The sequence below is a fragment of the Paraglaciecola sp. QJM3NY_14 genome (assembly GCF_056173245.1).
The window spans coordinates 1960830-2076172 of record NZ_CM149664.1; the positions used below are offsets into that span (position 1 = coordinate 1960830).

A 115343-nucleotide genomic window follows, 5' to 3' on the forward strand; every position below is an offset into this window, starting at 1 on the left:
GGCTATGGTTTGCTAGCCTATGCTTCGGCTTTTTTTGTTTCGCATATTTTTTAATTCAGCGTCAAAAATTTAGTAGCCTCAGGTGTATGAAATAGCGCCTGAGGCTACCGACTGAGAATGTAGCATCACTGCAACATTGCTGGCGTAATCTCAACAAACTCATCACAGGCGCTAACTAGAGCATTCGCGGTAAGCGCTGGCACGCCGTACACCTTCGTTTTTACCTCATGCTTCTTCTTCACTGCCTTGAGTAATAAGTCAAAATCTCCATCTCCTGAGAGCAACACGACTGTGTCTACTTGCTGTGCAGCATCCAATACATCAATGGTGATCCCCACATCCCAGTCGCCCTTTGCTGAGCCGTCACTGCGCTGAATAAAAGGCTTTAACTTAACGTTAAAGCCAATGTGCTTCAAAGCTGACTGGAACTTTTGTTGTTGGGAGTCATGACGTTCGGTGGCATAAGCATTAGCGATAACGATGTCGCCTTGCTCACTTAAATGCTGCCAAAACTGTCGATAGTTAAATTGTTTTTGGTAGGTGTCACGGGTGGTGTAATAAATGTTTTGCACATCAACGAATACTGCAATTCTAGCGGACATAATGAATTCTAATTGAGTAATAACCAATAGGGCATGATAGCACTAAATATTATTGAAATAGCTATTGCGTTTACACAATAAGTGCTGTAACGTGCGGCCTTGCTTATGAATCATCCTCCGCATTTATAAGCAAGGTTACCATTTCGGTAACGTTGTTAATGTCTTGTCTTACCTTGATCCAGTCAGCCAGCATTTAAAAAAACAAAAATATTAAGCTGAATTATTGAACGGCGAATAAGCGAGCATGTGCTTGCTGTTTATCACTCCTAGACTCATATAAAGTCGTAAAGTTATCGTCAAATCTATAGTGAAGCTTCGTTGAATTTCGCGCGTCAACATTATCGCGCTAATTGAAAGAGAGTTTTATTATGTCTTATTTGTACAACGGTTCTCAGATCCGTGTGATGCACCCAGTGCATTCAATTTCTGTAAACAAACAAAGCGTAGCATTTGCCGACAAGCAAGGTCGTCAAAACACTAAATTTGCTAATGCAAATGAAGCGAAGCAGTTTGTTAAATGGTTAGTTAATACCTAATCAACGTTTGCTTATACAGCTGTCTGTATAAGCTACTTGAATCCAAAAAAAAGCCTGAATCATGTTATATGATTCAGGCTTTTTTGTGGCTAGAGCGTCCCCCCAAACCGGAGGTTAAGCACCTAAGCTTTCTAAATAACTTTCATAGTTACCACGGAAATCAACAATTCCATTTGGTGTTATTTCAATGATGCGGGTAGCAACTGAAGATACAAACTCTCGGTCATGACTGACGAATATCAGCGTGCCCGCGTAGTTTTCTAACGCTAAGTTTAATGATTCAATCGATTCCATGTCCATGTGGTTGGTCGGCTCATCCATCACCAAAATATTAGGGCGCTGAAGCATCAATTTGCCAAACATCATACGGCCTTGTTCACCGCCGGATATGACTTTCACCGATTTGGTGATCTCATTTTGAGAGAAAAGCAAGCGACCTAATGTACCGCGCATGACTTGCTCGTCATCACCCTCTTGAGCCCACTGATACATCCATTCCATGAGCGTCATTTCTTTTTCGAACTCATGAGCATGATCTTGGGCGTAATAACCGATATTCGAGTTCTCGGACCATTTGACTTCGCCTGCTGTTAAATCAGTATCTCCGACTAAACACTTCAACAGGGTGGTTTTACCCAAACCATTTTCGCCGATAACTGCGATACGTTCGCCAACTTCAACCATCAAGTCTAAACCGTTGAACAACTCCTTTTCATAGGATTTCTTCAATCCCGTTAACTCTAATGCGTTACGGTGTAACTTCTTCGTTTGCTCGAAGCGAATGAAAGGGGTCTGACGACTTGAAGGTTTAATGTCATCCAGTTTGATCTTGTCTATCTGCTTAGCGCGAGACGTGGCTTGCTTAGACTTAGATGCATTCGCCGAGAAGCGGCTAACAAAGGTACGCAGTTCAGCGATCTGCGCTTTTTTCTTAGCGTTATCTGATACTAAGCGTTCTCTGGCTTGAGTAGAGGCGGTCATATACTCATCATAGTTACCAGGGAATAAGCGAATTTCGCCATAATCCAAATCGGCCATATGGGTGCACACACTGTTTAAAAAATGGCGATCGTGCGAGATGATGATCATGGAGCAATTACGCTCGTTTAGCACGCCTTCTAGCCAACGAATGGTGTTAATGTCCAAGTTGTTGGTAGGCTCATCAAGTAGCATGATATCTGGATCTGAAAAGATTACTTGAGCAAGCAGTACGCGAAGTTTCCAACCTGGTGCTATCTCACTCATAGGGCCATAGTGTTGTTCTACCGGAATACCCACACCGATTAATAACTCGCCGGCACGTGCTTCTGCGGTGTAGCCATCCATTTCAGCGAACTCTGATTCTAAATCGGCAACGCGAATACCGTCTTCTTCCGTCATTTCAGGGTTAGCATAAATAGCATCACGCTCTGCTTTGACTTTCCACAGTTCATTGTGTCCCATCACTACAGTATCAATAACACTGTACTCTTCGTATGCGAACTGGTCTTGCTTCAATTTACCGATACGCTCACCTGGGTCGGTGGAAACGTTCCCGGCAGATTGCTCTAAGTCTCCCCCAAGTATCTTCATAAAGGTTGATTTACCACAGCCATTTGCGCCGATTAAGCCGTAACGATTTCCGTTACCAAATTTAACTGATACATTTTCAAATAATGGCTTTTCGCCAAATTGCATAGTGATGTTTGCGGTCGTTAACAATGTTTTCTTCCGAGTAATTTAGGTGAATGTGTTGAAGGTGTTATTCCTCGCCACTAATCAATTACGCTAGCGATTTGTGCTTAAGCTGACAGATTAGAAAACAGCGCCCTGTGATTAAACGTTAACTTTAATTTGGCGCGACTGTTTGAGGAAAATAATTCGGCGCGTATTATGCCACAAGCATGTATGACTCGGCTAATTTTAGCCTGAATTACCGACAGTTTTATGACAAAGGTGATAGATGCAGACAACTTAAGTAGCTTGATATCTAAAGAAACAACTTACATCAGGGCGTTTATTTATGTGTTAAAAACGCATGCGGGCAAGTCTATGGGAAATTGGAACGTATGGCGGGGCAGTGAGCTGATATCGATTAATCTGTTCTTTTACATAAAGTAAAAATACAAACTAACCGATACTGCTGAGCTATCGTGAGCAGGCGTTACTCATCAAGGGGAGTATTAAAGTCTTCGGATAATTCAAAGTCACCTGTCACTTCGCTTACGCGATTATCGACAAAGTGTAGGGTTAATTCTTTACGGAAATCTTTACCACGCTTAGCCATCCCGCGCTTCATTTGATACAAGTAGTACCACGTATCATGATCAAACGAGTCCTCTACTACGGGCTTTCCTAACACGTACTCCACTTGCTCTTTAGTCATGTTAATGCGTAATTTACTAACATCACGCTCATCTAAAAAGTTACCTTGTGGTACATCAATTCGATAAATCCAATCAGCACAAGCAGACAACATCAATGAGGCGGCAATCACCGCCAATATATTTCTAAACTTCATTCTTATTTAATTTCTCAGCTATTAGGTAAATAAAGACCCTACAAGTACTTCGCTAAAGGTCCATAGGCGAAGCATCCTAACTCAGCCAAGACAGCCTAATCAATGCATAATTGTTAAGAATTACTGATTTGTAGTAACTCTTTGGCGTTGGCGAGGGCAGAATCCGTCAATTTGTCTCCAGCTAGTAGACGTGCCAACTCCTCAATTCGTTCATTTTCTTGTAAAGAAATCATATGAGTTTCTGTGGTTTTCTTGTCACTGAACTTGGTAACGAACATTTGGTTGTGCGCGCGTGCTGCCACTTGGGGTAAATGCGTTACGCAAATTACCTGACAGGTTTCACCTAATTTACGCAGTAAATGCCCCACCACTGAAGCGGTGGAACCACTAATACCGGTATCAACTTCGTCAAAAATCATGGTTGCTACCTGACTGTTATGAGAGCTGATCACTTGAATTGCAAGACCAATCCGCGACAACTCGCCACCAGAGACAACCTTTTCAATTTTATCAAGGGCTTGTCCTTTATTGGTCGACACTTTGAATTGAATATTGTCCAAACCATGCTTGCTAGGAGATGCACTGACCTGCGGCTCAACTTCAATTTTAAATATCGTGTCGCCCATATTCATTTTGTGAATCTGGCTTTCCACCTGCTTGGCTAATTTGCTTGCGGCTTTAGTACGCGACAAGCTAAGTTGTTCGCAGCTTTTGAAGTAAAGCTTTTCTAGGGCTGAGAGTTCGTCCTGCATGCTATCCAACATTTGGTCATCTTCAGAAAGCTGAGACAATTCTTGGGTCAATGTTTGGTGGTAGGTATATAACTCTTCCGCTTTAACGTGATGCTTTCTGGCTAAATCTAACGCTTGAGAGTAGCGCGCTTCAACCTGCTGCATTTTCATTGGGTCTATTTCTAACTGATCAGTGTAATCTCTAAGCTCTTGAGCAGCTTCATCAATTTGAATACTCGCTTCATTTAACAATGCTAAAATCGGAGAAAGGGTCGGGTCGTGATCCTGCAATTCCGTCAATCTATCAATACTATTTTGCACCGCAGATAGGGCATTAAAGTCATCGGCTTCATATAGTTGATAAAAACTCAACTGAGTCTGCTCCAGCAAGGCTTGACTATTACTGAGTCTTTTATGCTCACTTTCCAGTTCAGAAAACTCACCCTCGCCGATGGCAAATTCATCTAACTCAGAGACTTGATACGACAAAAGCTGAAAACGATCCGCACGCTGTTGCTGACCCGCCAATAACTCACGATAAATTTTCTGTTTATGTTGAAGGCTTTGGTAGTACTGGGCCACATTATTTAAAAGAGAAGGGTGCTCGGCAAAGTTGTCCAGCAATTCGCGCTGTGTATCGGCTTTTAGAATCTGTTGGTGGGCATGCTGACCATGAATACTTAACAAGTATTGCCCTAAACATTTCAGCTGGCCTAAGGGTACAGGTGTGCCATTCACGAAGGCTTTCGAGCGGCCTTCGCTAGAGATGACTCGTCTGATTAAGCAATCATTTCCATCGTCTAATTCGTGCTCTTTTAACCATTTTGCAGCAAGTGACAATTTACTCACATCAAAAGATGCACAGATTTCGGCCTTGTCAGCACCGCTGCGCACGAAACCCGCTTCGGCCCTATCGCCTAAACACAACCCTAATGCATCCACTGAAATGGACTTACCAGCGCCAGTTTCACCTGTGACCGCTGTCATACCTTGGGATAAATCGATGTCCAGAGATTTAACCACAGCAAAATTTCGAATTGAGAGATGAAGTAACATATATTTACCTGTTCAAATATACAGTAGCTGTAAATATATACATATTTTTGAGGCTGTCTAGTAGTTTGTAGGTTTTAGTGACAGTGTCATTTTTTACAATCGAATGTAATTGTTTAAAATCAATGAGTTAGGTGTTTGTGGGCGCTCGTTTTTTACGCAATTATAAAAATAAATTCTTTTACTTTATTTTGTAGGCTACTGGTGGTGCCTGATGTCGTCTTACTAATGTAAGAAGATGCTAGGTGGAGGTTATAAGCTTGTGTAATAAGTTTACGTAGGGAGGTAGTTTGTTTGAGCCACTTAATCGACGCTAAACTTTATCAAGATTGTCTAGGAAGGTGTGTCCGTCAATTAAATCAATTTCACTTAGGTTTTCTAATCGTTTTAGTCATTTCTTCGGCCTCTTTGCGCAAGTTCTTCCGTAGCAGCAAGTCTTTCCATTTCTGCAACATCGCAATGTAAATGATCTTCGCAGCGAAAGATAATTTTCTTTGTGATGCTGTTCGGTTTGTCCGGTGAAGAGGCAATGATCTCAGTTTTAATATCGACATGCTTTTTACTACATGCTGAGCATTCAGCATTATAGAAATCAATTTCGTATGTTTGCATTACTAGCTCCGTCGAAGTCTTTTCTGTGGAAATTGAGCCTTTATATGTGGCTATGGGGTGAGGTTGTTATTTAGCTGGATTTGAGGGGATATTGCCAAGACTTTATGGAAATATAGAGTTGAGAACAGACAACTAAATAGTCTTTCTCATTTGACTATGCTACCGTCATAATTGGCGTGATGAAAATCTCTAACTTATTAATTTAACTAAAATTAATTCCATTTCACGAATTATTTTAAGTAAATTTAAATCAATGTTTTATTACTTTAAATTATCAAAGAAAAGTGATGGACATCCATTATGTCCGTTAGCTTCGAAAATCGTAGAAGCAAATCCTTTCTGGCTCTTTAAGCCACCTATGCGGTGGTGATGGACATCCATTATGTCCGTTAGCTTCGAAAGACGTAGAAGCAAGTCCTCTATGGTTCTTTAAGCCACCGATTAGGTGGTGCTGGGATCCATTATTCCCAATGTCTACTAGTAAAGTATAAGTAAATCCTATGCGGTTCTTTAAACCACCGATTAGGTGGTGATGGGATCCATTATTCCCAATGTCTACTTGTAAAGTAGAAGTAGATCCTATGCGGTTCTTTAAACCACCGATTAGGTGGTGATGAACATCCATTGTGCTCATTATCTGATAACTCACAGCTCAAATCTGATGATCTAATTCTGTTACTTGCTTATCAAGATGTACTTACATTATAACTAAGTTATCTGTGTGCCAACGATTATTTTTGTTTTAAAACAATGGTTTATGTATGTCGCGCATATATTTATAGAGAGGGAAGTTAACTATCTGAAAAATTAAAAATAAATAACAAACCTCATTTTTCAGTTTAATAAAAATAATTTTCCCGCAAACTCTATGGGCTAAGTGTGTCACAAGGTAAATCAATATAGTCGGCTTATGTCTTTGTGGTTAATGTGTCTTTGGCTTCGGCGGAGCTAAAGATTAAAGGAAGACACAACATCAGGAAAAATCTAAATGTAATTATTATTTAAAAATGTAATATTAATTACACTTAAGCACATCAAACGGATTTTTGTAAATGAATACATTGCTAACGTGGCTTGGAAAAACAGACATTGATAAAGCTCACGAAAATCAAGAAGCAGCCCTTGCTACTATCGCACTTAATAACGATAAACCTTTTGATAAAATTGTGATCTTGGCGAGTGCTTGGGATTCTGAATGGGAAGGGTATCTAGGTTGGTTGAAAGCTAGGTTAGTGGCATCAAAAAGACCATACGCAGACGTTGCCATTCATAGAGCAAAAATTAAAACGCCTATCGATTATGAAACCATCCTTTCTGAGTCTAATATTTGGATCGACAAACTATCTAACGAAAGCAAAAAGTTAACCATTAGCTTGACCTCGGGCACACCCGCCATGATAGCCACGGCCGTTATCTTAGGTAAAGCCAGATCAAATGTTGAGTTCATTCAGTCTTCGGAAAAAGTCGGAATAATAAAACCAAACATCCCTGTAGATTTTGCGAAGGCATATGTCAAATCAGCTGCCAAAGGCATGGCGAATAAAGCGTTGAAAGATCCTAACGCGGCTAAAAGCCTCAGCGAAATTATCGCCAAATCGCCTGATATGCTCGATGTTATACGCAAAGCTAAAATTTTAGCGGGATCTGAGTTACCTGTATTGGTCTTGGGTGAAACCGGAACTGGTAAAGAAGTCATGTCCAATGCTATTCATATTGATAGCTTAAGGGCTGATAAGCCTTTTAAAGCCGTAAACTGTGGAGCGTTACCCCAATCGTTAGTTGACACAATATTGTTTGGGCATGAAAAAGGCGCATTTACCGGAGCAAACAAACAGCATAAAGGACTTTTTGAACAAGCAGATGGCGGGACATTATTCTTAGACGAAGTCGGAGAGTTGCCTGCGGAGGTGCAAGTCAAGTTACTTAGAGTTTTGCAAGAAGGCAGCATAACTCGTGTCGGCGGGAGTGAATCTATACATATTGATGTCAGAATTATAGCAGCAACCCACCGAGATCTTTTAAAGATGGTTGAAGCAAAGGATTTCAGAGAAGACCTTTTTTATCGTTTAGCAGTAGGTGTCATCCACATTCCTAGTTTACGAGAGCGAACTCAAGACATTCCACTATTAGTAGCAGAGTTAATGGCTGAAATTAATGCCGCTACTGCAACTCAACATTCCAATAAAAGTAAAAATGTTTCCGTAAAGGGAATGGAGTTTATTCTAAGTCAGCCTTGGCCGGGTAATATCCGTGAACTGTGGAATACATTGAATCGAGCCTCTCTATGGGGGAAAGACGGTGAAGTCACAGAAATAGATCTGAATGATGCGATAATAAATCGCTCTATAACTCATGAAATGTCTGACGTAACACTATCTTTTAATGATAAAGTCGACATTATCCAACTCACTGATCAATATCAAAAAAATTATGTTCACACTGCATTAAAAGCAAGCGGGAACGTTAAGAAACATGCCACGCAAATGTTAGGGTTGAAAGATCATCAAACCCTCAGCAATTGGATGAAGCGTTTGGATATCGATTCAGGAAAGTAACGACGGGCTATTAGTTGGTATTAAAGTTGCGAAGCCCCACTAAGTGAAAGGAGTACTTAGTCAGTGAAAAAATCAAATTTTGAATTCTTAAAAGGTGTTAATGATATTCTTTACCGTATTGCGCTTGCGGCTGAAAAGAATTTCCCTGACGATCCCAACACTACTCTTATTAAACTTCGTATATTTGGTGAAGCTTCAGCGAAAAACATCGCTAAACTACTCGATATTGAAATCCCGCCGACGCAACACGATTTAATTCGAGAGTTAGCAAAAGTCTCATGGGTTGATGACGCAATCATCAACGTATTTCATTCACTGCGTAAAGTGGGCAATCAAGCAGTTCATGATTATCATAATGATCTTGATGATGCTGAAATGGCACTTCGATTAGCGTATCGCTTAAGCGTCTGGTACTACCGTTTAGTTAAAAATGATGCTGATTTTGCAGCTCCTATTTTTGTATTACCATCCGGCCACCGTGAAGCCGAGTATCAGCTTGAAGTCACCGAACTAAAACAAGCCTTGCAGCAAGCATTAAACACCAATACACAAACTGACGCACAGCTTGAAACGAATAAAAATAAACTAATTGCCCTTAGTGGGTATATTTCTATTTTAGAAAGTAAGCAAGAAGAAACTCAAGCGCAAACAGCCGCAAGAGTGGATGCTCTTGAAGCCGAACTCAAACAAAAAGACCAAGAACTTGCTAAGAAAACTGACGCTGAGCGTGAAACCTATAAACAGGAAATCACCCAACGTGCAGCCGCTCGTCGTCTAGATTTATCTGAAAAAGAAACCCGTTTTATTATTGACCAACAGTTACGTGATGCAGGATGGGCTGCCGACACGAAAGCTTTAAATTATGCTAACGGGACGCGTCCGCAACTAGGTAAAAATCTAGCTATAGCAGAATGGCCCACCGACATAGATGAGACCGGTAAACCAGGCTTTGCAGATTACGTATTATTTGTTGGATTAAAACCAATGGGCGTAGTCGAAGCTAAAAAAATTAATATCGATGTATGTGCAAAGCTAACCGAATCACACCGTTATAGTATTTATTTCAACTACGAGCATTTGAATAGTGAGATTTTAAGTCAAGCGGTGAAAGATCCCATCAACCGCGAAAAAATTGAAGGGAAAATAGCTGAGCAGAGTAAAGGTTATTTAACCTCATGGCCTGAGACAACAAAGCTAGAGGCGCGTAGGTATAAAATCCCATTTGTATTTTCAGCAAATGGGCGTAACTATCAAAGGCAGATACTCACTAAAAGTGGTATCTGGTATCGGGACGTTCGTAAAGTCAGTAATGATGCTAAAGCATTACCCGCATGGCACACGCCTGGCGAGCTTAAGGCCAAGCTCGCCAGTGATAACAACGCAGCGCATCAATGGTTAGAAAACAACAAGCCAACCGATTTGGGCTTACGTTATTTTCAAGAAGAAGCGGTTACCGCCACCGAGCAAGCCATCAAAAGTGGCCAGCAAAATATTCTGCTAGCAATGGCAACAGGTACAGGTAAAACCCGAACGGCAATAGCATTAATGTACCGCTTAGTGCAGTCACGTCGCTTTAATCGTGTATTATTTTTGGTGGATCGCCGCTCACTAGGCGAGCAAGCACTTAATTCATTTGACGATACTCGTATTAACGACGTGCCTTTTAATACCATCTTCAACATCAAGGGGTTAACCGATAAATTTCCATCGGGGGCCACGAAAATACATGTGGCCACTATACAATCATTGGTTAAACGCACGCTACAAAGTGACGAGTTTATGCCAGTAGAGCGCTACGACTGTATTATTGTCGACGAAGCGCACCGTGGCTATATTCTTGATAAAGAACAAACCGATGGCGAAATGGAGTTTCGAGACCAATTAGATTACGTGTCTACCTATCGGCGTATTCTCGACCATTTTGATGCCGTTAAAATTGGTTTAACCGCCACACCAGCGTTACATACTACTAAGATATTCGGTTTACCTGTGTATCGTTATAGTTACCGTAAAGCCGTAATCGATGGTTATCTAACTGACCAAGAACCACCTATTAAAATAGTGACTAAGCTCAACCGAGATGGCATTTATTTAGATAAAGGCACCGAAGTTACGCGGCTTACTAATCAAGGTGAGTTAGTTGAAGATACCTTAGAAGATGAACAAGACTTCGACGTTGCTAATTTTAACCGTGATATTATTGCCCCCAGTTTTACCAAAGTAGTGGCTAAATCTTTGGCAAGTGCACTAAACCCAACAGAGCATCAAAAAACTTTAATTTTTTGTGTCAACAATACTCACGCCGATATGGTGGTTGAGGAATTACGTGCTGCTTGTAAGCTTGAGCATCCAGAATTAGAACACGACGCCATTATTAAAATCACCGGTACCAGCGACAAAGATCCTAAAAAAATTCAAAGTATGATCACTCGCTTCAAAAAAGAGCGACTCCCCAATATTGTGGTTACCGTAGACTTACTAACAACAGGTATCGACATACCCAGTATTTGCAACTTGGTGTTTTTGCGTAAGGTAAAAAGTCGTATTTTGTATGAGCAAATGAAAGGTCGCGCTACACGCTTATGTCCAGAAGTGGGCAAAAATAGCTTTAAAATCTATGATGCGGTTGACCTATACGACACCCTAGAATCGGTTGACACTATGCGTCCAGTAGTTGTGCACCCTAAGGTCGAACTCAAGACCTTGGTCAACGAGATCGCCGATCCACAAACCTATAAAACCCTAGAGGCAGATGGCCGCAGTTTTGCAGTGCATAGCCACGAACAACTGGTGGCCAAAGTACAACGTATTGTTACCCACGGCCTGTTTAACCGTGAAAAATCAACCGGTATAGAACGAAGTATTAAACGCCTCGACGAAACGCTAGAGCAAAGCGCAGGTTGTAATTTTGCCAGCCTTGCGCACACCCTAAAAATCCAAGGGCCAGAGCAAAGTGCTGTCATATTTAGCCAGTTGCCAAAACTGATTGAGAACCTCGAAGATCTTAAAAAACAAATTAATGAGCTACGCGGCGAGCCTATTTTTACCGACATCGACGATGAGTTGATAGAGATGAAGCAAGGTTTTGGCGAATATGACACACCACAAGATTTTCTTGAAGCTTTCGATAAACTAGTCGCCCAAAGCGAAAACAAAAAAGCCGCATTACGCACCGTTATAGCCAAACCTAAAGACTTAACTCGGAAAGCGCTATTAGAGTTGCAAGAATGGTTTGACGCCCAATCGTTCGACGAATCAACCCTACGTGTAGCATGGCAAAAAACCACTAACCAAGACATAGCTGCCCGTTTAATAGGCCATATTCGCCGTGCTGCATTAGGGGATGCACTGCTACCTTTTGACCAACGAGTAGATAACGCCCTACATAAAATTCAACAACAAAAAGACTGGAACCCAGAGCAAATAAGCTGGTTAGAACGCCTTGCCAACAGTTTAAAAGAACAAGTCGCCATCGACGATGACACCTTCAAAACCGGCAACTACAAACGCCGTGGTGGTAAACAAAAACTAGAAGCCATATTCGACGGAAAGCTTGAGCACATACTCGAACAATTTAATGATTTTATGTGGGAACAACCCGCATAAATATAATTTATAGATTAAACAAAACATAAGCCAAGATGATCGAAGCTTTAACAAAGTGGTCAAAATTTCAGGAGTATGAGCTTAGTAAACTATGTGATTACGACGGAAAATACAGACAATGCCGTTAAAGGTTAGAGCATGAAGGCGATGGGAAGAAGAATGAACAACAATGATTTAGTCGCCAAACTCTGGAAAATGTGTGACAACCTACGCGACGGTGGTGTGTCTTACCAAAACTACGTAAACGAACTCGCTTCACTGCTGTTCTTAAAAATGACCGAACAAACCGGCCAAGAAACCGAGTTACTGCCACAAGGCCAACGCTGGGAAGATTTAAAAGCCAAAATAGGGCTAGAGCAATTACAATTTTACCGTGAAATGCTAGTAAAACTGGGTAATGACGAACATGCCATAGTGCGTGCAATTTTTCAAAACGTAAATACCACTATTACCAACGCAGGCCAATTAACTGAGCTAGTCAGTACCATGGACGGACTCGATTGGTTCGAAACAGGTGTTGCAGGTAAGGTAGTTAAAAGCCGTGATGACTTTGGCGACATGTACGAAGGGCTATTACAAAAAAACGCCAACGAAACTAAATCGGGCGCAGGCCAATACTTCACCCCAAGGCCGCTTATTAGCACTATGGTGAAATTGCTAAAACCTCAACCTCGCGAGATAATCCAAGATCCCGCCGCAGGCACCGCGGGCTTTTTAATCGAAGCCGACAAATACATTAAAAGCCAAACCAACGACCTAGACGACTTAGACGACCTAGGCCAAGAATTTCAAATGAAAAGTGCCTTTGTAGGGCTAGAACTCGTGCCTGAAACCCGCCGCTTAGCTTTGATGAATTGCTTGTTGCACGACATCGAAGGTAAAGCTGATGTAGGCGGTGCTATACGTTTAGGTAACAGCCTAGGTAACGATGGTGAGAAATTGCCCAAAGCCAATGTGATTTTAACCAACCCACCTTTTGGCAGCGCCTCAAGCACAAACATTACCCGCACTTTTGTTTACCCAACATCAAACAAACAATTGTGTTTTATGCAGCATATCTACAACAGTTTAGAGCCAGGTGGCCGAGCGGCTGTAGTCATTCCCGATAACGTGTTATTCGAAGCCGGTGTAGGCACGCGCATTCGCATCGACTTTATGGACAAATGTAATCTGCACACTATTTTACGCCTACCCACAGGCATTTTTTACGCCGCGGGGGTAAAAACCAACGTGTTGTTTTTCCAAAAAGGCACACCACAAAACCCTAACCAAGACAAAGGCTGCACCACCCACACTTGGGTTTACGACTTACGTACCAATATGCAAACCTTCGGTAAACGCAGCCCCTTTACCAATAAATACTTAGAGAGTTTTGAACAAGCTTATGGTGATGATCCCAACGGCCAAAGCGTACGTGAAGAAGGCATTTACAATGTTTTAGGTTGCACAACCGAAGTGGATACAGAGGCAGAAGACAAACTAGAAAACGCCCGCTGGCGCAAGTTCTCCCGTGAGTTTATTAAAGAAAAGGGCGATAGCTTAGACATAAGCTGGCTTAAAGATAACTCAGTGACCGATGCCGCTAATTTACCCGCGCCAGAAGTGCTTGCAACCGAAGCCATGACCGAGCTGACCGAAGCCTTACGTGAAATGAACCAGTTGATGATTGACCTCGGTGCCAGCGATGAAGCCGAAGGTCAAGTGACCTTGTTGGCGGAAGAGTTTGGTTTGGAGAAGAAAGTTGTTGAGGGCGATGCAGTATGACAATGTCCCCAATCGGCTGGGCTAATGTCACAATAGGAGATATTGCAGACGTTTCTACTGGCAGCACTCCAAAACGAACTGAAGATAAATACTGGGATAGTGCTGATTTCCCTTGGTTAACAAGTGCTGTTACGGGTCACTCTATTTGTAAATTAGCGACTCAATTTGTAAGCTCGTTAGCGGTAAAAGAGTGTAGATTGAAAGTATTCCCAAAAGGTACATTATTACTAGCAATGTATGGTGAAGGAAAAACGAGGGGGCAAGTAACAGAAATAGCTATAGACGCTACTTGCAATCAAGCTTGCGCTGCTATCATTAGTAATTCAAAAATTGCGTTAAACGAATTCATCAAATACCGACTTTTGGAAAATTATCAGGCTACTCGTTTGGCAGCGGTCGGTGGAAATCAACCTAATTTGAATTTGAGTAAAGTTAAGTCTATTCCTGTACCCCTTGCACCTAAAAACGAACAAAAGCGTATTGTTGAAAAGCTCGATAGCTTGTTGGCGCAGGTAGACACCATTCAGCAACGCCTGAACAACTTACCCAACATCATCAAACGCTTCCGCCAGTCCGTCCTCGCCGCCGCCGTCTCCGGCAAACTCACCGAGCAATGGCGTGAGTTGAATAGTGTCAACGTTAATATTGATGAACTAAAGCTTAAAATTGTAAATGAAAGAAAAGAGCTTGGTTTTAAAACCCCACGAAATGTTGGAAATATAGATCTTGAATCTGTTCCTTTCGAAATACCTACCTCTTGGAGTTGGGAAATGATGGGGAACCTTAGCGTTAAAATAACTGATGGCGCTCATAATACACCTAAAGTATTTGACGAAGGTCATCCTTATTTAATGGCTAAAGACTTAACTAAAGGTAAACTTAATTTTAGTGAAAATAGATTCATTTCTGAAAAAGATCACCGTGAACTATACAACAAATGTAGGCCTGAAGTTGGTGATCTCTTAATTGTAAATATTGGTGCTGGTACAGGAAACAATGTTTCAGTAAATGTTAGCTTCGAGTTTAGTTTTAAAAATATCGCAATCATTAAAAAACCGAGTTTCATTGAAAGTAAATATTTGAAGTGGTATTTCGATTCACAAAAGCAGAGAATTTTTAATGAACAAACTCGAGGTGGAGCGCAGCCATTTTTAAGTCTCACTGTGTTGAATAATTTAGAGTTTGCACTACCTCCAATCGAAGAACAAACCGAAATCGTCCGACTAGTGGATCAGCATTTCGCCTTAGCCGACACTTTAGAAAAGCACCTAGCCAATGCCAAGCAGCGGGTAGATAACCTCACCCAATCTATTTTAGCCAAAGCCTTTAAAGGGGAGTTAGTACCACAAGACCCCAATGACGAACCCGCCGAACAACTACTAGCGCGCATAAAAGCTGCCCGAGAGGAAGCCTAGCAACTAGAAAAAGCTGCGAAGAAAGTTAAATCCAAATCAGCGAAGAGCTAACCATGGATTTGCGGTGAAAGCGATTGATAATGTTAAATTTGTTAACCATTAAAGAGAGACTTGATAGATGAGTAATATAGCCGAGTTTAAAAGTAATCGATTATTGCAACTTGAGTATTCATTGGCCACAGGAAGATCTATTGAAAGTTTAATGGAAAAAGCAGAGGCACTGCATGGCAATACGCAATTTAATACGTTTTTACAACAGACCCCAAGGCTCGATTGGTTAGATTACGATAAGTCCCTCAACGCTAATATTTCCGTGATTAGAACGGTGGCTAAGAGCTTGTCTGAGCTAGAACAAGGTGTATGTTATTCAATCACTGAAATAGTCGATGAGCTTAAAGGTAAACACGCTACCACTCGCTTAGATAAAATATTTCCAATGCTTGAATCTGATTTTTGGGGTGGTGTTACCAAAGGTGAATTGCTGCCTTTGTTAAAAGAGTTTACGTTCTGGCTAGATTACATAGACGAACTTGTTTTACCCGATGACCTTGATTCTGCTGACGCGTTACTAAAATTTTTACAACAACCGTTATTTAAACAGGTGACACGGTTAGGTGAGTTGACCGAATTAGTACCAGCGAACTGGGATTTAGATGCGAACGTTTTTCAAAATATACTTAAAGGCATTTCACACTCTGACAAAGAGTTTGTTCAGGAGTGGTTGTCTAGCGTGTCGTCCAGCCACCACTATAACGCTAAATCTCATCGTGAGTATAAATCCCTTTACACGTGGATGTTTTTATCAATATTAGTTGTACAAAACAACTATAAATTTAATTTGTGGGCGACAAAGAAACAGTGGCTAAAAATGGGGTATAAACTCAAACATGACGCTAAACCAGCTCCCGTTTTCCATTACTTTACTACCAACAATGACAATGACGTTGTTATTACCGACGAGCAAAAAGCGCCGGACACGGTTGGACGCAAAATCTCAATCGTTTATAACGCTGATGAAGTGGTTGGCTTTGGTGGTAAATGCTTTAGTGAGACAAAAGTTACTTCACTACCAATATTAGAACGACGGATTGACGAACTGGACGTTCGTGTAGAGCATCATAATGGCGACGCTTATTACCTCCCTCATGACGACGTAATATTTATGCCTGATAAAGGTTTGTTCAAAGAGAAAGATGCTACAAAAACCTACTACGCGACTTTATTGCATGAAATGGTGCACTGGACAGGGCATGAATCTCGTTGTAATCGAGAATTTGGCGACGGCAATAACGACCCCGCTTATGCTTTTGAAGAGCTAGTGGCTGAAATTGGCTCATCTTTTCTTTGTGCTAGGTTGGGCTTAATAAAACAGGTGCGAACGTCTTCTATTCGTTATATAGCGGGTTGGTTAAGTGATCTAAGCGATATGGGGTGGGACAAAACCATACAGGACGCCGGTATACTTGCTAATCGCGCCAGTAGCTTTATTTATGTCCCCAAGCGTGATGATTAATGAAGGCTAATTAATAAAAGTGATGATGTGAAAATGGATTTTAGCAATATTATTGAACGTATTATCACCCTTAATCATGCTTGGAAAGTAGCTAGGGATGATTTTGGGGCAAAACACTCTATTACTGAGTCCCTTAGACTGCAAAAGTCATCCTGGCAAGCAACACTATTGCGAGACTTTCCCAATACATGCTTTCTACGTAAGGATGAAGATAACGTTGAAGGCGAACCTCTTTTCAGCGTTCGATTAAACAAACCTACCTTAATAAATGGCGCTATGCGTCATGATGCTGAGCATATGCCCGAGCGCATTGCCAAAGATTTATTTCATGCAATTGAGCTAGAAAGCTTGATTCGTTAGGAGAGCAGTAGATATGGAGTCTTCTATGTTAAACCAAGATACTATTATGGGTATTGATGCCATCACATTTTTAATCATTTCCATTATAAGCATCATTTTTATAATGGCTTTAGCATCACAAGTTGGTTATGTCCTCAATGAAAGAAAGCGTCGAAAACCATTTGAGCAAATTAAACGCATCTTAAGTCAAAAAGACGTGATTGTTTTGGAAGAAGAGACTGCTGAGATGCAGCAGTGGTTAAGCCGATCATTACAATTTGACCCGATTGAACAACGTTTGGTCGCTGAAAAGGATGCAAGAGGCTTTAAAACACTCGTTCCTATTTATCAGTTATTGTGTAGTGAACCAAATATTAATGGTAAAGGTATTCCAGCGTTATTAACCAGTATAGGTGTGGCTGGAACATTTCTGGGTATTACCTTGGGCTTGTCTGACTTTAATTTTAATGATGTGGGTGAAAATTCAGCCTCTTTATTACAATCAGCAGTCGTTCTGCTAGAAGGAATGAAAACAGCCTTTTATACATCATTGGCAGGTATGGCGACGTCAGCCATTTTTATGATAGTTGTTCAAGTACATGAAAAATTTCAAATTAATCAAACTCGAAAATTAAATGAGCATTTAGCTAATTTACTTCATGAGGTATCACCAACATATTATCTGCAAAAATTAGTGGCTCAAACTGATAATCAAGATCAATCTAACGCCCAACAAGAATCAGCTCAAGCCATGCAAAATGTAAGTCAACAGCTTGCGACGTTTTTGAATCAGTTTGAAGAGCTTGGTAATAACTTCAACGGTGAAAAAATGGCTGGGCAAATCGCCGATGCGGTAGACCGCACGATGAAAGAATCAATTGCGCCCGTATTGATTGATTTTAAAGAAGAGCTTAAAGCAGTTAGAGAGTTTAAAGAAGATAATAGCGAAGCATTATTAACTCAATTAGTCGCCACTATAAAACAAGAACTAATAGTGCCTGTTACCAGCGAATTGAAGCATACGTCAGATGCTGTAAATACGAGCAATGAATTGTCTCGTCAGTTAAATGAAAACGTAGCGCTCGTGCTTAAGCAGGTGGGGGAGACGGTTGAAACTATCGATAACTTTAACCAAGAAACTATGCAAAAGCTGCAAGCTTTCGCTCAGTCACTCCGTGAGGTATTAGACGGCTTTAAAGCAGATACTGAAGGCACCATGACGCGCATTACTGGCGAAGTTCAGAATGTGTTAGATATTAGCGTAAAGGGGATGACGGCGCAGCGGGAAGCTTTTGATGTAAGCGCGCAGCGAGCAGCTACAGCGTTTGAAGGAATGGGGCAAAAGCTCGAAGACGCATTAGACAAAAGAGCGTTGAGTGAAAAAGCGTTGTTTACCGCTACTGAGCAACGCATTGAAACGCTACTTGAACAAACAAATACAAGTTTTGAAGAGCAAAATAGCGTGCTGAAACAAACAGGCATTGAGGCCAGTAGTTTGATGGAAAGCGCTCGCGTTGAGCTTGAACAAGGCTTGGGCAATATTGACGAAAAAGTGACGGGAATGTCCAGAACCGTTCAGAAAGAATTAGAGAGCTTCCGAGAACAATACCAAGATAATCTTACTCAGTTTTTCACTCAACAAAATAACTTACTTGAAGATACCTTAGGTAAGCAGCGGGATAACCTGGTGGAAGTGGTAGATAAATTTAAGCAAGTTTTCACTGAGGAATATCAAACTCGCCACAATTTACTGCAAGAGTTAACAGCACAGCATGAGCAGCTGCAAAGCTCAGCAACAACCATACAGAGATTAGCTAAAGCGATCGGGTTGACCGAAACCGCTACTATGTCTGAGTTGCAGGATATCGCTAATACAATCGGTAGACACGCTGGCGATCTTAAAAAAGAATACATCATGGCGAGTTCCGCTTTTAAAGAGATCACCGAAGGCTTACCCAAAGCAATGGAGCAATACTTTAAAGAGGCCAATCAAAGCACTGAGTTATTTTTTAGATCTTTCGATGATGCAGCTGGGCGGATCCACAATCGTTTAGCTCAAGCGGCGGATTTCTTAGTGGATGCAAAATTGCAAGACATGAGCTACGACAAAAGTGAGATTGCATAATGTTTTATCAACCTCAGACAAGAGCGCAAAGTAGCATAGATGATAGTGGCGCGTGGTTGTCTATCGGCGATTTAATGTCTGCGTTGTTGATGATATTTGCTCTTATGTTGATTAGCGCCTTGGTACAAATATCCGAGGTGGCTGAGAAAAGTCAAAACAATCGCGTCATGATTATCAAGGGTATTAACGATGCGTTATCTGCTGCCAATATAAGTGTAAGTGCTGATCCTGTGACAGGGGACATTTCAATACTGGATTCGGTGCTGTTTGAAAAGAACGATTATCAATTGAAGGGATCAGGCAAGGTGTTCCTTGATAAGTTTATTCCAATTTATAGCAGTGTGGTGTTTCAGACTCCTGAAACGGCCCAAGAGGTGGTTAGAATCGTACTAGAGGGACATTCGAGTATCGAAGGTGAGTTTAACCATAACATGCGGCTAAGTGTGCTAAGGGCCAATAGCGTATCCCAATATATTGATTCACAAGAGTTCTCTAATAAACAAAAATTCTTCCAAAAACTGCTGGTTTCTGGGCGTGGCTCGTTAGATTCACAAAGTTTAGTCGTGGATGAATCAGACCGAAAAGTCATGTTTAGATTTCAATTCAAAGGCCAAGAGTTTCAAAAAATTATCGGCCAGCGAGAATTAAAAAATGTCGACGAATAGTGGTATTGCTTTTGTTTCGCCAAAATTACCCCTGAGTAACCAGCTTAAGGACGTTAACGCCAGCCCTCACCTAGTCCATGTATTAGGGGAAAGACCTCTACCTTCTTATCCCCCCCTTAGACTGAGTCAAATCCTAAAAATGATTGAAAATGGCTCAGCTGAAGCGGTTACCATCATTGAGTGGTTGAGTGTCTTCAACGATGATTTTGATGTGTTAGGTTCAGAGCAGCAGAATAAGGCGTGTATTCTCCTCTGGAAAGCGATAGGTGAAAATCCGCGTGTAGCCGGTTTGGCTATGCACATGGCTGCTAATTCCATTTCTGACAAAGCTAAAAAGTTCCCAGCATGCTTAATTGATACCATGAGTATTGCCAAAGAGTTCTTAACGGGAAAAAATCAATTAAGAGTTAAGTGGCTTATTGGGCTAAATCAAAAAAACTATGCTCACTGTATAGAACTGTCAATCGCGGCAGGATGCTCACCTTTGAGATTCAGTACAACTCTTAATCTACCAGAGTTAGGTAAATTTCGGGAAGGTGTAATTGATGAATTTGTGCCTTACCTTGAGTCAAGTTTCTCCCCCGACTGCACAAAAGTATTTGAGCTTTGTCTCAAAGACATGACAGAGTTTGAGCAGATAGTCACCTACGATGCTTTAGTGCAGCTAAGTGACAATATTTTAAGTCATTTTGACGAAATTATTCAAAGACGATGTCTGCCCGATTCAAATGAAACGCTCTGGTATGAATTAAGTCAACTTTCAAGAAATAAGCTTAAACAACGTTTCCAACTAGGTGGCTATTTTGTACTTAAAGGCTTAATAGATAAGATCTGTCAAAAAGACAACATAAGCTATCTTGCCTTAAATGAAAAAGATGTCAGACAACTGAAAAGTAGAGCAGATTTTTGGTCAAACTATAGTGATAGTTTTAATCAAACTCGTATTTTAATACCAGCCGACACAGCAGAATTCATTGGTATAAAAGAAGGAACAACCTCTTCAGATATTATCGTTTTACCAAACCTAGCTCAGGAAGATACCGAAGTGTTTATTTTTGAATTGGGTACACAGATAGTGGTTGAAGTTTTGCGGGGGCCTGCCAGTGAAATAAGATTTTTTGACATGACATCGCGAAATCAAGCCAGGCTTTTGAAAGATAAACGGCTTACGTTAAGAAAAATAAGAACGATGGCTTGTGAGTCTATTTTCGACCATGTGAAGCTGTGGCAATACTTCTGTGAAAGAACTCTAAGAGAAAATTTCGGAATTCATCCGAATAAAAATACAACCATACTAAATGGTATGAGTAAAAAAAGAGGATCTTACGAAAGGGATGAAGGTCTAATAAGGCCAAGCGACTCTGATGTAACAGAAAGAGCTGAGCAACTTGAGTTATGGAATAACATTTTTTGGATTCGAGAAGCAAAAGTTAAAAACTTGCAGCCAGATGCTTTGCTTGCTAATGGGTGGAAAGAAATGCAACTTGCTGAACTAGCAAAACTGCAAGGTAAACTCGAAGAGTTCGAAACATTACTTGATAAGGCTGCAAACTATAAAAATTCAGCTGCAATGTGTCTTAAAGCTGTTTCGATATTTACTTCAAAACATCCAACATATAATCAATGGAAAGAAGCTGAGGAGTTAGTAGCCGCTGCCATCTATAGTGGATACGAGCCTGGTAAAACTTTAGTAGAAAAATACAATCTAAAAATTGAAAAGACAGCTTCTCATTTAAAACATGAGCAATTGTCTCGACGAAATAAAGTAGCTAAAAGTAAAGAAAAAATTCCAACAACAATTTTTAATAATATTAGTGAAGGATCTGAGAGACCTTACATCCAATTGAAGGTAGAGGAGCTGGAAATACTTGCTGATAACATTAGCGATAAAAATATGAAAGACGCATTAATTTGGGAGCTTTCATTTCGTCGAACTAATAAACGCAATACTGCACTTCTTAATCGATTAAAATTTACGTAACTAGAAATTGCAACTATTTTTATGTAATAAATATTTAAAATTAGTAATAAATATTTAAATTTGTATTGTTTTATTTTCTGTAAATATATGTAAATCAATGGCTTATGAGTTGGCATCCTTCCTGTAATAAATAATTATCTCTTAATTTATAGGAACCAACCCATGTCAAACAAAATCATTATCAATTCAACCGAGTCTATTACTTGTCCTCATTGCGAACAGTCGTTTGCACTGAAGGACGCCATTGCGCATCAACTTATTGAAAAGCATGAGAGCGACTATCAGTCGATGGTTCATAAAGAGCTGGCGTCAATGCGCGCATCTGCGTTAAAGGAGGCAGAAAAAGCAGCCGCCAAAGACTATCAAAAAACCATTGCAGAGCTGAGCGAGAAACTGACCCAGAGCAATGAATTCACTGAAACATTGAAGCTGCGTATCCAAGCTGAAAAGAAGAATGTTGAAGAGCAGGTGCGTGAATCGATGCAACTTGACGCCCAAACGCTCAAAGACTCCCTTGCCGCGAAGGATAAGCAGCTGGCGCAATTCCGCGAAGAAGAGCTTGAATTACGCAAACAAAAGCAAGCATTGGAAGAGCGGCAAAAAAATGCTGATGTTGAGCTTGCAAGAAAGCTGGATCAGGAAAAACTGACCATTAGTAACCAACTTTCAGACGACTTCAAACTTAAAGAAGCAGAGTGGCGCAAGAAAATCGATGATGCCTCAAAAGCCAATGATGATTTGAAACGCAAACTCGATCAAGGCTCGCAGCAGTTACAAGGTGAAGTGCTTGAACTTGAGCTTGAAACAGAGTTGGCGACTCTTTATCCGCTTGATGATATTGACCCGGTTAAAAAGGGGGCCAATGGTGCTGATGTTTTACACACTGTCCGTTTACGTTCAGGAAGTGCCTGCGGAAAAATCGTCTGGGAGACCAAGCGAGCAGCAAATTGGTCAAACGGGTGGGTAACGAAACTTAAAACTGATATGCAGCAGGTTAGCGGTGACATAGGCGTGCTGGTATCTACGGTTTTTCCTGCTGGCGTGAACGAGCCGTTTCTTGAACAAGATGGCATTTGGTTGGTGAAACCGAATTTTGTCAAAAGCGTATCGCAAGCATTGAGAACTGTATTGACCGAAACGCAGCGTCAGCGAGCTGTAAGTGCAGGTAAAAACGAGCAAATGGAAGCGTTCTACGACTACGTATGTAGTACGCAATTTGTACAGCGTATAAAAGCCGTGGTCGAACACCAGGAGCAAATGCGCCTGGAGCTGGAAAAGGAAAAATCAGCGATGCAGCGCATCTGGAAGAAGCGTGAAGGGCAAATTGGCGGTATCACTAATCAGATGATGTCAATTTGCGGGGAATTGCAGGGATTGTCGCATGGAAGCATGCCACTGCTTGATGAAATTTCACCATTGGATCAAGTGAGTTAGTGGCAAATCACCAAACGGCGAGTTTCGTGCCGTTTGGTTTCTCTAACCCCTTCAAATTCGTCCCTTGCTAACTCTAAGCACCTTTCATTAATTTCTTCTGGAGGTTTGTATGACTTTTAGTATCAACGATAGCTTTCTATCAAACGCGAGATTGATAGCTGTTTTAAAAGATGGCAGCAGTATGGTTTTCGCCAAAGGTAAATTCGATACTTGGTGTATCTACCAAGTTTGCGGTAGAAGGGCTAACGCGATAAAGGATGTAGACGTTTTCGCAATGTTGGCGAGATACACCAGTACCTCAGAACGATTCACTATGTACAACGATTTCCTGTATGTATTTGATATGGTGAAAAAAGTCGTAGATTATGATTTAGTGGATAGGATAAAATTTAGCTCAAAGAAATACAGCGACCCAGCGGAAACTGAGTACATTCTTATTTTTCTTTATGCAGGGATGATTGCAGAAGAAAATAAGAAAAACGCTATTTTAAAAAAGTTTATTAAGCGACTTGGAGTTCACCAAGTATTGATTGAAAAACTTGCCCCTGTGACAGCCGCAAATTATTCCAGAGGAAAAAAGTGGCAAGAACTTAGACAAGAATGTCAGGCGAGAGGATTTTACTCTTGTTTTAACCAAGCTCAATTGAGTGCATAAAAGGAAGTATGTGTTTATGACCCATTTATCCCCCAACCAATTTCTATCACAAATGTTTGCTAACCGTGGTTTAACCGCAGTCACTACGGAGCCACTATTTACTTATCAATTACAACAAAACGAATACCAAGATCTGAAACAAGTAGTCGTGACGTTCAGGCCTAAAATTAGAGTGAGTGAACAAAAGCATAAACAGTGGGCTGCATGTTTTGTTATGTGGTGTTCCGAATGGTATCGACGGGAATATCAAGCGAGTGATGGATGGTCTTGGGCTGCTATTTGGCAGGATTTAGGCTTTGAGTTGAACGCTCCAGAGATTAGAGAGTTGATCCCGATCGGGATGGAATCTTATTGGCGCAGACCAATCCGTTTTTACACTGAACGTCGGAACTTTCTGGGGTCTGTGTTTATTGAAGGCGGATTGCCTTTTCTACTAATAAGTTCAAAAGATAATAAATTTGGCGAGTTAATTAGAAAGGTGTTGGCTAATTATTATCAGGTCGACTTACTAGGAATTAAACTAGGTGGTTTAATCAATCGGTACGTAAACTCCTTACCTACCGTTTTCTCTGAAGATGAATCGATAGAGTTGATTTCAAGCCTCATCAGAAATTTGATGGGATTGGCCGACAAAATTGATGTCCAGTCGCAAAACGAACTGCCGTCTGACCAATTAGATAAAATAATTCCTAATTGGCGTAACCAGTTTCCAATTCCTTTGGATAATGCCACTGGAAAAGGCTTGCTCGATAATTGGCTGCGCGGTGCGTGGTCTGCTAGTTCGTCCATTAAAAAATTCCAAAAGAAACTATTTTGTAAACATTATTTTGACTTCAAATCCCTCACGTTTACTTCGGAGGTATCGCTACCTCAAAAACTTAACTTTAAGTTTGGTAAAGAAACCGTGAATTCGAGTCGCATGGATTTAGGATTAGATGAAGGCAGCGTTAGACGAGCAAACTTCGGTAGTGTTTATGCTCAGTTCGAAAACAAACACACGGTGATATCAACTAGGAAAAAAGGAGTTCGGGTGCCTCGCAGTAATGTGCATGCAAGGTTGTACGTGAGTGTTACTCAAGCAGGTATACGAATCGAAGAAACAGAAATACCTGATTCTTCAATCTCCTTGGGAGATGTGCCAATTGGGTTTGTTTCAAATGAGGATAAGTATGAATTCGTTGGGCAAGCAAGTTTCACAACTAAACATCCAACCATTTACCTCTTAACTCCATCAGAATACGCATTCGACATTATTACTGGTCAATGTACTAAGGTAGATGAATTGATCATTGAGGGTAGGTCCTATGCCTGGTACGAAACGACAGGGGATCTACGATTCTCCTTTGAAGATAGCCAGTATAGGATATGTACTAATTCATCTTCTAATACCAGTGGAATGCTACGCTTAGTTGGTAATGAAGTTATATGGCAAAGTAAGCCTTCGAGCGTGTACTTAGGTCTACCAGAGGTAGAAGCTATTGATGATAGCTCCGATATCAATTATGCCTTTACTAGTTATATCGATAATAAAGCAGTAAAAACGGCTAAAGAGTATGAGCTTTACGGTACTCATACCTTGTCTGTTAAGAACAGAAACAACGATACCCTCATTAGGCGAAAAATAGCGGTACTTCCCAGCGATTTAACTATTAGTTTTAGTTGTGAGAACAAAGCTGCGGAAATAACGGTATCAACTGAACGTCCTATTTCAGCGAGTTTGGTGGCTGAGGATGCAAATGTCACTTCAGAAAAGACGTCTATCAGTCGTCGATTTTTAATTGAGCCAAATGGTTTACCTCCCGCAAAAGTAACATTGCTCGTACAGGCGAACTTAGAGTGTGACCCGATTGAATTAACGCTTCCGTATCCAGCTTCAGGGATCTATGGCTATGACTCAGCTGGCCGCATCCTAGATAACGAGCTTACGATCAATCAACTCCTAGGATCGGAAGTTTTCCTTTATTCGCACAAAGCATATGTTGCTAAGTTTAAAGTAGAGTTTTTGTTGCTACCCATTAGCAAGAACTCACCATCATACTTATCTTATATTTCGGTAGCAGATAAGCCCCAAATACTGAGTTTATATAGTTTTAAGGAAAAAATTATTGAGCTGCTGTCTTTGTCAGATAACTTAGATGCACAGGTTCAAATTTCCATTTCAGATTCGTCGAATATGAAGAAATACATCGTAAGAAGATTTGCTTCAAATATCAAAATAGATCGAATGGATGATTTAATCTCTTTTGAACATGGGCAGCTTGAAAGCATTGAGCATTGTCCACTTGCGATGAGAATGGCTGAGCCTGAAAGAAAACCGATTCAATTACAGCCTAGGATGTTGGGTAGTGTGACGTTAGATAGGTTTGAAATTGCGAATGAAATGAAAAAAGAAGGACCTTGGTTAATAATCCCAAGTCAAAACGTTGATGTCGATTTTAGACCTACGTTTTATCCTACTAATATTGACGTTCTTATGAGCGACATTTCAAGTATTCAAACTGCCATCAAGGTTTACCATCCGGCGAGTGCTCCGAGTGTGATTACAGATTTTTTATATCGTATGACATCTGATATAGAACACCCTAGTTGGGGGTATTTTCGTAACCTCTGGGATAACTTTGGATATCTACCACTCTCCACATTTGAAGCATGGAAGGCGCTTGTTAAAACGCCAAGCGCTTTGACTATCGCCTTATTTAAGTTTGAGATGAATGAGGAATTCGTCCGCCGAATTGATGCTGAATTTCCCATCTTATGGGAGTTGATTTCATTAGAACATTGGATTTTCGCAAAAAATTGCTTTAGTGAATGGCTCATAAAGCTTGGTGCAGACGAAAAATTAATAAACGGTCAAATTACCAAAATGTTTGACCGGTTCAGTCGAGTAATACCAAGTTTTCCTACTCCAATAATTGAACATTTCAAAGGTCAAGATCTAGCACCGCGTTTACTACCTACGCAAGAAAAAATGCTTATTAATAGTTTATGGCTGCAAGATTTAATACGAGAACACTCTGAATCAGATTGGCCCATCAGCTTGAAATATGAGATTGAAAAAGCCGCCGACGAACTAGGGGGTATCAGAGATTTAATTGACTTTCCACACTTCAGGCAATCATCAGTTGTTCTGTATCCGGTTCTTGCGGCGGCCTTTGCTATAGGTAAATTACAGTTCGTAGATATATTTCGTAACGACAGCAATACAATACATGCTCTAAAAGAGTTAAGAGACTTCGATTCTACTTGGTTCTCCTCAATGTATAGCTTCTCTATAAGTTATTTTTCTTACCAAGATTAAAAGGATCTAAATATGAATTATTTTGCAGATTTAGTCGCTCAGTCATTGAGCCGAGCTAAAGAATCGACTTTAAGTGTGTTAGGGATAACCAATCCTGCACTGCGTAAACATCTTCAGGATCAAATGCAAAGCCCGTGTGGCGATGAAGGCTCATTTCTGGCATCTCCACTGTTTGAGCACACATTCGGGTGGACTCCGTCCTCATCAACTTTGAACACGTTAGTGACGGATAAATTGCTTTCTAAAAAAGTCGTGGATTCACTTGATAAAAAAACGGTAACAAATGCTACTGGTGTCGAAGTGAGCAACAAATATCAGTTCAAAGCTGAGTATTACCCTTACACCCATCAGTTGGAAAGCTGGAATACCCTGCTTTGCGAAGAAGTAAAATCTGTCGTTGTTACAAGTGGCACAGGATCAGGTAAAACTGAGTGTTTTATGGTGCCGGTATTAGAAGATTTATATAGAGAGCAGCAAATCAAACAGGAAAAACTAGAGGGCGTACGAGCTATTTTTTTATACCCTTTAAATGCGTTAATAAACTCCCAGCGCGAGCGATTACATGCATGGACACAAGACTTTGGTAGTGACATACGGTTTTGTTTATACAACGGTAATACCGAAGAAAAAGAAAACCGTATGCGGTCAAAACAAAGCTCAATACCTAATGAAATTCACTCTCGCGAATTAATGCGTAAAGAGCCAGCCCCGATTCTGGTGACAAACGGTACGATGTTGGAATACATGCTAATCAGAAATGTTGACGCACCTATCATTAGTAAATCGAAAGCAGAAAAATCGCTACGATGGATTATTCTGGATGAGGCTCATACATACGTTGGCTCCCAAGCTGCGGAACTCTCAATGCAACTGCGACGAGTTCTACAAGCGTTTGGTGTAGAAGCTAAGAATGTCAGGTTCGTCGCTACGTCTGCAACCATTGCGGATGACGATGGCGAAGGTCAACTTCAAAGTTTCCTTGCGGAATTAGCGGGAGTACCTGAGTCTCAAGTGATAGTGATTGGTGGAAAACGAGCTATCCCTTCACTTACTTTTGAAAATTCAGACAATATCTCATTTGCAGATATGTGCTCGATCCCAGCCGACATTCCCAAGAAGTCAGAGGATTTTGACCCAGAAGTATCTGTCGCAAGATTTAACGCTTTGTGTCAGTCAAAAACGGCTAAGACAATTAGAGATAAATTTGTCACGAGCGATAAACCGATAAAACTCACGGTATTAGTTGAATATCTTAATGCGACATTTCCAGAGCAAGCCTTTAATCAAACTACGGTTCTACAGTGGCTAGATCTTTTGACCGGTACAAAAAAGGATATAGGTTCGCAGGCATTTTTGAAGGTTAGAGCACACTTTTTTCAACGGATGCTCAATGGTCTATGGAGCTGTATTGATCCAAATTGTGAAACAAAGACCAGTTCAGTTCTTAATGGCCACTGGCCTTTTGGTAACGTATATGTAAGTCAAAGAAGTCGTTGTAATTGTGGTGCACCGGTTTGTGAGGTCGGCTTTTGCAATGACTGCAATGAACCACACCTATTAGCAATTGAAAAAAATGGTGTTATTGCACACAGAGAGGCAAATACATCAGACGAGTTTTCTTTGCTTGTCGATGACGATGAAAATAATGATATCTCTGCTAATGATGAAGGTAAAATACGGGAGGCTTCACCCGTAAAAAATGAAACACGCCATTCTTCTCCCATAACTTTACGCGCAGAGGCTAATGATAACGGAAGTTTTATTGGTGTAGGTATTAATAAAACTAACGGTAACATTGGAGGGTTGGATGAAAAGATAAAACTGTATCTATTTCAAAATTATGAAAATGAATGTGGTAAATGTGAATATAAGGGGTTTTCAGGACGTAAACCCATACGTAGAGCTATGCTTGGTGCTCCATTCTATGTAGCCAATGCAGTCCCTACGTTATTAGAGTTCTGTCCCGACCCCGCCGTTGATAAGGGGTCTAATTTAGGGCCCAACAGCTTACCTGGTAGAGGTCGAAAACTAATTACGTTTACTGACAGTCGTCAGGGTACAGCTAGAATGGCCGTGAGGATGCAACAAGAAGCTGAGCGTAGCAAACTAAGAGGTTTGGTGTTTGAAGTACTCAAAAAGAAACAGCTGGATGCCCGAGTAGAAAACAAAATATCACAAGAAGAGATAGAGGCATTAGAGTCTCAAGTGGAAAGACTGCTAAATGCAGGATTGAAGGATATAGCAAAGGAAAAGCAAGATGAAATTGACCAAGCAAATTTAAGTACGTCCATATTCACTCCGGCTGTTTTGTCATGGACTGATTTAGTGAAGTCTTTACAGCTTTCTAATGATATTAAAAATGGGATGTTGGATTACAACAAGTACGCGAACCCTGAAGTATTTGACACTTCGAGTGGCCCACAAAAATTAGCTGAAATGTTGCTAATGAGAGAATTTGCAAGACGTCCTAAACGCCAAAATAATTTAGAGACTCAAGGGATCGTGAAGCTAGGATACGTTGGTTTGGATAAGGTGACTGTCGCTCCACCCAATTGGGAGTCACATGGTTTGACCTTAGAAGACTGGCAAGATTTTCTTAAAGTAACATTAGATTTTTATGTTCGAGAAAACACGTATATTAAACTCGAAGATGACTGGCGCATATGGATAGGGTTTAAGTTTGCACCGAAAACTTTGATTAATCCAACTTCAGCAGAGGAAGATGAAAACCGCGTCAAAAAGTGGCCTCAAATAAAAACGACGAGTTTGAATCGGTTGGGTAAGCTGTTGGCGCTGGGCGCGAACTTGGAGGCTTCAAATAAGAGTGACAAAGATCAAATGAACGAGTGGCTCAGGTCTGCTTGGGCTGCTTTGACCACTCATCGAGTATTAGATAATGAAGGAAATCAATTTTATCTAAACAGAGAAAAAATAACATTTTCCTTTAGTGATAAGTTTTTTGTTTGCCCGGTCACCAACAAGCTTATTGATACTACATTTAAAGGGTTAACTCCTTATTTGCCTCGAAACTTCACACAGGGTGATTATACCTGCAAAGTAGTGAATATGCCCCCCATCTGGTCATTTGATATATCTCAAGAAGATTATAGAGATGGCTTAAATAAGATCAGAGCGATGGTTAGTGATGATAAAGATTTAGCTACACTACGAGTCGAAAATTTATGGACTGATATTAACGATAGGGCTATCGAAGGTGGCTACTATTACAGAACGGCAGAGCACTCGGCGCAGCAGTCAGCAGATCGTCTGAAATACTATGAGGACAGGTTTAAAGAAGGAAAGGTAAATGTTTTAAACTGCTCTACCACTATGGAAATGGGGGTTGATATAGGGGGCATTTCCGCTGTAGTAATGAATAATGTTCCGCCACACCCTGCTAATTATCTCCAAAGAGCGGGCCGGGCCGGTCGAAGTAACGAATCAAGAGCGATAGCTTATACTTTGTGCAAAAGTAATCCCCATGATAATGAAGTCTTTAACGACACAGCATGGCCATTCGTTACAAAAATTCCCGCCCCTCAAATCTCACTAGATTCCGCACGCCTCGTATCGCGCCACGTTAATTCCCTGCTTTTGTCGATTTATCTTCGAGAGGTTATAGGCGCTACAAATAAAGAAAAAACAAATTTAAATTTACAATGGTTTTTTGAAGTGGAAGGTGAAGGTTTATCTGTTTGTGAGCAGTTCAAAGCGTGGATGGATGCATCTTCTGATTACATTGACGATTCGATCAAGAGTCTAGTTCGAGGGACTGCATTAGCGGGTAATGAGGTACGGGGAATTATTAGTAGAACTAAACTGGCTATTGGGGCAATGCAAGAACGCTGGCTTACACAACTGGAGCAATTGAACGGCGCTTTAGATAGTGCAGAAAAAGATTCCCCATTTGAATATAGAATTAGCTTAGCGTTAAGTCGGCATCGTAATGAATATCTCCTTAAAGAGTTAGCAGCAAAAGCATTTTTGCCGGGATATGGTTTCCCTACTGATGTGGTGACATTAAATAACACAAACATCATTGATTTCAGAAGGGAAAAGGCCGGGAAAAAATCAAAAACTAAACTCAGAGAAGACAATATCTCTCAGCTAAGAGGCATGCCTTCTCGAAATCTTGCTATTGCAATTAGAGAATATGCGCCAGGGGCACAATTGGTCATCGATGGTAGAGTTTTCCGCTCTGCGGGTATCTCCTTAAATTGGCAGAAGATTGGTGTAAATTTTAAAGAGGCACAAAGACTTGATACCGCATGGAAGTGCGCTCACTGTGGTCAAACAGGACTGTATTCGTCAGGCGAAGTTTTAGACGAAGTTAAATGTTCTCGTTGCGAGCATAAAGTACCGCCATCGATGATCAAAAAATCTATACAACCAACAGGCTTTGTAACTGATTTTTTTGATGCGCCAGAAAATGATATATCCACTCAAAAGTATATTCCGGTCCAACCTGCCTGGTTATCGCTTAATGGTAAAGAATTCGCTTTACCGAACCCAAGTATTGGGTTTATGAGCTACGGGAATAACGCTACGTTATTTCAACACTCGTCTGGTGAATTTGGAACTGGCTATGCGGTATGTTTATCTTGTGGTAAGGCAGAATCGATGACGGTAGATGGTGAATTTCCGAAAGGTTTATCTCCTGACTCTGAACACAGGCCTATTACTACAACACCGAATTCCAAAGACTCGGATGGATATCAGCCTCCGTGTGATGGCAGTACTTCAGTTCACTCTAATATTCACATAGGTTGCTCTAGTTTAACCGATGCTTTTGAACTAACGCTTAAACACCCAGTTACAGGTCAATATATCGATGTGTCTGATCAAGGGGAGACAATCGGACTTACTTTGGCGGTTGCATTAAGGAATGTATTAGCTAATAAATTGGGTATTTCGACATCCGAAATAGGCTATGCAGTTAGACCTTCAAGAGTATTAAGTTCAAATCTTCCAGCAACGGTTATACAACTTTATGATGCCGTAAGTGGTGGCGCAGGGTTCGCAACTAGTGCTGCCAGATTTATCGATAGCCTTATATTGAAAGTAATAGACGATCTCAAGTGCGAAGCGAACTGTGAAGATGCATGTTCAAATTGCTTGTTAGATTCGAATACTCGCCATGATGCAAATCACTTAAATAGGCGTACGGCATTAGATTGGCTTGGTGCTGAATATGGTAAATTTGTGTCTCTAGCTCAGGAATTTAATTATCTAAAAGGCTCTGCATACTGTCACGAATCTATAAAAGAGGCGATATCACATCAGATAAACAAAGGGGCTAATTCGGTAAAAATATGGTTATCAGGTGATGTAAATGAATGGGATTTAAATTCTCGTCACGTGCATATGTTTGTGTATCAAATGCTTAAAGTGAACAATGTAGAATTAGCTTTTGTTGTACCAAGCATCAATCTAGGACAAGCAGAAAGGCGCTCACTTTTTCGCTATCAGGAGCTAGGAGTAGCTCTACTGAGTACTAATAACAAGCTGTCTAGTGGGAATATGGTAACTCTTATCAGTAACCAAAGCACGGAACTCGCTATAGCGAGTCAAACTGTGAGTCTAATTTCGCCAAATGCATCGTGGCTCGATAACAATAATGAAGATATGCTGGTGAAATCAGATGTTCCACAAGGATTTATTTTTACTCAGCTTGATACAAGCTCTTGGGGTGACACTGAAAAGGGAGGCGGAAAACGCATAGAATTTAGTTCAGAGCTAAATGGCGAAATTAGAACATTCGGCGATAGATTTTGGTCGCTTATTGGCGGTTCATTTCCTTCATTGAAAGATGATCTAGAAAGTAGCAGACTTAGCGAAATCAAATATACAGACAGATATTTGCAGTCTCCCTGGTACATTATTTTGTTTGGTGAGCTTATTAGAGCTTTGCCAAGATCATCAAACACTACGTTTGAACTTCAGACTTTATTTTCAAGCAAGCAATCAAAGGGCAAACTCATAAATCATGATTGGTCTGTTTCGGCTGATATGACTGATGTAATGAATTTATGGTTTGATAAAGGCATAAAGGTACCGTGCTTTGTGGATCTTCATGACGATAAAAAACACATATCTCACAGACGGGAATTGGTCCTGAAGTTTGAAAATGGAAGCGAGTACAGCGTAGGATTTGATCAAGGCGTAGGCTATTGGAGGCACAGACTGTCTCATAATAAACATTATTTTGATTTTTCTGATGTTAATAACCAATTAACGCAAATGTATGAAGCTTGGAATAGTGGAAGAGTCGAAAACGGATTTGATTGGAAAACGGTTCTATATCTTAACAAATTGTAATCTGGAGAAAGCTTTTAGAACGGGAGCCACGTTACTGCTAGGTCGTATTAAATTTAATAATATACGATCTAGCATTGATTCTGCGCTGTATGAAGGTTGAGACCTTCATTGTAGGGAAATGAAGCCACAAAATGCCGATGTTGACCGATTTAATCGAACCAGTCTATTACGTCAATTCTTTGCTGGTCATGAAAGAGACTAAACTCTGAATAAAGAGCGTTAACTGGCTATACGGTAAGCTCTCTATAACCTTTCAAAGGTATCACGCAGCTCACGAGCAAGCCGCTCTGGGACGACTTGCTCATCACTTTTTCGGCTTTCCACAATTGCTAATAGCTGTGAAATCCGTACTTTATTATGAATATGGCGTTGAGCAAGCGCGCTGATAACCATCAAAGGCAACGAGTTCCCTAGTGGTAAAAATGCCGTTGGGCTAAGTTCTTCAAAAAAGTGATTTGCAATGTATCGTCGCCAAGCTGGATAGTAGCTGTCAAATTGGGCAGCAAGGTCCACAGAAAGCACCAAGCTCAATACCCATGAATTGGGTCGTAATCGTAGTAACGTCTCTGCAAGCATGAATAGTTCAAGCGGCCAGTCTACAAAAAGCTCACTCTTTTCACTTTCATGAAGTTCAATGATCGAGAAATTAAAAATATCCTGCATTGGTGAGGAGGCTTCCCATTTATAATAGCCGTCAGCGTGAATGGATAGTAGGCAACGCTCTATCTCATCAAGTAGCGCATTATCATAATGCTTGTTGATCTCCGTTATCGTCATATTATCAAGAAACTCAGTCACAAGTGGAAAGTCTTCCTCCAAACGTTTCCAAGGACTATCACTCATCGCACGAAGCAATTTTTGTTCTCGAAGGTGGGCGTCACATATCATTAGATGCTCTTGCTTCAAAGGGGTTTGCTGGGCTACATAATATAAGGACCATACAATTATGGGATATTTAGAATAGTGAGACAAAAGACCTTCAACAGATGTCGTACCTGTACTCACCAACTCTGAAACTAAGTGAGCAGCTTCAACTTCCTCGCCCATGAAATCTGGCGCTTCAGGCATATTCGTAGGTGAAAACGAGCCGTTTTTCCAACCAGAGAGAAAAACGCCTTCGATGCATAATCCGCACATGTTAATATTCCTTGTAGGTTGTAGCGATTAGGTTAAATGACACACTTTATCTAAAGTATTAGATGTCCTAAAGTACGACGTGAGGCCAAGTCCAAGGTGTAACTCAATAAGTCTGTTAGGCCCTAACACGTGACATTGTGCGACTCACTTACGCAGAGTTACAGCACAGGCTGGAATAGGGAAAGATTAAACTTTATTCTTGAAAGAGAAACAGACCCGCAGTTTAAGGTATTATATACGAATAGTCCCCTCCAGTAGCCGCAGTTCACATGCGTATCCGTCAGGTATTTCCTGCCAAGAACAGTTAGCTTATTTATTAAACTAAATATTAAGTCACATTAAATAATAAACGTTAAAATATGTATATTTTACAATATGTTAGTTGGTATTTTTAGACTAACACAGAACTATGTTAAAGAACAAAAAATCTACATTTATTGCGTTTTGATGTTGGCATCACTAGCACTTTTCTCTGTAAGCTAATGACACTGAAAAGAGCAAACGAGGCGTTAAAAATGGCAAAATATCGCTACTCATCTGACCTGTTGTATTTGTTAAACCACAGTACTCAATCTCGTGAAACGAAAGCTAAAGCGAATAAATAGTCGCAGAGTTTCTGTGCTCTACGCTCAACGTAAGCCTTCCCCAAAGAGGGTAGTCACGTATGAGTACATTGCATCAGTCAAAAAAAGAGGTCAGCGAATTTATGAACGCAGATTGATATCTCAAAACAACTACAACAAGCGACAACTTAAAAAATATGTCAAAAAGTGCGAAGCGAGAGAACATTCAAGCTTTCACTACTTGCACTCTTTCAAACTCAAACCTGCTTCAGCGAGATATCGATGACAGACTCTAAGCAAAAACAGTCCGATTTAAGCGATGCAGCAGTGAATGCATTGTGTAAAATTTCAAGACTACGTTCATACGGATTATACGAGCTTAATCAAATCAACAAACTTTTGATTATCTTTATAAAAGAGCCAAGCGATTGTTATTTTTTGGAGGCGATTTTTCATAACTATATCGACGACATAATTGAAAATATTTTTTACGCTATCGCTGAAGATGAGCTGTCGACAGAGCAAGTGCGAGAAATTGAAGATTTTTTTTTGAAGGCTACTTTTATATATGACAAAGCTAAAACAGAGGTTTGTGACAAAATATACCGCAGGTGGATGATAACTAGAAGCATTGTCATTCGGTTGGTCAATCGACGGTACGGTGCGCTTAGCGATAAGTTCTTGGAGTGCCTCGATTTCGATTACTTTCGCGAATTAATATCCACAAACAGTATTCCTTATAGCGCGCTATCAGCGGATAGTCGAAGAAATGAGAAGCTCAATCTAGTTAGGATAAATGAACTCAAAGCTGTTGCTTTGATTAAACAATGTGTTTTAGAAAACAATGAAATAGGCTTCAGGCTAACTGACCGGGGACTCAGCTTACTTAAACGGTAGTGGTAAAACTTGATTTCATGGTTAAATTTCATACAAAAAGTTTGTTTTTTATGAAATTGCACTATAAGTAGTATGAGCAGCACTTAATCAAATGGAGTTATTAAGTGCTATCTACATTAAAGTGTAAGGGAGCAACGGAATGCGTAATAACTGGTCGATTGTTATTCATGAAGTCACTCAAACCACAGCTGCTATATGGTTTGGGACTTTAAAAAGTGACATGAGAAAGTATGAGTTATTCGAACTTCATGTTCACGAAACAAAATCTCTGGGCGCTGGCACAGACTCAAGTGCCCATATTACAACTATTGAAATAGATGGAAGAAAACTTAAGAAGCCTTTTAAAGGTTCTGGTCAACGGTTCTATGGCGTCGAATATCTTCAAGGGTTAAAGTCAGGTTGTTGTTATAAAGTTGAGCTTCATCGTCCAAGCCAAGACATTGGATTATCCAAGAAAATTGATAATAGGCAACTGTCATTTGGTACGTTTAGAACGTTGCCTGAAAAGCTCGTGGCCAAAGAAAATGGTAAGCCTTTAGTTGTTATGCTTGGCAGTTGTTTCTATCCTGATGACGACGATTTTGTGGTGGGCCAGGCATATGAATCTTTGTTGGCCTCTGGTAATGACCTCGAAAAGCCTGATATAAAGTTTTTGACAGGTGACCAAGTCTACTTAGATATTGGACTTGATTCGCTTTCTCCTGTGTATCAAGAAGTTCAGGAGCGTATTGCAGAAGATTATGCGTTGTCTTGGTTAAGATTACGCAGAATGTTGCGACATGGTGGTACATGGATGTTAGCCGACGATCATGAGTTCTGGAACAATTACCCCCACACTACCGGCAAAAATCCCTATTTATGGATGCTTCATGCAAATCGATCGATTAAGGAAATTTGGGAGAAAAGCGCTCTAGATGGCGTTAAAAATGTTCAACGAATTTTGCCCCTTCGGCAAATTGATATTAGTGATCAAATCTCTTTTTTACTTGCAGATACACGAACTGAGCGTACAGAATACAATAAGAGTAAGCCATCCGAAAATAGGTTTATGTCAGAAACAGATTTAACGAAATTGGAAGACTGTATAACGACGCTAACATGTCCTGGTGTTCTCGTTCTCAGTCAGCCGCTTATTGTTAAACCCGGCGGTGAGGTTGATAGAAACTTGGCCGATTATCACGAACAGTATTCAAGAGTGCTAGAAGCGTTATCAAAATGCGCCCACGATATGCTGGTACTTTCTGGGGATGTTCACTACGGACGAATATCAAATATAAGTCTCGGTAATAGTGGCCGTACTCTTCACGAAATAATTGCTTCACCCATGTCTAACCTTACCGGTATTGACGGTAGGTTTGCTGCTAGCAAATCAAAAAAAATAAAGACTTTTCCCCCAATCCAAAGTGAGGGAATACCAAAACAGGAAGTGAATTATCCTGAACACTTTTGGCGAGTGTCATCACAGCGTACAGGCGGTATTTTTGGGATAGGTGATTATACTAAAACGAAAGAGCATTTCTCTACCTTGGCTTTTTCCTTAAATGCTGATGGGCAAGTGATAGTTGACGTGAAGACGTGGTTGCTCAAAGAAAAAAGTAGGAGTGGCAAACCTAGAGAGCAGTTTAAAACGCCGAATGAGGTTTACTCTATTACACTGCAGTAGCTAAACGAAGAGCTGCGAGGTGATAAAAAAAGGGAGATTTATAATGTGCAAGGAAGAGAAAGTCGCTGTCATTGTCGGAGCAGTAGCTGCAATAGCACCACTGGCTGTTGAATTTGTTTCGCTAGACGCCGCTGAAATTACAAATCGTGTTGTAGACTCGAGCGAACACGCGATTGGATATTGTATAAAAGTCTTTGGGCTTATGTTCGTTGGCGGGTTTGTCGTTTGGATAAACAAAGAAAAGTTAATCTCTAAGGCTTTTCAGTTGGGGGTTATGGCCCCTGCAATTATTCTAGGCATGGTCACCACAAGTAGCTTAGAGAATGCAAAAGAAGAAATAGAAGTGCTTTCAGAGCAACTAGCTAATCAACCGGATGTTCGAGCGAATGTCATTCCCAACGGTGTTGGATATGTGTTACCGCCGGAACAAAGTGATAGAACATTTTTTTCACTTTCATTCTTCTCGCAAGCCCACGCAATTACTGAACTTGAATCAGAACCTGTTATAGGTAAACACAATACGCCGTCATTGATTCAAAGGCTTTGGTACGGCGCTACGGGTAAAATTAATAAGGGGTGGTTTGTCATCGTTGGGTCACATACGAACGATGCTAGTGCGACTGCTCAAGCCAATTCACTTATTGACAAAGGGTTTAATGCTAAGGTGTATGAGCCATTTGGTGTTAGCAAGTATTTTGGAGTGATGATCGCATCATATGTTTCGTTAGAAACCGCAAGAGAAATTAAAGAAGAAGCCATTGTTAAAGGTTTACCAGAGGATATCTACATTTGGAAATGGAAATCGTAGTTGCGTATTTATGCCTACTTAGTTGCATTTCAACTATTGCAAAAACTTAACGTAGCTGGGGTCTACAAGAATTTCGTTTATCGAGTGTGGCTTGTTGTTGGCGTAAATCTGAAACGTTAAAAATACGTCGACGCGAAAATTAATGAAGAGAACAAGAAATGGAAAAGAAAGCGATTCAACTACTGATCAGCAATATCAAACTAAATAAATTCGGACCGAATGATGACCATGAAGACATTATTTTGCTGAGGTTTGCGCTTGAACAGCCGTATGAGAATGTTGCAGTCGTAGAGAATGTCACGACTATCAGAACCAAAGACGCAATGAATAAGCTAAACGGTCAATGGAGTGAGGATTTTTCAAAATCGTTGATATTCAAGTCTGGATTAAGGGGGAAGGCCAAGCTCTCAATAGAAATTGTCTCAGTGGACAAAGATACTCCCGGAGAAAAAGCATTCAAAACTTTTTTCAAGTCGCTTCTTTCTGGAATCTTAGGTGTCTGGACGAAAGGCTTTGGAAGCGCTTATGTTGGAAGTATAACTTCAACCACTGGCACTTCGTTGACGGACATTATCGAGGAAGATGATGATGCAGATATCGTTGGAAAAGCAGAAGTGATAATTGATTCTGAGCGGTTAGATGATGTTTATGAGCTTCCATTAGTCGTCACAAAGCCTATCACTAAAAAAGTTACTCGACGAAATCCGAATTCAGGCTCTGCCATAAGACGTATCAGGGAAGAGGTAGTGGTTATTCCTGCTGGAGAAAACGGAATGATTGCCATAAAGCTAGATGACTTGAGTTAACTAGGCCAATTGTCGTTTGCAATGCGTTACCCAACCCAGCCCATTATACTTAGCGATTGTCGTGATCCGGGGTTGTTTTCACGTGATAATCGCAGGTGAGTAGATTTTGACTTGCCTCCAGACTTTGACTATCAAAATAAGTAATGAAACTACAGGAGTAAGTGTTATGGGCGTCCAGTGTAATCCTTTAATCACAATACACATACGTCACCTTCAGCCTTTGATCTTTGATAAATATGACATTTCTCCGTCAGACGCTGAATTGGCTATAAAATATTTGGCCGCTTTTTTTGATGTGAAAACTCATCAACCAAATAAACCGATTATACTTCCCCAGATAGCTGATTGGGCTTGGCACGAATTGATACTCGATACCAGAAAATATAGATTGCTTTGCCATCAAATATTTGGAAGATTTTTGTCACATATAAAGGAGAACTTAGCCTCATCTAAACGTGACCTAAGAGCGGAATTTGAACATTCATGCAAATTTTTGCAAGAAACCTACAATCTAAGCGTTGGTGACAACTCTGACGAGTGGAAAGAAAGTGGCTGGGGGAAACCAATGTACCGCCTTCGCGAACCAGTAGATAAAGTGGTTTGCAATCCTTGTAGAGCCTTTGAACTGTCTACTCTCAAAGAGGAACACTGGTTGTATCAAAAGGTTGAAAATTGGTTGCCTTTACGTTTAATGCAAAGGTTTGGCCTATCAGCCAGTGCAGCTCAGTTCGGTGTTTTAGAGCACATCACACATATGATAAACCTCAAAAAAATAGGCAACCGCGCGGAAGACATATCTTTACTTGGAGAGCTGGCATGGCAAGAACACATCCTCTGGACAGATCATTACACCGAGGATTGTAAAAATCTCTTTGGTTACTTCTTGCATCACCATTACAGACCCAATAAGAGGGTACAAGCGAGCCAAACTATTTACGAATAGCCAATGCTGGATTCACAGGAAAAAACTTGTATTTTTGGAGTACTTGCTATGGATAATTTATGGATAGTAGAGACCTTAAAAATAGCTTTGACGGTAGTAAGCTTTTTAGTAGCAGCAATTGCTATTTTACAAAATCAAGAGCGTTCTCGTCGCGAACTTGCGACAACACTAATATATAATTGGGCTAACCACCTTGATTGGCCTACTAGTCGTGCGATCGGTCTTCTAGCTGATTTAAAAAAGAGCGTTGTCGTGAGTATAGACAATCGTGAAGAGGCTGAGTTTCAAGTTGAGTTTTATGACGCTATTTTAAGTGTATTAACAGTTGAGTTTTTGCAACGAGATCTCCCGGCTAAACCTAAGCCTGGGGACATAACATTCTGTATTTCAGCAGAGCAAAGTGCTTTTATTAGATTTCTATGGGTGCGTTGGCTAAACCGCTTAGAAGGGACACTTACTGCATGGCAACAGGGTGCAGCATCAGAGAAAATCATGCAGAGTGAGTTTAAACCATTAGTAGAAGGTAGAAAGGCAGAATTAAAGGCCTTAGAAGATGTAAGATTTGGCTTGCCTGTTATAGAGAGTTTTTTTGACGAGCATTTGAGTAAAGAAAAGTTACCGCGTAAAAAAATTCTAGGCCTTTGGCCTTTACCCTAAAAAGTATTAACACCGGCTTAAGCCGACGCTTCTCTTGAAAGTAGCTTAATCCCCGATTTGGATAAAAGTATCGAACCTTAAATTGGGATACAAAGTAGGACTAGTCGATTTAACATAAAAGATTGGAAACGAATTATAGATCCGCTTAGTAATGGGGGGCCTATGGGAATGATTCCTAAGTGGTCTAGGTCCTCGAGCGTTTAATCAAAAAATCGCGTTGATGACACCACAAGTAAACTTCTCGCTGCTTGAGACAAAGCTTGTCTTATTTGACAATATTAGCGCCTCTTATTTGAATTCATTAGAATAAGGAATACGTTTACTCTTTGTTAACCTGTTTATCCCTATTAAAAAGTTAACGACCTTAATGAGGTATGCACAACAATTGGGTCAGATCACTAATACCCCCATCATCTAATGAGCGTAATGGTCAAATATTTTTGACCAGAGTTCAGCTAATAAGATTGAAATCAATTGTTATTATAAGCATATTCCTTTTTTGACTAACAATAAATGTGCTTCAAACCTAATTATTTTGCGTTGAAATATCTCTGAAGTAATTCAAATTTTATCAGTCACTTAGTATCGTTACATCTTAATTTACTTCTACATTATTTATTTTACCTAATATTAAATCCTTTAAAAACAATGATTTATTAGTTTTTCTGAATTGGCGTTCGAAAAAAGTTGAGCTAGTGTTATTTCTCATTTTTACTTTTTTAGAGTGACATCATGACATTAGCAAGACAAATCAACAAAGCGACAATCGCAAAAATCGCACGTAATAGCTATAGCCGTAAATCGAGTTCGATGCAGTACATGGAGTCCATGCTCGAAAGTGACATTTCATTGACGTTGGACTTCGATAAAAACGTTAAAAGCTACATTACGCAGCCGGATTCTTTTATTAATACCAGCAATGAGCACGGTTGGCGACGGTATACACCGGACATTTGTATTGAATATGCGGACGGAACACACGAATTTGTCGAAGTTAAACCAAAATGTAAAACACTATCTGACAAGTTTAAAGCTAAATTTGAGTTGCACTCTCGCATCGTTTTTGAGCGCACCGGGGTCAAACTTGTGTTGTTTACAGAGTCAAAAATTTCTCCAACGCGGCTAAATCAATATAGGCAACTTAAAGCCTATTGCAGGCTTCCACTGGTAAACAGTGTTAGCAATGCGGTCATTGATTATGTATCCAGCAAAGGTGAAGCAACATTGAAGACTACCGAGGAGATTTGCAGTCAATTTAACGTAGAGAGTTACTATCCGATGATAATGCTCTCACATCAGCAAATTCGCTGTGTGACTGACGATGTAATTACGAGAGAGTCCCTCGTGGAGGTGACTGTATGAATTACGGTAATTCTAAAAAAAAATCAATAATCGCTAAACAAACGCACGGGCTTTTTCAGGCAGGCATGTTAGTTAGATACAACGGTGAGCAATATAAAATTAGCACGGCGCATTCGGAGTACTTTGTTCTACTCCACTTAATAACGCATAAACCGCTGATGCTGATGGCAGAGCAGTGGCAGGAGGCTTATTACAGCGGCTTAATTTCTGTTGAAAAGCCTACCACTCAGATTGTCGTAAGTCCTATCACCGACGGTACTAAATTAGCAGAAGCTGAACGTATTCTGGCATATCTCAATGAACTTGACACTCGGTCTCATCCCGGCTCTGTCACGACACGTGAAAAAGTCATAAATTATATTAGTTCACGTATTGGTGATAAAAATCCTCCACACGAAATGCAGCTTTATCGTTGGAGCAAAAAATGGGAAAAAGTTGGTAAAAATATAAGTGCTTTTATAAATGTAAAACAAAGTCGAATCAAGCCTGTGACGGGAGCACAACTTGATTTTGCGATGTTCATCATTGATAAGTATTTTATGGTTAAATTTGCTGATAATCGCAGTGCGCTCTATCGACATTATGTCGCTGAATTTGAAAAAGAAGCAAATCAAAGCAAATTCGAACTGAGCGGTAAGCCTATGTCGAAAACGGCTCTTGATAATATACTCGACTCGCTTGATCCTTTTGAAGTAACCGCTGCACAAAAAGGACTAGCTGTCGCTCGAAATAAGTATCGAGATAGCAACGAAAAAATCGTGACAAATTTTCCCGGCGAGCGCGTCGAGATTGATGCAGTGCACCTCAATCTTGGTTTAGTAGATGAAGACACGGGAGAGTATAGTGGCAAAGTTATTCTTTTTTTAGCGATTGACGTTCATACAAGATATATTTTGGGTTACTCAATAGTGCATGGTTTAAATCCGGCTGAGTCTTCAGAAGGAGCAAAAAACTTACTTCAGCATATTGTCTCGCCCAAATTGAGAAATGGCAATTATATTAATGAGTGGGTTTGCGTGGGAGTGCCGTATTGCTTTCACGCAGATAATGGACCGGCGTTTATCGCTGAAAATACATTGCGAGTATGTGCAATGCTCAATGCTGATTTACACCGCTCCGAATCAAAAAAATCTCAACGTCGGCCTTTTATCGAACGCTTTAATCTAACTCTTCGCGAGCAATTGATGGTCAATATTCCTGGGTATCTGGGCAAACGACTTGATAGATATAACTTTGAAAAAACAGTTGAGCAGGCCGCTGTCGTTTCGCTGCAAACTTTCACGCGTTATCTAGAAGAGTACATCGTCGATTATTATCATCAAAACCCCCACTCGGGGCTAGATGGATTAACACCCGCGCAAATGATGTTGAAATGTGAAGGTACTTATTTCAAACGCCCAGCACCTGATTTAGCTGTGATTAATTCATTAGTAGGATCAACCTTCAAAAGAACAATTCAAGCCACACATGGTGTGCAAATTGAAAATATCTGCTATCACAGCACTCAGCTAAAAGAGCTTCGTTTTTCGATGATGAAAAATCGGAAGAAAGAAAAACAAGTTCAAGTTGAGGTTATTTTTAATCGCAATGATATTTCATCAGTCACAGTGCTTGTCCCTGGCGCATTGGAGTCGATTATCGTGCCCGCGAGGGATAAAACGATACAGCCCGGCACAAGGCTTGCGCAACATAAAGCAACTAAAGCAGCGGCTACAGAAGGTTTTGAAATCCAGCGCTATGAATCTATTGGGCCGAAGCATGACGCACACAGCAAATCCAGTAAAAATGCCTCAGCTCCACAATCGCGAGTTGTAGAGCATGAGGTATATAATACGCCAGAAGTATTAATCGAGGGCACGTCAAGATTGGCGACCGATGACACGGCTCGGACAGTCAGAGTAGAAGATGAAGTTGATAGATCACATGCGAACAGTCGCACTATAACCCGCAAGCGCTCGGGGTCTAGTTGAAATGGATATAGTCATTGATAAAAGAGCCGTGATTTTACAGCGAGACGAATTTTTGCAGCGAATTGTGTGGTATCCCCGATTTGAACGCGCATACAAAACTATCAAGCACATTCTTGAATATGGAGGAACGGTCGAAGAAGCGTTGATTCTTATGGGGCCCGTGGGGGCGGGTAAGAGTTTTTTACTCCAAAAAATTCACAGTAACTATCCGATCATCGATACACCTGAAATGACATCTAGACCGGTCTTGTATCTTAGAGTGCCGCCAGAAAATACGCTGGGTGGTATGTTGCTAAATCTGCTAGATGCGCTTGGCGACCCAATGCCAGCTAGTTGCAGTATTGGTTTAAGACGTCTGCGCTTGAAAAAGCAGATCGTGACGCAAGGTACTCGAATGATTTTACTTGATGAATCTCAGTCTATTGTTCCCAAGGACGGAGGGGACGATAAGAGTATGAATATTAAATTACTACGAGAATTAATGGACGATTTGAAAATCCCATTGGTGCTTACGGGCAAAAAAGATGTTCGCGCAATATTGGCTGCTGATGATGCACTCAGGTCACGGGTTCGCTGCACACTGAGCTTAGATTACTTCTCTTGTAAAAATATAGATGATGCTCTGGATTTTGCCGACTACATGGATGTATTACTGCAGGTGTTTCCGCGGCAACTGCATGGTTTTAATTTTGTTTTGGAAACTGATAATGGGGAAATTTCGCTGAGCCAAAATATAAATAACCTCGTGCGTTTGATGTTGGCTAGTGATGGCTGTCCTCGCTCAATTCGATATATTTTGAAGTCTGTTATCGAGACAACGACTGCAGAAACGGTGGTGACGACTGCGCATTTGGCAAGCGTATTTTATATGTCAGATAACTTGGCAAAACCGCTTAATTTTAATCCATTCGATGCACCGTTCGCAAAAGTAAAAAAAGAAGCAGAAAAGAGGGGGCTATATGACAGTGACGCATTCTGAACTACCTATCCGCCCTAGACCACAGGAAGATGAAATGTTGTTAGGTTACATCTTGCGAGTAGCGCATCAAAATGGGTATCACTCGGTTCAAGCCGTACGTCGTTTGTTTTCACTTAAAAGTACTGACTTGCATAGCATAAATAGCCATTTTCTGCGTTTTAAAGACTTATTGAGTGAGTTATCTGTTTTAGTGAGAGTTGATTATGAAGTATTAGAACTGAATTTTGAAAATGAAATGGGTGGCCTATACAACAGTGAGCGAGCGGTTCAAGATATATCGACGTTAGAGGTAAATGTCTGTCTAATCTGCATGCACGAACAGAAAGCAATGCATAAAGATTGGCGAATAGCGCATGTAACTCATTGTCATATTCATCAATGTGAACTCACTTCTAAGTGCCCAAATTGTGATGCTTTTCTAAATTGGAAACCATCGCTATATTCACATTGTGAAAGCTGCAAAATAGGGTGGGATGATGTTGTTGTTGAAAAAAAGGAAATACCAGATTATCTATTACAACACATGAAATTGGCAGCTCCTCAACGATACGTGTATTGGCACCATCTTTACAAAATGGCTGCGTTGGCGATGAGACTCTATGATGCGCAGCTGACACCATTTCGTACATTTCCACCCGATATAAAATGCTACCAAACGCTTTTCTCGTTTTGTTTAAGAATGCTGGAGGATATAGCCTTCAGGGAAGAGCAGCTTGCTAATCGGGTGAAACATTGGAAAGAGTCAGGTGAGTTGAAATTTTTATCCGACAACTTTTTTGCTGCGCTTAACTATCAATATCAACAGGGCAATCCCTTTACTATCAGTCAAACTAGTTCGTCAGATCCTCATCCTGATGTCCAACTTTTTCAGACAAAGAAAATTTGGAAAGCGAGGCGAATTTTAGCTAACGATGAATTGAGCAACAGCGGTCATCTAAATGTTGGGACGCTAGCGCGGTGTTTACAGCGTCCAATTTCTGATATCTCATCAATGGTTAAAAACGGGGTATTGCAGACATTCGAGCAATCAAATATGCCTCGAGATTATTGGTTTAACTTAATTGATGTAGATGCATTGTTTGGAACAATACACTCAAAAATCCAGCAGCGCGAATTAAGCGGTGAAACTTTTAATATTATTACGTTGGAGGAAGCGGTTCAGTTGGTCAGAAGAAATAATTGGGGATTGGCTGATATTATATCTCTGGTAATCGATGGGCGGTGCGAAGTTTTCGTCCGCAATAAAAAAGAACAATTTCATTTGTTTAATATCTGTATCAATCGCGAGCAATTAATATTGGCGTTGGATGAATTTTTTCAAAGAGATAAAAATTGCGTCAAACCCAGCAAAATAGAGACTTTCTTTTACGCAAATGAGATCCATAGAATACATTTGATTCGGTTGATAAATAAACAGTTCGTTGAGCCGGAGGATGGCGAAGTTTTGTCACCCAAGAAAATAGAGCGTTTTCTGGAGCGTTATATTGTACTTAATCGCTGGTGTAAATTACGGAAATTGCCCATTCCCAAGGCAATTGCAACCCTATCGAAGCAGCAGATTTTCCCCGTATTGCATTCTAAGTCAGGAAAAGGTTTTTACATATTCAAGCGAGACAGCAATGTTGAATCACTGTTATTCGACTGTTTAGCTGATAGTGCAAATAGCGGCATTACACACTAACGTTAAATAAACTTAAAAAATCGCAGAACAATTCAACTCCAAAATTTCGATAAAACCGAATTTTAAAAACTGACCGCTCCATACATTTCAGCAGTCAATACTTCAAAGGCAATTCTTGCCAATATTTCAAAATTTCCTATACTTACCAAAGCTCAATTTTACCCACCTGCGCTACATTTTCTTTCGAAATATCAACTCGATTGTTAGCGCGAGGTTCTTCTTTAGGTTAGTTACGCTGTTAACTGGAAATTTTAGTTTCGGTTACGGTATTTAAGTGTAAATTTGGCCACTGCCTAAATGTAAAAATCACCGTAACTCATTGATAAATAAAGACCTGCTAATTACACCTTTAGGTGCAACCTACAAGTTGACTAACATTTATTATGTTGATGCCACTAGTAAAGTTTACTTCCCCAGCCGAGTTTTGTGCGTAACACGTTGAAGTAATTGTAATCTTTGGGGTGAATTAAGGATAATTTGGCGGGGTTTTTACGGATAATGATTTCATCCCCCGGTAAAACGGCGAGCACGATATGGCTGTCGCAGCTAACTTGCAAATTGTCTTTATTTTCTGGTGATACTTTGATGCGCACCGTGCTATTTGCATCCACAACAATTGGGCGAGCGCTGAGGGTATGCGGGAACATGGGCACTAAGCTCAGGGCGTCTAGATTGGGGGTTAGAATGGGGCCGCCGCCTGATAACGAATAGGCCGTTGAGCCTGTAGGCGTTGCAACGATAAGGCCATCGGAGCGTTGACTAAACACGAAGTTTTCATCTAAGTAGACTTCAAACTCCATCATATGAGCGACTTTACCGTGATGCATTACTACTTCGTTTACGGCTGAATTAGTGCTTTGTAATTCTCCGCCTCGATACACTTCAAGTTCAAGTAAAAAGCGCTGCTCGATTTGGCATTCGCCCGCAAAGATGGAATCGAGCTGGCGTTCAAAGTCATCTGGGTTGATGTCGGTTAAAAAACCTAAGTTACCACGGTTAATGCCTACCACAGCTACATTGTGTTTGGCCAAAACACGAGCGGCGCCCAACATATTACCGTCACCACCAACCACTATGGCTAAATCAGCTTGAGTTCCTATGGTATTTAGATCGGCAATTTCAAATCCGTTACCTTTTAATTGCGAAGCACAACTTTGCTCTACAATCATTCGGCAGTCCTTTTGTTTAAGATAAACAATCAACGCTTGTAAGCTTAAATTCGCTCCTTGATGCCCTTGCTTGCCTATCAATCCGACGGTGTGAAAACCCATAACAACTCATTAAAATAACCGATTTGGGTTAGTATAATCATCCGTAGCGCGGAATGTCATACATTTTTATGTCTATGATTTCTCTAACAGTTCTAACGCTCAATTTGTGCGCGAACGGCAAAATGGGCGAGATACTAGGGCGGCATCTGCCATTTTATTTTAGGTTTAATCAAGTAAGGTGCTTGTTGAGGCTTTGTTTTATGTTGCTGTTCTCTTATAGTGCGTTTAATTCAACAAGTTATAAGATTATTCATGGGTCCAATAATGTTAGATGTCTCAGGTTACGAGTTAACACCTGAAGACAGAGAGTTGCTCGATCATCCTTTAGTGGGTGGCGTTATCCTTTTCAGTCGTAACTACTACGATCAAAAACAACTAAAAGAGCTCATTGCTCAAATTCGATTGGCTGCACGCAACAAGATATTAATTGGGGTGGATCATGAAGGCGGCCGGGTTCAGCGTTTTCGCGACGGATTCAGCGCTATTCCTGCAATGGGTGCTATTTACGCCCGTAGTGATGAGGATTTGAGCCAGGCACAGCAATACTGCAATACTTTTGGTTGGCTCATGGCGGCTGAATGCCTCGCATTTGATATCGACTTAAGTTTTGCGCCAGTGCTCGATTTAAACGGCGTATCGGATGTTATCGGTGATCGCTCTTTTCATACCCAGCCAGAACCCTTAATTCAACTTGCCAGTGAGTTTATTAAAGGCATGCACCGAGCAGGGATGAAAGCCACAGGTAAACATTTTCCTGGGCATGGTAATGTCAAAGAAGACTCGCATGTTGCGATGCCGGTAGATAATCGAAGTCTTGAACAAATCACTCAGCTAGATATGCAGATTTTTAGCCGCTTAAACGACACGGGCTTACTTGATGGGGTGATGCCAGCGCATGTGGTGTACTCACAAGTGGATGATATGCCAGCAGGTTTCTCTAAAGTCTGGTTACAAACCTACTTGCGCCAAAAAATGCAATTCGACGGTGTGGTATTTTCCGATGATTTGTCGATGCAGGGAGCCGCGTTTATTGGCGACTTTGCCGCCAGAGCAAATGCGGCATTAAACGCTGGCTGCGATATGGTGCTGGTATGTAATAACCCCGACGCTGCTGCGCAGGTCATCGATAGCTTACCCAGTGATTTACCCACAAATCCGCGTTTAGCAAAGCTTGCCAAAGCGCCCTGTGCTGACTTTAACGCTCTGGTTAAAACAGATGCTTACACAGCGGCCCAGCGGACCCTCGAAGCATATTACAATGAGTGTAGATGAGGAGTCGAGCCCGAGGGACAATGCCCGTATGTCCCTCTTGATGTATAAAACGGGGGCGATGATTCATAAATGCCTGCTTTAGGCGATGATTAGGATAGCGAATGTTATGCGATTAAACCGTCAGCACTTTATTTTAATAGGTCCTTTACTGGCGATACTGTTTTACGGATTTTTACGGTACTCACAGGTCGAATACTTACCGGCAGTGACTGCGGCTATTACTGCATTAACGGTTATTTGGTGGGTCAGTGAAGCCATTCCTATTCCCGCTACCTCTATCGTCCCTTTCGCTCTGTTACCCATGTTTGGTGTGCTTGATCATGGCATAGCGGCATCCGCGTTGGGCAGTCATGTTATTTTGCTACTGATGGGGGCTTTTATGTTATCAACCGCACTAGAGCGCAGCGGCGCCCATGAGCGTCTCGCTGTGTATATGGTGCGTTTGGTAGGCGTGAGTAGCGGCCGGCGATTAGTGATGGGGTTTGTATTGGCGACTGGGTTCCTAAGTATGTGGATATCCAATACGGCCACCGTACTGATCATTCTGCCCATGGCATTAGCTGTGCTGTCACACGTAGATAACCCAAAACTGAAAGTGGCGTTGATTTTAGGGATTGCATACTCTGCCAGTGTCGGCGGCTTAGGGACGCTCATCGGCACACCGCCCAACGTGATATTTGCCGGTATTTATCAAGAGCAAACAGGGCAAGAATTTGGCTTTTTGGCGTGGATGAAAGTAGGCGTTCCCGTTGTTATTGTTAGCCTTCCGATTATCGCCCTGTGGCTAACCCGCAATGTGACCCTAGAGCATGATATTGAATTGCCTACCTTGGGTGCTTGGCGAAAAGAAGAATCCCGTACCTTGTGGGTGTTTGGTTTAACGGCCTTAGCATGGATAACGCGCAATGAGCCTTTCGGCGGCTGGAGCGGTTGGTTTGATATTCCATACGCGGGTGACAGCACCATCGCATTGACCGCTGCAGTAGTGATGTTCATTGTGCCAAATGGGAAAGGCAGCAGATTGCTCGACTGGGAAACAGCAAAAAGGATCCCTTGGGGCATACTGCTGCTATTTGCAGGTGGTATTGCTTTGGCTAAGGGCTTTAGCGCCTCAGGGTTGAGCCAAATCTTAGGAGAGTGGCTACTTAGCTTGACGAATTTACCGCTGGTGATGGTTATTTTAGCTATTTGCTTAATCGTGACTTACCTAACGGAGATCACCAGTAACACAGCAACCGCGACTTTGCTGATGCCTATTCTCGCTGTTGCCGCGGTTTCTTCAGGTAACGACCCTGCTTTATTTATGATCCCCGCCGCTATGGCTGCTAGTTGTGCCTTTATGCTTCCCGTTGCGACTGCACCCAATGCAATTGCCTACGGTACTGGGGAGATCACCATAAAAGACATGGTCAAAGAAGGGGCTATTTTAAGCTTCTTGATCTCCAGCATAGTGGGGTTAATGTGTTATGCATTGCTGCGATGACACATGAGATATTCGCTCAGATTTAGGTCGTCGTTTATTAAAGCATTTACGCCAACCTTTATTTCACTAAGGTGCCCCTGCATAACAAATGAATAAAACCAAATAGCTGCATTTAAGTGCAGCTAAGGGGTAATTACACTCTACATTGGTGCATAAATACTCTTCATATACGCATTTTCATGAAATTTCCCGCCTTGCCCGAATGGCATCAATACTGCAAAAGCCTGCGTTTTAAAATGATAAAAAAGACAAGACAGGAGTAGTAATATGGGTAAGTTGTTGGGTGTCGCGTTAGGCTTAATGTTTACTGCTACAGCGCAAGGTGAAACCTTCGATTGGGGTGAGCTTAAACGCGAGCGTATCGAATTGAAATTACCCTTACTCACAGTTCAAGGTGAACAAGGTCTATTAGCGTGTGGTTACGTGGATGTAAACACATGTAATAAAACAGGTGAAGCGTGCGCAATTGTATCAGGGGTAAAAACCCATGAAGATATGCTGCAAAAACCAGTGTTATTGGTTTCAAAAGCCGCACGGGAATTAGGCGTTGAACCGGGTATGACAGGCACCCAAGCACTTGAATTAATGCGCTAGGGCAAATCTTTACGTCTACCTCTATCTCAGTTGTGGCTAAGTAGCGTTAACCAGCCACAGCTGACTCGATGTTAATGACCGAAGGTTGCTGGTATTTATTGTCAAGTAACTCGCCTCGCCAGCTATTATCAGCATGCAAGTTTGCGGCTGTTTCACGAATAAGCTCAAACACGGCAGCAACGGCGGGGTTTTTGTGCTGATGCTCGGCTAAGCGCAAATAAACCTCACGTTTTAGCTCTGGCTCCGTGATATTAATGGCTCGAATTTGATGACTCGCTTCTAAGTGGCACGTCGCTGATGAAGGGTAAATGGCTAAACCAAACCCCTGAGAAACATAATGCAAAGTGGTCATCAATTGTCCAAAGGCGTTACGTGTCTTTAATTTAATATTGTTTTTTCGGGCTTGCTCCTCAAGCAATTTAGGTAGGGCGTCCCGTCTGTCTGGCATAAAAAGTTCGTAATCTTGTAACGACTCAAAAGGGATTGAGCCAAACAATGAAAGTTCACTGTAGCTGGGGTTTTTGGGCCGTGGTGAAATATACAAATACAAATTTTCGTTAATAAGAGGCAATGAACTAGCAGCATGTTTACGTAAATCTGAGTTGTAACACAGAGCAATATCAATTTGCTGTTCGGCGAACCAACTTTCGACCATATACGAAGGCCCAACTCTAAAGGCTAATTCTACATTAGGAAATCGGTGCTCTAGCTCTGTCTGTAACTGCACCGACAGCACATTACACAATGATTGACTAAGGCCAACGATCACCTTGCCTTTGCACTGGGTTTGCTGCCCAATTAAGTCTAATTTTGCGGTATTGATTTGGTTTAAAATGAGCCGAGCGTGCTCTTCAAATTGAGAGCCTGCATGAGTGAGTGACACACCACGAAAATTTCGCTCAAAGAGTTTTATTTTTAATTCATGTTCTAAGTTCGCCAGTTGCAAACTAATAGCAGGCTGTGCGACATCAAGCACTTTTGAGGCGCCCGATATACTGCCTTGCTCTACAGTGGCCAAAAAGTACTCTAGTTGTTTTGTATTCATTAGCTACCCAAATTTATACTTATTTTGCTCAAATAAACCGCTTGTTATGGAGGAATTAGCAAATTAAATGCCTAAATAGCATTTGCTCTTAGTTAGAGCGCTTGCTCGACAACCAAAAAACGACGTGCCCAGCGCAGACTAAATCGCGTATGCGCATACTTGTTTCATCTCGCCTTCCCTCAAAAAGCAATTTTAATGCCGTATAACTTATTCTTTTTTGTTTGAAAATCGTGCTGTAGGCCCCTTTAATTGACCGAATTCCTCCTTGAAAGCCTTATCATTAAAGGGTTATAAAAAAAATATGGGGCCGCACAATACTATTGTGCGTTCTGTCATTTGTTTCGTGTCGCTAGCATATAAACCTGATTTTCCAACCTCATCGAACGATAAATTAGGAAGTACGTTAGAACGATTATGCTAAATATTACGCGAAGACAATTTCTCAGTTATGTAGGGGCAGCGGGTGGTTCATCAGCATTACTTAAAACAAGTTTAGCTTTAGGTTTAATGCCTGATGATAGTTATTCAGGACCCGTTCAAATCAAGCCCGCAGCGAAAGGTGAACAGCCTACCGCACTCATCCTAGGCGCTGGTGTAGCAGGGTTGGCAACAGCCCTTGAGCTCGAAAAAGCCGGCATTCAATGTACAATTTTAGAGGCTTCTTTTAGGCCTGGGGGCCGTAACTTAACCGTTCGCAACGGTGACAAGATTGATGAAATGGGCAACACCCAAATTTGTCAATTTGATAAACAAGAAAATTTGTTTTTCAACTGTGGTCCTGCGCGAATTCCTGGTCACCATAGACGCTTGTTGCACTATTGCAGAGCATTGAATGTGCCATTACAGATCAAAGCCAATAGCAGCAAGATGGCATATTTTCATGATGATAATTCTTTAGACGGTAAACCAAAACGCATCATTGAATACCACACAGATGTACGCGGTTTAATGTCTGAATTGCTCTGGAAGTCAGCAGATTCGCATAATTTTGACCAAATGATGTCAGAAGAAGATGTGGCCACGTTAATGAAGTTTTCTCAGACCTATGGTGATTTAACCGAAAACGGTAAATACATAGGCAGTGAGCGCGCTGGCTCAACAACCGATCGCATGTTGGAGTTTCCGAAGCCTCATGCGCCTATCGAATTAAAAGCCATGCTCGACAGCCAATTTTGGTACGGCGGTTTATTGGGCGCTGAGCTGTATGACTGGTGTGAGCCGTTAATGGAACCAGTAGGTGGCATGGATGGCGTGATTAAAGGCTTCTTGCGTAATCTCAAAACCCAGCCTGTGCTCAATGCGCAAGTGAAGAAAATCTACAACCGTGATAACGGAGTTGAGGTCACTTACGAGCAAGGTGGCAAGTTACATACGGTGCAAGCAGACTACTGCTTTAACAATATTCCTGCTTATTTTATGGCAGGTATCGATAACAACTTCTCAGATACATACCAAGCAGGTTTAGACAGCGTTAAGCGTGGGCACTTGTTTAAAATTGCTTATCAAATGAGCGAGCGTTTTTGGGAGCGAGACGGTATTTACGGCGGTATCAGCTATACCACTGACCCTATTAACCAGCTGTGGTATCCGTCTCATGACATTCATGCGCAAAAAGGCATTTTGTTAGGTGCTTATACGTGGGATGCGAAAGTCAGTGGCGTGTTTGAAAAAATGACACCGCAAGAGCGACTCACCGCAGGGGCGTTGTCCGCTGAAAAAATCCACCCCGGCTGCAGCAAGTACATCGAAAACGGTATCAGTATTCCATGGGCTCGAATGAACCATCAAATGGGCTGTGGTATGCGCATGAGCCCTGAAAATTTTGATAAATATTATCACTTACTGCAAAAGCCCGAAGGTCGTCACTTCATGATCGGCGATCAAATCAGTCATCACAGTGGTTGGCAAGAAGGGGCACTTGCCTCAAGCGAGCAAGCCTTGCAACAGTTCAATCACCTTGTTAGTTCTCACTACCAAAGTGGAGGTGCCAGTCATGTCGCTTAAATCAACACTTTTTGCTTTATTGCTGGCGGGTAACGCCAGTGCATTGCATGCCTCTGAAGCTATTACGCCTGAAGGCCTCGAATATTGCACTGTCTGCCACGGTAGCCAACTAAAGGGGAATGCCAATATTCAAGCCCCAAGATTAGGTGGGTTATCAAAGTGGTATATCGAGCGCCAACTCAATAATTTCAAACAAGGCATTCGCGGAGCCCACACCAGTGATGTGACAGGCAGTGAAATGCAAGCCATGGCACGTCACTTAACGCCAAGTGATATCTCTGCCATTGCCAGTTGGATTGGTCAAACCCAATCGCCTAAGCCAGCAGCAACCCTTCATGGCGATATTGATGCAGGTAAAACCTTGTATCAAGCCTGCGCCGCTTGTCACGGAGTGGATGGTGGCGGTAATAAAGCCATAGGTGCGCCGCGCTTAAGTGGCATTAATGATTGGTATGTACTCACCCAAATCAATCATTTCCGTGAAGGTATTCGCGGTAATGACCAAAAAGACATTTACGGACAACAAATGAAAGCCGCTGTTTCGATGGTGCAATCAGATCCTGATGCGGTGAATCTCGCCGCCTATATCAGCCAACTTAAATAAACCAGGAGTTACCTTTACATGATCAAACGCATGAACAAACGCATTTTACTTACTGCTGCCGCCGCCGCTTTATTCAGTGCCAACAGCTTGGCAGAAGTGACGCGTCACGCCTTACCAAACAACAATCCGTTTCCCATTTCTCGCGCAGTGGAGGTCACGCCTGACACCACGTTAATTTTCCATGCGGGTATGACACCAGGCCCTGTGAATCCTGACGCTGAAAAGGGCAGCCGCGAATATTACGGCGATACCGAAACCCAAGCCTTGAGTGTGTTTAAACGTCTAGAAGGCTCGTTTAAAGACTTAGGCGTTGATTTTGGCGATGTCGTCAAGATGCAAGTGTTCATGGTCGGTGACCCAGCCATGGACGGAAAGATGGACTTTGGCGGTTTTATGAAAGCATACACCAAGTACTTCGGTACGAAGGACCAGCCAAACAAACCATCACGTTCGGCTTTTCAAATAGCAGGTTTGGCCGGTGGCCCGAACATGTTGATAGAAATTGAAGTGGTACTGGCCAAGCCAGAGTAAACGTCAATACGAGTCCTGCTCGGGAAGAGCAGGCTGTGCAATAACGGAAATGGCCAAGTTAATTAGCTCGCAAAGATTAAAAATAAAAAAGGTGAACACACATGCTCAAGCAAAATAAACTTAGCAAAGCAATAAAAACCGGGTTGATGACCTGCGCAATCAGTTCTGTGGCAGTTTCATCAGCAATGGCACAAGAAACACAGACGCCAGATGAGGCGGCTGCTACGTATGAGAAAGTGGTGATTACCGGCTCTCGCGGCGCTCCTCGCTCGCTAGCGGATTCGCCGGTACCAGTTGATGTACTTAGTGAAGACGATTTAGCAGCAGTGCCTTTTTCGGATACCAACGACATATTAAAAACATTGGTGCCGTCATATTCATTGCAACGCCAGCCCATATCGGACGGTGCATCTTTTATTCGCCCTGCCACCTTACGCGGTATGCCAACGGATAAAACCTTAGTCTTGGTAAACTCGAAACGCCGTCATCGCTCTGCACTTGTACAAATCGGTGGTTCTGGTACGCAAGGCCCTGATGTTGCTACTATTCCTGCCTCAGCCCTTAAAGGCGTTGAAGTATTGCGTGATGGTGCTGCAGCACAATATGGTTCTGATGCTATCGCAGGGGTTATCAACTTCGTTTTGAAAGACAATGATGAAGGGGGCTCATTCTCTGTTGAGGGTGGTCAATATTTTGAAGGCGATGGTGACCAAGTTACTATTACCGGTAACATTGGTTTCGCATTAGGTGACAACGGCTTCTTTAGTTTGTCAGGGGAGTATGCGGATTCGGACTCAACTGATCGCGGCGAGCAATATTGTGAAGATTGGTTCTGCGCTGATGCAAGCGATCCACGGGGCGCAGCAAACCCTTATTTAAGCGACCCTGATTTTGTTGCCGGTTTAGATAACGCCAATCTAGGCGGCGAAGACGTGGTACAGCCTTGGGGACAACCCAATACCTCCGCAACGCGGGTATTCTTTAATTCAGGGTATGAATTTAACGATGACATGAAGTTCTACGCTTTTGGTAATTACTCTGAAAGTGAAGGGGATGCGACGTTTTATTATCGTTACCCAGGTAATGGCACCATTGAAGATTTGCGCCAAGAAGATGGTTCTATTTATAACCCACTAGAGAAATTCCCAGGTGGTTTTACACCGCGCTTCTTTGGTGATATTACTGATTTCTCACTTGTTGGAGGCTTAGAAGGCGAGTTCGCAAATGGTATCACCTATGATTTCAGTGGTCGTTTTGGCTCTAACGAAATCCAGTACACTTTAAAAAACACTATTAACCCCTCTTTAGGAGCTGATTCACCTACGTCATTCCGCCCAGGTGACTTAACCAACGAAGAAACTCAGTTCTCTGCTGACTTTACTAAGTACCTTGATTTTGGCCTGTATTCCGATGTGTTATTGGCATTTGGTGCCACCTACATGGAAGAAAGCTACGAGCTCACCGGTGGGGAAGAAGAGTCATACTCAGCGGGCCCTTACGCCACATCTGATCCATGGGGATTCTGTGATGATGCAGGCGGCACGACAGCAGCAGGTTTAGCGGTCATCGGTGGTGGTTCTACCCTAGATTGTTCGAACAGTGATGATCCAGTTTATCAAGTCGTGGGTGTCGGCTCTAACGGTTTCCCTGGTTATTCTCCAGAATATTCAGGTAAATACGAGCGTGATATGCATGGTATTTATGCCGATTTAAGCAGTGACGTAAGTGAAGAGTTATTCCTACAAGCCGCTATGCGTTACGAAGATTACTCGGACTTCGGTTCTGAACTCGTCGGTAAGGTCGCGTTTAAGTACACCTTGAGTGACGACTTTAATATGCGCGGTTCAGTGGGTACGGGCTTTAGAGCGCCAACACCTGGTCAACAAGGTACTACCAACGTATCCACCCGTTTACCTGACGGCCTACCAGTAGCCACAGGTTTATTCCCTGCGTTAAGTGCAGTAGGCCAAGCCTTGGGTGCTGAAGCGCTGAAACCTGAGAAATCATTGAACTACAGCCTTGGTGTAACCGGCAATATTGATGACTTGAACGTGACTTTGGATTTCTATCGCATTGAGCTTGAAGATCGCTTCTATGCGGTATCGACCTTGGATGTATCCACGGATGAAACAGATGCAGATGCCTATGCTAACTTCTTGAAGCTAGAAGCGGCCGGTGTCGCAGGTGCAAACACCATTGGTGGTGTGAACTACTTCCAAAATGCGTTTGATACAGTGACCAACGGTATGGATTTCGTGATGACCTACACCATGGGTGACACGGTACTGAGTACGTCTGTTAACTATAACAAGACAGAAATTGACTCTGATGCCTCTGCGTTCTTAAACGCTGAAGATCAATTTGACTTAGAAAATGCCATTCCAGAGTGGCGCGGTGTTGCCTCAGCGAAACACAGTTTTGATGACCTTACGTTATTGGTACGTGCCAACGTCTACGGTTCATATACTAACGCTATTGATTCAGACGCAACGGTTAAGCAAGAATATGATCCAACCGTATTCTTCGACCTCGAAGCGAGCTATCAAATCAGCGAGAATGTAACGATTGCAGCCGGTGCACGTAACATCTTTGACGAATACCCAGACAGCGATGGCGTAACGGTTGACGGTAACTTTAGTCGTGATGAATGTTGTGGCGCAGTATACTGGTCAAGCAACATCGTTGATTGGCAGGGTGGTTACTACTACATGCGTTTGAATACTGTTTTCTAGGTATACCTATGCATAGCAGTTAACGAACGATCTTACTATTCGTTCATAAAAAAAGCGGCTCAAATGAGCCGCTTTTGTGTGTTTACGTTACAGCTTAATCAATGTCAGTTTCTTTTGGTGGCTCATAGCGGCGTATTTGCACCACCATGCCAAATAAAGGGTGATCAAAATAGTGTAACTGTTTAGAAATCACTCTACGTAACTGATCAAAGTGAAAGCTTTGTAAAAAGTTATTCGGTTGCACATCGGTATCACCGGGTAAGCGCAGGGTAATAGGCGCTCGGTAGTCTAGATTGCTGTCAATGTGCAAGTAGGGCGTGCGACCTAAATTTTCTAGGTACACCTTAAAGTCACCCTCTAACTGCCAAAGCGGTTTCTCTGAGACTTGAATGAAATCTTCTGCGTCGATACTGGCGTCAGCAGGAGCGTCCTGACTAAAATCAATGACCTTTGCAGGCTCTGGCGAAGCGAGCGCAGCATTAATTTGCGTAAATAAGGCCTGATTAGATAATCCTTTCTCCGTGTTATCTTCATTTTGCTGCGTGTTCATAAAACGTGGATCTAACACTTCGTTTAACGGCGTTTCTTCTTTGCGTTGACCATCTTGGTCATACGCTTGCGCGTAATTTTCACCGGCAATTAATCTAAACGGCTGGGCGTTGTCTTTGCCGAATACCACAGGCTGGCGCCATGTTAAATGCAAAATTGGGGTGAGATCTTTCTGCCAGCGGATATGTTCTTCAAGTTTTTCTAGCTGTTGAGCTGATTTAGGCAACAGGTATGGACTTTGACGATTAGGCCATTCCACGCCATCAATATTGCGGGGTATTCGCTCAGGTTGACTGACATCAATAGGCTTGTCATAAGGGCCTGCCAGTAACACGCGGTCTTGTTCGAACGCGCAAGGAAGCGATTGAGGAATTTGCCATTTAACCCAGGTTGGCTCCGTTAAAGTAGGACTCGTGCTAGGCGTAACTTGTGCGCCGCTTTGACTGACATTATCGCTACCACTGTAGACCCGGGTATCAATGGTGCTTGTTGAGTTATTTGCTACCGAGCTGCTTTGCGCGCCCCGTAGCTGATCAATCAAGGCCGTGGTTTCGTCTGCTGCCGGCTCATCTTGTACATCAAGATAAGAATAATCCGTTTCTGTAAATACCGTGTTTGCTAAGGTGAATTGGCGCTCATGTTGTTCTTTTTGATTTACTTCAACACTGGCATCACACGAAGGTAAGCCAGCACTCATGTAGGTCAGATCCGGCGTAATATAATCACTGATTAAATCGAATGCCGTTGGCGATGCAAATTCTGGTGCTTTATGGGCAAAGCTTTCAGCGATACTTTGTGCCGCAATATCTCGCTTAAACACAATCACTTCAACATCAAACCACCAGTCGTTAGCGTGCGCGGTATTGTGCAGGCCTAACGTGCAGCTTAAGGCGAGCAGTGTCATGCCAAGCTTTGGCTTTCGCGCTGTGGTAGGTTGGTTTTTGGTGTTAACAAAACTAAACATATTTGGCATTAAGCGGCTCTTAATTGCTGGCTAAACTCATTTAACATATCCAGGATAAGTTGCAGCCTATCGCTGGCGGATTGTGTTGGTACATTGAATTTCAATTTGTTGGCGCCTTCAAGTCGATAAATGCGCGGCTGTGATTGTATCAGTTTAATGATAAAGCTTGGGTCGATTTGGGTTTTATCTGAAAACTCAATCGCACCCCCTGCATTGTTGGCTTCAACCTTATTAATACCGACTTTCTTGGCCACTAATTTCATCTGGCTGATTTGCACTAAATTCTTAGCGGCATCAGGCAGTAAGCCAAAGCGGTCGATCAATTCAATTTGCACTTCATTGATTTGTCTCTCGTTTTTGCAGCTAGCGAGCTTTTTATACAAAGACAAACGGGTGTTCACATCACTGATGTAATCTTCTGGGAATAGTGCAGGCAAGCGCAATTCGATTTCCGTTTGATTAGCAAGGGCGGTGTCAAGTGACGGCTCTTTGCCATCTTTTAACGCTTCAACCGCTTGCTCTAACATTTCCATGTACAAGGTAAAGCCGACCGTGGTGATTTGACCGGTTTGGTCGTCTCCGAGCAATTCACCGGCACCGCGTATTTCTAGATCGTGAGTAGCAAGGGCAAAACCTGCGCCTAAATCTTCCAGCGAGGATATGGCATCCAGACGTTTTTTGGCGTCTTTGGTCATGCGTTTAGGGTGCGGCGTTAATAAATAGGCGTAAGCTTGGTGATGAGAACGACCCACACGGCCACGCAATTGGTGTAACTGAGCAAGGCCAAGATGATCCGCTCTGTCCATGATAATGGTATTCGCTGATGGCACATCGATACCGGTTTCAATGATGGTGGTACACACCAACACATTGTGTCGCTGGTGGTAGAAATCCCCCATGACCTTTTCAAGTTCCCGCTCGCGCATTTGGCCATGGCCTATGGCAATACGTGCTTCAGGCACCATTTCGGCAATTTCGTCAGCGGTACGCTCGATACTATCTACTTCGTTGTGCAGAAAGTACACCTGACCACCGCGCAGAATTTCCCGCATGATGGCTTCGCGGATAAGCTCTTTGCTACGTTGGTTTACAAAGGTCTTGATCGCTAAACGTTTGGCTGGCGGCGTCGCAATAATTGACAAGTCGCGCATGCCGGAAAGCGCCATGTTAAGCGTTCTCGGTATGGGCGTGGCGGTTAAGGTCAAAATGTCTACGTCTGAGCGCAGAGCTTTAAATTTCTCTTTTTGGCGTACGCCAAATCGGTGCTCTTCATCGATAATAACTAAGCCCAAGTCATCAAATTTCACATCACTTTGCAGCAGTTTATGGGTGCCCACTACAATATCCACTTTGCCATCGTCGAGTCCGGCCATGACACCTTTTTGGTCTTTGGCACTGCCAAAACGTGACATCACTTCTATCTTAAACGGCCAATCAGCGAATCTGTCTTTGAAGTTTTCATAATGTTGCTGGGCAAGCAAAGTGGTGGGGACCAAGATTGCCACTTGTTTACCTTGATTCGCTGCGATAAAGGCAGCGCGCATAGCGACTTCGGTTTTACCAAAGCCCACATCACCACACACGAGTCTGTCCATGGCGTTACTGCTACCCATGTCTTGAATAACAGCGTTGATGGCTTGTTGCTGATCTAAGGTTTCTTCAAAGGGGAAACTGTCGCTGAAAGCTTGGTATTCGTCCCAGGCAATTTTATAAGAGTAACCGGGCTTGGCTGCGCGCCTAGCGTATACGTCAAGTAATTGTGCGGCCACGTCTCGCACGCGCTCTGCGGCTTTTTGCTTGGCTTTGCTCCAGGTCTCGGTGCCTAGATTGTGCAAAGGGGCTTTTTCTAAATCACCACCGCTGTAGCGGCTAATTAAATGCAGCGCGGATACCGGCACATATAACTTGGCTTCTTTGGCGTATTCAATGGTGAGGTATTCTGTGGTGATCCCGCCAGCATCTAATGTTTGTAAGCCGAGGTAGCGACCCACGCCGTGATCTAAATGCACCACAGGCTGACCAATGGCCAGTTCAGCCAAATTGCGAATAACGGCGTTTTCGTCAGTGGCTTGGCGTTTGTCACGCAGACGGCGCTGACTGATCTTATGCCCGAGCAATTCGGTTTCGGTAATAAACGCCAGTTCTTTATTGTCTTCAAAGAGCACGAAACTGTGTTCGGCCAAGCCAATGGTAATACCTACTAGCTCTTTGCTTTTTTGAAATGCATCTAGGTGTTCAAACGCTTTGGGTTTGATGCCCGCTTTACCCAATAAATCGAGCAGGCTTTCACGGCGACCCTGAGATTCAGCGCTAAACAGCACTTTACTGCCGCTTTTTTGCCAATCAGCAACCCGCTGCTTAAGCGTTGCCCAGGGCACTTTGTTTTGTGATTTTATCGCGATATCACCAATCGTGCGGGTGTCGTAATTGGTGACGCCAGCTTTTTGCTCCTTGGCATCTTGCTCTATGGTGATCCGTGGCCACTGCTTTAACGCGCCGAAGAGTTCTTCATTGCGTAAAAATAAATCCGCGGGTGCCATCAGCGGGCGACTGAGGTTATAACGCAGTTGCTCGTAGCGCTCGTTAACATCAGTCCAGAAGAAGTCACAGGCCTTGGCTAAATCGCCGTGCATCATGAGCAAGGTGTCTGGGTGTAGATAATCAAACAGGGTGGCGCTTTGCTCAAAAAACAGCGGTAAGTAATATTCAATGCCGCCAGGCATCATGCCTTTACCGACTTGGTAATAGATAGACTCTTTAGAATTATTGGCGTCGAATTTTTCTAAGTACTGCTGGCGAAACAGTTTTATGCCGTCTTGATCAGTAGGAAACTCACGCGCCGGTAGCAGCTTAATTTCGTCAATTTTATCCCCTGAGCGCTGGCTGTCGGGGTCGAAATAACGAATGCTGTCGACGTCATTATCGAATAAGTCGATACGAAACGGCTGCTGACTGCCCATGGGGAATAAATCGATAATGCTACCGCGAATCGAAAATTCACTGTGGCCCATCACCTGATTGACATGTTGGTAGCCAGCGCGCTCTAACCCTAAACGGAACGCGTCTATGTCTAAGGTTTGATTGACCTTTAAAAACAACAAATACTTGCTGAGGTAATCTGTTGGTGCCATGCGCAGCATTAAGGTATTAACCGGCACGATGAAGACGCAGTTCTCCGCCTGAGTGAGGCGGTATAAGGTTTCTAAGCGCTGTGAAATGATATCTTGATGAGGGGAAAAGTTGTCGTAGGGCAGGGTTTCCCAATCGGGGAAAAGCTGCACCTGGACGTTTTTACCCTGTAAGAAAAAGCTGAGTTCTTTTTCTAATTTCATGGCGCTTGGGGTATCTGCCGTTACCAGCAAAATAGGGCCTTTGGTCTTGCCCGCAGCGTTGGCAATAGACATTGCCAAACTACTGCCGTGTAAATTGCCCCAGTGAATTGCATCTCGTTGGCCTTTGGCCAAGGTCGGATTAAAAATACTTGCTGTCATCTAAATTAGTCGTTCTTTTGTTGCTTGGCGCGTTTGCGTAATTGCGCCGTTTGAAGATGTAAACTGGCACGTACCAGAAGATCCTGATCTTCTTCACGAATGCAGTTATAAATAAGTGACACATGATACTGCTCGCCTGCCTGCTGGCACTCAATGACTTCGCCATAGCAAAAAATGGCGGAGGCCTCTTCCTTTAGAAACAGTTTTAGCTCGATAATTTGCTCAGGCTCGTAGGCTTCATCGCACTTAACGATAATGCCGCCACCGCCGAACTTTACTGACTCGTAAGCTAAGCTTGGGTCGTCTTGTTGCTGCAATACCAAGGACATTAACAAATCAATTTTGCGAGATTGCGCATTTAAAAAGTTGGCCAGCTCGACAGCATGTTCCCCCATGTTACGCAGTGGGCGTAACGCTTGGGCATCAATGGCGGTTGCTTCACTAGCCACTCGAAACGCGTAGGGCATGTGCTCCCCTAAGTCATCGACATCGGGCAAGGTAAAGCCAGCCGCAACGGCTTTAAAATTAACCCGTATGGCATGCTCTATGGTGAAAAATTCATTGAATTGTTGCTGTTTTTCTTCGAGGCTAATGCCGTGCATGTATTCTCCGAAAATGAGTATCGTTATTCACTGTGGCCCAAGGGTCTATCTTTATCGACCGGCTAACGGTTAATTTAGCATTTTACGCGGCAAACCCTAGTTTGGCTCATTGTAACCTTGTTTGCGCTATGACCAGAGCGTATTATTCAAAAAACGTTTTACTTTACCATGAGTTAAACGATTATGACTGTAGTCATTTATGCTGTGCGTTTTGTTAAATAAAGTCAGTTTACATAAACAGACTTTACCTAAACACAGTCTAATGAGGCACCGCGTGATGTAACCTGCACGCCGAATTATCCCTAACCCTTTGCTAAGAGTCCATTGCTAGCATGTTTCACTCTGTTTCTGCATTTATCGGTTTGCGCTATGCAAAATCGTCTAAAGGTAATCAATTTATCGCCTTTATTAACGCCTTCTCTGCGATTGGTATCGCCCTTGGTTTAATGTCTTTGATTACTGTGTTGTCTGTAATGAACGGATTCGAGGGAGATTTGAAAGATCGCATTCTTGGCATTGCGCCGCACATAGTGGTAGATACGCGGGGTGAAAACGAGCAGATCATTTCGAGCTTGTCACAATTACCGGGTGTAACCGCCACCAGTGACTTTATTGAGTCTGAAGGCGTGGTGCAGTCATCGCGCAGCTTAGAAGGGGTGATGATACAAGGCATTGAGCCCCAAACCACTCATGAGCACTCCATTATTGCCAAGAATATGTTGGTCGGGCAGATCGCAGATTTAACCCCGGGCAGTTATGGCATTCTCGTCGGTCGAGCATTATCAACGCGCCTAGGGTTGAGGGTGGGTGAGCAAACGCGCATTTTATCTGCACAGGGCAGTGTATTTGGGCCATTTGGGCAAATGCCGAGCCAGCGTTTATTCACTGTGGTAGGTGTGTTTGATGTGGGCTCAGAGCTTGATGCCAAAGTGATTCTAATGAACATCAATGACAGTGCTAAGCTGATGCGTAATAAGGTCAGCCGTATCGCTCAAACGCGGTTATTTTTGCAAGATCCGTTTGAATACAAGACGGTGGTCGACAAGGTCACTGAGCTTGGCCTTAAAAGCGACGACTGGCGTACGCGCCAAGGCCCGCTGTTTGATGCCGTTAAGATGGAAAAAAACATGATGGCCTTAATGCTGCTGCTCATTATCGCGGTGGCGGCCTTTAATATTGTGTCGGCGCTGGTGATGGTGGTGACTGAGAAAAAAGGCGATATTGCTATTCTACTGACCCAAGGCTTGTCGCGCGGGCGCATTATGCAGGTCTTTTTGGTTAATGGCTTATACAACGGTATCAAAGGAACGCTGTTTGGCGCAGCGGGCGGTTTATTACTTGTCAGCCAACTAAACAATTTGTTGAGCTTATTTAATGTGCCGATTATGGCGGCTACCGGCGGGGCAGGGTTGCCCATAGTCATGCATTGGCATCAGGTGGTGATGCTTATTCTGTTTTCCTTGCTGCTGTGCTTTGCTGCCAGTATTTATCCTGCTTATCGGGCGGTGAAGGTTAACCCAGCCAGTGCGCTTAAATATGAATAGTTTTATTGCCGAGTCAGGTCACTCGTCACAAATTTGCCATAATCGCCATCTCTTATCATAAGATTTCAGTGTATAATGAGCGATGATTTAAAATTAGCACGCTGATTTGTTAGCTTAAGCAGTCAGTGGCACTCCACGCTTTAAAGGGTTTTTCGATGGAAAAAACATTTATTACCGCTCAGCAATTACTAGAAGATTCATTTCGCTTAGCATCAAAAGTGTACGAAGATGGTTTTCGTCCGCATTTTATTATTGGCATCTGGCGCGGCGGTGCGCCAATTGGTATTGCGGTGCAAGAATACTTCGATTTTAAAAAAGTAGAGACAGACCACATTGCCGTGCGTACATCGTCTTATTACGGTATCGATCAACAATCAAAAACCATCAAAGTGCACGGTTTGCATTATTTGATTGAAAACGCCAATGCCGAAGATGACTTGCTTATTGTTGATGACGTGTTTGATTCAGGCCGCAGTGTTGATGCGCTGATTAAGCAAATTAAGAAGTTGTCTCGCGCGAATATGCCGAAAAACATTCGTATTGCTTGCCCTTACTATAAGCCGCAAAACAATAAAACGGACATAGTGCCAGACTACTTTGTACACGAAAGTGCCGAGTGGTTGGTATTCCCTCATGAGATTTCAGGCTTAACCCCAGACGAAATCATCAATGGCAAAACAGATTTAGCCAACGTACGCGACATATTGGTGTAATAACGCCGCGTTTGTCTGTGTAAAGAGGATTGAAAAAGGAGCCTAGTTGCTCCTTTTTTTTGTGATTTTTTAAGCTTTTTACAGGTATTGTTCAAGCCACTTTGACTCGCTTGCTAGCGCAAATGCAAAACCTTCGAATCAATAAAGCAAGCTTTCGCTAGGCAATTAAAAGGTAAACAACTCAACGCTATTGTCTTTTTTCCAGCGTTTTTTGGCCGCGATCTGCTCGAAACGTTTTTCTGATTTGTACTGCCAATGCTTGGTAGCAGCAATGAGGTTTTTGCTACTGTCTTTAATCCATTCACTTTTCGCCTCTTCTGAAACGAACATATACAGCTTACCTGCCTCAATGGTGTAAATTGAAGGGTCTGCGATGACGTCTTTTTCCATTACCAAAGAGTGGGCGCAAAGCGCGCCAAATTGCGGCAAGTACTGTGCAGGGTTATTAGCGAATTTCTGCTGATTAACTTCATTGGCGAATAAATAACGCTGACCCATATACACGGCTTGAAACGCATCGTTGCCCTGTTTAGCGCCGCTTAGATTAAAGTAGGTTGTGGGGTCAAACCCTTGTAGTGCTAATGTCGCTTGTTTTTCAACAGTGGCCCTGTCGACCGATTCGGCGAACGCGATATTCATTGTTAAAAAATAAAACCCAAAGAGTATCCCTGTGATTTTCATTAGTTTCTTGCCTAGCATGTGTGTATTCCTTTTTGAACTGCGCTTTATCTAACGCTTTATATAGCGTTCTATTCAGCTTTTTTTTGGAGCGTTTTTGTTACGAACCAGATATTTGTATAAGTAAAGACAAGGTCAGCGCCAATAATATTGCACGCCAATGGCAAATACTTCCGCTGGTGGCTTCTAAGGTTTAGCAACATGCCGTCAAACAGGTGGTAGCCTAAATGAAAATAGCGCTATATTAGGCCTTACCTCTGTTTGCTTTTACGCTAGGTTTACGATGAAAATAACGGCCTCACAAAATGCTTCTAAAATAACCTCAAAGACAGCGCCAGAACAGAAGCAAACACAGGAGCAAGAAAAACAACAAGGGCAAGAACAGATACCCAATCAAGAAAAAGCAAACAGCCAAATCTATACCCAAGCGCGTCAGTGGCTATTAGACTTCCCGGATACAGTCGAAGACTTTCCGTTTGGGCCTGAGGTAGCGGTTTTCAAAGTCAAAGGTAAAATGTTCGCTACGCTCTCTTTGGGCAAAGCGACTCCCCATGCTAATTCTCACACTACCAGTATTATCGGCGCGAAAGCGCAGGCCAGTGATGAGAGCACTAAGGGATGCAGTAAAGAGGGTTGTAAAGAATGCAGTAAGGAGGCCAGTAAAGTGTATTGGATGAACCTAAAGTGCGATCCTCACGAGGCAATTATGCTGCGAGACGTTTTTGGCGCAGTCATCCCCGGGTATCACATGAATAAACAACATTGGAATACCGTTATTTTGGATGGCAGCCTGCCAGCCGGCGAACTTCAACGAATGATAAAACACTCCTTTATGCTGGTGGTGAATAAGCTGCCGAAGAAAGCCCAGGTATCTATTCTGCTTCACCTATAGTTAGTGCCCAGCTTGAAAGCGCCTAGCTTGAATGTACCCAGCTTGAAAATGTCTAGCTGAAAATTTCGTTAGCGGTGGGGACTCACTTGATCCAGCTTTGCTCGGTGCGCCCCAACGAAACACTGATGTAGGTAAAAGCGCTGTCATATTCACGCTGTCGTATTCACGCTGGCATAGTCATTGCTGCTTACTTATTGAAGCACGTCTGTGCGCAACGGGTGTTCAGGCGATTTTCGCAATATTTTCTCAACAAAGGAGATAATGATGAATCAAGATCAAGCTGAAGGAAATTGGAAACAATTAAAAGGTAAAGCCCAGCAGAAGTGGGGCGATCTTACAGATGACGACGTAGACAAAATGAAAGGCAGCCGCACCGAACTGGTGGGCAAAATCCAAGAGAAGTACGGCAAGTCTAAGGAAGAAGCAGAGCGCGAGGTAGACGACTTCTTCGATAGTCATTAATCATCGGCCATTCGCACCATTAAAATTACCATTGAAAGCGCATGAAGAACTGTTTCTTCACGCGCTTTTTCTTTTTCACTCCCCCTTCTTTTTACGTTTACTGGTTTTCAATTCAATCCCCTCTGGCCGCATTGGGTGATGCATACCGGCATGGAATCATCGATGTCCAACACGTGAAAATCTTACAATGAGGTAATAAAATTATTCATGAAATCAATACCGAGTGGAGCGATTTTTGATAAACGAACCCAGGCTCAACCCCACGTTTTATATGCGTTTTTCAACTTATAACGTCCGTTGGCACGTTTGAAGCATTGGTTAAAGTCCACTCATTGTTAAAAGGAATAGTTATGTTACGTTGGGCTGTTATATTTTTAGTTATTGCACTGGTTGCTGCAGTGTTAGGATTCGGCGGAATTGCAGGCTCTGCAGCCGGTATCGCAAAAATCATTTTCTTCGTATTTTTAGTCCTACTGGTTATTTCAGTGGTGATGGGCAGAAGGAAAGTCTAGCTACCTTAATTCATGATCAGGCTGCCAATGTGCAGCCTTTTTTTTATTGATAGCGTACAGCCAGTTTTCAGCTAGCTTTTCGCTCCGCCTCAACGAACCAGTTTTATCATTCTTGTCCCAATCCGCTCAATCTCAACTTTACCCTTTCGCAGAAAACGCACTTTGTCACTGGGAGTACTAAATTTTGGCCTGTCGATACCTGTAAATTGATAGTTGTAAAAGAGGCTATAGCGCGCAAGCTAACAACCAAGATGAGGCCGCTATGCATGAGATGTCTGTGCCTAGAAAGGGATTGAACTAGCGCAGTGAACAGATAAATTTTAGAAAATTTTGAATACTGTTGACTATGAGTTTACTGTATATAAAGTCAGTACTGATACGTGGGCAAGGTCCTCTTATTTCGCTACCAAGATGCGCTATTTTGTATGATTTTAATTACGGTCAAATAAGTCCTGCTCAAGTTAAACTTTTGAGGTATTTTGATTGCTATTGAACCAGCGCAAGTGTCAATGGAAATAAACAATAAAATTGAAGAAAAGGCCGTTTATTTACCCAAATAAGCTGAGTCGCTCCCATATTCTGTAAAATGACCCAATCGCTCGTATTTGTTCTTATCACTTTATCCAGATCGTCAGTTTTCCTATATGTAGCATTATGATAGTTAGTTTGGTATTAATAGCAAAAGCAAAAGCAAAAGCAAAAGCAAAAGGATAAAAGTGAGCGATGCGTCGGCAGAAAAACGCGCTATATGAAATTGTTAGCTATCAGGGAGGAAATTGTGTGAATGAAGTAGATTATGCTAAACAAATGCTGGATAACCGAGAGCAAGGTATTTCAGTCCTCCATAGCCTGAGAAAAATGAAAGGAAGGCTTTTATTCCGCCTATTTATTTTGTTCATTTCCGTAGCTTTCTACTTCACACTAAATGACGCGCCCATTTTTCTTTTGATTGTTGGAGTGGTTATTGGAACTACTCTCCAAGATATTGGATGGCTACAATCAATTTCGAAAGCTTGGCCTTTTACAGCCAAAGTAATTAACTGGAATCAGGTAACGGAAATGGCGCGCAATGATAGCTAACAAGGGCATTATGCTGTTCGCAAGCTCACTGGGAATTTTACTCGCTGGCTTCGCCAAAGCGCCCCTAAAATCCCCATATGCAAAGCGTTATGTTCAAAAGGATAAGTTGTGCACAATCATCTGTTAATAGAGTTCGCTAAAAGAAAACCTTTTCAACAAACACCTGAAATGCCTGAGGGGAGTGAATTTGATCACACTAGAGGAATATGGATGTATGAAAATAAACCATTAGTGAGCCATTCGTCGAAGTTCGGAACACAGGCAACTAAAAAGTGTGATATGGAAACAGGTGAGGACCAGAAAGGAGAATGATTGGAACCTGCCTTATATTATCGAGTATCTACGACTTCTCAGTAGATCTGGTTATTCAAGAGCTAGAAAAAAAAAATACTGATTACTTACGAATCAACAAAGAGAATCTCCACAATTATGAAATAAGATTAAATCCTGTAACAAAAGAACTCCATATTGCAGGTGAAGGGATAAATAAAACAATAATAAATGTAAAGTCAATTTGGTTTCGACAAGCAGTATTTTTGAGAAATACTCCTGGCGATGCCTTAAGCCTTGAAGAGCAACTATCTAGATCACAATGGTCAGCCTTTTTAAGAGGTTTAATGGTTTTTGAAGATTCATATTGGATGAATTGGCCTGCAAGCACATATGCAGCAGAATCAAAACCTTATCAATTGATGATTGCATCAGAATTGGGATTTAAAGTTCCAGATACAGAGATTGGGAATAGCTTTAGAGATTCAAAAATATTAAGCAGAAAAGTTATAGTGAAATCCTTAGACACTGTATTACTTCGAGAAGGCGATGACTGTTTGTTTACTTACACATCTGATGTTGAACCATCGGAACTTACCAACGATCGAATTAGTAGCGCTCCCTTAACTGTACAGCAGTATATTACTGAAAAGACAGATATTCGGGTTACAATTATTGGTGATGACATTTTTTCAGTCAAAATAACATCTAACGGCGCTGGAATAGAAGATGACTGGAGGCTCACAGAAAGAGAGCTTATAGAATATACAGATATTAAATTGCCCATTGATTTGATTGAGAAATGTAGGAAATATATGAAGAGGCTAAGTCTAAATTTTGGAGCTATTGATTTTATTGAGAGCAATGGGAACTATTACTTCATTGAAATTAACCCTACAGGCGAATGGGGCTGGCTTTCTAATGAAATAAGAAAAATCGAAACATATATTGCAGACGCACTATCACAATGAAATTAATACAGTTTTTTAAACAGCTTCTAAGTACCCCTTTTCCATTTATTCATCTATATGGCTTAGAAAAAAGAAAGCTTGCTGAAGCTAGTGATTGCTTAGCTAAGGCTAATTCTTTCTTTTATAATCTAGATAGAGCGGTTGTCGAGAGTCGACTAAAAGAAGAGCACTTAAGATCAAAGCTTATCGATGATAAAACTTCAAAATTCAATCTTGGGTTAAGTTTATGCCTGACAATAATTGGAGTAGCGGCCACAACGGTTGCTAAATTATTACCTGATCACGAACTAAAACCACTAATAATAGCCTCTTTAAGCATTGCATCTTTATACATGCTTATTGGTGGTTTAGTTTCTTTATCTGCTTTTAAACTGATGCCTACATACGGATATGGAAGTTGGTTTGAATACCTGAAATCTGAAAATGAAAGGGTAGAAACAACTAAAGCCCTCATTGGTCAAGAAAAGGTCAACTTGATAAAACAAGTTCGTAATGAAGTTGCATACCAATGCCTAAGAAATGGTTTTGTTAGCCTTTTTATCGCACTAATAATTATAAGTTATACATCTGTACTTAATGCATACGCGACATCTCCAAAAGCAATGTCTTTAATCAGCTATTTAAAATGCTTGTTTAGTCAGTTGGTGAAATTTTGACATACAAGTTGCTTAAAAGGACAAAAAACAGTTGGTTTTTGCTCATTCTTCGCTTATTTTAGCCAACTATTTTTCGCCTCTTAGCAGGGCGCTGGGGGATCCCCTCATAGAATTGGTCTTCCTTCTTTGTGAACCCAGGTAATATATTGGGCGATAGCCCATGTCATTTGAGCTGAGTTCATCCTGTAATCTTTTGCCCTTTTCCTGACTTCTCTGCCTAGTCTAATGATAGATAACACGCGCCGATGACGGATGGTGTTAGCTTGAAATGCTCTTTCCCAGTTTTGCTTCACGGCGATGATACCGAGTAGCCGTAATAGCCATTCTGCGAGCATCGCTATCAGCAGTAATATGTCGAATCGTTTGGTACAGCGACTGTTGCTGTGACGCAGTCCCATGCCGTATTGAGGGCTTTTAATATCACGGAAAGTTTCTTCTATTTGCATTCGTCTTGCATAAAGGGAAACCAGCTGTTTTGAGTTAAGTTTATCGTTCTCGGGAAGGTTAGTGGCGAGTAGCCAAGGCTCTTTGCTACCCGCACGATAGCTTTGCTGGGCGGTGTGGTTTCGCCCTGCCTTTGAAGAGCGTTTATCCTTTCGATGTTTGGCCTTTGCTTTGTACAAATGCAGGTGTGCATGAAGCGGGCTTTTACGCCCTAATTGCCCACACCCAAGGTATTTGGCGCGAGAATTTGCACTGGGATAAAACGACTTATTACTTTGCCATGATGCTTGCCCATCCCGCTTAAATCCCACATCACCGCGCACTCGGCCTAGCCAGAACCATCCATGCTTTTCGACTTCACGAAACCAAGGGTTACGATAGCCTGCATCGGTCACAATCAACGGGCAACAACCCGACGGCAGAATACTCGCTAACTCGCATAAAAAGGGGTTATGACTGACAGGAGAGTTGTATTCACCGAATGAAAATACGCGCTCATAAAGCGTGACAGAGCGTCCTTGAACACTGACCGATGCACGTAAGGTTAAATGCCTGAGCTGCTCACGCACATCAGACCAATCCACAAGGACAACGGGCATGGGGTTAGCACCGCAAAGCAAGCGAGCGTGCCAACGATAGATGTCGAGCCGTTCATTATGTAGGTTGTTATTACCAAGCAGCCTGTCGATGCGTTTAATGTTGTGTTTCGGGGCCACGGATCCTGAGATATTTCGTCCCAATTCGGTCAACGACAGTTGCTGACCATCTAGCAAAGATTGGGTGGCAACCATCAAAGAGGAAAGACGTTTGGCATGTAGATTAGGGCATTGCTTTTTAAGCAAATCGTGTAAGATATGAATATCACGCATGGTGTTGTTATCTGGTTGGTTTTTGGCGAAATTTATAAGATCAAATGGCGCTATGCGTGTCTATATTATTGTTTCTGCTCATAATTATGAGGGGATTCGTTAGAGCAGGGCGTTATGAATCTCAGGGAGACCGCAAATGTTTGAAAATCTGAACATGGATACCAAAGATATAATAATGACATCTGCGGTTATTCTTGGTCCTATTTTAGCCGTTCAAGCTCAGAAAATTATTGAGAAGCTTCAAGAAACTAGAAAAAGAAGAATGGCCTTATTTAAAACGCTCATGTCTACAAGAGCTGAAAGACTTAATCGTGATCATGTCCAAGCTTTGAATATGATAGATATAGATTTTTATGGAAGGTTGCTTCCATTTATAAAGACTCGATATCAAACTAGAAAGGAACAGGCTGTGACACATGCTTGGAAAAGCTATAACAGCCATTTAAATCAAAAAGATGAATACGAAACACTTGATCAGTGGATTAAAAAAGGTGACGAATATTTTACAAATATGCTTTATGCAATAACGCAGGCATTAAACTACGACTATGACAAGGTCCAGTTGCAGCGTGATTGTTACCGCCCTATAGCGCATGGGAATGTAGAGAATACACAACTAGCCATTCTTAGTGGTTTAGATCAAGTTGTGAACAAAGGCCGCCCTCTGCCAATGTATGTGGTCAATTTTCCGCAGCAAGAGCAGGACGGCGAGCAAGATATTCATAACAAGTCAATGCAACCGTCCGCTGACGCGTCGGCTGATTGAAGCGTTGAATGTCCGCTCCTTGTCTTGAGCGGACTACTACAAATAAAGAACCATTATAACTAAAAATAGGGTTGTGCTTTTCAACAGGAATTACAGAGACACCCATGGTAACTAATTGAACTTCTAGAGAAGAAGTTAGCCTCAAAAAATCTTACTTGATTACTCGCTGCATATTAGAAGCTGAGGTTTTGAAACAGGGAAGGGCGTGTTATTAGAATTACTCTGGCTAAGTATCACAGCGCTTCACAAACAAAAAAGGCTCTTCATTTCTGAAGAGCCTTTTCATCGCGATGTTTGGTGGAGCTGGCGGGAGTTGAACCCGCGTCCAAAAAACGTTAACCGTCGGTACTACATGCTTATTCTGTCTTTTATTTAACTATTTCGAACTCCGGCAGACAGGATTTCTCATAGCGGGCCTAATACTGTTTCGCGGTTCACCCTTAGACAAGGTTCCCTCGCTATTCTGCTGGGATGACCTTCCGAACCTCTACTAGCAGAAAGAGTATGAGTGGAAGGGCTTAGCCGTTTATTAAGCGGCTAGAGCGTAGTTTTCGTCGTTTGCGACTATTTAAATGCGGCTTTTTAAGAGGCAAACCGCTCCTCTGCATGCACCTAAAGCCTCAAGAATCTTGTCGAATCCAAAATCAGCCCCAAATGTTGTTGGTTGCAAACTACCAACGCGGAGCATTGTACCATAGACGCGGGGGAAATCACTAATATGCGTAGCGAATGCAGCTAATAATTCGCTTTATTGCCCAGTTTGCTCAACGTTTGCGTAAAGTTTGTTCAGACAAACATTAGCCATCTGCCCAGCATTTGTTCAATAGAGTCATTCGGCTGTCTAGGCGGTCCGCTTTGCGTTGTATTTGCTCTAACAAAGCGGCTGTGCTTCTTGGCGTTTAGCGTTAAATCGCATAAGGATTAAGCCATGGCCAAAACCATCTTTTGTTGTGGCAGCAGAGGGTATTTCAGCTAATGGAAAACCAGGACGTTGAGCGTATCTCATCAGCTGTATTTGGCGCACGCTAGCTTTGGTGTATTTTCTGCTTTTCGTTTACCAAGTGGCTTAAAGGTAGAAAATCGCCTAGTCGAAGCTGCAACGAAAGAAAACCTTGGGATCATTGAACAGGTGCTGTCTTACAACTTACTCACCGGGTATCGTACTAACACCTTACTCACCCAGTATCGTAAATGGGCTGAAGTGGATTGGGCCTCATTTACTCAATCAGTGGCAAGATAACCCTGCTGTTACGAAGGCGTTATCCAAGGTGACATGGAAAGACAAACCCCGTCAGGATTGGCAGCCATAGCATTGGTGAACAGACAAATCGCAGAATAGGCGAGGGGAAACCCAAAGAGAAGTTACCACCGGTAATCAGCCTGATATTGGATCAAATTCGCGGCCAAGCTAACGAAGCGGTATGGCAAACGTTTTAGGGATGGGCTGGGTTAAAAAGGCGCTGTTGCGCCTTTTGTCGCGGTTTTTTTTTGCGGCTTTTGTGACAATGAATGTATATAGTTCACCGCATGGGGCATAAAGCCTAGACTTTATGCTTCATCATGCGTTCTTTGTCTCTCGCCCAATCTCGGTCTTTCACGGCATCACGTTTATCATGTTCGTGCTTACCTTTACCTAAGTAAATTTCGACTTTTACCCAGTTTTTCTTCCAGTACATGGCGGTGGCTAAAATTGAGTAGCCTTGGCGCTCGACTGAGCCTATCAGTTTGTCGAGCTCACGTTTGTTGAGTAAGAGTTTGCGCTGACGCAAAGGCTCACATACTACGTGGCTTGATGCTTGGTTAAGAGGTTGAATAGTACTACCCACTAAAAAGGCTTCGCCTTTGTGTAAGGTAACGTAGCTGTCAGACAAATTGACTTTGCCTGAACGAATGCTTTTAACTTCCCATCCTTGTAATTCAATGCCAGCTTCGATTTTATCTTGCAAGATATAGTCGTGCCGCGCCTTTTTATTCAATGCGATGGTGTTGTTAGTTGATTTTGACTTCTTTGATTTCATGGCGCCGTATTATAATGGTTGTCTAACGGGGTACAACAAAAATCACTGATATTGAAATAGATATCTGATTTTATGCTAGTATTTTGCGCCTATAAAAACCGACTGACCCATTTCAAGGGGAATTGATGCCTAATGTGACCCGCAGCGCTCTGGTAGCGTTTAGTGCTGAATCAATGTTTGATTTGATAAATGACGTGCAACGTTATCCAGAATTTTTACCTGGTTGTGCTCAGACAAAAGTAACCCATGCAGACGAACACAGCATGGAAGCCTCTTTGCTGATTTCAAAAGCGGGTATCAAACAATGGTTTAGTACGCGTAACGAGTTATCTCGCGGTGAGTATATTAGAATGAACTTGCTCGACGGGCCTTTCTCAGAACTGCGTGGCGGTTGGACCTTCAAGGCGCTTTCTGACAGCGCGTGTAAAATCGAATTAAATTTAGATTTTGCTTTTTCGAGTCGCTTAGTGGAAATGGCCTTTGGCCGTGTTTTTAATGCGATTGCAGCGAATATGGTGGTCGCTTTTACACAGCGAGCTAAAGAGATTTATACATGACTGACAAACAAATTAATCTAGAGGTAGCCTATGCGCTGCCTGATCGCCAAGCCTTGTTAGAAGTGGTGGTTGAAATGGGCCACACCGTTGAAGAGGCGATAAAGGCATCAGGTATACTGCAGCGCTTTGACGATATTGATCTGTCAAAAAGCAAAGTCGGTATTTGGAATCGTACCTGTAAGTTAAGCGATGTACCCCAAGATGGTGATCGAATCGAGATTTATCGCCCATTAATTGCCGACCCTAAAGAAGCGCGTCGCCGCCGAGCAGAAAAAGCCAAAGAGGAAGGGCGCGCCAATAAAGTCACTGGTGGGCGCGCATAGTCATCTTTACGCGCTAGGGCTTAAATGTAGTTAGCTAGCCTAAAACCTTAGCCCTAGTGCCTCACATAAAAACTTCTGTAAAGGCTGCGCTCGGCCATAACGGGTCGCGGCCAACTCACACACGTTACCTTCTAATAATTGCTTTTTATCCAGCGGACAAATAGCAATAAAATCTTTGCGCTTAATTTCTTCAATCATTGGGGATTCAGTGTCGTAGCCTTTCGGTGGACGGATCAGGGAATCGCCTGCCATATGGTAATACTCAGTAAACGGGGCGTGCTCGATAGCATCTTGATAGACCGAAGGTTTACGCTGAATATGCTCTCGAATAGCGCGCAGCGCATCGGGTTGCGGGTGCCATGTGCCCACAGCAAGGAAACATTCTTCACTGGCAATATGCATATAAAACCCAGGAGAGTGCACGTCTTTGCCTATTTCGTGGCGAAATTGTATGCCCACATTGGTTTTATAAGGGGACTTATCTTTTGAGAAGCGCACGTCTCGATATACCCGCATTAATGAGCCTCCCATTTTCTTGGGCGTGGCTTCATAATGGGGAGAAATCATCGGGATCCAGTTCTGCATCTCGGTAATAAATTCAAGCGCAGGCCCGCGCACTAAGTCTTCGTAACGCTGTTTATTCGCATTGAACCACTCCCTGTCGTTGTTTTTTTCTAGTTGCTGTAAAAACGTAAATAGGGATGGGTCGAAGTGGGTAAACATAAGCTGGCCTTATAGAATGTTTGCGACCAGCTTACTGATTGGTTATGGCAAATCAATAACAGTGGTTGTGACAATTGTTACAGATTCTTTTGTACGGTAAAAAATGTCAGCAGTGTATTTTTTTGGCGGTGTTGAGTGCCTCTTACCGTAACTCTTCCAGTACCTTTGAGTGCCTCATGGGTAACCGGTGCGTTATTTACTAGTACTTCTTGCGTTGCAGGCCTGTGGTAGCCAATATTTTCGCTGAAATTTCTTCAATAGAATAACGAGTACTATTTAGAAAAGGGATTTTTTCCTTGCGGTATAGGTTTTCAACTTCGCGCAATTCCATGCGGCACTGCTGCAGCGACGCATAACGGCTGTTGGCTCGGCGCTCAGAACGTATTTGATGCAGGCGCTGAGCTTCAATGGTTAAGCCAAACATTTTGTCTTTGTAACGTTTGAGGGCAGGGGGCATTTTTAAAATATCTCCCATGTCTTCTTCGGTGAAAGGGTAGTTTGCCGCCTTGATGCCGTATTGCAGCGCTAAATATAAGCTGGTGGGGGTTTTACCTGAGCGTGATACGCCAACCAAAATAATATCGGCTTCGTCATACTCTTGTAAATTTGATCCATCATCGTTCGCCAAGGCGTAGTTAACTGCTTCTATTCTGATGTCATAGGTTTTTTCATGAATGCTATGAGTGCGATGTTTTTCCGGTTTTGAAGGCACGCCCAAAACGATTTCCAATGGGGCAACAAATTGGTCGAGAAAATTGTAGTTAATGCCCACCGATTTAGAGATTATTTTGCGCACTTCGGTATTCACTATCGTGTAAAACACTAAAGGGCGCTGACCATCATCTTGAAAACTTTCAGATATTTTTTTAACAACTTGTTTCGCTTGTTCTTCAGTTTCAACAAAAGGAACCGTGATATGTTCGAACTCGATCGTGAATAATGACAGCAATGCATGGCCAAATACCTCCGAAGTTATCGCTGTTCCGTCTGAAATATAGTAAGCCGTTCGCATAACATTTCCTTAACAATGTAGTAATATAATTACATAAATAAATTAAATTTTACTTTCTTCTGAACTGCATTCTAAAATCCCTCACGTAAAAAGCTAGGCACTTGAGAAATATAATTTTTTTCGACGTTTAGCAGGCGTCATTTTGACTAACTATCTGGGGTTGTCATCGTTGGCAGCTTTTACAATTGAGTTCATCTTGGAGACGAATTAAATGCAAGAAAATGTGCTTTGGTATCAGCAATTGGGAATGGACGACGTGGGCGTTGTCGGTGGTAAAAATGCATCCCTTGGCGAAATGATTTCGAATCTTTCAAATGCTGGTGTACAAGTACCCGGTGGTTTTGCTACGACTGCGTCAGCGTTTAATCTTTTCTTAGAACAAAGTGGCCTTGAGGCCCGCATTCACGATTTGCTTGATACGTTGGACGTGAATGACATTCCTGCCTTGGGCGAAGCGGGTAAAACGATCCGCCAGTGGATCATCGACACCCCATTTTTGCCTGAACTAGAAGCAGACATTACATCTGCATTCAAAACCTTGCAGGGTGATGCAGGAGACGAAGCGTCATTTGCCGTACGTTCATCTGCAACGGCTGAAGACATGCCTGATGCTTCATTCGCCGGACAACAAGAAACATTTCTAAACGTAAAGGGCATTGATGCCGTGATGGTTGCCATCAAGCACGTTTATGCCTCTTTATTTAACGATCGTGCCATTTCTTATCGCGTGCACCAAGGTTATGACCACAAAGGCGTGGCATTATCTGCAGGTATTCAACGCATGGTACGCAGTGACTGCGCCGCGTCAGGCGTGATGTTCACCATTGACACTGAATCAGGTTTTGAAGATGTGGTATTTATCACCTCATCATACGGTTTGGGTGAAATGGTGGTGCAAGGTGCCGTTAACCCAGATGAATTTTATGTACACAAGCCTACATTAGACAAAGGCTTGCCAGCAGTGGTACGTCGTAATCTCGGCAGTAAATTAACCAAGATGATTTACTCTGATGATTTGAGCCATGGCAAGCAAGTGGAAATTGTTGATATCGACAAAGCCGACAGTGTGGTTTTCTCACTGACAGATGACGAAGTTCAAGAGTTAGCCAAACAAGCGCAAATCATCGAGAAACACTACAAACGCGCGATGGATATCGAATGGGCTAAAGACGGCATCGACGGTAAACTTTATATCGTACAAGCACGCCCAGAAACAGTTCGCAGCCGAGAAGACATTCAAGTGATTGAGCGCTTCCGCTTAAACGGTAAAGCGAGTGTTGTATGTGAAGGTCGCTCTATCGGTCATAAAATTGGTGCTGGCGTGGCAAAAGTGCTTGGCTCCATTGAAGAGATGGACAAAATCCAAGCCGGTGATGTGTTGGTAACTGATATGACCGACCCTGATTGGGAGCCCATCATGAAAAAAGCCTCCGCGATTGTCACCAATCGTGGCGGGCGCACTTGTCACGCAGCTATTATCGCTCGTGAGCTGGGTATTCCGGCTGTTGTCGGCTGTGGCAACGCCACAGACCTGATTAACAACGGTGACAATATTACCGTTTCATGTGCCGAAGGCGACACAGGCTTTATCTATGGTGACGTGCTCGATTTTGACGTGGTGACGTCTCGCATCGATTCTATGCCTGAAATCCCCCTTAAAGTGATGATGAACGTGGGTAACCCTGACAGAGCGTTCGATTTCGCTCGCTTGCCGAATGAAGGCGTTGGCCTTGCACGTTTAGAGTTCATCATCAACCGTATGATTGGTGTGCATCCAAAAGCCTTGCTTAACTTTGATGCCCAGCCGTCAGAGCTTAAAGAAGAAATCAGCGAAATGATCGCGGGTTACGCATCGCCAGTTGAGTTTTATATTGAGAAATTAGTAGAAGGGATCGCCACAATCGGTGCTGCTTTCTCACCTAAGAAAGTCATTGTGCGTATGTCTGACTTTAAATCCAACGAGTACTACAACTTGGTGGGCGGGTATCAGTACGAGCCAGATGAAGAAAACCCTATGTTGGGTTTCCGTGGTGCGAGCCGTTATATTTCTGAAAGCTTCCGTGACTGTTTCGCACTTGAATGTGAAGCCATTAAGCGGGTACGTAATAAAATGGGTTTGACGAATGTCGAGATCATGATCCCATTCGTGCGTACGCTTGAAGAAGGTCGCAGCGTTATCGAATTGCTTAAAGAGCAAGGTTTAGTGCAAGGTGAAAATGGTCTACGCGTCATTATGATGTGTGAATTACCGTCGAATGCATTATTGGCTGATCAGTTCTTGGATATCTTTGATGGTTTCTCAATTGGTTCAAACGATATGACCCAGTTAGCCCTTGGTCTTGACCGAGATTCAGGCGTGATTGCTCATTTGTTTGACGAGCGAGACCCTGCGGTTAAAGCGTTGCTCGCAATGGCGATTCAAGCAGCGAAAAAACGCGGTAAGTACGTGGGCATTTGTGGCCAAGGCCCATCGGATCATGAAGACTTAGCCGCATGGTTAGTTGAGCAAGGTATCGACAGCGTATCGTTAAATCCAGATACAGTCGTTGAAACCTGGTTGTACTTAGGGGAAAAGCACAAGAAGTAACAGGCGCTAAAATACACCGCTGAATAACAATAATAATAAAATCAGTGCCCTACAGGTAAAAAGGCTGTCATGAGACAGCCTTTTTTTTTGGAATTTTTATTAAAAAATATTGTGCTAATGCAGGGGAGAAAGGCTTAAAAAAAGATAACCAAGTCGACGAAAAGAAGCTTAATCCCGTAATTTTCGATTGAGCAATACGCGGTCAAGCTTGGCGGATGAGCGAGCCATACTCGTTTGGCAACGTTTTAGCCAAGTTCTGGCAACAGGTACGTCAACACTGAGCAACAATAAACCTGCTAATACGAGCAACATTGAGCCTGGGATGATAAACAGCACAATGCCTGCAATAACCAACAGTGCGCCTAACCCAATACGTAGATTTTTCATTTTGCATATATTCCTTTTTTCAGGGTTCACTTTTACGACACGAATAGGAAAGTTGCAACTGCATACTTGTTACCGAGTATGACGTAAGCAAGTAGCAGGCGTTACAAGAGTATGGGATAAGGGCACAATTTGCGCAAAAAATTGGGCTGTACGGAATAATTAACCTAGATAAAAACTAAATAATTCCTTTCGCGTATTAGATGTTAGAGGCGCTTAGGTTGTACAATGGCGCGCAATTGTTAAACCGTGAGAAAAAAGAACATTATGCCCCAGCACGAATTACCCGCTTTAGACGTTGAATCCGGCCCGCAATCCAATTATCACGCTTTTTTCTCGGCTTTGAGGCGCAGTGAATTTAGTGGCGACATAGAGTTTAGCTATGCCAGCCGTCTTGCCGTGGCGACCGATAATTCTATTTATCAAGCGTTGCCTCAAGGGGTGGTGCTACCCAAGTCAGTGGCTGATTTACAAGTAATTGGTGAGCTTGCTAGTCAATATAACGATGTTGCTTTTAGCGCGAGAGGCGGCGGTACGGGTACCAACGGGCAGTCTTTGACGTCAGGCGTTATTGTTGACGTGTCACGGTATATGAACAACATTCTTGAAATTAATCCGCAAGAACGCTGGGTAAAAGTACAAGCAGGTGTGGTGAAAGATCAGTTAAACGACGCGCTTCGCCCTTATGGTTTGTTTTTCGCGCCAGATTTATCGACCAGCAACCGTGCGACCATTGGCGGTATGATCAGCACTGACGCTTCAGGGCAGGGCTCATTGGTGTACGGTAAAACCAGCGATCACGTTTTAGGCTTAACCTCTGTATTGGCTGACGGCACATTGCTAGAGACCGCCCCAATGGACATGGAGCAGGCCAAGCAGGTTGCACAGCAACAGAACATTACGGGTAGGTTAGTTAAACAAATTTTGACAACCTGTGTGGACAAGCGCGAACAGATCTTAGCTAAATTTCCTCGTATGAACCGCTTCTTAACCGGTTACGATTTAGAGCATGCGTTAAATGACGATTTAACCAAAGTCGATATTAGTCGCGTTATCACTGGCTCTGAAGGCTCCTTGGTGTTTGTGGCAGAAGCCAAACTGAACGTCACTCCTATTTCTAAACACAAAGCCTTGGTGAATATTAAGTACGATTCTTTCGAGTCAGCGCTGCGCCATGCGCCGCATATGGTGGCGGCAAACGCAACATCTGTAGAAACAGTTGATAGCAACGTTTTAAACCTAGCGAAGCAAGATATCATTTGGCATCAAGTCAAAGAGCTCATTAATGAGGTGGAAAACAAGGAAGTGCTGGGCCTAAACATGGTCGAGTACAATGGTGATTCAGAAGAAGCGTTGCGAGAAAAAATCACCTTGCTGAGCGCTAAGTTAGATGCTGCGCTTGAAAGCAATGAAGGTGGCGTAATTGGTTATCAAATCACTTATGACAACGCCGATATTGGCAAAATTTATGCGATGCGTAAAAAATCTGTGGGGTTATTGGGTAAAACGAAGGGCCGTAAAAAGCCCTTGGCGTTTGTCGAAGATACAGGCGTACCGCCAGAGAATTTAGCTGATTTTATTATGGAGTTTCGGGCGTTACTTGATGCCCGTAATTTACATTACGGCATGTTTGGTCACGTTGATGCTGGGGTGTTACATGTGCGCCCAGCGCTGGATATGTGTGACCCTGAGCAAGAAGCGACAATCCCAGATATATCTAATGAGGTTTCGGCCTTGGTCGCTAAATATGGCGGATTATTATGGGGCGAACATGGCAAAGGCTATCGCAGTGAATATGCGCCGGCATTTTTCGGTGAAGAGTTATATGCAGAGCTACGAAAAATAAAAGCGGCGTTTGACCCTCACAACAAAATGAACCCAGGCAAAATCTGCACACCGATTGAAAGCAGTGCATCTTTAGTCAGTGTTGGTGGCGTGAAACGCGGTGAGTTTGACCGCCAGATACCTATTAGCGTGCGTGATGCATTTGAGCCAGCGATGAATTGTAACGGCAATGGTTTATGCTTCAATTATGACACCACATCCACTATGTGCCCATCGAGTAAAATCACTTCTGACCGTCGTCACAGCCCCAAAGGACGAGCAGGGGCAATGCGTGAATGGTTGCGTTTGTTAGCCAGTAATCAGGTAGACGTGAATGTCCTTGAATTACAAGGCAAGAGTCAGAACCTATTAAAGCGCTTGAATAACTCTATGGGAAAAGCCCAATCTAAGGACTTTTCCCATGAAGTGTTAGAAGTGATGGATGGCTGCTTAGCATGTAAGGCCTGTTCTAGCCAATGCCCTGTGAGCGTCGATGTACCCACGTTTCGAGCGCGTTTTTTGTCTATCTACTATCAACGTTATATGCGCCCCGCAAAAGATTATTTGGTGGGTAATATTGAAGCCATGGCGCCGCTGATGGCCAAAGCGCCAAAACTGGTAAATGCTTTTTTAAAACAAGCGTGGATGAACAAGCTTATTAAGAAAACGGTGGGTTATGTAGACACGCCGTTATTGTCTTCCCCGTCATTGAAAAAGCAACTCGCAGGACACGAAGCCAGTCATTTTAATTTAGGGACGTTGCAAGCCTTGAGCGCGAACGAGCGGGCCAAGAAAGTGTTGATTGTACAGGACCCGTTCACCAGCTTTTATGAAGCAGGTTTGCTGCATGATTTGGTTAAACTCGTTGAGTGCCTCGGATTCGAGCCTATTCTGTTGCCCTTTATGCCTAATGGTAAACCCCAACATGTGAAAGGTTTCTTGAAAGAATTTGCCGCGACGGCAAAAGACAGTGCAGACTTTTTAAACAAGCTAGCACCGCTGGGCATACCTATGGTGGGTGTCGACCCGTCATTAGTGCTGTGCTATCGAGATGAGTACAAAAAAGTGTTAGGTGATACCAGAGGCAACTTTGAGGTGAAGTTAGTTCACGAATGGTTAGCGACAATTACCTTGCCCGAGCAAGGCAACACGCCTGATACCGAGTATGCATTCTTCGGTCACTGTACAGAGAAAACGGCTCTGCCTGAAAGTGAGAAACATTGGCAGCAACTGTTCCAACGTATGGGCATGTCACTTACGCCGATTTCAGTGGGGTGCTGCGGCATGGCTGGTACGTTTGGTCATGAAGCAAGCCACCTAGAACAATCAAAAGGCATTTATGCTCTGAGCTGGGAAAAGGCTGTGGCGAAATTTAAGACTTCTCAAATCTTAGCCACTGGGTATTCATGTCGCAGCCAGGTTGCGCGTATAGAAGGTGAGAAACCTAAGCATCCATTGCAAGCGATGCTCGCGCACCTCTCTTAACACGCTTGTGCTAACGCGCACGCCTTAAAATGTGCGCACTAGACTGAATGTTTTAAAAAGGTTGTTTTAAATAGGCTCGATTAAAGAGACTTGGTAGCAGCTAAGTGCTAAAAATATGATGTTAAAAAAAAGCAGTGAATACTCAGTATTGACTGCTTTTTTTGTCAGCAAACACTTGTCGCGACCTGCTTGAAAGACTGCACGAAGCGCAAAAGCAGTACGACTTTAAAACACTAAGCTTTGGCCCAGACTGGGGATCACGGCTCTGATGTTTTTATCTTCCCATAATTTCTGCGCTAACGCTTCTTGGGCTTTAGGCTCACCATGCACTAACACAACTTTCGGGTTGTTCTCAAAATGGCTCACCCATTCTACGAGTTCATTTTGCCCTGCATGAGCTGAAAAGCCGCCCAGCGTTTCTATTTGTGCTTTGACCACGTAATCATCCCCAAACAATTTTAAATGCTGTAGGCCATCAACTAGCAACCTACCGAGGGTGCCATTTGCTTGGTATCCACAAAAGATAATGGCGTTGCGTGAATCCCAGATGCGCTGTTTGAAATGGTGGCGTATCCGTCCTCCGGTACACATGCCGCTGCCGGCAATAATTAGCGCCCCTTTTTTGATTTTATTGATCATCATGGACTCATCCGGTGCCACGGACAAAAACAAGCGCGGAATGAAGTCTTTTAATATGGAGTGTGCGTTAGGGCTAGCTTGTTCAATTTCGTCACTATCGAGCGCACTAAACCACTTGTCGTAAACGCGCGTCACTTCAATTGCCATGGGACTGTCGAGAATAACCTGCCAATTGTCTAACAAACCTTGTTGGTGTAATTGACCAAGGTAGAACAGTATTTCTTGGGTACGTCCTACTGCGAACGCAGGGATCATAATATTGCCGCCTCGGTTTTCGGTATCTTTTAAAATGGTTTTAAGCTCAGATACCGTATTATCGATAGACTTGTGATTGCGATCGCCGTAGGTGCTTTCCATTAATACAATATCAGCTTTGGTCAGTATGCTTGGGTCGTTCATTAATACGGCGCTTTTGTTGCCTAAATCCCCAGAGAAGACCAATTTTTTCTGCTCGCCTCTTTCTTCGAAGCTAAGTTCGATAATCGCTGAGCCAAGAATATGTCCAGCATCGTGAAAGCACGCTGTGGTTTGCTCTGCAAGCTTAAGCGCCTTGTTGTAGCTTTGTGACTCGCACTGAGCGATGACTTGCATGACATCTTCTTCTGAGTATTCAGGCTCAAGTAGAGGCTTACCTTTACGGGCTAGCCGGCGTTTTTCACGGGCTAGGTCACCCATGTAAATGCTGACCGAGTCTTGCAACATTACCACCAGTAAATCTGCCGTTTCTGAGGTGCAGTATATGGGACCGGTAAATCCATCATGGACGAGTTTGGGTAACATGCCGCTATGGTCGAGATGGGCATGGGATAACAGCACTGCGTCAATGGATGCAGGGTTGAACGGAAAGCCTTCGTCACCAATGCGATCAATTGAGTTCCCCCCTTGATGCATACCGCAATCGAGCAATATTTTACCGAAGCTTGCAGATTCAATTAGATGACACGAGCCAGTCACTTCCTGCGCTGCACCCCAAAAATAGATAATAGCCATGACAATCCTTTTTCAGTTCAATACGTTGGAACGTATTGAAAATAAAATGTAATTAAAACGTTATTTCAATGTAGCGCATTTTAGGCGGCAGACTTTGTTTCACATCAAGTTTGCGCTGCTTAAGTGCGTGACTTACCTCGGTGTTCTATCGAATAATACATCATCGCCATTTGCGGCCTTGCCACAGACGACAGACCAACGTCTTAATGCCGAGACCGATACTCTGTGGCATAGTCGATGTGAGTATATCTAAGGAGTGATTATGAAAACCGCCTTACCTAATAGGCCTGACTGGCAAGCGTTACTTAAGTCTGGCAATCGTATTTTTATTGGCTCAAATGCTGCCGTTCCTAACGCACTCATTGATGATTTAATCGCCAATAGCGGAGATTTAAAAGACATAGAGCTGGTGCAATTTAATGCATTGTCAGGCAGTCGTTGGGTTGACCCGCAGTTCAGTGATCTATTCAAAGTAAACGCCTTGTTTATTGGCGGCGAAAAAGTCCGTCAAGCGGTGGCTGAGGGGCGGGTCGATTACACGCCGTGTTTTTTATCTGAAGTCCCTTCACTGTTTGAGCAGGATATCTTGCCTTTAGATGCCGCCTTTATCATGGTCAGCCCGCCTGACAAATACGGTTATTGTTCGTTAGGTGTGGCCGTTGATGTGAATCTTGCGGCAGTTAAAAAAGCCAAGTACGTGATTGCTCAAATCAATACATCGATGCCACGTACCAGCGGCCATACGTTTATTCGAATTGACGACATAGCGGCATGCATCGAAGTGGAGCAAGCGCTCCCAGAGCTGCCTATTTACGAACCAGATAAAATCACAGAGCGTATCGGCCAATACGTTGCCATGTTGGTTGACGATGGCGCCACGCTGCAACTAGGAGTGGGGAAAATCCCCAATGCGGTGCTGTATTACTTGCAGAACCACAAAGACTTAGGCGTGCACAGTGAGTTAATTACAGACGGTATTATCGATTTGATTGCTAAGGGCGTGATCAACAACCGTAAAAAAACCTTTCACCCCGGTAAAACAGTGGCGAGTTTTTGTTTAGGCAGCAAAAAGCTATATGACTTTGTTGATAACAATCCCCACGTGGAGTTCTACCCCAGTGATTATCTGAACTCGCCGGCGAATATTGCGCGTAATCATAAAATGGTGGCGATAAACAGCGCACTGGAAGTGGACTTAACGGGCCAAGTGGTTGCCGATTCCATTGGTTATCAGTTTTATAGTGGCATTGGCGGGCAGGTGGATTTTATTCGTGGTGCTGCTATGTCGCCTGGAGGTAAACCGATTATTGCCATGCCCTCTACTGCAAAGGGAGGCACCATTTCGCGTATAGTGCCTTTTATCACAGAGGGAAGTGGGGTGGTGACGAGCCGCGGCCATGTGCATTATGTAGTCACCGAATTTGGTGTCGCATCTCTTAAGGGGCGAAGTATTCGAGAGCGAGCGCTGGAGCTAATTCGTGTAGCGCACCCTAAATTTCGTGAACAATTGTTGGCCAAAGTGCGTGAGCATTATTGGGTGCCGAACTATCAAAAGAATTATCCTCGAGATGTGCCTGAACTCGGTCCATTAGGGTTTAAGACGATGAAGATTGATAATCAATCGTTTGACCTACGGCCACTCAACCCAGCAGACGAACGTCGTCTGCAAGAGTTCTTCTATTCCCATACCAAAGAAACCCTGTTTTACCGTTATAACCATTACCCCACACAAATGACCCGTGAAAAGTCATGTAATTTGGTCAGTGTTGATCAGAGTCATGACTTAGCCTTGTGCATTGTTAGGCAGCAAGGTTCGGCGTCAGAAATTCAGGCCGTGGGGCGTTACTACTTGTGTGCTGACAATAAAAGCTGTGAAGCGGCATTTGTCACCCGAGAATCGTTTCACGGGAAGGGCATGGCTAAACAACTATTGGCAGAAATGATCCTTATTGCAAAGCAAAGGGGGTTAACAAGAATGTTAGCAGTGGTCAGGGCGGATAACCGCAATATGATTAGAGTTTTCGAAAGTGCGCATTTCGAGCGCCAACCTTCACAAGAGATGGGCGAAGTTAATCTAACCTTGAATTTGGACAAGTAATAATGAGTTTTGTTTTTATAAGCCACCCGGGTTGCGGTTTGCATGAGGCAGGCACAGATCACCCAGATAGCCCAGATCGATTACATGCGATTAACGATCAGCTTATTGCGTCAAGGCTCGATTTTATTATTGATAAACAACAGGCAATTCAGGCCACAAAAGAGCAGTTGTACTTAGCACACGACAAAGCCTATGTGGATCATGTCTTCGCCAGTGCCCCAAAAGAAGGCGTTATAGAGTTAGCACCCGACACCCAATTAGGGCAGCACAGTTTACACGCGGCGTTATATGCAGCTGGAGCGAATGTGATGGCCGTGGACTTAGTGATGCAAGACAAGGCCGAACAGGCGTTTTGCGCAGTGCGCCCGCCGGGTCACCACGCCGAGTATGCCAAAGCCATGGGCTTCTGCTTTTTTAATAATATTGCGGTAGCTGCGGCTTACGCTATGGCGCAATATGGTTTAGAGCGTGTTGCCATTATTGATTTTGACGTACACCACGGTAACGGTACTGAAGACATTTTTTTCAACGATAAACGCGTGCTGTTTTGCTCATCATTTGAGTCGCCTTTTTTCCCTTATAACATGGGGCCAGGGAATGAGCATATTTTAAACCTGCCTTTGCCCGCGGGGACTTATGGTGATGAATTTATGCAGGCCATTAGCGAGCAGTGGTTGCCTAAAATAGATGCCTTTGCTCCGCAACTTATCTTAATCTCTGCGGGTTTTGACAGCCACTATGAAGATGATATGGGGCACTTTAATTTGGTCGAAACGGACTTTTACTGGTTAACCGCAGAGCTTAAAAAACTGGCCGTTAAGCATTGCAATGCCAAGATGGTGTCTACCTTGGAGGGTGGCTATGTGTTGAATGCGCTAGGGCGCAGCGTAGCGGCGCATATAAAAGGGATGATGGATTGACTCAACGCTAGATCAAGACAGAGCCACCAGGCAGGGCGTTTATATGCGCATCACACTACCTAAATATTGTGTTTTGGGAGTAATCTCTCTTGACGCCGAGTGCCTGTTTAATCTGTGTTGATGCGGGTTATTTTTGCGCAAAAATGTGATTCAGCTCGCTGAAATTCACGGGTTTAGTGAAATGGTAATCAAAACCTGCTTCCTTGGCTTTGCGTACATCCTCGGCTTGACCGTATCCTGTAAGAGCAACCAACAGAGGCTTCAACTTTTTGGCAAGGATTTGCTGTGCAACTTCATAGCCATTCATATCGGGTAAACCTATGTCGAGTAAGACAACATCAGGTTCGATTTTTTCAATATCACTGAGTGCATCATGAGCGGTGTAAACGGCAGTCACTTTGTGCCCTTGCATCGCTAATAACTCTGATAGCGTATCCGCAGAATCTTTGTTGTCATCGACTATCAAAATTCGTTTCTCTGCTTTTAGGGCAAATGCGGCCTCGGCAGCCGTTTTTTTAGGGGCGGTTATTCTAGGCAAGGTTATGGTAAAGCATGAACCATGACCCAGACCTTGGCTACTCACCGAGATGGACCCGCCATGCATTTGCACTAAACGCTGAACGATATTTAGACCAATACCCAAGCCACCTTGGGAGCGATCTAACGTTTGCTGTACTTGGGCAAAAAGTTCAAACACTTTACCTTGCATCGAAGGGCAAATTCCGTAGCCATTGTCACTAATAATCACCTGCACAGTTTCAATGTCTGCCACACATTCAAGTGTAATGTGGCCACCTTCAGGTGTGTATTTAATGGCGTTGTTTAACACGTTGCTTAAAGATTGAACTAAGCGAGTGCTGTCGCCGTTAACATATAAATCTTGCGGGGTATCGACTACCTCAAGGGTATGTTTTTTGGTATCCAGCGCACTTTGCTGAGATTCTATGGTTAAATCGACGATATCAGAGAAGTTGGTAGGTTCAAGCTGCAAATTGATTAGGTTTTGACTGATACGAGACACATCCAGTAAGTCATCCATGAGGTGAGTCATGTGACGTACTTGGCGGGCCAGAATATCACCGATGTTTTTTAGCTTTGGATCCCGTTGCTCCATGTTGAGCAATATTTCGCTCACATTGCGAATAGGGGCTAATGGATTACGTAACTCGTGGGCTAGCATGGCGAGAAATTCGTCTTTAAGCTTGTCTTGTTCCTGCAGTGAGCGATTCGCCATAACGCGCTCGGTGACATTATTGCCCTCTACTAATATTCCGCTGACGTGACCGCTCGCGTTCATTATTGGCTGATAAATAAAGTCGATATAGATAGGGGCGCCATTGCCCACAACGAGGGGCATTTCAATACCGTGGTGGCTTTCACCGCTCTCAAAGACCTTGTCTAGTAGGTCGATAAACCCTTGAGCGTCGACCTCAGGAACAACGTCAATTACCTTTTCGCCTAGAAAATCTTGTTTGCCTAGTAGTTTGAAGTAGTTGAGATTGGCGTATTCAAAGCGATGCTCAGGCCCTTGCACAATGCACATAAAACTGGGAGCTTGGTCGAACAATGAACGCCAACGAGCTTCAGCCGTTTTCATGGCGTGCTCTGCTAACACCTGCTCGGTTGTCTCGTTACACACGACTAAAACACCACCGATGCCGTTTGCCGAATTTGGATCGTCAATTGGGCTGTAACTATAGGTCCAATACATTTCTTCACGCACACCATTACGTGTAATGAACAAACGTTGGTTCTCGTGCCAAGTGTGGCCCTTTCCAGTTAAAACCTGCTCCATTTGCGGGGCGATTTCAGGCCAGATTTCGGCCCAACAGTCTCGGCCTTGTTGGCCTAACGCACTGGGATGGCGTTCTGGGCCTAGCGTACTGGCATAAGCGTCATTGTAAAATTGAATAAGATGTTCACCCCACCAAATAAACATGGGATGGCCACTGGATAACAGCAGTCTTACGCTGGTTTTTAAAGATTGCGGCCAATCTTCGGGCTGTCCAATCGGGGAGGACTGCCAATCGTATGCGCGTATTCTAGCGCCCATTTCTCCGCCGCCGGCGATAAAATTTAAAGCGGATTTGGATTGAGGCGTATAAGTCATTTACGTTATTTCCTGCTTACAGTTATTGACGTTGTTATCCCCTTTCAACGCTTAACATACATTGTATTCATTACGTAATACACTCAAATGCTACCCACTCAACAGAGGTTTTTAATTTTGTGTAATAGCATATTATATAACTACCAAAAATAACCACTAAAATGTCGCTACAAACGAATAATCAACACGCTTTGGTTCGATGTCTCACGCTGTCTTAAGGATGTTTTGGGTAATGAGTGAGCTCGGTTCGTGCTTTTAAGCGAATGATTTATTTGTAAGATAGTTAGCAACTTCACGTTCTTATCTAGAAGAAGGTTATAAACATCAACCTAAGGCTTGGTCGTCAATGCTATTGTCACTACATACATTACAAAATAATGAGGTTAAGTACATGTCGTTCAATATATCAGTCTTTGTTAAAGGGATTATTGCAGGTTTCGTCGGCACATTGGTGCTAACGGGATTGATGATGGTGAAAAAGAACATGGGCGTGATGCCAGAGTTAGATCCGATTCATATGATGTCAACCATGGCAGCTGAGAAAATGGGCACACAGATTAGTCTTACTACTGGGTGGATAATGCATTTTGTGCTTGGCTCGGTTGCTTGGGGCGGGGCATTTGCTGTTTTTAACGGTATCCTTCCCGGAGGCTCTCAAGTAGCTAAAGGAATGACATTTGGTATCTTGGTATGGTTATTAATGATGATAGGTCCTATGCCTATGAGTGGTGCAGGTCTATTCGGGTTGAGCATGGGTATAATGGCGCCTGTCATGACCCTTATTTTGCACCTTGTGTTTGGCGCGGCAATGGGATTTACATTCGCTAAATTACTCGGAACCTCTGATTAATCTTACTGTAGGAAAAAGTAAACTGGCTTAATCGAAGAGGGAGAATCGGTTCAGTTCATTAACTAATATAAAAAGCCGGAGAGAGCAGATCCTTCCGGCTGATGTTATCGGAAAGTTTACTTGGCTTTCTTAAGTTGTTTTTTTAACTTCTTCACTTTGCTTTCTTGCTTAGCAATTTTAGCTTTGCGGTTTTTAATTTCTTTCTTAAGCGCTTTAGTATTTGATTTAGCCATTAGAATGTTCCTTTTTTATATACGAGAAAGGTGTCATGTAAGCAGTCGCTTCTTGATTTTATGTGTCGATCGAAGGGCGATTTTGCTCATTGATGAACTGACGGATAAATCTACGCACTTCACGGGCCGCACTGGTATCAAGCTCTTCACATAAGTTTACAAACTCAGCGCGCTCTTGATCATTAATGCGGACAATCAACTGACTATTTTTCTTCTTCGCCTTTTTAATGCTCAAAGGGTTGTCATCCGAATCGTGATTTATCAGCTTTTAATGTATAGCAAATGTATATACATTTATAGTTTTTTTTGGAAGTAAATTTACCTACTGGTTTTACCTACTACTAATGCCAGAGGACTTATGTTGCACTTACAATAATTTTTTGAAAATGTTTCGTGCTAGACGTCCTTTTTATCCAATGAAAGTGATTTACAATGCCATGCAAATATAGCCAATAACTGAGTGAATGATTGGAGAGTATGATGAAAGCCATCGGTTATAAAAACCCAAGTGAAATCGCGACTGCTGAGTCGTTGCAAGAATATACCCTCGACATGCCCGTCCCATCAGCGAGAGACTTGTTAATTGAAGTCAAAGCCGTGTCCGTTAACCCAGTGGATACAAAATTGCGCGGCAGAATTAACCCATCGCCAGATATAAAGGTATTAGGTTATGACGGTGTCGGTATTGTAAAAGCCGTGGGTGAGAACGTGACACTCTTTAATGTGGGCGACCGGGTTTTTTATGCAGGTGATATGTCACGTCAAGGCAGTAACGCTGAATTTCAACTTGTTGACGAACGTATTGTTGGCTTAGCACCCACCTCAATCTCCGATGCACAAGCTGCGGCCTTGCCGCTGACTGCGATAACTGCATGGGAATTGCTATTTGATCGTTTGCAACTCAACCGAGACAGCAAGCAAAGCTTGTTGACCATTGGCGCAGCAGGCGGTGTGGGATCGATCATGCTGCAGTTGGCGAAACAGCTGACGAGTGTGACCATCATTGCCACCGCATCTCGTGAAAATAGCGCAAATTGGGTACGTAAATTAGGTGCCGACCATGTGATAAATCATCATCAACCGTTGGCGGAACAGCTCACGGCGCTGGGTTTTGACACTGTCGATAACGTTGTTAGTTTGACCAATACCGACCAGCATTTTGAACAAATAGTTCAGTGCATTACCCCGCAAGGTAAGTTTGCTTTGATAGATGACCCCGCGTCATTAAATGTGGTGGCATTAAAACGTAAAAGTGTATCACTGCATTGGGAGTTCATGTTTACTCGCTCGTTGTTTGAAACAACTGATATGCAAACCCAGCACGACATACTAAATCAAATTGCTCTGTTGGTTGATAACGGTACTTTGATGACCACATTGGGTAGGGAGTTAGGCAAAATCAACGTTGAAAATTTAGTGAAAGCGCATCAATTGCTCGAGTCTCAAACGATGGTAGGTAAACTGGTGTTAGCGGGCTTCTAGAGGGACTGCCGGTTTTAGCTTTGCGACCAGCAAGGTTTTGATTCACCTCAAGTAACGCTTTTATTAATAACATCATTAATAACATCCAATGAAATTCGTTTGGCCTTAATAAGGTCTGGTACGCCATGAGTAAAAGTAAGCTACACATATCAATACATGTACGCTAACGCACTCATTTAAATACACTAATTTGAACACACTAATTTAAAAACACTCATTGAGAACTTATATGACATTAACGGTTAGTTCATTCCGCGAATTCCGCTCCACTATCACAGCGCTTACCTTGCTAAGCGTGGCAGCACTGAATTCACACGTTGCCTTGGCACAAAACCAAGCACCCACTGAGTCCCATGCCCAACAAGAAATCAGCCACGAGTTGGAAACATATGCATCGCTTGATGAAACGACTCCTCCTGGGAATATTGCCATTGGTCCAGATGGACGTAAATTCTTAAGTGTGCACGGTTTTTATGGTCAGCCGGTGAAGATTGTCGAACTATTTAATGATGGTTCGGTGAAACCTTACCCAAGCGAAGCGTGGGCATCTAAACCGGATGAGAACCAAATCGGTTTGTACGATGTGCTGGGTTTGAATGTGGATCAAAACGGCGTGTTGTGGATGCTAGATACATCATCAGATGACCACGCAGGTCGTCTAGTGGGCTGGAATACACGCTCAGAAACCCTTGAAAAAATTATTTATATTGCCAAGCCCATGATCACGCCGGGCTCTTTTTTGAATGATTTGGCGATAGACAACAAACACGGCAAAATATACCTTGCAGATACCGCGTCAGATAACCGCGCCGCCATGGTGATAGTCGATATCAAAACGGGGCAAGCCAGACGTGTTCTAGAAGGCAGTGAGTTTACTCAAGCCGAAGATGTGGACATGATAATAGAAGGCAGAGTGATTACCTTAGGTGGCCAGCCTGCAAGACTAGGCGTCAACCCGATCACTATTGATGTTGATTCTAATTGGCTGTATTTCGGTGCCATGTCAGGTACGTCTATCTATCGCGTGAAAACCGATGACTTAGTGGATTTAAGTCTTGATATGGATGCACTTGAAGACAAAATACAGCGTTACGGTGATAAATCATTGTCTGACGGTATTACCATTGATGGTGGTGGTAATGTGTATGTCACCTCTGTGACCCAAGGTGCCATTGAAGTAACGGATAGCGCAGGTAACAGCCGCACCTTGTATAAAGATCAGCGCATCGTTTGGCCCGATGGCTTTGCTTATGGACCGGATGATTATATCTACTTTACAGTTAATGAATTGCATCGCTCTGCTGTGCTAAACGGTGGTGAAAATGCCAGTAAAGGAGAGTTCAAGATCATGCGCTTTCCTGCATTAGTGAAAGGAAAAACAGGTCGCTAGGATTATTATTTTATTTGAATGTTAGCCAGTGCGGAACAAATAGCGCCATGCTCACTCTGACAGTGTGAACATGGCGCTTTTTTATTGCTCGCGCCTTTTATTTATGTGGTAAATACACCTAAGCGATTTATCTGTGTGGCGCGGGAATCTAGGTGTATCGCATATCGATTACCGCATATCAAATTGGGCTAGTCACTTACCGAATACCGCAATGCCCAGAACGACAGCATGGTTACGACAGCACGATAAGGAGAAAAATGTCCACTTTAAAAGAACAAACCGAGGCGCAAGTCGCGAAATCACGACAAGCCAAACCTGAATTTATGCAAGCAATGGATGAGTTAATGGCCAAAGCTCATGAGTTTGAGCAAGGCAGCGAGGCTATTGAAATCGGCCAACAAGCGCCAGCATTCACGTTGCCAAATGCCCAAGGTCAAGACGTGGCGTTATCCTATTTGCGCACGAAAGGCCCAGTAGTGGTCACGTTTTATCGCGGCGACTGGTGTCCTTATTGTAATTTACAGCTAAGAGCCCTTCAGTCGATATTGGGTGATATTCACGAATTAGGCGCTGAATTAGTCGCTATAAGCCCGCAAGTACCCGACGACAGCTTAAGTAAAAGTGAGATAAGTGAATTAGGGTTTCAGGTGTTATCAGATCAGGATGCCCGCGTAGCTGCGTCCTATGGTGTGGCCTGGGAAGTACCCGAGCTAATATTACAGCATATGCGTAAAGATCGCGGTTTAGACTTAGCGAGCATCAATAATGGTAATGGCAGCATGCTACCTATTCCTGCCACATTCGTATTAAATGCCGACGCTAAAGTGATTTGGCGCTTTGTGGATGTAGATTACCGCACCCGAGCAGAGCCAGCAGACATCATTGCGGCATTGAAGGCAAATCAAATTACCTAAGCCGATAATTTCCTAAATGACCCGTTGTTAAAACGCCAAGAGCCAGCACGGTGCGAACGAACAGTGGGTCTCGGCTTTCTGTTCTTTGAATAGCCAGTTAAGGCGTGTTCAACCTATTGACCTCGTTCGTTTTTCTCACTGTGCAACGAATGCTAATTCAGTAATCAATAGTGGTTTTATAAACAGTATTTTTGCTACACTTGGGCATCAATTTCCCGAGTGTAGTTAGCTATGTTGCATCTGGTTCAGTCTAATAAAATGGAAAGTCTCGCCGCTTATCTCATCGGGTGGTTAGGCGAGAGTAAAAGCAGCCTAGATGATATCTTTTCCCCCGACGTGGTGTTAGTGCAAAGCCCCGGTATGGCACAGTGGTTAAAAATAGAAATTGCCCAGGCACTGGGTATTTCTGCCAATATCGATTTCCCGTTACCCTCAAGCTATATCTGGCAATTATACAAAGGCCACGTAAACGATTTACCTGAGCAGTCTGCCTTTACTAAAGACAACATGACGTGGAAGCTCATGAGCATATTGCCTGAAATGAGTGATAGAACTGAATTTGCCAGCATTGCCCAGTATTTAGATGATCAACAGCCGCTTAAGCTTTATCAGTTATGCCAAAAAATAGCCGATATTTACGATCAATATTTGGTCTATCGCCCAGAGTGGATCCTGGCTTGGGAACAAGGCGAAAATAACGTAGCCGATACCGACGTGTCCGCCCAACCTTGGCAACCCATTTTATGGCGAGCTTTAGTTGAATATGCCAAAGAACTGGATGAGTCTCCTTATCATAGGGCGAATTTGCATACACGCTTAATGGCCGAGCTTGAGGACACTAAAAGCAGCAAAGATGAGCTGAAACCTTTGTTTGTGTTTGGCCTGTCAGCGATGCCTGTGCAACAACTTGAAATCTTCTCCGCGTTAGCGAAAAGTCGCGACGTGATCATCTTTTGGTTTAACCCCAGCGCCCATTACTGGGGCGATATAGTAGACAACAAACAAGTACTGCAAGCCAAATTGCAAAGCTTACTCGCCCAAGCAAGTGAAGATGCCCAAAGTGGCTTAAGCGGTATGGATGATTACCTATTGGTTGGCAACCCGTTGCTCGCCTCTTGGGGCAAGCAAGGGCGAGACTACCAAGACATGATCTTGGGCTTAGAGGTTGAATTGCATGATGCGTTTATCGAGCAAGAGCCCGAAAGCTTGCTTGAACATATGCAGCACGAAGTATTGGCGTTAACTCATCGCGGGGCGATAGAGCCACTACCCGCACAAGAGCTGCTAACAAACGGTGAAGAATACCCTAAGATACCTCTGGCTGAAGACGACATGACCTTGCAAGTACATGCGTGCCATTCAGCAGTACGTGAGCTCGAAGTCTTACATGACCAGCTATTGCACCTTTTTGCTGATCACCCTGAGCTACACCCGGGGGATGTGATTGTAATGATGCCGGACGTGGCAAGCTATGCACCGATCATTGATGGTGTATTTGGCGGCACAGACAAAGCGCTGCATATTCCTTATGCTATTTCCGATCGCAACGCCCAGCAAGAGTCGCCTCTACTCAATAGCTTTATTCAACTGATGTCGCTACATCAAAGCCGGATCGGTTTATCCGATGTACTGGCCTTGTGTGAAGTGCCAGCAGTACAGCGAAAATTTGATATTACCCCAGAGGAATTTGACTTATTAAGTGTATGGCTAGCTGATGCAGGTGTGCGTTGGGGCTGGGATGGCCAAGATAAAACACGCTGGGCATTGCCCAATGAGCCACAAAATACCTGGTTGTTTGGTTTACAACGTTTGTTGGCCGGCTATGCCATGGGCGGTGAAAGCATGTTTGATGATGCTCATGAGCCAATTGCACCTTATGAACACATCGAAGGCCAGCACGTTGTGGCTTTAGGTAAGTTTTATTTGTTCAGTCGCGAGCTTGGCAACGCGTTAGCCTTTTGCCAAAGTGCGGCCAGTTTGAATGCGAAAATCAAAGGTGCTCTGTCACTCATTGAACAGCTGTATTTGCCTGACGATGATGACCAAACGTATGTGCTACAACTGCGCCAATCACTGGAGCAAATGACAGTACACGAGCATCAATTCAGTGGTGAAATTGTGCATGATGTTTTCCTCGCTGAGCTAGAGCAAAGTTTATCCAGCAAAGGCGTAGGCCAGCGCTTTTTAGCCGGTTATGTGAATTTTTGTACCTTAATGCCCATGCGCAGTGTGCCGTTTAAAGTGGTGTGCTTGCTTGGTTTAAACGATGGTGATTACCCAAGGCAAGTGGTGCCGGTTGGTTTCGATTTAATGCGCATCGGCAAAGGGCGTAGGGGAGACCGCTCTCGCAGGCTAGATGACAGATACCTGTTTTTAGAGGCCATTTTATCTGCGCGTAAGCGACTGTATTTAAGTTTTCAGGGCTTTAGCGCTAAAGATAACTCGTCGCGTAGCCCATCAATTTTGCTTAGCGAGTTACTTGAGTACACACAACAAACCTTCTGCTTGGCAGGTGATGAGAGCTTAGAAACCAAAACATGCGCCGATAATTTAGCAAAGCATATTTATCATGAGCATGCATTGCAGCCATTTAATCCTGTGTATTTTGCGACTAAACGCGATGCCCACGAAGAGGAACCGTTGCCAAGCGCGATGGCTAGTTTTCAAACTCCTTGGCTGGCATTAGCGCAGCAGCTGACAGATGGCAGTGTGCACAGTGATAAAGAAGTGGATTTTTGTCCTGCGCCGTTATTTTCCTTGCCTGAGCTTGCTCAAGTGACAGAGGTCGAGTTAGACGAATTGTTGATATTCTTTAGCAATCCCGCGAAGGCGTTTTTCAGCCAGCGCTGGCAAACCCGTTTGACCCGTGTTTATGACGTTCAAAGTGACGATGAGCCGTTTGAGCTTGATGCGTTGTCGCGCTATGTGTTGAACGAGCGTTTTGTCACCACGCAGCAAGAGGATTGGACAACGCGTTTACGGGCAGAGGGTAAATTGCCCACAGGAAATATTGCCGACATAAGTTTGCAGCCCATTCGTAAACAATCCCGAGCGTTAATTGATGCGTTGGTGGCATTGATTGGCGGGCCGCTGGATGAGGTGCCGCCCACGCGAGCAGAAGTTAACTTTGAGTTGAGCTACTTGTTGGATATTTCACCCGTCCCGGCAAGTGAACTAAATGCCAACACGAACTCATCAACACAAAATTCGGTGTCAGCCACAAGTACTCAACGTATTCAGATAACCGGCTGGGTAGACAATCTATACGGTGGCAATTTGGTGCTATGGCGACCGGGCAAAGTCAAAGGCAATAACGTATTGCAACTATGGCTAACCTGGTTAGCCCTGTGTGCTAACGGCAGTGTGGCGAAACACCAACGCGCCTATTACATTGGCGTGGAGGATAAAGAGCCCTTTAGCATTGGTGCTGTCGATAAAGATGAAGCGAAAACCCAACTGGCGATATTCATACGTTATTGGCGATTAGGTCAGCTGCAGGTTTTACACTTTTATCCTAAAACCGCTTACGAATGGCTTAGTGTCGGTGATGAAGCAAAAGCACTGATGAAGGCGAAAAACGCTTTTTATGGCAGCTATTTCGCCAAAGGAGAAGGGGAGGAGCCGCATATTCGCCGGGTTTGCCCAGATCTAAACCAGCACTTCTGTGCATTCAGTGAAGTCAGCCATGCTTTATTTGACCCGCTGTTTGACGCATTGGGAGAGGCCTCATGATCCCGTTAAACACCAAAACCTTTCCGCTCACTGGGGCATCATTGATTGAGGCCAGTGCCGGTACCGGTAAAACCTATACCATAGTAAACTTGTATTTGCGCTTGTTGCTAGGGGACGAGTGCACACCCTTAAGCGTCGATAAAATTCTAGTCGTGACCTTTACTAACGCCGCGACGGCGGAACTAAAACAGCGCATTCGCCAGCGATTACAACGTGCTTATTTAGATTTTTATGCTGGGGTCAGCAGTGATGACTTCACTCAATATCTCATTGAGCGAAGTGACAATATTGAGCTCGACTGTCATCGACTGTTATTGGCCATTAAGCAAATGGATGATGCGGCTGTATTTACCATACACGGCTTCTGTCAGCGTATGCTGAGTTTGCATGCGTTTGAAAGCGGCGCAATGTATGAGCAGAGTCTCGTATTGGATGAGTCACAGTGGTTAAAACTGGCGGTTGAAGATTACTGGCGCGGGCATATTGTGCATCTACCGAGTCAGGTACTGAACGAGTTGCTGGATATATGGCACAGCCCCCAGGCGTTGCAATCGGCCTTGCGTTCGTTGCTGTATCGCCATGTGACTCCTTTGCAAACAGTGGATGTTAAGACGAGTCACGAAAGCGTTGATAAATACATTATAGCGCTGCAAGACACCAAGCGCTGGTGGCGAGAGAACGAGGTTGCTCAGCAAATTATCGATGCTGACCTCAAAGCGAATACCAAGCTTGGCAAAGCGGATTTTATTGCCAAAATGCAGGCTTTTTGCTTAAGCGATGACAGTCGTGCTGATTTTGATAAAGATTTATGGACCACCTTTAGCCCAGCAAAAGTACTCAGCGCGATGAAGAAAATGTCTAAGAGCTTAGCGCACTTAGACTTTTCCCGTTTTGAAACACTTGCTCATTTACAAAAGCAGTGCCACGACCAGCTCTTGTTAGCGTACAGTTTAGATGCACTTAAGCATATCAGTACTAACTTAGCCTCCAATAAGCAATGCCTACAGTTGCTCTCGCCAGATGACTTACTGAGTAGCTTGCATCGCGCTTTGTTAGCCCAAGTCGAGTCGAACAGTGGGCAGGTTATCGAGCCAGACAGCGAGCTAAGTCACCGTGATAAGCTCGACACCGCTCACCAGTCACTGGCTCAAGCGATACAACTTAGTTACCCAGCAGCATTGATTGATGAGTTTCAAGATACTGACCCAGTGCAGTTTGATATTTTCCGCATTATTTACACCCAGCAGTTTGGCGATGTTACGCCATGTTGGGTGGCGATTGGCGATCCTAAACAAGCGATTTACGCCTTTCGCGGGGCTGATATTCATACCTACATTGCAGCGAAAGAGTTGGTGGATACCTCGCGACAATTTACGCTGGGCACCAATTGGCGTTCCCAGCCGAGCTTAGTGGAGGCGGTTAATACACTCTTTACCCAAAGCGAAGCGGGTTTCTTATTTAAAGACAGCATTCCGTTTCAAGCGGTGGCAAGCGTTGAGCAACAAAGCGGTTTACAGGTTAATGGTCAAGCTCATAACAGCTTAACCTTTCATCACTTGACCAGTGATGATGGACTCCCGATTGGTTGGGGGGAGGCACAAAGTGCTCTTGCTCAACAGTGTGCGTTGAGTATTGCTCAGTTTATTCACCAAGGCGCCTCAGGTGAAGCCAAAATTAGGCAGCGCCCAGTGAGACCAGGGGATTGCTGCGTTTTAGTACGAGACAGAAACGAAGCGGACACCATCAAACAGGCCCTTGCTGCGCTGGGTGTCGATAGTATGTTTTTAGCGCGTAAAAGTGTGTTTGCGAGTCAAACCGCAGTGGATTTATTTGCGATTATTCAAGCGTTGGCAAATCCCAGTAATGACCGTTATTTACGGGGCGCAATCGCCAGTGAGTTATTTTGCTACGACGCCACCAGCTTAGATGCGCTATTCAGCGATGAATGGCAGTGGCAAAAGTTGGTAGAACAATTCGCTTATTGGCATCAGTTATGGCAGCGGCAAGGTTTAATGATGGCGCTGAATATTTTAATGCGCCATTTTAAAATCGCTGAGCGCCTTGTCGGCCAATATCATGATGGCCAGCGCCGCTTGACCGATCTGCGTCACTTAGTGGAGCTATTACAAGTACAAAGCCAGCTGATGTCAGGTGAAAGTCAGATTTTACATTGGTTTCAAGCGCATTTGGCCGAGCCAGATAATGATAACGAAGGCCAACAAATTCGCTTGGAAACTGAACAGAATTTGGTGCAAATCATCACCCAACATACCAGCAAAGGATTGGAATATCCCTTGGTATTTATACCTTTTGCCAGCCGCTGCCGAGAGATGAAAGAAGCGATTTATCACAATGAAAAAGACGGTTTAGTGATCGACTTTTTAGGCGCAGACGAGAACCTTGCTTTGGCCGATCACGAACGTCTCGCTGAAGACATACGTTTGTTGTATGTAGCGCTGACCCGCGCGGTACATTATTGCTTTATCGGCTTGTGGAATAACAGTCATCCACAGCGTAAGAAAGAGTCACAGTTGATGCAAACTGCGCTGGGCCGAGTACTGTTTAATCAAGGCACACAGGTGAGTGATGCTGTGATTACTCAGCGATTAGACGATTTAAGCCAGACGATTGATGTGGACTACCTCGGGTTTACCGCGCAAGACGCCGAGCGAAAAGCGACTGAGTTTAAACAGTTCTTACTGTCGCAAGATAGCAAAGAAAGTCTGCAAACTAACAGTAACGCCATGCTGCGCGCTGCGGTATTGCCTAAGCCTGTTACTCGGCGCTGGCGTTTAACCAGTTATTCAGCCATCAGTAGCCAGCAGCATCATGAATTCGTTGCCCCAGGTCAAGATGAGGGCGCAGATAAGTTGGATGTAATCAGTGCCTACGCTAGCGCCAATACACAGTCTAAAACTGAACCAGAGGCTGGTGAATATATTGCGCCGCAAATGGCGGCTGAAGCAACACAAGACAACCCAGGCGTTGAAGCACATAACGACAGCGAGCAGATGCTGTCAGACGATGAGACTGCCTTGCCACAAGCAAATGAGCCTAATCGTGTTCTCGATGATATACATGGTATTAACGATATTGATGAAGAAGGCGCAGAGCAAGAGGTGCTGGATCAGTTTACGTTTGTGAAGGGCGCCCAAGCGGGTTCATTTTTGCACGGCGTGCTTGAGTCTATCGATTTCACCAACCCGATTAATTTAATGGACGTGATCATCGAAAAAGGCACTTGGTATGGCATTGAACAAAAGTGGTTTGCTGTGGTTGATAAGTGGCTGCGCGATGTGCTGCAGACCAAGTTGACCGCCGTGTCCTCAAGTATCCAGCAAAGCGAAGAACATCTGAGTTTATCAGCGCTTGCTAAAAACCAAGTGCTGGTTGAAATGGAATTTTACCTGCCGCTTTTAGAGGTAAAAGCGCAGACGTTTAATCACATCCTTAATCAGCATATTCCACAGCGTCAACATCATTATCAATTTGAGCAACTCAACGGCATGTTAAAAGGCTTTATTGATTTAACGCTGCAGTACCAAGGCAAATTTTACGTGCTGGATTACAAATCGAACTATTTGGGTGCAGAATTTGCTGATTATCACGGTGAAGCCATGGCCAATGCCATGGAAGAGCATGATTACTATTTGCAAGCCATTCTCTATACCTTGGCGCTGCATCGTTGGCTTAAAAGTAAAAAATCGGATTATGCCTACGCTGATGACATAGGCGGTGCCTATTACACCTTCTTGCGTGGAATGCACAGTGAAAAGCCTGGAAATGGAGTATTTTATTTGATGCCAGCGCAAGCCTTGATAGAAGATTTAGATGCACTGTTTAATGGCGAATATCAGGTTAACAGTGAGCCTCAACTTGCATCGTCAACGGCAGCTAAAAACAGCAAGGATAGCGGCGATGATGCGCCCGCTGCGCAAGGACAGTTAGACTTATGGTAAGCAAATTGATGATAAAAAATGATGTATCAAGCCCACAGGGTCAGCAAACACAAGTTCAGGCATCACCGGAGCCGCCCACGACTGCCAGTATTCTACAAAGCTTGTTGAGTGTAGGTCGTATTCGCCCATTAGACGTGGCGTTTGCTGAATTTATTATGCTTCACGAGCGTGATAAATCGGCGGTAAACACTGCTGGCATTCACGTGCTGGGTTTACTCGCTGCTTATCTCAGCAGCCGATTGGGCGAGCAAGATAGCTGCCTCAATCTCGATGGATTTTATCAGCCATTTTTACCCTTTTATCGTTTCGATTCTGCGCCTGTGCTTATGTCTGTTTTAGAGGCATCTAGCTGCGTTTCGGTAGTTGAAGAGCAGCGCTCTAATCAAGCATCTGATGCTGTGGCCGGTTCAGATACCCGTTCTGATACAGGTAACAATACTTCATCGCATGATCGTTATTCTTCGGCCCAGCAGTTACCGGCCCAGCAGTTATCGGCCCAGCAGTTACACACTCATCAGGCGCAGGAGCATCAGTCTCAAAGTAAGCCTTTGATTTTACAGGGGCATGAACTTTACATGCAGCGTTATTGGCAGTACGAAGTGCAACTGGCAGAAAAAATAAACAGCATGACAGGGCGCACGAGTACCTTAGATATTGAACAGGGCAGAGCATTGCTAGGGCAATTGTTTGTTTCAGCACCCGATGATGTAGGTGATGAAAGAGACCTTAATGATGTAAACCGTCAAAGTGGTCATGGCCACGCCCAACGAGAGCCTGAAATAGATTGGCAAAAAGTGGCGGTGTGTCTTGCGGCGAGCCAAAGCGTGAGTGTGATCACCGGTGGACCAGGGACAGGGAAAACAACCACTGTGATCCGGTTGATGGCTCTTTTACAGGGCTTGGCGCGACATAAAGGCAAAAAACTGCAAATTAAACTGGCTGCGCCAACAGGAAAAGCCGCTGCGCGTTTGAGCCAGTCTATCAGTGCCGCCATGGACAAACTACCGGACGCCTTAAAGCCTGATTTACCTAGTCAGTGCAGCACTATTCATAGGTTATTGGGCAGTATCCCGAATAGCCCTTATTTTCGCTTTAACCAGCAACACCCCTTGCACGTCGATGTGCTGATAGTGGATGAAGCGTCCATGGTTGATTTACCCTTAATGAGTAAGCTATTTGCGGCTTTGCCTAGGCATGCAAAGATTGTTTTATTAGGTGATAAAGACCAACTCGCTTCGGTGGAGGCGGGCAGTGTGCTGTCTGATATCTGCTCTGCGGCATTGAATTTTTCGCCTACTGTCTACAATCAATCCCCGCCATACAGTGATCAAGCACTTGGTGTGGTAAAAGACCTGTGCCAGATTGAGTTAAACATCAATACCCTAAATAAGGCGCCGATTAGCAATAGCCTTGCCTTGCTGCACAAGAGTTATCGTTTCAGTGAAAAAAGTGGTATTGGCCGCTTAGCGCGGGCTATTAACATGGGGAGATTGGCGAATGCCAAAGCATTATTTTCAGATGATGTTTACCAAGATGTAGTATGGCAAACCAGTGATGATCCAAAAGCCTTGGTGAATAGACTGCTGCCGGATTACCAACGATATTTCGAGCGCGTAAGGCAGGTCTGCGCCCAAGGAACCCTTAGCACGCAGGGTATTGAGGTCTTTGCGTTATTACAGCAACAACAAGTCTTGTGCGCGCAAAAAGAGGCGAGTTGGGGCGTAAAACAAATGAATGTCTTGATTGAGTCTGAGCTGAATAAACACGGAGCCATTGAACTAGGTCGAGATTTCTATATTGGCCGGCCCGTTATGCTTAAGCAAAACGACCATAGTTTAGGCTTGTTTAATGGTGATATTGGTATTGCCATGCCTGACGAGGAAAACGAAGGTCTGATGAAAGTGTGGTTCGTTACTGAGCAAAACACCTTGCGTGGGGTGTTGCCCAGTCGGTTACCTCCCCATGATACGGTTTACGCCATGACGATACACAAAAGCCAAGGGTCTGAGTTTGATCATGTTTATTTGTGCTTGCCACGCATTGAAACGCGCTCTCAAGCGAGATTGCTCAGCCGAGAGCTGCTGTACACAGGCCTCACGCGGGCGAAGAAATCGTTTAACTTGTATAGTGACGAGCAGGCCTTGTCGATCAGTGTGGCAAGGCGTTGTCAGCGAGGGAGTGGGCTAGCTAAGCGTTTACTCCCGTAAGTGCCCCCGCAGCATATTGGCGCTGGTGGTTAAACTGGCAATGGTACCAATCACCCCCGCTAATGAAGCGGCGATGATGTACAGCGACTGACCAGAGGTAAGAGCGACAGCACCTATGACTAAGACCAACAGCAAGCCTAGCGGTACTCGATAGCTTTTCCATGTGCCTGCTTCTCCGTCATTCACTAACTGACTCATGGACTCTGGACTTTCGGCATGTAACACAAAATGCGCAAAGCTTTGATTGATAATAGCCACATGTCGGCGTTCAACTTTTATTAAGCCCGCTAACGCGAGGTGCTCTATCATTTCGCTATTTTTAGGGTTGATATATTGCCCTTTTGCAAGATTGTATAAAGCGAGTTTTTCAGCGTTGGAGCATAACTCCCACTTGTAGCGATACAATGCCCCTGCTTTTAACAATATGTAATTAATGGTGGCCCAGTATCGGGTACTGTAGAGCTTGCTAGGCGGTTGTTTTACGTTGTCGTATACCCGATGCAGGTTCTCTTTAGCGAACCAATTAAGTGCTCTGGAAAACGAGCTAAAACTGGGCCCTTTAAGAGGAAGCACCAGTTCATCAGTGGGCACAGCACGGGGCTCTGTTATAGCGAACAAGCAGGCTAAATCCCTGAACATGTCTATTTCGTCGTGTAGTACGTCTTGGTCGATTTGCTGAGTGATTTTCGCCGGTAAAATGACATTGAAATCCAGCAAACAGTCAGCCCAAGATAAATAATCGGCGTGGGCTAATTTGGCTGTATCGTTTACCTGACCTAGGGGATCTTTCATTTTGACTCGTTGCAAACTATAGAAACCAGCGTACAGGGTTAAGCTTTCAATTTTACCGAGCAGCACCAGTGATTTAAGCTCCATGAGTAAACCCAGTAGCTCATTCCTGAGTTTGGGGACTTCTAAACACACCTCAATATCCCACATTTCGATAGCGAACCCCGTCATTTCAGGGCCGATGTGCAGCACCATTTTCACATTGGGTAAATCGACTTTTTCTTGCTTAAAATGTTGCAAACATGGACTGTTTTGCAGTAATAAAGCAAAGCAGGCCAATGACTGTGCCCCTGTTGTCTCTTTGCCTTGGTTTTTTTGTTCCGTCTTCTGTTGTGTTTCTTGAAGTATTATATGTGGCTTAGACACTGCGCCTTCTTCTGTTAGCGGTGTTAAGTGAAGCAACGTGGTTAGATCAATACCGTTAGGCTTGGCTGAGTCTACCTTGAGCGTTAAATGCGGTGAAATTTGCTCACAGTCCTCATTGCGCATGGGTAAATTTAGGCCACGGATGTGCCGTAAAAAAAACGACGAGTAATACAATCTTTGCCACAACGTCACTCGATTAAAGTGAAGCCAAGCGATCAGCATCAGCGTAATCGCAATGACCCCTAATATCATTGCCCAAACGGGCATAGTGAGATCGTAATTCGCTAAACGATCATAAGCGCTTTTAATGGTTGCGCCACCTGTTGTAGCAACGTAGCCTTCGGTATATTGCGTTTCGTTGGATTTTCCTTCATCAATCTGCTCGTGAGGTTCGTTCATCTCAGGTGTGTGCGAAAAAGCAATAAAGGAGTCTAACCAAGGCCAATCTTGAGTCGCGCTCATCAAATCCAGCGCATTAGGGAAGTCGTTTGGGGTTACAGCAGTGGAGTAGTGTTCACACTGTTTCTTTAAACTGCGCATGTTTGTTTGCCGCGTCATTGGCTTGCTGGTCTCGCCGCTACCTTTCAATAAAGCCGCGGCTTTCATACGATGCTTGGTAATAGAATTTGGAAAACGCGTGAGACCTAAAGCGGCAATTTCTGCTCGCTCTCGATTCAGCTTGTTGCAATCTTGATATTGATAATAATGCGCTAAATTTTTCAACGGGATCGTCATGACGGACTTAAGGTATAGTGCTTGTACTAGAGCAAGAGCGCCTAACCCTAACGCTAAAAAGACAGCACCTTTTGTTCCCTTACCATGAATAGAGAAACTTTCTCCTGCGGATTCAAAAAGTAACTTGTACCCACGGTAACCAAAATAAAATATGACCAGTAGGGTACCAATGGCGATAAATGTCACCCAATATCCAGCACTCTCTTGCGGATAAATAGCGAGGTGGGTAAACGTGAAAAGGCAGTACATGATGCCAATGAGCGTGGAGCTTATATGCAGCATTTCTTTGGTATCAAAGGTGGCGGGTAAATTCACTACTTGCTTGAGTCTATCGGTATCGAATAGTCGGCCAAGCAACCAACTCGTGCATGTTAAGAACGTCACAAATACGGCAAAACTAATGCACAGAAACATAAACTGACTTGTCATCAGCGCATCTAGGCTGTCGTTGGGGTAAAACACCACCACCGCCCACTGATCAATCACACTGGGTCGTACAAAAAAGCGGCCTGCTTGGCCATGATAAAACCCGTCGATTACTTGGTTAACCGTTGAATTTTCAGCATCCGTATTGTCCAGTGCTGCGCGGATCCGTTGGCTGAGTACAGGGCTGTGATTACCTGAATAATAAAGGTTTTCCACTAAGGAGCGGCTAGCGTCACTGTGAAATAATACGTCACCGTTATCTCTGTCGACCACCATGAACGTCATGTCCATTGGGGCGGGTTTGGCTAGGCTAATACTGGGTAGTAATACATCGGCGGCAATCACATCGGCATAGCGTTTATTGCTGGGCTCGCTTTGGACGTTATACCCACTGGCGTGACTGTGAATGCCTGTATTGCTGCCATCGTGCAGCGGCATCGAGATGGTGGTGCCACGGGTCGCATTATTGACGTTGAGCAGGCGCTGAATGAAGACTTGGTTGTATCCATTAGATTGAAGAGTATCGTCATTTTTAGGGGGTAATCGCCAGCCTTTTTGATCGCGAATTTTTTTGAAATAGTCTCGGTTAGATAACTCAAATCCTGCAGGTAATACATTGTTTTCAACAAAGTAAAAGGACGGTGTCAAAATAAAGCCATCTTTGTTGAGCAGAAAAATATTGAGTATTTTTAGCGGGGGATTTGCTTGCGGTGATGAGGCAACGTATGTGTCTAGACTTTCATCGGGAAAGTGTTCCAGAGCTAAATTTTGTGCGAAAAAGTCGATGATCTGCGCGTCGTCTGGCAAGGTGTCATCATCGTTTAGATAGTCGAACAAGTTAGCCTTGTGGAGATCGCTTTCAATTGTAAGCTGTGTACCTTCGCAGGCGTAACGAATAAAGAATTGATTTTTTGCGTTGACGGCAGCGTTGGGTAAATTGCTGAAATTGGGCGGCGCTTTATTGCTTGCACCATGCTCGGCTTGAGCACGTTTAAGCCCATCTGGCGCAAGTTTGTGATGTTCAACGTTGAGGCACGGGTTATCTGTGATACTCAGTAACCCCTGATGAAAATTGTCTAATAAGTCGAGCTGAGTTTGTCGCTTATCACGTGCTCGCGTTTGGCCGTCATTTTTGTGTGTATCCGTGCTTTTTTGCAGGATTTGGTAAAAAGTACGGTATTGGGCGAGTTTGTTAAATACTTCGTAGACGTCGTGCTCCATTTCTTGGGCGATTGTTGAGCCATAATCCATGGCCCGCAGGTCTTTGTCGTAGCGTACAACGTACTTTTGTAAATAAGCCAAAAGCAAAGACAAAACCACGATAAAGAAAGCGTAACTGATGAGGTGGGTGAGATTACGAGTGGCAGGGGTGATCGAATGGGTAACCGGCAACAGAAACAAACGCACGAGGGCCAACATAAATAGCAGACTCACAATGCTGACGACCAATAATGACGCATTCCAACTGGTTGTGCTTTGTTGGATTAGTTTGGCTCTGGGCATTAGCCCAATGAGATACAGATGATTTAAGGTGTTGGTTTCACCCTCGTGCTCATACTGCAAAGGAATGTCTAGTGCGAAAGGGAAAGCAAATACGCGATATTTTCCATAAGACAGAGTGATATCGATATGGCTACTGTAACTTGGCAAAGGGACTTTGCCTTTAATATCAGCCTCTTCAGCCATGGACAACAAAGAGCGCGATTCTTGGCGTAAAAAGGCACGGTTAATGCTGGTTAAATCAACAATGGATATGGTTTTTTCATGACCCACCGAGGCGAGTACTTCTCCTTCTTTACTGGCAAATAGATATTGGCTAAAACCTGCTTGCGGGGTCGGCAGAATGTCCTCTACATCTAATGTTGCGCTAAACTTTTTTTGTAGTTTTGGTGCCGTTTCTGGAAGTTGTTCGCTATCTGTGCCAGTTGCAGATATGGCGTTGTCACTCACGTTTACGCTATCGCCCAAGGCGTTTGAGTCTGTAATTTTCCCTTGAGCTTGTATCCCTGATTCTATTTTAGTCGCTGGGGAGGCGTCGCTCGCATCAAACTCACTGTTGCTTGAAGGTGAGGCTTCTTCGAGGGCTTTCGCTTCTAGTGTACTTGCAGTGGCTGTTTCACTAACATCTTTAATGTGAATTTGCTGCGCCGATAATTGGTAAAGCAGCGTTGTTGCCGTTTCTCTGGTTAAGTTGTCGGATGTGCGTTGATAGCTCGGCATAAGGGAGCGTATCGAGGTTTCACTTTCGCTATAATCATGAGCGCGTTTAATTTTATCTAGATTTTCGTTTAGCGTATTGGATGCTTCGTACAGGATCCGGTACAGATTGTTGTTACTTGAGCCTTCTTCGATATTGCTGTAGTACAAATAGGTATATAACCCCGCCGCACAAAGCAGAATAATAAACAACAAAAATAGGCGTCTTTTTGGCGTTTTAGACGGGGATGGGGTATTCTGCGCCACCGATTTTTCCGACATTGACTTGCACCTCTTCCTTGTGTTGTTAAACAACAGGTCAAAACTAAGGAAAAATCAAGTTTTAGGCTTAAAATTTGCGCAAGTCTGCTACGTGCGCCACACTAAAATAGCGCGCACAGGTGCGTAGTAACTCATTACTTTCATTCAAAATTCAGGAACTCAACATGACGGAAATTTCAGCGGAAGAATTTATTGCCCTTAGCAAGTTATTACCAGAAGAGCGTTTTGATTACGCTATTACTCGTATGATTGAGCGTCAGCATTTGTGGGGATTATTCGGCGACAATGGCTGGTTAATGCTTAAAGCTGAAGATGATGCTTGTATACCCGTATGGCCTTACGCTGAATTTGCGCAAGCTTGGGTTAAAAATGACTTCCCAGATTGTGAGCCGAAGCAAATTGACTTTGCCCAGTGGCATCAGGTGTGGTTACCCGGTATGCAACAAAATGGTACCTTGGTGTTGGTGTTCCCATTGAGTGAAGATGAAGAAGGGATCATGCTTGAAGCCCAAGAAATGCTTGAATGTATTAATGAGGAACTGCAAACAGAATCCTAGTGACGTCTTCTCATTATGCTGAGGCTAGTGATGATGCGGGCCTAGGAGGTAACCACGCCCGCATCAACGTCTATATCGCCAATCGGCCAAACTACCAAGATTTATCTCTACTAAATACAATGCGCCCCTTTTGCACGGGGGACATTGAAGCGCTCAATCGACAGTGTGGTAATGGCTGGCGTAAAGTCTTTAATGTTTATGCGAAATTAGTGTTTGCTTGGCGAAGTGCGGATCCCGTATTAGATACATGTTTGCCCGGTGCGGGCTGTGCAAGCTGGCAAGTCTATAGGGATACAGTCTTGCTGCAAAAAGACAGTCAGACCGCTTTGCTTTTTAGCCCGCCCTTACCACAGCAAGACTTGCCTAATTACGGCAATGGCTGCGCTGATGATGCCATAACGGGCACAATTCATAATGCGTATCACATTATAATGGGCCGTACTTATGCAAAATCTTTAGTTCAGAGTGCAGGTTTGAACTTAACATGGCACGGTGAAGAGTTTGCTATTGATCAGAGTGCCCGCACAGTGGTTTGCCCATACTTTGATTATCGCCAGTTATCCAATATTAAAATTATCCGCTTAGTTGAATTGTTAAAATCGCTTAATCAATAGCCATTTGATTTCTACTTTTAGAAAAGCGCGCAGTTATTTTTTATTAGTGGGTGTAAATAGCCAAATTGACTTGATAAAGCCGCTGATATTAACAACAATTCGCAGCCTTTATTGATTATGTTTGAGCGTGTTATGTCTGAGTTGTTTTTACGTCAGCAATTTCCCATTTTTCACCAACAAAATGACGGATCGCCTTGGCTATATTTCGATAATGGTGCCACCACACAAAAGCCGCAGCCAGTTATTGATACCATAACTCGCTTTTACTCCCAGCAAAATGCGAATGTACACCGTGCTAGCCACCGAGTATCTGCTGACACCACAAACGCCTTTGAGCAAGTGCGTAAAGATGTCGCTGCATTGATCAATGCCAGCAGTGAAAAAGAAATCATTTGGACCAAGGGCACAACAGAAAGCATTAACTTATTGGCTAACGTATTGGCCAAGGGGCACGTGGAATCTGGTGATGAAATTGTGTTGTCAGCGCTGGAGCACCACGCGAACATTGTACCTTGGCAGCAAATCGCTAATGAACTGGGACTGCACATAAAAGTGATCCCAGTGAATAAAGATGGTGTGTTGCAGTTAGCAAACATTAAAAGTTTAATCACCAATAAAACTGCTTTGGTAGCGGTTAGTCATGTCTCTAATGCGCTGGGAAATATAAACCCAATTTCGCACATTATCGCTCACGCCAAAAAGCATGGGGCATTAACGCTAATTGATGGTGCCCAGGCTATTGCTCATTTACCCATAGACGTGCAGGCGCTTGATTGTGATTTTTATGTTTTCAGTGGGCATAAGATGTTTGGCCCAACGGGAATTGGCGTTTTGTATGGCCGCCAAGTATTACTCGATGGTTTACCGCCGTACCAAACCGGTGGCGAAATGATTGAAAAGGTGAGTTTTTCAGGTACAACCTTTCAAGGATTACCGTTCAAATTTGAGGCCGGCACACCTAATATTGCTGGCGTGTTGGGTTTAGGGGCGGCCGTGTCTTTTTTAAAGACGCATCAATTGGTAATCCATGAACAAGAGCAAGCCCTGTATACCGCGTTAGTTAACGGCTTGCGAAGCATTTCAGGTATACGTTTATGGGGGGACCTTGAAAACAGCGTTTGCGTGCAATCATTCACTGTCGATGGGATCAACAACCAGGATCTTGGGCTATTGCTTAACGAGCATAATATCGCGGTTAGGGTAGGTCATCATTGTGCTATGCCATTGATGCAGGCGCTCTCAATTGATGGCACGGTGCGGGTTTCCTTGAGTGGCTACAATACCTTGCCAGAAATACATCATTTCATTGACGTGCTACAAGATATTGTAAGCTCGCTGCGCCCTGATTCTATAAACGCCAGCCAAGATTTAACGTCAGTAGCAGTGGTGAAAAACACTGCACCGCAAAATGAAGCATGGAATGACAAGGCGTTTGATTTTGACACTATGCCACTGGCGCTGAGCATACGACAGGCCAAGGGCTGGGATGAAACCTACCGGCAAATCATGCTCGCCGGTAAACAATTGCATAAATTGCTTCCTGAGGATCACACTGGGCAATACGAAGTGATGGGCTGTGAGAGCCAAGTGTGGCTGAAATGCGTTGTACGCGATGATCACCTTATTTTAGCTGCTCATTCGCCAAGTAAAATCGTACGCGGGTTATTGGCCATCATTTTTGAGCCATTAGCGCGTCTAACGGTGCGTCAAATAAAGCAATTTAGTCTGCATGATTATTTACACGCGCTGGGGCTAGGTAAGCATGTGAGTCAATCAAGAGGCAATGGCTTGCAAGCCGTGATTGAACAAATTCAACACCAGGTTCACTCACGTTAGTTGGGATGTATAAAAATGAGCTGATGTGGCTATTAGCGCGGAAAACGAATGCAAAGGATGAGCGTGAATTATCTTATCAAGGGTAGAATAGTCTTAAAGACAGGTGAACGGCAGTCTTTTATTAGCTCAAATAAAGCCATTTCTACGCTCGTGATGCTTGCTCCGCGTGCGCTTAATTTCTCTATCGCTAACGCTTTATTCTCTTGGGCTCTTGATGAGACAGCGTCGCTGACCACTTCTACGTGATAGCCTAAGTCCAGCATGCCAAGCACCGTCTGATAAACACATACATGTGCTTCTATGCCACAGACAAGCCAGTTGTCCTTTTGGCTATCGTGTAGTGTGTCTACAAACGTCTGTGTATCACATGCGTTAAAGGTGTGCTTAGTGATAAGGGGATGATGCGTAAGCTCTTCGGCTAACAGTGGAACTGTCGGACCTAATTTAAGTGGGGCTTGCTCTAGGCATATAATGGGGATAGCTAATATTTGGGCAGCGTTGATGAGCGTAAGTGTATTATGAAGCAGTGTTTCGCTTTGAAACACCTGATGGGCTAAGTTGCCTTGTATATCGATAACAACAAGGCCAGTATCGTTTGTTTGTAGCATCAGTTCGCCTGTTACTTTAGATGATAAGTACGGTAACCAAGGATGGGTGTGATAACAACGAATTTTGCACTACTGTGACTGCATGCTTGCTCTTTATTGGTGCAGCTGTCGGTGGTTTAAACTATACACTTCTGTTTAACATGTTGATTTATAAGCGCTTATTTTTTTATATATCAGGTGTGGTTATTGCTATGTCGCAGCCAGTATTTTATTTTGCCTTTGTTATTTATGCATTAGTGATTTTTCATTAATGGCCTATTCATTTGTTATTCGTTCATTCGGGAGTAATTCGTTGAAGTATTTAGTCTGTGCCTTGTGCCTATTAGTAAG

81 protein-coding genes and 1 other RNA gene (2 of these 82 cut by a window edge) are annotated in these 115343 nt (G+C 43.2%); 59 read left to right on the forward strand and 23 right to left on the reverse strand.

Annotated features, from left to right (window positions below; translation table 11 throughout):
• Positions 1 to 54: the end of a ferrous iron transporter B gene (gene feoB / locus AC0VYA_RS08395; RefSeq protein ID WP_475490686.1), read on the forward strand. Its footprint begins 1764 nt before the window's first position; 54 of the gene's 1818 nt are visible here — the last part of the coding sequence; its start codon lies off the left edge, out of view; the stop codon is at positions 52 to 54.
• 71 nt (positions 55 to 125) lie between these two features.
• On the opposite strand, the gene AC0VYA_RS08400 is transcribed toward feoB, so the two are convergent.
• The gene (locus AC0VYA_RS08400) at positions 126 to 602 is read right to left on the reverse strand and encodes an NYN domain-containing protein (protein WP_475490687.1); all 477 of its coding nucleotides are present in this window, start codon (positions 600 to 602) and stop codon (positions 126 to 128) included.
• Positions 603 to 970: 368 nt separating this feature from the next.
• Here AC0VYA_RS08400 and AC0VYA_RS08405 point away from each other — a divergent pair, with 368 nt between their 5' ends.
• Positions 971 to 1138, forward strand: coding sequence for a hypothetical protein (locus tag AC0VYA_RS08405; RefSeq protein ID WP_006994188.1), 168 nt, complete (start codon positions 971 to 973; stop codon positions 1136 to 1138).
• Positions 1139 to 1252: 114 nt separating this feature from the next.
• Here AC0VYA_RS08405 and AC0VYA_RS08410 read toward each other — a convergent pair whose 3' ends face one another.
• From AC0VYA_RS08410 to AC0VYA_RS08425, 4 genes are all read right to left on the reverse strand, one after another.
• Complete coding sequence (locus AC0VYA_RS08410; protein ID WP_041713575.1) at positions 1253 to 2839, reverse strand: ABC-F family ATPase; 1587 nt, start codon at positions 2837 to 2839, stop codon at positions 1253 to 1255.
• Between the two features lie 442 nt (positions 2840 to 3281).
• Complete coding sequence (locus AC0VYA_RS08415) at positions 3282 to 3638, reverse strand: outer membrane protein assembly factor BamE (protein ID WP_011574538.1); 357 nt, start codon at positions 3636 to 3638, stop codon at positions 3282 to 3284.
• A gap of 113 nt (positions 3639 to 3751) precedes the next feature.
• A complete protein-coding gene (gene recN, locus AC0VYA_RS08420; RefSeq protein WP_475490688.1) occupies positions 3752 to 5425 on the reverse strand; it encodes a DNA repair protein RecN in 1674 nt (557 codons plus the stop codon).
• 384 nt (positions 5426 to 5809) lie between these two features.
• Entirely contained in the window at positions 5810 to 6034 is a 225-nt protein-coding gene (locus AC0VYA_RS08425) for a hypothetical protein (RefSeq protein WP_475490689.1), read from the reverse strand.
• Positions 6035 to 7086: 1052 nt separating this feature from the next.
• Here AC0VYA_RS08425 and AC0VYA_RS08430 point away from each other — a divergent pair.
• The 13 genes from AC0VYA_RS08430 (at position 7087) to AC0VYA_RS08490 (ending at position 33702) form a co-directional block, all read left to right on the forward strand.
• Positions 7087 to 8589, forward strand: coding sequence for a sigma-54 interaction domain-containing protein (locus AC0VYA_RS08430; protein WP_475490690.1), 1503 nt, complete (start codon positions 7087 to 7089; stop codon positions 8587 to 8589).
• Between the two features lie 63 nt (positions 8590 to 8652).
• The gene (gene hsdR / locus AC0VYA_RS08435) at positions 8653 to 12195 is read left to right on the forward strand and encodes a type I restriction-modification system endonuclease (RefSeq protein WP_475490691.1); all 3543 of its coding nucleotides are present in this window, start codon (positions 8653 to 8655) and stop codon (positions 12193 to 12195) included.
• Between the two features lie 159 nt (positions 12196 to 12354).
• Complete coding sequence (locus AC0VYA_RS08440) at positions 12355 to 13959, forward strand: N-6 DNA methylase (protein WP_475490692.1); 1605 nt, start codon at positions 12355 to 12357, stop codon at positions 13957 to 13959.
• Complete coding sequence (locus AC0VYA_RS08445; protein WP_475490693.1) at positions 13956 to 15374, forward strand: restriction endonuclease subunit S; 1419 nt, start codon at positions 13956 to 13958, stop codon at positions 15372 to 15374. The genes AC0VYA_RS08440 and AC0VYA_RS08445 overlap by 4 nt, the downstream gene beginning before the upstream one ends.
• A gap of 118 nt (positions 15375 to 15492) precedes the next feature.
• Positions 15493 to 16887 (forward strand): zincin-like metallopeptidase domain-containing protein, encoded by a 1395-nt coding sequence (locus tag AC0VYA_RS08450; protein ID WP_475490694.1) that lies wholly within the window; start codon positions 15493 to 15495, stop codon positions 16885 to 16887.
• 33 nt (positions 16888 to 16920) lie between these two features.
• On the forward strand, positions 16921 to 17247 hold the full coding sequence (locus AC0VYA_RS08455; protein ID WP_475490695.1) for a hypothetical protein: 327 nt from the start codon (positions 16921 to 16923) through the stop codon (positions 17245 to 17247).
• 25 nt (positions 17248 to 17272) lie between these two features.
• Positions 17273 to 19351 (forward strand): hypothetical protein, encoded by a 2079-nt coding sequence (locus AC0VYA_RS08460; protein ID WP_475490696.1) that lies wholly within the window; start codon positions 17273 to 17275, stop codon positions 19349 to 19351.
• Positions 19351 to 20016 (forward strand): chemotaxis protein MotB, encoded by a 666-nt coding sequence (locus tag AC0VYA_RS08465; protein ID WP_475490697.1) that lies wholly within the window; start codon positions 19351 to 19353, stop codon positions 20014 to 20016. The genes AC0VYA_RS08460 and AC0VYA_RS08465 overlap by 1 nt, the downstream gene beginning before the upstream one ends.
• Entirely contained in the window at positions 20003 to 21997 is a 1995-nt protein-coding gene (locus AC0VYA_RS08470) for an EH signature domain-containing protein (RefSeq protein ID WP_475490698.1), read from the forward strand. The genes AC0VYA_RS08465 and AC0VYA_RS08470 overlap by 14 nt, the downstream gene beginning before the upstream one ends.
• A gap of 162 nt (positions 21998 to 22159) precedes the next feature.
• On the forward strand, positions 22160 to 23431 hold the full coding sequence (locus AC0VYA_RS08475) for a DUF2130 domain-containing protein (protein WP_475490699.1): 1272 nt from the start codon (positions 22160 to 22162) through the stop codon (positions 23429 to 23431).
• A 109-nt stretch (positions 23432 to 23540) separates the two neighbouring features.
• Positions 23541 to 24086 (forward strand): DUF7004 family protein, encoded by a 546-nt coding sequence (locus AC0VYA_RS08480; protein WP_475490700.1) that lies wholly within the window; start codon positions 23541 to 23543, stop codon positions 24084 to 24086.
• A 16-nt stretch (positions 24087 to 24102) separates the two neighbouring features.
• Complete coding sequence (locus AC0VYA_RS08485; protein WP_475490701.1) at positions 24103 to 27384, forward strand: STY4851/ECs_5259 family protein; 3282 nt, start codon at positions 24103 to 24105, stop codon at positions 27382 to 27384.
• A 12-nt stretch (positions 27385 to 27396) separates the two neighbouring features.
• Complete coding sequence (locus AC0VYA_RS08490; protein ID WP_475490702.1) at positions 27397 to 33702, forward strand: DEAD/DEAH box helicase; 6306 nt, start codon at positions 27397 to 27399, stop codon at positions 33700 to 33702.
• A 243-nt stretch (positions 33703 to 33945) separates the two neighbouring features.
• Here the strand turns inward: AC0VYA_RS08490 and AC0VYA_RS08495 are convergent, their stop codons facing one another.
• Positions 33946 to 34839: a hypothetical protein gene (locus AC0VYA_RS08495; RefSeq protein ID WP_475490703.1), complete on the reverse strand. Its 894-nt coding sequence runs from the start codon at positions 34837 to 34839 to the stop codon at positions 33946 to 33948.
• Positions 34840 to 35684: 845 nt separating this feature from the next.
• Between AC0VYA_RS08495 and AC0VYA_RS08500 the strand changes: the two genes are divergently transcribed.
• The 10 genes from AC0VYA_RS08500 to AC0VYA_RS08545 all read left to right on the forward strand — a co-directional run bounded on the left by AC0VYA_RS08500 (position 35685) and on the right by AC0VYA_RS08545 (position 47168).
• On the forward strand, positions 35685 to 36299 hold the full coding sequence (locus tag AC0VYA_RS08500) for a hypothetical protein (RefSeq protein WP_475490704.1): 615 nt from the start codon (positions 35685 to 35687) through the stop codon (positions 36297 to 36299).
• A gap of 139 nt (positions 36300 to 36438) precedes the next feature.
• On the forward strand, positions 36439 to 37962 hold the full coding sequence (locus AC0VYA_RS08505; RefSeq protein WP_475490705.1) for a metallophosphoesterase family protein: 1524 nt from the start codon (positions 36439 to 36441) through the stop codon (positions 37960 to 37962).
• A gap of 43 nt (positions 37963 to 38005) precedes the next feature.
• Positions 38006 to 38770: an SPOR domain-containing protein gene (locus tag AC0VYA_RS08510; RefSeq protein ID WP_475490706.1), complete on the forward strand. Its 765-nt coding sequence runs from the start codon at positions 38006 to 38008 to the stop codon at positions 38768 to 38770.
• A 158-nt stretch (positions 38771 to 38928) separates the two neighbouring features.
• Positions 38929 to 39576 carry a hypothetical protein gene (locus tag AC0VYA_RS08515; RefSeq protein ID WP_475490707.1) on the forward strand — a complete coding sequence of 216 codons (648 nt, stop codon included), beginning with the start codon at positions 38929 to 38931 and terminating at the stop codon, positions 39574 to 39576.
• A 166-nt stretch (positions 39577 to 39742) separates the two neighbouring features.
• The gene (locus AC0VYA_RS08520; RefSeq protein ID WP_475490708.1) at positions 39743 to 40519 is read left to right on the forward strand and encodes a glycine-rich domain-containing protein; all 777 of its coding nucleotides are present in this window, start codon (positions 39743 to 39745) and stop codon (positions 40517 to 40519) included.
• A gap of 3 nt (positions 40520 to 40522) precedes the next feature.
• A complete protein-coding gene (locus AC0VYA_RS08525) occupies positions 40523 to 41176 on the forward strand; it encodes a hypothetical protein (protein ID WP_475490709.1) in 654 nt (217 codons plus the stop codon).
• A gap of 732 nt (positions 41177 to 41908) precedes the next feature.
• The gene (locus AC0VYA_RS08530; protein WP_475490710.1) at positions 41909 to 42538 is read left to right on the forward strand and encodes a Tn7 transposase TnsA N-terminal domain-containing protein; all 630 of its coding nucleotides are present in this window, start codon (positions 41909 to 41911) and stop codon (positions 42536 to 42538) included.
• Positions 42535 to 44508: a transposase gene (locus AC0VYA_RS08535; RefSeq protein WP_475490711.1), complete on the forward strand. Its 1974-nt coding sequence runs from the start codon at positions 42535 to 42537 to the stop codon at positions 44506 to 44508. The genes AC0VYA_RS08530 and AC0VYA_RS08535 overlap by 4 nt, the downstream gene beginning before the upstream one ends.
• A gap of 1 nt (position 44509) precedes the next feature.
• Positions 44510 to 45487 (forward strand): TniB family NTP-binding protein, encoded by a 978-nt coding sequence (locus tag AC0VYA_RS08540; protein ID WP_475490712.1) that lies wholly within the window; start codon positions 44510 to 44512, stop codon positions 45485 to 45487.
• Positions 45468 to 47168, forward strand: a complete 1701-nt coding sequence (locus AC0VYA_RS08545) for a TniQ family protein (RefSeq protein ID WP_475490713.1) — start codon at positions 45468 to 45470, stop codon at positions 47166 to 47168. The genes AC0VYA_RS08540 and AC0VYA_RS08545 overlap by 20 nt, the downstream gene beginning before the upstream one ends.
• A gap of 395 nt (positions 47169 to 47563) precedes the next feature.
• Here the strand turns inward: AC0VYA_RS08545 and nadK are convergent, their stop codons facing one another.
• On the reverse strand, positions 47564 to 48439 hold the full coding sequence (nadK, locus tag AC0VYA_RS08550; protein WP_011574540.1) for an NAD(+) kinase: 876 nt from the start codon (positions 48437 to 48439) through the stop codon (positions 47564 to 47566).
• 252 nt (positions 48440 to 48691) lie between these two features.
• Between nadK and nagZ the strand changes: the two genes are divergently transcribed.
• The 3 genes from nagZ (at position 48692) to AC0VYA_RS08565 (ending at position 51788) form a co-directional block, all read left to right on the forward strand.
• Positions 48692 to 49711 (forward strand): beta-N-acetylhexosaminidase, encoded by a 1020-nt coding sequence (nagZ, locus tag AC0VYA_RS08555; protein WP_475490714.1) that lies wholly within the window; start codon positions 48692 to 48694, stop codon positions 49709 to 49711.
• 106 nt (positions 49712 to 49817) lie between these two features.
• Positions 49818 to 51194, forward strand: a complete 1377-nt coding sequence (locus tag AC0VYA_RS08560; RefSeq protein WP_011574542.1) for an SLC13 family permease — start codon at positions 49818 to 49820, stop codon at positions 51192 to 51194.
• 267 nt (positions 51195 to 51461) lie between these two features.
• Entirely contained in the window at positions 51462 to 51788 is a 327-nt protein-coding gene (locus tag AC0VYA_RS08565) for a DUF1805 domain-containing protein (protein WP_473479981.1), read from the forward strand.
• Positions 51789 to 51834: 46 nt separating this feature from the next.
• Here the strand turns inward: AC0VYA_RS08565 and AC0VYA_RS08570 are convergent, their stop codons facing one another.
• Positions 51835 to 52833, reverse strand: coding sequence for a LysR substrate-binding domain-containing protein (locus AC0VYA_RS08570; RefSeq protein ID WP_473479983.1), 999 nt, complete (start codon positions 52831 to 52833; stop codon positions 51835 to 51837).
• A gap of 414 nt (positions 52834 to 53247) precedes the next feature.
• Here AC0VYA_RS08570 and AC0VYA_RS08575 point away from each other — a divergent pair, with 414 nt between their 5' ends.
• The 4 genes from AC0VYA_RS08575 to AC0VYA_RS08590 all read left to right on the forward strand — a co-directional run bounded on the left by AC0VYA_RS08575 (position 53248) and on the right by AC0VYA_RS08590 (position 58704).
• On the forward strand, positions 53248 to 54837 hold the full coding sequence (locus AC0VYA_RS08575; RefSeq protein ID WP_475490715.1) for a flavin monoamine oxidase family protein: 1590 nt from the start codon (positions 53248 to 53250) through the stop codon (positions 54835 to 54837).
• Positions 54827 to 55441, forward strand: a complete 615-nt coding sequence (locus AC0VYA_RS08580) for a c-type cytochrome (protein WP_475490716.1) — start codon at positions 54827 to 54829, stop codon at positions 55439 to 55441. Before AC0VYA_RS08575 ends, AC0VYA_RS08580 begins: the two co-directional genes overlap by 11 nt.
• Before the next feature lie 18 nt (positions 55442 to 55459).
• Positions 55460 to 55972 (forward strand): RidA family protein, encoded by a 513-nt coding sequence (locus AC0VYA_RS08585; protein ID WP_475490717.1) that lies wholly within the window; start codon positions 55460 to 55462, stop codon positions 55970 to 55972.
• Positions 55973 to 56073: 101 nt separating this feature from the next.
• Positions 56074 to 58704 carry a TonB-dependent receptor plug domain-containing protein gene (locus AC0VYA_RS08590; protein ID WP_475490718.1) on the forward strand — a complete coding sequence of 877 codons (2631 nt, stop codon included), beginning with the start codon at positions 56074 to 56076 and terminating at the stop codon, positions 58702 to 58704.
• A 94-nt stretch (positions 58705 to 58798) separates the two neighbouring features.
• Here AC0VYA_RS08590 and AC0VYA_RS08595 read toward each other — a convergent pair whose 3' ends face one another.
• Genes AC0VYA_RS08595 through AC0VYA_RS08605 form a run of 3 tightly spaced genes read right to left on the reverse strand, consistent with a single transcriptional unit; the run spans position 58799 to position 64310 of the window.
• Positions 58799 to 60226: a CsiV family protein gene (locus AC0VYA_RS08595; protein WP_475490719.1), complete on the reverse strand. Its 1428-nt coding sequence runs from the start codon at positions 60224 to 60226 to the stop codon at positions 58799 to 58801.
• Positions 60226 to 63708 carry a transcription-repair coupling factor gene (gene mfd, locus AC0VYA_RS08600; RefSeq protein ID WP_475490720.1) on the reverse strand — a complete coding sequence of 1161 codons (3483 nt, stop codon included), beginning with the start codon at positions 63706 to 63708 and terminating at the stop codon, positions 60226 to 60228. The genes AC0VYA_RS08595 and mfd overlap by 1 nt, the downstream gene beginning before the upstream one ends.
• Positions 63709 to 63713: 5 nt before the next feature.
• Complete coding sequence (locus AC0VYA_RS08605) at positions 63714 to 64310, reverse strand: PilZ domain-containing protein (RefSeq protein ID WP_475490721.1); 597 nt, start codon at positions 64308 to 64310, stop codon at positions 63714 to 63716.
• 332 nt (positions 64311 to 64642) lie between these two features.
• Between AC0VYA_RS08605 and AC0VYA_RS08610 the strand changes: the two genes are divergently transcribed.
• Together AC0VYA_RS08610 and AC0VYA_RS08615 are read left to right on the forward strand one after the other, a co-directional pair.
• Positions 64643 to 65854: a lipoprotein-releasing ABC transporter permease subunit gene (locus AC0VYA_RS08610; protein WP_475490722.1), complete on the forward strand. Its 1212-nt coding sequence runs from the start codon at positions 64643 to 64645 to the stop codon at positions 65852 to 65854.
• Between the two features lie 155 nt (positions 65855 to 66009).
• Positions 66010 to 66567 (forward strand): phosphoribosyltransferase, encoded by a 558-nt coding sequence (locus AC0VYA_RS08615; RefSeq protein ID WP_006994798.1) that lies wholly within the window; start codon positions 66010 to 66012, stop codon positions 66565 to 66567.
• Between the two features lie 165 nt (positions 66568 to 66732).
• Here the strand turns inward: AC0VYA_RS08615 and AC0VYA_RS08620 are convergent, their stop codons facing one another.
• Positions 66733 to 67266 (reverse strand): YHS domain-containing (seleno)protein, encoded by a 534-nt coding sequence (locus AC0VYA_RS08620; RefSeq protein WP_475490723.1) that lies wholly within the window; start codon positions 67264 to 67266, stop codon positions 66733 to 66735.
• A gap of 364 nt (positions 67267 to 67630) precedes the next feature.
• Here AC0VYA_RS08620 and AC0VYA_RS08625 point away from each other — a divergent pair, with 364 nt between their 5' ends.
• The 6 genes from AC0VYA_RS08625 (at position 67631) to AC0VYA_RS08650 (ending at position 72088) form a co-directional block, all read left to right on the forward strand.
• Positions 67631 to 68137 carry an MmcQ/YjbR family DNA-binding protein gene (locus AC0VYA_RS08625; RefSeq protein WP_475491049.1) on the forward strand — a complete coding sequence of 169 codons (507 nt, stop codon included), beginning with the start codon at positions 67631 to 67633 and terminating at the stop codon, positions 68135 to 68137.
• A 264-nt stretch (positions 68138 to 68401) separates the two neighbouring features.
• The gene (locus tag AC0VYA_RS08630; RefSeq protein WP_011574555.1) at positions 68402 to 68599 is read left to right on the forward strand and encodes a CsbD family protein; all 198 of its coding nucleotides are present in this window, start codon (positions 68402 to 68404) and stop codon (positions 68597 to 68599) included.
• A gap of 350 nt (positions 68600 to 68949) precedes the next feature.
• Complete coding sequence (locus tag AC0VYA_RS08635; RefSeq protein ID WP_006994792.1) at positions 68950 to 69111, forward strand: DUF1328 domain-containing protein; 162 nt, start codon at positions 68950 to 68952, stop codon at positions 69109 to 69111.
• 780 nt (positions 69112 to 69891) lie between these two features.
• Positions 69892 to 70191 (forward strand): hypothetical protein, encoded by a 300-nt coding sequence (locus AC0VYA_RS08640; protein ID WP_475490724.1) that lies wholly within the window; start codon positions 69892 to 69894, stop codon positions 70189 to 70191.
• 308 nt (positions 70192 to 70499) lie between these two features.
• The gene (locus tag AC0VYA_RS08645) at positions 70500 to 71432 is read left to right on the forward strand and encodes an MvdC/MvdD family ATP grasp protein (RefSeq protein ID WP_475490725.1); all 933 of its coding nucleotides are present in this window, start codon (positions 70500 to 70502) and stop codon (positions 71430 to 71432) included.
• A complete protein-coding gene (locus tag AC0VYA_RS08650) occupies positions 71429 to 72088 on the forward strand; it encodes a hypothetical protein (RefSeq protein ID WP_475490726.1) in 660 nt (219 codons plus the stop codon). The genes AC0VYA_RS08645 and AC0VYA_RS08650 overlap by 4 nt, the downstream gene beginning before the upstream one ends.
• A gap of 104 nt (positions 72089 to 72192) precedes the next feature.
• Here AC0VYA_RS08650 and AC0VYA_RS08655 read toward each other — a convergent pair whose 3' ends face one another.
• Complete coding sequence (locus AC0VYA_RS08655) at positions 72193 to 73401, reverse strand: IS4-like element ISPat1 family transposase (RefSeq protein WP_475490727.1); 1209 nt, start codon at positions 73399 to 73401, stop codon at positions 72193 to 72195.
• A gap of 136 nt (positions 73402 to 73537) precedes the next feature.
• Here AC0VYA_RS08655 and AC0VYA_RS08660 point away from each other — a divergent pair, with 136 nt between their 5' ends.
• On the forward strand, positions 73538 to 74167 hold the full coding sequence (locus tag AC0VYA_RS08660; protein ID WP_475490728.1) for a DUF6680 family protein: 630 nt from the start codon (positions 73538 to 73540) through the stop codon (positions 74165 to 74167).
• A 295-nt stretch (positions 74168 to 74462) separates the two neighbouring features.
• On the opposite strand, the gene ssrA is transcribed toward AC0VYA_RS08660, so the two are convergent.
• Positions 74463 to 74819: a transfer-messenger RNA gene (gene ssrA / locus AC0VYA_RS08665) on the reverse strand.
• A 339-nt stretch (positions 74820 to 75158) separates the two neighbouring features.
• On the opposite strand from ssrA, the gene AC0VYA_RS08670 reads away from it, so the two are divergent.
• Positions 75159 to 75407, forward strand: coding sequence for a hypothetical protein (locus AC0VYA_RS08670; RefSeq protein ID WP_475490729.1), 249 nt, complete (start codon positions 75159 to 75161; stop codon positions 75405 to 75407).
• A gap of 301 nt (positions 75408 to 75708) precedes the next feature.
• Here the strand turns inward: AC0VYA_RS08670 and smpB are convergent, their stop codons facing one another.
• Positions 75709 to 76185 (reverse strand): SsrA-binding protein SmpB, encoded by a 477-nt coding sequence (gene smpB / locus AC0VYA_RS08675; RefSeq protein ID WP_006992410.1) that lies wholly within the window; start codon positions 76183 to 76185, stop codon positions 75709 to 75711.
• Positions 76186 to 76310: 125 nt separating this feature from the next.
• Here smpB and AC0VYA_RS08680 point away from each other — a divergent pair, with 125 nt between their 5' ends.
• Positions 76311 to 76742 (forward strand): type II toxin-antitoxin system RatA family toxin, encoded by a 432-nt coding sequence (locus AC0VYA_RS08680; protein WP_475490730.1) that lies wholly within the window; start codon positions 76311 to 76313, stop codon positions 76740 to 76742.
• On the forward strand, positions 76739 to 77065 hold the full coding sequence (locus AC0VYA_RS08685) for an RnfH family protein (RefSeq protein WP_011574563.1): 327 nt from the start codon (positions 76739 to 76741) through the stop codon (positions 77063 to 77065). The genes AC0VYA_RS08680 and AC0VYA_RS08685 overlap by 4 nt, the downstream gene beginning before the upstream one ends.
• A gap of 39 nt (positions 77066 to 77104) precedes the next feature.
• Here the strand turns inward: AC0VYA_RS08685 and AC0VYA_RS08690 are convergent, their stop codons facing one another.
• Positions 77105 to 77788 (reverse strand): DUF2461 domain-containing protein, encoded by a 684-nt coding sequence (locus tag AC0VYA_RS08690; protein WP_475490731.1) that lies wholly within the window; start codon positions 77786 to 77788, stop codon positions 77105 to 77107.
• Between the two features lie 199 nt (positions 77789 to 77987).
• Positions 77988 to 78800 (reverse strand): posphoenolpyruvate synthetase regulatory kinase/phosphorylase PpsR, encoded by an 813-nt coding sequence (ppsR, locus tag AC0VYA_RS08695; RefSeq protein WP_011574565.1) that lies wholly within the window; start codon positions 78798 to 78800, stop codon positions 77988 to 77990.
• Between the two features lie 211 nt (positions 78801 to 79011).
• On the opposite strand from ppsR, the gene ppsA reads away from it, so the two are divergent.
• Positions 79012 to 81387, forward strand: a complete 2376-nt coding sequence (ppsA, locus tag AC0VYA_RS08700) for a phosphoenolpyruvate synthase (RefSeq protein WP_473480017.1) — start codon at positions 79012 to 79014, stop codon at positions 81385 to 81387.
• A gap of 168 nt (positions 81388 to 81555) precedes the next feature.
• Here the strand turns inward: ppsA and AC0VYA_RS08705 are convergent, their stop codons facing one another.
• A complete protein-coding gene (locus AC0VYA_RS08705; protein WP_041713582.1) occupies positions 81556 to 81774 on the reverse strand; it encodes a PGPGW domain-containing protein in 219 nt (72 codons plus the stop codon).
• Between the two features lie 264 nt (positions 81775 to 82038).
• On the opposite strand from AC0VYA_RS08705, the gene ydiJ reads away from it, so the two are divergent.
• Positions 82039 to 85080, forward strand: coding sequence for a D-2-hydroxyglutarate dehydrogenase YdiJ (ydiJ, locus tag AC0VYA_RS08710; protein ID WP_475490732.1), 3042 nt, complete (start codon positions 82039 to 82041; stop codon positions 85078 to 85080).
• Between the two features lie 225 nt (positions 85081 to 85305).
• On the opposite strand, the gene AC0VYA_RS08715 is transcribed toward ydiJ, so the two are convergent.
• Complete coding sequence (locus AC0VYA_RS08715; RefSeq protein ID WP_475490733.1) at positions 85306 to 86709, reverse strand: MBL fold metallo-hydrolase RNA specificity domain-containing protein; 1404 nt, start codon at positions 86707 to 86709, stop codon at positions 85306 to 85308.
• Positions 86710 to 86971: 262 nt separating this feature from the next.
• Between AC0VYA_RS08715 and AC0VYA_RS08720 the strand changes: the two genes are divergently transcribed.
• Positions 86972 to 88807 carry a GNAT family N-acetyltransferase gene (locus AC0VYA_RS08720; protein WP_475490734.1) on the forward strand — a complete coding sequence of 612 codons (1836 nt, stop codon included), beginning with the start codon at positions 86972 to 86974 and terminating at the stop codon, positions 88805 to 88807.
• A gap of 2 nt (positions 88808 to 88809) precedes the next feature.
• Positions 88810 to 89727: a histone deacetylase family protein gene (locus AC0VYA_RS08725; RefSeq protein WP_475490735.1), complete on the forward strand. Its 918-nt coding sequence runs from the start codon at positions 88810 to 88812 to the stop codon at positions 89725 to 89727.
• A gap of 127 nt (positions 89728 to 89854) precedes the next feature.
• Here the strand turns inward: AC0VYA_RS08725 and AC0VYA_RS08730 are convergent, their stop codons facing one another.
• Positions 89855 to 91837 carry a PAS domain-containing hybrid sensor histidine kinase/response regulator gene (locus AC0VYA_RS08730; protein ID WP_475490736.1) on the reverse strand — a complete coding sequence of 661 codons (1983 nt, stop codon included), beginning with the start codon at positions 91835 to 91837 and terminating at the stop codon, positions 89855 to 89857.
• 391 nt (positions 91838 to 92228) lie between these two features.
• On the opposite strand from AC0VYA_RS08730, the gene AC0VYA_RS08735 reads away from it, so the two are divergent.
• A complete protein-coding gene (locus AC0VYA_RS08735; protein ID WP_475490737.1) occupies positions 92229 to 92687 on the forward strand; it encodes a DUF6789 family protein in 459 nt (152 codons plus the stop codon).
• Positions 92688 to 92978: 291 nt separating this feature from the next.
• Here AC0VYA_RS08735 and AC0VYA_RS08740 read toward each other — a convergent pair whose 3' ends face one another.
• Positions 92979 to 93155, reverse strand: a complete 177-nt coding sequence (locus tag AC0VYA_RS08740) for a hypothetical protein (RefSeq protein ID WP_475490738.1) — start codon at positions 93153 to 93155, stop codon at positions 92979 to 92981.
• 245 nt (positions 93156 to 93400) lie between these two features.
• On the opposite strand from AC0VYA_RS08740, the gene AC0VYA_RS08745 reads away from it, so the two are divergent.
• The 6 genes from AC0VYA_RS08745 (at position 93401) to recD (ending at position 106604) form a co-directional block, all read left to right on the forward strand.
• Complete coding sequence (locus AC0VYA_RS08745; RefSeq protein ID WP_475491050.1) at positions 93401 to 94402, forward strand: zinc-binding alcohol dehydrogenase family protein; 1002 nt, start codon at positions 93401 to 93403, stop codon at positions 94400 to 94402.
• Between the two features lie 229 nt (positions 94403 to 94631).
• Positions 94632 to 95792, forward strand: coding sequence for an L-dopachrome tautomerase-related protein (locus AC0VYA_RS08750; RefSeq protein ID WP_475490739.1), 1161 nt, complete (start codon positions 94632 to 94634; stop codon positions 95790 to 95792).
• A 257-nt stretch (positions 95793 to 96049) separates the two neighbouring features.
• The gene (locus AC0VYA_RS08755) at positions 96050 to 96706 is read left to right on the forward strand and encodes a peroxiredoxin-like family protein (protein WP_475490740.1); all 657 of its coding nucleotides are present in this window, start codon (positions 96050 to 96052) and stop codon (positions 96704 to 96706) included.
• A 231-nt stretch (positions 96707 to 96937) separates the two neighbouring features.
• Positions 96938 to 100438: an exodeoxyribonuclease V subunit gamma gene (gene recC / locus AC0VYA_RS08760; RefSeq protein WP_475490741.1), complete on the forward strand. Its 3501-nt coding sequence runs from the start codon at positions 96938 to 96940 to the stop codon at positions 100436 to 100438.
• Entirely contained in the window at positions 100435 to 104397 is a 3963-nt protein-coding gene (gene recB, locus AC0VYA_RS08765; protein ID WP_475490742.1) for an exodeoxyribonuclease V subunit beta, read from the forward strand. The genes recC and recB overlap by 4 nt, the downstream gene beginning before the upstream one ends.
• Complete coding sequence (gene recD, locus AC0VYA_RS08770) at positions 104391 to 106604, forward strand: exodeoxyribonuclease V subunit alpha (protein ID WP_475490743.1); 2214 nt, start codon at positions 104391 to 104393, stop codon at positions 106602 to 106604. The genes recB and recD overlap by 7 nt, the downstream gene beginning before the upstream one ends.
• Here the strand turns inward: recD and AC0VYA_RS08775 are convergent.
• A complete protein-coding gene (locus AC0VYA_RS08775) occupies positions 106593 to 111398 on the reverse strand; it encodes a PDC sensor domain-containing protein (RefSeq protein WP_475490744.1) in 4806 nt (1601 codons plus the stop codon). The two genes, recD and AC0VYA_RS08775, sit on opposite strands and share 12 nt — an antisense overlap.
• A gap of 164 nt (positions 111399 to 111562) precedes the next feature.
• Here AC0VYA_RS08775 and AC0VYA_RS08780 point away from each other — a divergent pair, with 164 nt between their 5' ends.
• The 3 genes from AC0VYA_RS08780 (at position 111563) to AC0VYA_RS08790 (ending at position 114405) form a co-directional block, all read left to right on the forward strand.
• Positions 111563 to 111955 (forward strand): DUF2750 domain-containing protein, encoded by a 393-nt coding sequence (locus AC0VYA_RS08780; RefSeq protein ID WP_011574582.1) that lies wholly within the window; start codon positions 111563 to 111565, stop codon positions 111953 to 111955.
• Entirely contained in the window at positions 111955 to 112569 is a 615-nt protein-coding gene (locus AC0VYA_RS08785; protein WP_475490745.1) for a DUF6942 family protein, read from the forward strand. Before AC0VYA_RS08780 ends, AC0VYA_RS08785 begins: the two co-directional genes overlap by 1 nt.
• Positions 112570 to 112701: 132 nt before the next feature.
• On the forward strand, positions 112702 to 114405 hold the full coding sequence (locus tag AC0VYA_RS08790) for a SufS family cysteine desulfurase (RefSeq protein ID WP_475490746.1): 1704 nt from the start codon (positions 112702 to 112704) through the stop codon (positions 114403 to 114405).
• Positions 114406 to 114473: 68 nt separating this feature from the next.
• Here the strand turns inward: AC0VYA_RS08790 and AC0VYA_RS08795 are convergent, their stop codons facing one another.
• Positions 114474 to 115013, reverse strand: coding sequence for a hydrolase (locus tag AC0VYA_RS08795; RefSeq protein ID WP_475490747.1), 540 nt, complete (start codon positions 115011 to 115013; stop codon positions 114474 to 114476).
• A 250-nt stretch (positions 115014 to 115263) separates the two neighbouring features.
• Here AC0VYA_RS08795 and AC0VYA_RS08800 point away from each other — a divergent pair, with 250 nt between their 5' ends.
• A protein-coding gene (locus tag AC0VYA_RS08800; protein ID WP_011574586.1) for a purine-nucleoside phosphorylase crosses the window boundary here: on the forward strand, positions 115264 to 115343 show its 5' portion. The gene runs 955 nt beyond the window's last position; only the first 80 of its 1035 coding nucleotides appear in the window; its start codon is at positions 115264 to 115266; its stop codon lies off the right edge, out of view.

Excerpts from the sequence above, each read along its gene's own strand:
- AC0VYA_RS08495 (WP_475490703.1), bottom strand. The coding sequence starts at position 34,839 with ATGTGCGGATTATGCATCGAAGGCGTTTTTCTCTCTGGTTGGAAAAAC.
- AC0VYA_RS08510 (WP_475490706.1), top strand. The coding sequence starts at position 38,006 with ATGTGCAAGGAAGAGAAAGTCGCTGTCATTGTCGGAGCAGTAGCTGCA.
- AC0VYA_RS08645 (WP_475490725.1), top strand. The coding sequence starts at position 70,500 with ATGATTGGAACCTGCCTTATATTATCGAGTATCTACGACTTCTCAGTA.
- AC0VYA_RS08795 (WP_475490747.1), bottom strand. The coding sequence starts at position 115,013 with ATGCTACAAACAAACGATACTGGCCTTGTTGTTATCGATATACAAGGC.
- AC0VYA_RS08465 (WP_475490697.1), top strand. The coding sequence starts at position 19,351 with ATGTTTTATCAACCTCAGACAAGAGCGCAAAGTAGCATAGATGATAGT.
- AC0VYA_RS08715 (WP_475490733.1), bottom strand. The coding sequence starts at position 86,709 with ATGGCTATTATCTATTTTTGGGGTGCAGCGCAGGAAGTGACTGGCTCG.
- mfd (WP_475490720.1), bottom strand. The coding sequence starts at position 63,708 with ATGACAGCAAGTATTTTTAATCCGACCTTGGCCAAAGGCCAACGAGAT.
- AC0VYA_RS08580 (WP_475490716.1), top strand. The coding sequence starts at position 54,827 with ATGTCGCTTAAATCAACACTTTTTGCTTTATTGCTGGCGGGTAACGCC.
- AC0VYA_RS08635 (WP_006994792.1), top strand. The coding sequence starts at position 68,950 with ATGTTACGTTGGGCTGTTATATTTTTAGTTATTGCACTGGTTGCTGCA.
- AC0VYA_RS08450 (WP_475490694.1), top strand. The coding sequence starts at position 15,493 with ATGAGTAATATAGCCGAGTTTAAAAGTAATCGATTATTGCAACTTGAG.
- AC0VYA_RS08650 (WP_475490726.1), top strand. The coding sequence starts at position 71,429 with ATGAAATTAATACAGTTTTTTAAACAGCTTCTAAGTACCCCTTTTCCA.
- AC0VYA_RS08415 (WP_011574538.1), bottom strand. The coding sequence starts at position 3,638 with ATGAAGTTTAGAAATATATTGGCGGTGATTGCCGCCTCATTGATGTTG.
- AC0VYA_RS08615 (WP_006994798.1), top strand. The coding sequence starts at position 66,010 with ATGGAAAAAACATTTATTACCGCTCAGCAATTACTAGAAGATTCATTT.
- AC0VYA_RS08470 (WP_475490698.1), top strand. The coding sequence starts at position 20,003 with ATGTCGACGAATAGTGGTATTGCTTTTGTTTCGCCAAAATTACCCCTG.
- AC0VYA_RS08790 (WP_475490746.1), top strand. The coding sequence starts at position 112,702 with ATGTCTGAGTTGTTTTTACGTCAGCAATTTCCCATTTTTCACCAACAA.
- ydiJ (WP_475490732.1), top strand. The coding sequence starts at position 82,039 with ATGCCCCAGCACGAATTACCCGCTTTAGACGTTGAATCCGGCCCGCAA.
- AC0VYA_RS08475 (WP_475490699.1), top strand. The coding sequence starts at position 22,160 with ATGTCAAACAAAATCATTATCAATTCAACCGAGTCTATTACTTGTCCT.
- AC0VYA_RS08565 (WP_473479981.1), top strand. The coding sequence starts at position 51,462 with ATGGGTAAGTTGTTGGGTGTCGCGTTAGGCTTAATGTTTACTGCTACA.
- AC0VYA_RS08585 (WP_475490717.1), top strand. The coding sequence starts at position 55,460 with ATGATCAAACGCATGAACAAACGCATTTTACTTACTGCTGCCGCCGCC.
- AC0VYA_RS08570 (WP_473479983.1), bottom strand. The coding sequence starts at position 52,833 with ATGAATACAAAACAACTAGAGTACTTTTTGGCCACTGTAGAGCAAGGC.
- AC0VYA_RS08545 (WP_475490713.1), top strand. The coding sequence starts at position 45,468 with ATGACAGTGACGCATTCTGAACTACCTATCCGCCCTAGACCACAGGAA.
- AC0VYA_RS08525 (WP_475490709.1), top strand. The coding sequence starts at position 40,523 with ATGCTGGATTCACAGGAAAAAACTTGTATTTTTGGAGTACTTGCTATG.
- AC0VYA_RS08485 (WP_475490701.1), top strand. The coding sequence starts at position 24,103 with ATGACCCATTTATCCCCCAACCAATTTCTATCACAAATGTTTGCTAAC.
- AC0VYA_RS08705 (WP_041713582.1), bottom strand. The coding sequence starts at position 81,774 with ATGAAAAATCTACGTATTGGGTTAGGCGCACTGTTGGTTATTGCAGGC.
- AC0VYA_RS08540 (WP_475490712.1), top strand. The coding sequence starts at position 44,510 with ATGGATATAGTCATTGATAAAAGAGCCGTGATTTTACAGCGAGACGAA.
- recD (WP_475490743.1), top strand. The coding sequence starts at position 104,391 with ATGGTAAGCAAATTGATGATAAAAAATGATGTATCAAGCCCACAGGGT.
- ppsR (WP_011574565.1), bottom strand. The coding sequence starts at position 78,800 with ATGCGAACGGCTTACTATATTTCAGACGGAACAGCGATAACTTCGGAG.
- AC0VYA_RS08500 (WP_475490704.1), top strand. The coding sequence starts at position 35,685 with ATGACAGACTCTAAGCAAAAACAGTCCGATTTAAGCGATGCAGCAGTG.
- AC0VYA_RS08440 (WP_475490692.1), top strand. The coding sequence starts at position 12,355 with ATGAACAACAATGATTTAGTCGCCAAACTCTGGAAAATGTGTGACAAC.
- AC0VYA_RS08680 (WP_475490730.1), top strand. The coding sequence starts at position 76,311 with ATGCCTAATGTGACCCGCAGCGCTCTGGTAGCGTTTAGTGCTGAATCA.
- AC0VYA_RS08750 (WP_475490739.1), top strand. The coding sequence starts at position 94,632 with ATGACATTAACGGTTAGTTCATTCCGCGAATTCCGCTCCACTATCACA.
- AC0VYA_RS08430 (WP_475490690.1), top strand. The coding sequence starts at position 7,087 with ATGAATACATTGCTAACGTGGCTTGGAAAAACAGACATTGATAAAGCT.
- smpB (WP_006992410.1), bottom strand. The coding sequence starts at position 76,185 with ATGAAATCAAAGAAGTCAAAATCAACTAACAACACCATCGCATTGAAT.
- recC (WP_475490741.1), top strand. The coding sequence starts at position 96,938 with ATGTTGCATCTGGTTCAGTCTAATAAAATGGAAAGTCTCGCCGCTTAT.
- AC0VYA_RS08730 (WP_475490736.1), bottom strand. The coding sequence starts at position 91,837 with ATGACTTATACGCCTCAATCCAAATCCGCTTTAAATTTTATCGCCGGC.
- nadK (WP_011574540.1), bottom strand. The coding sequence starts at position 48,439 with ATGGGTTTTCACACCGTCGGATTGATAGGCAAGCAAGGGCATCAAGGA.
- recN (WP_475490688.1), bottom strand. The coding sequence starts at position 5,425 with ATGTTACTTCATCTCTCAATTCGAAATTTTGCTGTGGTTAAATCTCTG.
- AC0VYA_RS08755 (WP_475490740.1), top strand. The coding sequence starts at position 96,050 with ATGTCCACTTTAAAAGAACAAACCGAGGCGCAAGTCGCGAAATCACGA.
- AC0VYA_RS08780 (WP_011574582.1), top strand. The coding sequence starts at position 111,563 with ATGACGGAAATTTCAGCGGAAGAATTTATTGCCCTTAGCAAGTTATTA.
- AC0VYA_RS08530 (WP_475490710.1), top strand. The coding sequence starts at position 41,909 with ATGACATTAGCAAGACAAATCAACAAAGCGACAATCGCAAAAATCGCA.
- nagZ (WP_475490714.1), top strand. The coding sequence starts at position 48,692 with ATGGGTCCAATAATGTTAGATGTCTCAGGTTACGAGTTAACACCTGAA.
- AC0VYA_RS08620 (WP_475490723.1), bottom strand. The coding sequence starts at position 67,266 with ATGCTAGGCAAGAAACTAATGAAAATCACAGGGATACTCTTTGGGTTT.
- AC0VYA_RS08515 (WP_475490707.1), top strand. The coding sequence starts at position 38,929 with ATGGAAAAGAAAGCGATTCAACTACTGATCAGCAATATCAAACTAAAT.
- AC0VYA_RS08725 (WP_475490735.1), top strand. The coding sequence starts at position 88,810 with ATGAGTTTTGTTTTTATAAGCCACCCGGGTTGCGGTTTGCATGAGGCA.
- AC0VYA_RS08535 (WP_475490711.1), top strand. The coding sequence starts at position 42,535 with ATGAATTACGGTAATTCTAAAAAAAAATCAATAATCGCTAAACAAACG.
- AC0VYA_RS08455 (WP_475490695.1), top strand. The coding sequence starts at position 16,921 with ATGGATTTTAGCAATATTATTGAACGTATTATCACCCTTAATCATGCT.
- AC0VYA_RS08720 (WP_475490734.1), top strand. The coding sequence starts at position 86,972 with ATGAAAACCGCCTTACCTAATAGGCCTGACTGGCAAGCGTTACTTAAG.
- AC0VYA_RS08660 (WP_475490728.1), top strand. The coding sequence starts at position 73,538 with ATGTTTGAAAATCTGAACATGGATACCAAAGATATAATAATGACATCT.
- AC0VYA_RS08595 (WP_475490719.1), bottom strand. The coding sequence starts at position 60,226 with ATGCCAAATATGTTTAGTTTTGTTAACACCAAAAACCAACCTACCACA.
- AC0VYA_RS08735 (WP_475490737.1), top strand. The coding sequence starts at position 92,229 with ATGTCGTTCAATATATCAGTCTTTGTTAAAGGGATTATTGCAGGTTTC.
- AC0VYA_RS08610 (WP_475490722.1), top strand. The coding sequence starts at position 64,643 with ATGTTTCACTCTGTTTCTGCATTTATCGGTTTGCGCTATGCAAAATCG.
- AC0VYA_RS08520 (WP_475490708.1), top strand. The coding sequence starts at position 39,743 with ATGGGCGTCCAGTGTAATCCTTTAATCACAATACACATACGTCACCTT.
- AC0VYA_RS08685 (WP_011574563.1), top strand. The coding sequence starts at position 76,739 with ATGACTGACAAACAAATTAATCTAGAGGTAGCCTATGCGCTGCCTGAT.
- AC0VYA_RS08560 (WP_011574542.1), top strand. The coding sequence starts at position 49,818 with ATGCGATTAAACCGTCAGCACTTTATTTTAATAGGTCCTTTACTGGCG.
- AC0VYA_RS08605 (WP_475490721.1), bottom strand. The coding sequence starts at position 64,310 with ATGCACGGCATTAGCCTCGAAGAAAAACAGCAACAATTCAATGAATTT.
- AC0VYA_RS08505 (WP_475490705.1), top strand. The coding sequence starts at position 36,439 with ATGCGTAATAACTGGTCGATTGTTATTCATGAAGTCACTCAAACCACA.
- AC0VYA_RS08690 (WP_475490731.1), bottom strand. The coding sequence starts at position 77,788 with ATGTTTACCCACTTCGACCCATCCCTATTTACGTTTTTACAGCAACTA.
- ppsA (WP_473480017.1), top strand. The coding sequence starts at position 79,012 with ATGCAAGAAAATGTGCTTTGGTATCAGCAATTGGGAATGGACGACGTG.
- AC0VYA_RS08445 (WP_475490693.1), top strand. The coding sequence starts at position 13,956 with ATGACAATGTCCCCAATCGGCTGGGCTAATGTCACAATAGGAGATATT.
- AC0VYA_RS08655 (WP_475490727.1), bottom strand. The coding sequence starts at position 73,401 with ATGCGTGATATTCATATCTTACACGATTTGCTTAAAAAGCAATGCCCT.
- AC0VYA_RS08630 (WP_011574555.1), top strand. The coding sequence starts at position 68,402 with ATGAATCAAGATCAAGCTGAAGGAAATTGGAAACAATTAAAAGGTAAA.
- recB (WP_475490742.1), top strand. The coding sequence starts at position 100,435 with ATGATCCCGTTAAACACCAAAACCTTTCCGCTCACTGGGGCATCATTG.
- AC0VYA_RS08575 (WP_475490715.1), top strand. The coding sequence starts at position 53,248 with ATGCTAAATATTACGCGAAGACAATTTCTCAGTTATGTAGGGGCAGCG.
- AC0VYA_RS08775 (WP_475490744.1), bottom strand. The coding sequence starts at position 111,398 with ATGTCGGAAAAATCGGTGGCGCAGAATACCCCATCCCCGTCTAAAACG.
- AC0VYA_RS08490 (WP_475490702.1), top strand. The coding sequence starts at position 27,397 with ATGAATTATTTTGCAGATTTAGTCGCTCAGTCATTGAGCCGAGCTAAA.
- AC0VYA_RS08400 (WP_475490687.1), bottom strand. The coding sequence starts at position 602 with ATGTCCGCTAGAATTGCAGTATTCGTTGATGTGCAAAACATTTATTAC.
- AC0VYA_RS08590 (WP_475490718.1), top strand. The coding sequence starts at position 56,074 with ATGCTCAAGCAAAATAAACTTAGCAAAGCAATAAAAACCGGGTTGATG.
- AC0VYA_RS08405 (WP_006994188.1), top strand. The coding sequence starts at position 971 with ATGTCTTATTTGTACAACGGTTCTCAGATCCGTGTGATGCACCCAGTG.
- AC0VYA_RS08480 (WP_475490700.1), top strand. The coding sequence starts at position 23,541 with ATGACTTTTAGTATCAACGATAGCTTTCTATCAAACGCGAGATTGATA.
- AC0VYA_RS08745 (WP_475491050.1), top strand. The coding sequence starts at position 93,401 with ATGAAAGCCATCGGTTATAAAAACCCAAGTGAAATCGCGACTGCTGAG.
- AC0VYA_RS08425 (WP_475490689.1), bottom strand. The coding sequence starts at position 6,034 with ATGCAAACATACGAAATTGATTTCTATAATGCTGAATGCTCAGCATGT.
- AC0VYA_RS08460 (WP_475490696.1), top strand. The coding sequence starts at position 17,273 with ATGTTAAACCAAGATACTATTATGGGTATTGATGCCATCACATTTTTA.